Source organism: Stenotrophomonas sp. CC22-02 (assembly GCF_004365115.1).
Lineage (GTDB): Bacteria > Pseudomonadota > Gammaproteobacteria > Xanthomonadales > Xanthomonadaceae > Stenotrophomonas > Stenotrophomonas forensis.
The window spans coordinates 1,565,809-1,681,151 of record NZ_SOCO01000001.1 but is presented as its reverse complement, the minus strand read 5'-3'; the positions used below and the strand labels follow the sequence as shown (position 1 = coordinate 1,681,151).

Here is a 115,343-nt window from a genome sequence, read left to right as displayed (position 1 = left end):
TTGCTCCCCCTGCTGGCGGTCGGACTGTTCGGTAGCGGTTGCAGCTCCAATGACACACGCCCCCTGCCACGCCCGCCATCGGTGGACGTGCCGCGTTTCATGGGCGACTGGTACGTGATCGCCCACATTCCCTCGCGTCCCGAGCGCGAGGCGTTCGATGCGGTCGAGAGTTACGCACTGCGGCCCGATGGGCGCATCCAGACCACCTTCACCTATCGCAAGGGCAGCTTCGACGCGCCACAGAAATCGATGCATCCCATCGGCCGGGTCGAAAAGGAAGGCCACGGCGCGGTGTGGGGCATGCAGTTCATCTGGCCGATCCAGGCCGAGTACATCATCGCCTGGCTGGCTGATGACTATGACCAGACCATCGTGGCGCGCAGCAAGCGCGACTATGTGTGGTACATGGCACGCACGCCGCAGGTGTCGGACAGCGACTACCAGCAGGCGGTGCAGCGCATTGCCGCGATGGGGTATGACACCCGGAAGCTGCGACGGGTGCCGCAGTCGGTGCGATGACTTCCTGCTACGGCGCTGCGCGGCCGCTCGACCAGCACTTCGCACCGGGCTGACACCGCGCATCCACGGTGTTGATGCGGCAGACCTCACACTGCGGTTCCCCACGTGAAACAGGCACCACCGGCATGCATCCCGAATCCCGCCCACACACCTGCAACCTGTTGCTGGTGGAGGACCAGTTCGACCTGGCCACACTGATGGAGCAGGCGCTGCAGCAACAGGGCGACCAGGTCACGCATGCCTACAGCGTGTTCGATGCACTGGAGCTGCTCGACGCCCGGCAGTTCGACGGCGCCGTGCTGGATGTCGAACTGCGCGACGGCGTGGTGTTTCCCGTCGCCGATCGGTTGGCCGAGCTTGGCGTGCCCTATCTGTTCGTGTCGGCGGTCTATGACCAGCTGGTGCCGGCACGGCATCGCGGCGCCCCGTTCGTCGCCAAGCCGTTCCATCTCGAAAAGCTGCAGCGGGCCGTGCAGCACGCCATCAGCGGTGGCCGCGCTACTGCATCGCCGGGAGCGGACGACAGTCCTCGCAATCAGACGCACACGCGCAAGACCTGCTGATCGACGGGCCGCCCCATCCGGCCCACCCACAGCACTCAATCCAGCGCGAACCCTGCAACCCTGCCTTCTTCGTCGGGGCGGATCATGTAAGGCATGAAGACGCCGGGGCCGAACGTCGCCACGTAGCGGTACATCGTGCCCTTCTCGCTGGCCTGGCTGCCCTTGAAGACCAGGGCGTCCGGCTTGCCATAGGGCCCAATCGCCTTCGCCAGCCCACCACCCAGCCCCGCCTCCAGCCTTGCACGCAGGTTCGCGCTGAAATCCGCATAGCCATGCCCGGCCTGCAACTGTTCAAACGTGGCCCGTGCCCGTGCCGTCACGGTGGCCTCTTCGCCAGGCGCAGGCTGGCTCCACGCAGCGACGATGGCGGGATGAAGCGCACTGAAGACCGCATTGGTCAGCGTGATGCCGGCCTCCGGCGTTTTGTCTCCCAGATTGGTGAAGGCAATGATGCGCAGCCCAAGTTCGGGGAAGTACTCGTCGGCGGTGGTGAACCCCTGCGAGCCGCCGGTATGGCCGATCCTGGCCTGGCCGTAGACCGCATTGATGAACAACCCGAGCCCATAGTCGGCGCTACCGCCCTCAGCGGTGTGAACCGGCGTGATCATTTCGCGGTAGCCGGCCTGGCTGACCACCCGCCCCCCGCTCAGGCCACGATCCCAGCGCGCCAGATCGTCCAGCGTACTGACCAGAAAGCCCGCAGCACCACTCCAGTCCGGGTGGAAATAGGGTGATCGGCGCAGGACGCCCGCCTCGTGCCGATACCCCACCGCCATGCCCTGCAGTCGCTCCGTATCGGCGTGGGTGAAGGTGTGCCGCATGTCCAGTGGCTCCAGCAGATGCTGGCGCACATAGTCGACGTAGCGTTCGCCCGATACCACCTCGATCACCCGGCCGAGCAGGATGTACCCGGTATTGGAGTACGACCAGCGGCTGCCCGGTGCGAAATCGAGAGGACGATCGCGGACGCGCGCGATCAGCCGATCAAATGCAATGGGCTGCGTCACCAGGGCATCGACCTCCTGTTCGGGCCCATCGAAATAATCGTGCAGCCCGCTGGTGTGGGACAGCAGCTGGCGCAGGGTCACCTCGTGCGCATGCGGGGCGTCCGGCAGATACCTCGCAAGCGGATCGTCCAGCGTCAGCTTGCCGGCCTCCTGCAGCTGCACGATCGCAGCGGCGGTGAACTGCTTGGTGATCGAGCCGATCTCGAAGGGTGTGTCGGTACGCACCGCCAGGCCCCGCGCCCTGTCGCGCTGGCCATAGGCCTTGGCGTGGATCAGGCGCCCGTCCTGGAGGACCATCACCGCCGCACCGGGAACATTGAAGCGACGCATGACCTGGCCGACGCCACGGTCGATGCCTTGGATCACGGCCGCATCCAGTGCGCCGTTCGCGTTGCCTGAGGCATCGCCGCCTGCCACTTCCGTGGCAACAGCGGGCGCGACGCTGCCCGCCACCGCCAGCAACAGACTCCCCAGGGCAATCCAGATACGTGCCGTGCGCATTCCCGAGCCCATATAATTCAAATTTGAACTATAGTTTGAATTATGAACTCCCCCGCCGCAAGCCGCGCCACCCCGGCAGCACTCACGCTGACACCCGCCCAGCTTGCCGCGATGGCCTCGCCCGCACGCATGGCGATACTGCAGCGCCTGGACGCCGAGGGTCCGGCCAGCATCCGCGAACTGGCCGAGCGACTGGGCCGCCCCGCCACAGCGCTCTACCACCACCTGGCGCACCTGCAGAAGCACGGCCTGGTACGCATCACCGAACACCGCAACACCGGCCGCCGGCCCGAAGCCGTCTACGCGGCGACCTCGGCACGGCTGTCCTCCCGCGACGCGGTGCGTACCCCGGCCGGCCGGCGGAGCCTCGTCCGCGTGGCCACGCGCGTGGTCGCCGCCACCCTGCGCGCGTTCGCCTCGGCCGCCACCCACGCCGCCGCCCGCTTTGAAGGACCGCAGCGCAACTGCGCGGTCCGCCACCTGTCCTTCCGCGCCGACCACGAGCGCCTCGCCCGCATCAATGCATTGATCGAAGCGCTTGAGACCACCGCGCTCGACGCTGGCCCGCAGGGCGATACCGTGCTGCTGACCGTGCTGATGGCGCCCGCCGCACACACGCCGCGCAGCGCATCGACCTGACCGCCCCGTCCATCGCCCCCATCAATGAACATTGCCGACTTCAATATTCATTGACGATCGATACTTAGGAATAATCGCAAAAATACAACAAACTCGATGTGCGGCATGGCAACAGCGCCAGAATGGTCGCCACGCCCGCGGGCGCTGACCACCTGTGTGCGCATGAATGGATATCCTGCACCGCGCCGGCTGCGACTGGCACTCCTGGACGATCACGAAGTCGTCCGACGCGGGACCGCACTGCATCTGTCCCGGGACATCCGTTTCAGGATCGTCGCCAGCCACGGGCACAGCGATGCGTTCATCCAGGATCTGCAAAGAACACCGGTGGATGTGGCCATCATCGACCTGACGCTGGCGCGCGGGGATCGCGAGTGCATGGAGCTGGTGGGGCTGCTGCGCGCGGCATTCCCAGCCGTCCCCCTGCTCGCCTTCGCCACCCTGTCACCCAGCATCCACATCGGCCCGCTGATCGACGCCGGGGTCAGGGGCGTGGTCAGCAAGGCCGAGCCGCTACCACTGCTTTCCGAAGCGATCGTGCGCGTGTCGCTGGGGCTGGACCGCCTGCCCCCCGACTGCCGGAATCCGGCGGACAGCGAAGACCTCAGCCGCAACGAACGTGAAGTGCTTCACCTGCTGCTGGCCGGCCTCACCGTCTCGGAGATCGCCCAGCAGCGCCATCGCAGCATCAAGACGGTCAGCACGCAGAAGAAGGCCGCGCTGCGCAAGCTGGGCCTGCGCAACGATGCGGAGATCTATGCCATGCGGCAGCAGCTGGAGTCACTGTGAGTCGGCGCCAACGCCCGCGCCTGCTCCCTACCCTACTGCTGGTCCTGCTGCTGTTGCCGATGGTGTCGGCCGGGGACCCGCCGTCGCCGCCCTGGGCGGCGGGACGCGAAGTCCGCGTGGCGACAGCACCCTCGCTGCGCCCCTTGCCACCGGCATTGGCTGATACAGCGCCGCTGCCCACCCTCGCCCACGGCTACGCCACGCTGGTGGCACGCCACTCCCAGTTGCGCTTCACGGAACATCCCTACCCCAGCACTGATGCATCGGTGGCGGCGGTATGCCAGGGACAGGCCGACTTGGTGCTGGTCATCGGTGCAGTGCGGCCGCTGCACCAACCCTGCGCCGGCCTTGTAGCCTCGCCCCCCTTCCACGGCGGCAAGACCGTCCTGGCCGGCCGCAGCGGCGGGCGCCTGCCGCACGATGTCGCGCAACTGGACGGACGGACACTGGCCGTCGTCAATGGCGGGCCGTATGCCGAATGGCTGCAGGTGCATCACCCCGAGCTCCATCTGCTGCACCTGCCTGACCGGCACGCAACACTGGTGGCTGTCGAGACCGGCGTCGCTGATGTTGCGATTGGCCTTGAATCGACGCTGCAGCCGATGATCCGGCGCCACTTCGGCGGCACGCTGCAGCTGCAGCCCTTCGAGAGCGCATTCTCCACCGACCTGTACCTGATCGTGCGCGGCATTGACCGCCAACTGCTGGCGCGCATCGACCAGGCACTGCACGACATCACGCTGGAAGAGCATGCCGGCCTGCTGCAACTCTGGGCCCGCCAGGCACTACCCGCCTCGATCCAGCGCATGTTCGACCAGATGCGCATGCCGCCGCCGCACTGGCTTCTGGCCCTGACCGCGGTGCTGGCCGGTCTGCCGATCCTGTGGCATGTCGCGGCCCGTCGCACAAGGCGTGAGCGCCGCCGTGATGCCCGCGCGGCAGGCATGGTCAGCCACGAGATGCGCAATTCGGCACAGGCGATGCTGATGTCGATCGATCTGCTGGGCCGATCGCCCCTGGCCAACGGTCAGCGCGAGCTGCTTGCGGCCGCGGCGGCCGCCGGGCGCTCACTGCGCAGCCTGCTGAACCGATCACTGGATTTCTCGCGCCTGGCCGGTGGCGGCTTCAGGCCGCGCGCAGGTGCCTGCAATGTGGCCTCGCTTTGCAGGCAGTCGCTGGACGCGATCCGGCCCCAGGCCCGGCTGAAGGGCTTGCAGCTTCGATTCGACTGCAACCCCGATCCTGTGCCGGTTGTCGCACTGGATGCAGAAGCGCTTCGTCAGATTGTCGACAACCTGCTAGGCAACGCAGTGAAGTTCACCGATGTCGGCGGCATCGATCTGCGCGTGCAGCTGGCGCCACCGATCGAACCCCGGGCGCTGGTGCTGGATGTGATCGACAGCGGCATTGGCATTGACGCCAGGCACATCGGGCACTTGTTCCGTGCCTTCCAGCAGGGCGAAGGCGGCCAGATGCGCGGAGGCAGCGGCCTCGGCCTCTCCATCGCCCGCGAACTGGCCCGCGCCATGCGCGGCGACCTCACTGTGCACAGCGTCGTGGGGCGCGGCAGCCGCTTCACCCTGTGCCTGCCGGTACAGCCCGCCGGCAGCGATGTCCTGGCCCCGGATGAACCTGCCTTCGGCCGCCCGCTTGCCGGCCTCGACCTGCTGCTGGTGGAGGATCATCCGTTGAACCGACAGATCATCGCCGAGCAGCTGCGACGACTCGGCGCGAACGTGCATGCCGTTGCCGGCGCTGCGGACGCCCTGGCCGAGCAGAGCCAGGCCCCGCGCCCGGTCGTGCTGCTGGATATCGGCCTGCAGGGCATGGATGGCTACACACTGGCGCGGCAACTGCGCGGCCAGGCCCGTGGGCCGCTGCGGCTGGTGGCGCTGTCCGCCCGCACCGGGCGCAGGCACGTGGCGCGCTCACGCAAGGCCGGATTCGACGCGATGCTGACCAAGCCGCTGCAGGTCACACCATTGCTGCAGGCGTTGCAGCTGACGCCCATCACTGGTGACGAACCGCCCAACCCCGTTGCGGCGCTGGGCCCCGTGCATCTGGCCGACATCCACGGCGAGCTGACAGGTATCGAGCGGGCGCTCGCGGATCACGATGCAAGGGCGATGCGCCATCATGCGCACCGCCTGCAGGGAACACTGCAGATCTGCGGCGCCGCCGACCAGGCCGAGATCGCGGCCGATCTGTGGGAACTCGGCCATGACACCGCGCCCGACTGGATCGATGCGCGGCGACTGCTGCGGTTACTGTGGCACTGGCATGGCTCCCGCACTGCGGAAACCATGCCTGCCAACTGATCAGGCGGCCAGGCGCTCGACCTGGCGACGGGTCAGGTCATTGAAGCGACCCAGCGACATCAGGTGCTGGTGGATCAGCGCCAGCCAGCCGCTGCGATGCCACTCCACCACGGTCGCTTCCGGCAGTGCAACGAACTTCTCGACGTCGACCACCTGGAAGCCATTGAGGTTGAACTCGCGGCCATCCGGGGTACGCACGGTGGCGTTGCGCTCGACCAGCAGGCCGTTGTCGATCAGGGCCTTGGAGAAGGCCTGGGTCTGCTCGTGCTCACGGGTGAACTGGCCACAGAACTCCAGCGCCTGCTGCACCATGTCGGTGGCCTTGCCGTCGACGAACAGCGGCTGGCCTTCGTCACCGCCCTTGACCACGCGCGGGCTCTCTTCATCGATGCCCAGCAGGAAGTCGTTGTCGGCGCCGGTGTCGATGAAGATGAAGGGGTGGCGACGCAGGTAGGCCGGGACGTAGGCCTCGTCTTCCCACAGGCCGTCCTTGATGAACAGGTTCTCTTCCGACACGCCGACGGCGGCCATCGGCACCGCGGTCGGGCCGGCGAACAGGATCGGGAAGTGGTGCAGCGCCAGCGAGAACTCGCCCAGCACCAGCGGAATGGCGTTGTTGCCGGCGGCGAACTCGAGCTTGCCCGGCAGGACGCGCAGATCGGCGTGCACATCGGCCTGCAGCGGCACCGGACGGGTGTAGAACAGGGGAGCGCCGCTCGGCGCTGCTTCGGTGGTGGTGTCGCTGGTGGTGGTCATCTTGGGAACCGTTCGATCATGCGCGCCTGCCATCCCGGGCGCGCCAGCGGGAACAACCTGAATCCCGCATTATCAACAAGCTCGATGACAAGGGCCACCCCGGCGAGGGCCTATTTCAGCTGCAGGGGGTATCGCTGCCACAGCACGTGGACGAGAAAACCGGCCAGCTCGGTATCACGGGCGCTCACCGCAGCGCGGATCTTGTCCAGCAGCACCATGTCCGAACAGGAGCGCACATCGGCGTGATTGGCCTGCCCTGCCCTGCGCGCACGGTAGCGCGCAGCCCGCTGTGCATCACTCATTGCGTACCCGAACTTGGGCGGACGACCGCGCTTGCGCGGCAGGGTCAGCTCCAGGGTTCCGGGGTCTTTGTCATCACGCATGGGCGGGGTGCGGGCGGCGGCGAGCAACGGGGGGTGCGCAATTTATCGTGAGGCATCACTTTAATCCAGCTTTTTCTGCAGTTTTGTTGCATTGCAGTGCAAATGCATCACGCCTCCCACAGCAGAATCAGGCCACGCGTGGATGCCTCAGCAAAGCCTGCGCAAAAAAGGGAGCCCGCGAACGGGCTCCCTTCACCTTCCTCATGCCGCGCGTACAGGCTCGTAACCGTGCAGATGCGCCTCGCTGCTGGCCCGCCCCTGGCTGAGCGAACGCAGCGAGGTGGTGTAGCCCACCAGCTGTGCCAGCGGCGCAAAACCGTTGACCTCGGCGCGACCGTCCTGGTCCTCGATGCGGGCGATGCGGCCGTGACGGCGGTTGAGGTCGCCGACCACGTCGCCCACCGACGCCGAGGGCGAGTGCACCGTCACCGCCATCACCGGCTCCAGCAGCTGCGTGCCGCCTTCGGCCAGCGCCGCCTTGATCGCCTCGGCGCCGGCGCGATGGAATGCCATCTCCGAAGAGTCCTTGGCATGGGTCTGGCCATCGACCAGGCTGACCTCGATACCGACCACCGGATGACCTTGCGGGCCTTCCGACAGTGCAGCACGCACGCCCTTCTCCACCGCCGCGATGAAGCTGCGCGGCACCACGCCACCGACGATGCGATCGTTGAACACGACCTCACCGTCCTCGCGCGGCGCCACGTCCAGCACCACGTGCGCGAACTGACCCTGGCCGCCGGTCTGCTTGACCAGCCGCCCTACCACGCCGGCCATCGCACGCAGCGGCGTCTCCTGGTAGGCCACGCGCGGCGCACCCACGCCCACCTCGACCTTCCATTCGCTGCGCAGCCGCTCGACCATCACCTCCAGGTGCAGCTCGCCCATGCCCCAGACCAGGGTTTCCGCCGTATCGCGATCGGTTTCGACGCGGAACGACGGGTCCTCCTGGGCCAGGCTGGCCAGCCCTTGCGCCATCCGGATCAGATCGGCGGCACGTGCCGGCTCCAACCGCCATGCCAGCACCGGTGCCTGTGCCTGGATGTTCTCCAGGCGCAGCGACCGCGCACGGCCGCTCAGCGTTTCACCGCTGACCGCATCCTTCCAGCCCAGCACCGCGACGATGTCACCGGCCACGGCCTGTTCGATGTCGTGGGTCTGGTCGGCCTGCACCCGCACCAGGCGGCTCACACGCCGTCCCTGCGGATGCTGCGAACTGGCCACCGCATCACCGACCTTCAAGGTGCCCGAGTACAGCCGCACGAAACTCAACGCACCGTGCTGCTGGTGGGTGATCTTGAACAGCAGGCCGGCCAACGGACCGTCCGGATCCGGCGGCAACACCGCCTCGCCGTCCTCGCTTTCAGCGACCACGGGCGGGCGATCCAGCGGCGATGGCAGGTAATCGACCACCGCATCCAGCAGCGTTTCAATGCCCTTGTCCTTGAACGCCGCGCCGGCCAGTACCGGCACTCCGGCACCGGCCAACGTTGCGCGCCGGATGGCTGCACGCAGCTGTTCCGCATCGATCACACGGCCTTCCAGCCAGGCATCAGCCAGCAACTCGTCGTGATCGGCTACGGCCTCGACCAGCGCATCGCGCTGCGCCTGCCACCGCATGCGCGCTGCGTCGTCCCACGCGGTAATCGTCGCTGCAGCGCCGTCGTGCCACTGCAGCACACGCTCATCGACCAGATCGACCCAGCCGTTGAAGTCGCTCTCGCTGCCCAGCGGCATGCCCAGCGCCCACGGCCGCGCGCGCAGCTTGTCCTGCAGCTGCTCCAGCACACGCTCGAAGGAGGCACCGACGCGATCCATCTTGTTGACGAACGCGATCAGCGGCACGCGGTGGCGGCGCGCCTGGCGCCACACGGTCTCGGACTGCGGCTGCACGCCATCCACCGCCGAGAACACGGCCACGGCACCGTCGAGCACGCGCAGCGAACGCTCGACTTCAATGGCGAAGTCGATGTGGCCAGGGGTGTCGATCAGGGTCAGCCGATGCGGCGGCAGGTCGCGCGGCGCCCATTGCGCCTGCACGGCGGCGGCGCCGATGGTGATGCCACGTTCGCGTTCGATCGCCGAGAAATCGGTGGTCGCATTGCCGTCGTGCACTTCGCCGACGCGATGGATCTCGCCGCTCTTCCACAGCAGGCGTTCGGTCAGCGTGGTCTTGCCGGCGTCGATGTGGGCAATGATGCCGAGGTTGCGGCGACGGGAAAGGGTCTGGGTGTTCATGAATAGGTTCCTGCAAAGCCAACTTCGGGGGCCGCGCACCCCGGTTGGCGACAGGGCGCGCGGCTAGCGTTCGGTCTCGGCGATCTGGTGCATGGCACGTTCTCCTTGCGGTACATCGGGTTACGGGGAATGGAACTGGGGAAACGAAAAGAGCGCCCCGAAGGGCGCTCTGTCGAAGGTCCAGCGATGGCCGTCTCAACGGCCTCGTGGGGCTCCAGGCAGACACGCCCGTTCCGCGCTTGCGCGGGTCAGGGTGAAAAACTTCAGGAGCGGCATCCGGTTCATGGGGCGCATTCTAGACCTGCCGATCTGGCGCGCAAGTGAATATTGCGCACGTTAATGGAACGATGCGCACCACTGCAGACCCACCCCAGGGGTGGCTGCAATCGGTCCCTGGCGCCTTACTTGCACCCATGCAGCGTGCGGGCCTCCGCCACGGTCGCAGCACGGTCATCCCCCATCGAGACCCATCCTTTCAGCGACATCGCCGGATCCACCTGTGCCTGGCGCGGGCCGCCATGGATCACCACCTCGGTCCAGCTGCCGACCGGCACCAGCTCGGACAGTCTCGCCGCCTGGTCATCTTCGGTGCTGAACATGGCATCCGGCGACGCGGGCTTGGCATTATTCACGGTCTCGGTCTTGCGCGCCCATACCCGCAGCGCACCATCCGGCAGGCGCTGAGTGATGACGTCATGGCGCTCCACACCGTAGGCCCACGTGTTCTCGCCAACACCACGGGTTTCGCTGCCGTCGTCCGCGACCGCCACCACCTCGCCTGCCGGTCCGATCACTCCTGCCACCGCACCCAATCCCGACATCAGTGCCTGGTAGACGATCATCTGCCGCTGCTCAGTGGTCAATGAACCGACATCCGCCTTGCCCGCAGACAACTTCAGATAGGCCGCTTCCTTGCACAACACCAGTACCTGCTGGTCATCCCACCTCACCGACATTTCCTCGTTGGCGAAGTACTGCGTCTTCAACGACGTAACGGTGCCATCCTTACCCTCTGAATGCCGCGTCTCGATCAACGAGGCGTTCTCGGCTGCATCGGTCAGCGAAACCGGAGAGGTGGCAGCCGCATGGGCGGCGCATACAGAAGCGAGCAGGGCGGCAAGCAGCACGCCGCGCGGAGCGGTACGGAACATGGGGTCAGTCCATTGAGGGATTCGAGCACGCCATGATATGCCAACCAGACTCGACAGCCCCATTCCAACCCCGGATCAGCTCATCTCGCCATAGGTACAGCCTACCGTCACCCACCCCGGCGAAAAGGAAAGATCAACAATCAACCGTATGTGTCGATTGTCCGGAAGCGTTCTGTAGAGATTGAGGCCTTTCCAGCCATGTTCTCTTTCCATGGCCTCGGCATTCCAGCGCGATGACATGCCTCCAATCCGCTTGGCAATGGACATCCCCCGTGCCATCTCCTCGCCAATCGGGACCGGTATGGCAAGAAGCATTTCCTGGCGACCCGACACATGCACAAGCGACGACGACTCTCCCCACGCCGTAATGGACGTCCGGGTTTTCCAGAGCATCAGTGCCGCACCAACGCCCGCATCGCTCTGGGTGAAATCGGCGAGGTCGCCCGCTGCGATCCGGTCAGTGAAAGCGTCCAGCTCCCGGTGAGTCAGCTGACACTGCAACAAGCGGGAAAGAATCGATGACGTGTCCTGTTGCGCGTGGGCTGAGAATGAGAGGCCGACAGCCACACAGAACGCACCCAGCCGCATACCCCACAACCTGTCCATCACCATGCCCACGTTGAACACCTTCTACGAATTCTCGATGAAGGCCCATCAATGCGGCAGCGCATTCAAGAAGTAAAGTCGGCGCACCGGCTTCCACCGCCTCCTCGTTGGGCGACGTGCATCCTGCCGTTGCAGCAACTGCTGACGGGAAGCCACATGCGTCACAGGCGACGTGGAGATGACGCGTGATCGTACGATTTCGTATTTCTTGTATACCGCCAATGACAGCGGCAAGTGAACATGCGCCGACCCTATCCCGAGGCGGCACACATGAGCAAACCGGCAGAAAAGTTCCCCAATGACCCTTCGCGGCTTGCATGGGCGTCACTTCTGATGGGCAACTGGCTGATTGCAATCGTTGCCATCGTGTACGCAAACAAAGCCGCGTCACTTCATCTCGCGGGCCGGGCAGAACTCAGCCTGGCCGCCGCACGCAGATCCCGGGCCTGGGCTTATGCATCATTTGCCCTGCTGTGGATTCCGTTCGCCATAATAGTTGCCGCCGGCATGTACCTGCGTCTCACGGGATCGCGGTAGCCCCCGTACTCAGGTCACCACCACCAGCGGCACACCACGTCGCGGATGCTGCAGCACCACCACATCCTGCTGGTAGACCCGCTGCAGGTTGTCCTCGGTCAGCACCTGCAACGGCGTGCCATCTGCGGCCACCCTACCCTGCTCCAGCAGCACGATGCGGTCGGCATAGCCGGCCGCCAGATTCAGATCGTGCAGCACTACGATCACGCAGGCACCGGCTTCGGCACAGGCACGCACGCTGCGCAGGGTGCGCTCCTGGTGACGCAGGTCCAGCGCGGCGGTCGGCTCATCCAGCAACAGCAGCGGCGTGTCCTGCGCCAGTACACGCGCAAACGTGGTGCGAGCGGACTCGCCACCGGACAGCTGCTGCACTTCGCGCAGGCGCAGCGCCTGCAGTTCGGCGGCATCGATGGCGCCTTCAACATGAGCATCATCCACCACAGGATCGGGCGGGTGCGGCAGGCGCCCCATCGCCACTACCTCTTCCACGCTGAAGGCGAAACGCACGCCATGTTCCTGCGGCATCACCGCGCGCTCGCGTGCCAGTGGCCCCGCCTTGTAGCCTGCCAAGGGTTTGCCGCGCAGGCTCACCTCGCCCGCATCGGCGCGAAGGTCACCGGCCGCCACCGCCAGCAACGTGGATTTGCCCGCTCCATTCGGACCCACCAGCGCGGTCACCGTCCCCGGCTCGAATGCGAGCGAGATGCCATGCAGGATCTCGCGCTGCTGGCGGCGCACCACCACCTCGTGCAGTTTCAACAGCACGCTCATGGTGCGGCCTTGCGGCGCTGCTGCAGCACCAGCCAGAGGAAGAACGGCGCGCCCAGCGCAGCCGAGAACAGGCCCAGCGGAATCTCCGCCGGCGGGTCAAGCGTGCGCGCCGCGGTGTCGGCCACCACGATCAGCAGTGCGCCCAGCAGGCCGGACAACGGCAGCAGCCAGCGATGGCCGGGGCCAACCAGCAGGCGCGCCACGTGCGGCACCACCAGGCCAACGAAGCTGATCGAACCGGCAAAGGCCACCGCCGCGCCCACCAGCAGCGCACTGAACGCGACCAGGCGGCGGCGCGTGCGGGTCACATCCAGGCCGAGGTGCTGCGCCTGGCGCTCGCCCAGCGCCAGCATGTCGAGGGGCGTGGCCAGCCGCTGCAGCGCGAACACGCCGATCGCGAACAGCGGCACCACTGCTGCCACATCGGCCCAGTTGGCGCGTGCCAGCGAGCCCATCTGCCAGAACACCAGCGATTGCAGTTCGCTTTCGCTGGCAATGTAGGTCAGGAAGCCGATCAGCGCCGAGCAGAACGCCGCCATTGCGATACCCACCAGCAACAGGGTGGCATTGCCACTGCCCTTGCCCGGGCGCGCCAACGCATAGGTCAGGCCGATCGCCAGCGCGCCGCCAACGAACGCGGCGACCGGCACCAGCCAACCCGCCGCACCGGCAGCGCCAAGCACGATGGCGGCGACCGCACCCAGTGCCGCGCCCTGGCTGACGCCAACGATGCCCGGATCGGCCAGGGGATTGCCGAACAGACCCTGCAGACTGGCCCCGGCCATTGCCAACGACGCGCCGACCATCGCCCCCAGCAGCGCACGCGGGATGCGCAGCTGCCAGACCACGGCCAAGTCACGACTGCTGACCGCCTGCGGATCAAGCAGGCCCAGCTTCACGCCCAGCGCCTGCACCACCTCCAGCGGCGGCAACCGCAACGGACCCACGGCAAACGACGCCAGCACCGCCCCCAGCAGTGCCAGCAACGCCACCATCAACATCACCCGCCCGCGACGGCGGCGCCGATCCGCCGGACTCATGCCTTCGGCAACGCCGCCAGGGCCTTGGCCAGCGCCAGCGCACCAGCACCGGAACCAACACTGGTGTACTTCAGCTGCACGTCCGGCATCACCCAGACCCGGTTGGCCTGCCCGGCCGGGGTCTGCTTCAGCGTCGGGTAGGACTTCCACAGGCCTTCGGCCCCGCCGAACAGCTGCAGGTCATGCTCGGTCACCAGGATCACCTCCGGTGCTGCCGCGACCACGCCCTCGTTGCTCAGCTGCGAGTAGTTCTTCACCCCCGCCTCGGTACCGATGTTGACGCCACCAGCCAGTGCGATCAGCTGCGCCGACGCGCTGTCGGCACCAGCCACGGTCGGCGCGCCGCCGGCGCCGGTGGCCGAGACGTGGATCACCCGTGGCGCATGGCCCAGGCCCTTGCCAATCGCTGCAGCCTCGTCCAGCTGACGCTGCACCTGCGTGGCAAGCGCCTGCCCTGCCTCGGCCAGCCCGAGTGCAGCGGCGACTTTGCGCACCTTGTCAGGTGCCGGCTGCAGATCGTCGATGACCACCGCCGGCTCGCCCACTTCGCGCAGCTTCTTCGCCAGCTCGGTATGGCGGCGCAGGCTGTTGCCCAGGAACAGCGAGCCCTGCAGGCTCAGCACGCCCTCTACGCCGGTGGTGCGGTTGAACAGGAACTGGTGCGGCGCGGCCAGGCCCGCCTGGGTGGTGGTGTTGGTCGGTGCGGCGAAGACCTGCTTGCCAAGGCCCAGCGCCTCGATCACCGCAATGACATCGTCGCCACCGGCGATGATGCGGCTGGTGTCGGCCACCTCGATATCGGCGCCGTCATCGGAATGCACCTTGGCCGGCAGCACGGCCTTCTGGTCGTGCACGGCCGGCATCTCGGCACCGGCCACGCGCTGCCAGCCTGCCGGCAACGCACCTTCAGCCGCCGCCGTGACGGCCGGCGCCTCGGCAGGCTTCTGGCCCTCGGACGTAGCCGGCGCGCCACCGCAGGCGGACAGCACCAGCGAGACAGCCAGGGGAAGCGCACACAGGCGCAGACGGGACGCGATGATCATGGAGGTTCTCCTTGCTGGCCGGGCGGCACACGCGCCGCCCGGCCCGGTGGCTTACTGCTTCGGGGTGATGCGGGTGATGCGGTCACCCTTCGGGTCTTCGGCGCCGCGCGACTTGTTCACCGCGAACACATTGCCCTTGCCATCGGCGCGGACGTGGTTCGGCAGCGTGCCGCCATCAAGGTTGGCGACCACCTTGCCATCGCCGTTGACCACGGTGACGGTACCGGCGCCGCGGTTGCTGACATAGGCCAGGCCGGAGGCATCATCGAAGGCGACGTTCAGTGCACCGGCACCAACCGGCACGTCGTGCAGCACCTTGCCGGCGGCCACATCGACGATCAGCAGGTTGTCGGTGCCCTGCGAGGCCACGTACAGGCGATTACGCGCCGCATCGAAGGCGACGCCGGAGGCGCTGATCGAATTGCCCAGGTCGATGACCTTGTCGACCTTGCCGCTGGCCACGTCGATCACCGCCGCTTCCGGCGTACCGATGCTGACGGTGAACAGCTTGCCGCCCTTCTCGTCCAGCACCAGGCTCATCGGGGTGAACTTGCCGTCATCGACGCCGGACTCCAGCGTCACCGCCGGCAGTTCCTTGAAGGTCTTGGCGTCGAACACCGACAGGTGATCCTCACCCGTCGCCGAGGCGAACACCTTGCCGTGGGTGCCATCGACCACCACGTCGCGCGCGTGCGGCACGGCATCGACCGGGAACTGGTGGACCAGTGACAGATCCTTCTGGCGATAGACCGCGATCGAGTTCTGGCGGGTATTGGTGACCCAGACGTTGCCGTTGGTGTCATCCACGCCGACGCCGTAGACCGCATACACCGCGCCATTGGTGCTGCCCGGCACCTGCGCCGGGGTGATCGCCTTGGTCACCTTCAGCGTCTTCGGGTCCAGCTTCAGCAGCTGCGACTGGGTCACCGGCGGGCGGCCCACCGCCGAAGTCACGAACACCGCGTTGCTGGCGGCGCTGTATGCGGACTGGTACAGGCCCGGCACCAGCTTGTTGGACTGGGTGGCGAACTGCGCCTGGCCCGACAGCGGCAGCTGCGGCGAGACGCGCAGCTTCAGCACCGTGGCCGCGGCCGGCTGGCTGGCACGCACCACCACCGGGTGGGTGCCCGGCACCGCATCGGTCGGAATGCTCAGCTGGGTCTTGAAGTTGCCATCGGCATCGACCACCAGCGGCTGCGCGTTGAGCACGCTGTCGCCACGCAGCAGGCTGACCTTCTGGCCCGGCACGAAACCGCGACCGACCACGTCGGCGGTACTGCCGGGAGCCACGTTCTCACCACGTGAGACAACCTCGCCCTTGAAGGTGGCGTTGGCCGGCTGGTCGAACACTGGCTGCGCGGTGGCGGTCACTGCCAGCAACAGGCCCGCGGCCAGGGAAGTGAGACGGAAAGACGGACGGAACGACATGGAAGGCTCCTTGCACACGTAGGCCGCGCCACGTGGCGCGGGATTCATCGGTTGCCTGGGCCGCTGCACGTCGGCAGCCTCGCCTGGGTAGTGGGGTCGCACGGCATCGCGTGCGAGGGAATTCATTCGGTGGCGTTGTCACCGCCATTGGCAGCGCCGTCACCGGCACTGCGATCGGTCACGCCATACAGCTCATGCAGTGCGGCGTGGAACGAGGCCGGCAGCATCGGACCGTGGCCGAGGCCGTCGAACTCGCGGTAGTGCACGCTCAGTCCGGGCACCTTGCCCAGCCGCTCGGACAGCTGCATCGCTGCGTCCGGGGTGGCGCCGCCGATGCGGCGCAGGTGCGCGACCACGCGCGGGTTGTTCATGTCACGCTTGCCGCGGTCACCCACACGCTCGGCACCCCCCAGCATCAACCACAGCGCTGCCGGCTGGCCGTGCGAGTTCTGCACGAACTGCTGCTCCGGGTCGCCCAGCGCCGCACCCTGGCTCCACCACAGCGATGGACTGGCCGCCAGGTAGGACTGGAAGGCGGCGGGGCGGGTGTACAGCGCATTGAGCACGAACAGGCCACCCAGCGAGTGGCCCCACAGCGCTTGCTGTTGCGCATCGATGCGTGCGCGACGCTCGACTTCCGGCTTGATCCGACGTTCGATTACATCGAGGAACGCTGCAGCGCCGCCTCCTACCGCCTGGGTCGTGCCGCTCTCGTCGTCGGCGCGATCGATCCACGCGGTGTAGTCGCGGGTGCGCGCCTTCGAATCGATGCGCAGGTCGTTGTCGTAGCCGATCAGCACCAGCACCGGCGGCGCTTTGCGTGCCGCCAGCTCGGCCAGGATCGGCTGGTCCAGCACCATCGCCACGGCATTGCCGTCCAGCGCGTACAGCACCGGCAGCGGCGCCTTGCCCGCCTTTGCCGGGATCGCCACGTTCACCCGCCAGCGGCGTTGCTGGTCGGGGCTGTCCACCACGAAATGCTCGAAGCGATAGCTGGCCGCCGGCTCCTCGAGCACGGTGTGACCGATCTTCTGCAGCGGGTTGCGCTGCTGCGCATGGGCGTACGGAGTGGCCAGGAGCAGACCCATCATCAGGGCGACGAGGCCGCGGGCCAGCGGACCACGGTGCGGAGGCAGGACAAGATGCTTCATCGGCGGCGGCAGAAGCGGCCCGTAGCCGCCGGTTCACAAGGGACCGCAGTCTACCGCAAACGCGAATGATTATCACATCGATCACACGTCACACTGTGTATCACGCGCGCGCATGCCCACTTGCACAGAAGGCGAAATTTCACCTACTTTGCCGCCCACCGGGGCATTGGACCGCCCCGCTTCCAACGCTGCCATGGAGGGCGGGCCGTCCGCCGCCGACCGGGTCGCGTTCATTCGCGCCACAACCGCCATGGGATTGGATCCCATGAATGTGAGACCCCTTGAAGCACACCGCACTGATCGCCCTCACCCTCGGCCTGCTCGCGCCGCTGGCCGCCCATGCCGCACAGGATCTGCCCACGCTCTACCAGGCCTTTGAAGAGGCCGGCAATTCGACGCTGAGCATGGATCAACTGAACCAGACGGTGACCTTCACCGCCGTGGCGCTGGGCGTTTCCAGCAACATGGCGGGCGAGCCGCTCATCGAGGCCGGCGATGACCAGGGCAATGTCCTGGCCCGGCTGACCAGCGATGATGAGCAGCAGGCGGCCAAACTGGGCGCACTGGAAGAAGGCGCTGTCTTCACCGCCAGCTGCACGCTGCAGTTCAGCTCCGGCACGGACTACCTGTCCTTCGGCGATTGCGCCATCAAGTAAAGACGAAGCCGGCCAAACGCCGGCTTCTTCTCTTTCCCCTGTAGCGTCGAGCCATGCCCGACTCGTGCAGCATCACGGCCCCGTGGGCACCGGGCCATACGGATTTTCCTGCGGCGTACCCGGCAGCAGCGAGAAGATCATGATCACGATGCCACCGCCCGGCACCAGCGCCAGCAGGAACAGCCAGCCCGACTGGTTGCAGTCATGCAGGCGGCGCACGGTCACGGCAATCAACGGCACGATCGTGGCCAGCCACATCACACCCAGCAGCACCACCATGCCGATCAGGATGCCGGCCAGTGCATCGGCACTGTTGCGCAGGAGGATTGCCAATACACCGGCCAGCAGCATCACTGCCGTTGCGACCAGGAACAGGAACAGCTGGTACATCCAGTACTCGCGGCGGTTGGCGCGGCCCTCGAACTGGGCGTAGCGCTTCAACGGCAGAATCATTTCCTGCACGGCATCGATCCTTGAAAGAGAAGCCGCGCAGTGTGCCAAATGCACGCGCACGCGACAATGCAGCGTCGCGCCCTGCCCGACTGCCATGCCCCTGTAGAGTCGAGCCATGCTCGACTCAATACGCGCAAGAGCTGAGTCGAGCATGGCTCGACTCTACAAAAGCGGGATCAACGGCCTTTTGCGGCCCTCGCCGCTTCGCGCTCGGCACGCAGTCGATCCAGCTTTTCCTTCAGCTTGATTTCCAGGCCGCGCGGCACCGGGTTGTAGTACACGCGCTCGCCCATCGCATCCGGGAAGCCGGTCTGGTCCAGCGCAATGCCGCCTTCGGCGTCGTGGTCGTACTGGTACTCCGCGCCGTAGCCCAGCTCCTTCATCAGCTTGGTCGGCGCGTTGCGCAGGTGCAGCGGCACCTCCTCGGTACCACTCTCGCGCACGTCGGCCTTGGCCTGGTTGAAGGCCGCATAGCCGGCATTCGACTTGGCGGTGCTGGCCAGATAAAGCACCAGCTGGGCAAAGGCTAGCTCGCCTTCCGGGCTGCCCAACCGTTCGTAGATGTCCCAGGCCTCCAGCGCCATGCTCTGCGCGCGCGGATCGGCCAGGCCGATGTCCTCGATGGCCATGCGGGTCAGCCGGCGCGCCAGGTAGGACGGATCGCAGCCGCCATCGAGCATGCGGGTCAGCCAGTACAGCGCGGCATCGGGGTTCGAGCTGCGCACAGACTTGTGCAGCGCCGAGATCTGGTCGTAGAACTGCTCGCCGCCCTTGTCGAAGCGTCGGGTGCGATCGGCCAACACCTGGGTCAGGGTCTGCGGGGTGATGCGGCCACCCTCGCCGCCCGCCAGTTCGGCGGCGATTTCCAGCAGGGTCAGCGCACGCCGCACGTCGCCATCGGCGGCGGTGGCGATTTCCAGCAGCAGCTCGGGAGCGACCTCGATGCCCTCTTCGCCCAGGCCGCGCTCACGATCACCCAGCGCACGCTCCAGCGCTTCGACGATGTCGGTGGGCGAGACGCCCTCCAGCACATGCACGCGGCAGCGCGACAGCAACGCCGAATTCAGTTCGAACGACGGATTCTCGGTGGTGGCGCCAACGAACAGGATGGTGCCCCGCTCGATGTGCGGCAGGAACGCATCCTGCTGCGCCTTGTTGAAACGATGCACCTCATCGACAAACAACACGGTGCGGCGGCCTTCGGCAAAACGCTGCGCGGCCTCGGCCAGCACCTGGCGCACTTCCGGCAGGCCGGACAGCACCGCGGAAATGGCGCGGAATTCGGCGTCGGAGTACTCGGCCAACAGCAGCGCCAGCGTGGTCTTGCCGCAACCCGGCGGCCCCCACAGGATCATCGAATGCACGCGACCGGATTCGACCGCGCGACGCAGCGCACTGTCCGGCGCCAGCAGGCGCTTCTGCCCGACCATTTCGTCGAGGGTTCGCGGGCGCATGCGCTCGGCCAGCGGGCGCAGATGTTCCCGATCAACGCTCAGTAGATCGGGGCCGGGGAAGGAGGTGGAGCGATGTCTTGGCACCGGGCCATTGTACCGCGAGCGCGTGCCAACCAAGGTTGGCACCCACCACGGCGGCCGGGCCATGATCGGTAGTGCCGGCCGCTGGCCGGCAACCCCGCAACCTGTCGGAAATGGGCCGGTGCGGGTGCCGCCGATACATCGGTAAGCCGCTGATTCACATGGAGCATGCTTTCGCGGGACCCATGCATCCTCATCAGTAACCGAGAATTTGAAGCTCAACCATTCAGGACTCACCCGTGCGCGATCCCGAGTCCAATGCACTTGAGTTCGTTGCCGGCTGCGCCGTCGACGCGGACATCTACTACCTGGCTGCAAGGAGTGGCCCGGGGCACGAATGCTATGACCCTGATCCCGGCCCGCCCTCCCGGATGTTCTTCTATCAACATCAAACGAATGAGAAATGGTTCTATCACGACCTGTCCGACTGGCAGGTCGAGTCCGCCATCTTCATCCCTGAACAACAGGACGGGCGGGAGCGCCGTGTACTGGCCCTGGACTTCTACGGCCACCTTGAAGACCTAGCTCGATCAGGCACGAAATGCGAGTTCATTCCACCTGAAGGTGATCACTTCTGCGGGGGCCTGACCCGAGTTCGGCAACTGGGCAAGGATCTGTTCTGCTGTGGCGTGCACGGGATGATCTATCACCGTAGCGAGACTGGCTGGAAGCAGCTTCCCACCCACTTCCCCGCACCCGAACGCGGAAGCCTCAAGGACGAGCTTGAGTCAATTGATTTCGACAACTGGCTTGCCTGCGTTGGCCATCTGTTCGAACTGGACGGCGTGCCACCACTACCCGCTGACCCTGCAGAGCGTGACGCAGAGCTTCGGCGAAGATTTGAAGAATCACGCGCCGATCTAGCGCAAATCGGCGAGAATCAAGCGGTCAAGCAGCTACTCGCTGATTTGGATCTGGCCAGTGTGAATGACCTCTGCGGAACCGGCCTTTCCGATCTCTATGCGATCGGTTCTGACGGCCTGATTGCGCACTGGGATGGCGTGACGTGGGCCATTCCAGAGCAGATCACTTCTGCCGAACTGCTGCATGCATCCAGAACGGATTCGGGCGAACTGTTCCTGGTCGGTACCGAGGCAACAATCGTAACGGGTCAGATCAGTATGGGCTTCACGTCCATCCCGCATCAGATCAGCCCTGACGTCCCGTTCTACTGCGCTTGCCAGTACGGGCAAGCCATCTACATCGGCTCAGAGAATGGACTTTATCTCTACAGTCCCAACTCCGGAGTGGTTGAACGCCTGGAGGCGGGCATTCCTGAAGAACTGATGGATGCTGCAATCAACGACATCAGTTCCGTCGATGGCGTGTTGTGGGTGCTGACGCCCTGGGATCTGATTCGATTTGATGGCACCGCGTGGCAGGTGATCGTTCATCCGGACAAGGGATGATCCGGCCGAGCGCGTGCCAACCAAGGTTGGCACCCACCAGGGCGGCCGGGCCATGATCGGTAGTGCCGGCCGCTGGCCGGCAGACCAAGAGCGCGTCGACCAAGGTTGACACCCACCAATGCGGTGCCGGTTGGCACCCACCAGAGCAGGTAGCGCCGGGCCGGGCCCGGCGTCCCCGATCAGTTACCGATGACGTCGGTGCCCTTCGGCGGGGTGAAGCTGAAGGTGCCGGCGGCGAAGCCCGGGTTGCGCTTCCAGCCACTGAAGGTGATCACGGTGCGCTGGCCGACCGCGTCGGTGATTTCCATCTTGGCCAGCCCCTGGGCGTTGAAGCCCAGCGCGGCGTACTGGAAGCTGGCTTCGGTGTCGCGCTTCGGCGACAGCGACAGCCACTGCAGCCCGTCGCGCTGCGCGGCCTCTTCACTGACGTCGTACTGCTGCTCCAGCAGCGCCGGATTGATCAGCGCGGTCAGCGGGCTGTTCTGCTCTTCCTTGCCCTGCTCGCGCACGGTGGCCTGCTCCAGGTCCGGCTCGTACATCCAGACCTTCTTGCCGTCGGCCACGATCAGCTGCTCATGCGGGCGCACGTACTCCCAGCGGAACAGACGCGGCGCAGACAGGGCAACGCGGCCGCTGGTCGATTCCTTCACCTTGCCGCGGCTGTCGAACACCTGCTGGCTGAACTGGCCATCCAGGCCTTTCAGGCCACTGGTGAAGCTCTTCAGGTCATCGCGGGCACCGGCCCAGGCGCTGCCGGCAGCAGCGCAGGCGACGGCCAGGGTGGTGGCGGCAAGGAAACGACGGAAGCGGAAGTTCATGCAGGAATCCTGTGGGCGCATGCGCCAGGAAAGGTGGTAGCCAGTGTGCCCGGGCAAAGATGAATGGGCGATCAGGGCGACATTATGCCGCCCCGAACGTCCATCGGCGATTCAGCCGCCTGCCGCTGGCAGCTTGCCGTACAGCACCTGCCCGCGGAAGCCGCGACGCACTTCGCGGTACAGCGCGCGGAACGCCGGGTAGTCCTGCGGCTGGCACAACGCCTCCGGCCCACGCACCGCGTTCTGCTGCAGGCGGTGGCGCACGATCACGTCCTGGCCCTCGCGGCTCCAGTCCACCCGGTACTCACCGGCGGCGTTGCTGAAGCGCTGGCTGGCCGGGATGGCGATGATCGGCGCGTTGGCCGGGAACTGCAGGCGATAGGTTTCCTCGCGCAGGCTGGCGTTGCAGTAGAACGGGGTCTCGTTGGCCGGCGCCGATGCGGTGGCATACAGCCCGCGCACCGATTCGCCACCCGGCGGGTCCGGCACGGCCATGCCGCCGGCCACGCTGAAGTCGGCATAGTCCTCAGCCTGGAAGGCCATGCGGTAGCCGAACGGCCGGGTCAGGTCGACCGGCACGCCCTGGATCTGCAGCTGCCCTCGCCCATCGAAACCGGACGCGGCCATGATCTGCTCTTCAGCGCGTGCACGGTTCTGCGCATTGAGCTGGGCGAACTGCGCACGCATGCCGATCTCGGCATTTTCGCCCAGCTTTGGCACGGTCTCGCCGCGCAGGTTGCCATTGGCATCGAAGGTGAAGCGCACCTCCATCGATGTGGCATTGCGCTGCGGTGTGTTGGCCGGGGTACGCGCCAGCGTGGCATCGCGGGTACGCATCACCGGAGCACCAAGGTCACCCTCGGGCAGCTGGCCGAAGCGCGCCCACGCGGTGGTCGAATCCAGGTACAGATCAAACTCGGGGATGTAGGTGATGGCGTGGTTGAAGCGGCCCAGCACCGGAATCTTCGGCAGGGTCGGGCCGCCACCGGCGCCGATCAGCACCGGTGAACTGGCGATGCCCTTGGCCGCCAGCAGCGCCTCCAGGATCGTCACATGGTCCTTGCAGTCGCCATAGTGGTTGTCGAGGATGCTCTGCGCGCTGTTCGGCTCCAGGCCACCGTTGCCCAGGTACACCGCCACATAGCGGATGTTCTGCGCCACCCAGCGGTACAGCGCGTCGGCCTGCTCGCGGCGGTCGCGGATGCCCGTGGTGATTTCATCTGCCAGCGCCTGCAGTTCAGGCGTGACCTGCGCCGCAGGACCCGCCTTGAGCTGGTAGGCGCGACCCATCTGCGACCAGTCACGATAGGTGCTGGCCATGATGTTCGGGCCAAACTCCCAGCCCGCCGCCGACCAGTTCTGCGCCGGCATCGCCTCGCGACGCTGGTAGCGCCAGCGCCACTGCGCCTGGCCGTTCTTTACCGTCGGGCGATCGCTGCCCTGCACGCCGCGGCTGTCGACGAACATCGGCAGGTTGGCCGGTGCGCTGAGGGTGACCTCGGCGTCCTCGTACTCGGTGAAGACATTGAAGGTCTCCCACAGGCCGAAATAGCCGGGGAAGTAAGGCGTGGCCTGGGTGCGGCGCACCTGGTAGTACAGGCGCGTGCCCGGGGCCAGGTTCGGGAACACGATCACCCGCACCTTGCGGTCGGCATACATCGCCGCCGAAGCGCTGGAGTAGCTCTCCTGGGTGTAGATGCGGTCGGCCGGCACGTCGCGGCGCTGGCCGTCGGCGGTGATGGTGTAGGCGCCCAGTACTTCCAGCGTCTCCATCTTCTCGCTGTAGCTCAGCCGCACCTGGCTGAACTGCTCGACGGAGGCCTTGGTCTTGAGCAGGACTTCGTAAGTTTCGGTCTGCACATTGCCCGCATCCGGCCGCACCTGGTAGTCGGCGCGGTAACGGACAATGCTGAAATTGTTGCTGGCTTCGGTGTCGCCGCTGGTGGAAGGCGGCGCCGTAGCGGGCGCGGAGGTGGCGGTGTCTGCCAGTGCCGGGCCGGCAGCCAGGAAGGCTGCCAGCGCCAGTGCCAGCGCGCTGGGTACGGGGTGAAGCATGCGTCGGTTCCTTGGACGTCGTGGGGGATACGTCGGGTCTTACTTCGGCGGCGGCGGTGCCAGCACCGTGCGGTCGCCGTTGTGCTCGGGCGGGCTGACCACGCCGGCCGCTTCCATGGCCTCGATCAGTCGCGCTGCACGGTTGTAGCCGATCTTCAGCCGGCGCTGCACGCCGGAAATCGAGGCACGGCGGGTCTCGGTGACCACCCGCAGCGCTTCGTCATACAACGGGTCGGACTCATCGCCGGCAGAGCTGTTCTCGGGCAGGCCGGTGGCGCCGACCACCACGCCGTCACCCATCGTCTGCACTTCGTCCAGCACGCCATCGACATAGTCGGCCGGGCCCATCGCCTTGAGGTGCTCGACCACGCGGTGCACTTCCTCGTCGGAAACGAAGGCACCATGCACGCGCTCGGGCATGGCGGTGCCCGGCGGCAGGTACAGCATGTCGCCGTGGCCCAGCAGGGTTTCCGCGCCGGACTGGTCGAGGATGGTGCGCGAGTCGATCTTCGAGCTGACCTGGAAGGCGATGCGGGTCGGGATGTTGGCCTTGATCAGGCCGGTGATCACGTCCACCGACGGGCGCTGCGTAGCCAGGATCAGGTGGATGCCGGCCGCACGCGCCTTCTGCGCCAGGCGTGCGATGAGCTCTTCCACCTTCTTGCCGACGATCATCATCATGTCGGCGAATTCGTCGATGAAGATGACGATGAACGGCAGCGTCTCCAGCGGGCGCGGCGCCTCGCCCAGTTCCGGGTTCGGCTTGAACAACGGGTCCATCAACGGCTGGCCGGCGTCCTGGGCTTCCTTCACCTTCTTGTTGAAGCCGGCCAGGTTGCGCACGCCCACCGCGCTCATCAGCTTGTAGCGGCGCTCCATCTCGGCCACGCACCAGCGCAGGCCGTTGGCGGCCTCCTTCATGTCGGTGACCACCGGCGCCAGCAGGTGCGGGATGCCCTGGTAGACGCTCAGTTCGAGCATCTTCGGGTCGATCATCAGCATCCGCAGGTCTTTCGGCGAGGCCTTGAACAGCAGGCTCAGCACCATCGCGTTGACCGCCACCGACTTGCCCGAACCGGTGGTACCGGCCACCAGCAGGTGCGGCATGCGTGCCAGGTCGGCCACGGTCGAGCGCCCGGCGATGTCCTTGCCCAGCGCCAGGGTCAGCACGCTGGCCGACTTGTCGTACTCCTTGGAGCGCAGCAGCTCGGACAGGTAGATCATCTCGCGGGTGACGTTGGGGATTTCCAGGCCGATCACCGATTTGCCCGGAATCACGTCGACCACGCGCACCGACTTCACCGACAGGCCGCGCGCGATGTCCTTGTCCAGCGAGCTGATCTGGCTGACCTTGATGCCCGGTGCCGGCTCGATCTCGAAACGGGTGATGACCGGGCCGGGATTGGCGCCAACCACCTGAGCCTCGATGCGGAAATCCTTCAGCTTGAACTCGATCTGCCGCGACAGCGCGTCCAGGGTTTCCTTGTCGTAGCCCACCGGCTGCGGCTTGGGGTCATCCAGCAACGCCAGCGGCGGCAGGTCCGAGCCATCGCCATTGACGCCACGGAACATCGGGATCTGCGTGTCGCGCTTGGCCCGGTCACTCTTCTCGATCACCGGCTCGGGGCGTGGCTCGATCTTCACCGGCTCGCGCTTGGCGCGCACCTCGGCATCGGCCTTGCGCACCTCCTGGCGCTCCTCGCGCATCACCCGGGTCTGCTGCCACTCGGTGACTTCTTCCTTCTTGCGCGCCAGCAACGGTGCCAGCGACATCACGCCGCGGCCGATCTTCTCCATCACCGTGAACCAGGACAGCCCGGTCGCCAGGGTGATCGAGGCCAGCAGCAGCACCAGCACGAACAGGTTCGCGCCCAGCGCGCCGAAGCCCACCGTGAGCGAATTGCCGACCAGCTTGCCGAGGATGCCGCCGGCGCTGGACACATCGCCACTGAACAGGCGCACATGCAGGAAGCCGGTGCCGGCGATCAGGAAGCCGACCAGCCCGACCAGGCGCAGCGCCGGGTCCAGGTCGTTCTCGCCCTTGCTCTCGCGCTTGAGGCCGAACATGGCGATCCACGCCAGTGCGCCCAGCACCACCGGCAGCAGGAAGGCGACGTAGCCGAACAGCTGCAGCAGCACGTCGGCGATCCAGGCCCCGGCGCGACCGCCCAGGTTGTGTACCGGCGCGACCACGCTGCCGGTATGCGACCAGCCCGGGTCGGTGGCTGAATAGGTGAACAGACTGGCCGCCAGGTACAGCAGGGCCGGCGCGATGGCGATCAGGCCAAGATCCCGCCAGAGGCGTTGGCGGCGTGGGTTGTCGGTCGCCGCCGCCGCGGCCGTGCGACGTGACGCCTTGCTGTCGTCGGACTTGGAGCGTTCGGGGACCTGCTTCGCCACCTTAGACCATACCTTTGGAATGCGCTGTTAGTGATTGATAATAAATGAGACGGCGTCAGTTTTCAGTTATGCGACGTTTCACGGGGCGTTCGGGGCGCCGCAACCACCGCTGGATGACGGCGTTCTGTTCATCGGCTTGAATCGCCCTGCCCCAGCCGCCACTCTATGACCAGCCACGGATGCTGCGCAAACATCGCCAGCGCCTTGTCCCATCTACCTTTTCGCGAGTCTACATGAGCACCAGCCTGCCCTCCCGCCACCAGCGCCTCGTCATCCTCGGTTCCGGCCCGGCCGGCTGGACCGCCGCCGTCTACGCCGCCCGTGCCAACCTGAAGCCGGTCGTCATCACCGGCCTGCAGCAGGGCGGCCAGCTGATGACCACCACCGAGGTGGACAACTGGCCCGGTGACGCCCACGGCCTGATGGGCCCGGACCTGATGGCGCGCATGCAGGCCCATGCCGAGCGCTTCGAGACCGAGGTCATCTTCGACCACATCCACACCGCCGACGTGTCGCAGCGCCCGTTCAAGCTGATCGGCGACAGCCATGAGTACACCTGCGATGCCCTGATCATCGCGACCGGCGCCACCGCCAAGTACCTGGGCATCCCGACCGAGGACGAGTTCAAGGGCCGCGGCGTGTCCGCCTGCGCCACCTGTGACGGCTTCTTCTACCGCGACCAGGACGTGGTCGTGGTCGGCGGCGGCAATACCGCCGTGGAAGAGGCGCTGTACCTGTCCAACATCGCCCGCAAGGTCTACCTGGTCCACCGCCGCGACACCCTGAAGGCGGAAAAGATCATGCAGGACAAGCTGTTCAAGAAGGTGGCCGAGGGCAAGATCGAGACCGTCTGGCACCACCAGGTGGAGGAAGTGCTGGGCAACGATGCCGGCGTGACCGGCGTGCGCGTGAAGTCCACCCTGGATGGCAGCACCCGCGACATCGACGCCCACGGCTTCTTCGTGGCCATCGGCCACCACCCGAACACCACCCTGTTCGACGGCCAGCTGGCGATGAACAACGGCTACCTGGAAATCCGCTCGGGCCTGGGCGGCAACGCCACCCAGACCTCGGTGGAAGGCGTGTTCGCGGCCGGCGACGTGGCCGACCAGCACTACCGCCAGGCAATCACCTCGGCCGGCTTCGGCTGCATGGCCGCACTGGATGCCGAGCGCTACCTGGATGCACAGGGCAAGGCCAGCTGAAACCCTGACCGGGTGCTGCAGCGTCGGGCCAGACTCGACCCATGCAAAAGGCCGGCGCCACAGCGCCGGCCTTTTTCGTTGCGGAAGGCAGGGTTGAACCCTTACTCGGCCGCCAGGTACTCCACCTTTGCGGTGAGCACACCCTCGCCCGCCGGACCGCCATCGGTCGAGTACACAAACAGCGGCTGATCTTCCAGCGCCACCACCGCCGGCAGATGGTCGGCCAGTGCGATGTAGCGGTACTCGACGCTCATCTGGATGACGTTCGGATACGTCTCCTGGTGGCTGTAGTACTTGTACTGGCTGGACTCGATCGCGATCAGGAACGACTCGCCATTGCCCTTGATGTCCTGAGCCGCGCCGAAGCGGTCGTGGATGCGGTACTGCACGCCAACAGCAGGATGAGAGGTGCTGAAGGTGGTGTAGCCGTCGATCTGGCCCACCGGATGCTCCTGGGCCAGGAGATCGCCACGCAGGGCCACGACCATCGGCTTGCAGTAGGCAAAGGCATTCAGACTATTGCCGGGCTTCTGCCAGTCGGTCATCGGTTGGCCGACACCCTTGAAGCGATAACCCTGACTGATACGCCAAAGGCCGATGTTGCCGCCAGCCTCGCAGTTCTGTGGCGTAAGGCCCGCCTGCAATGCAGAGGCCGGGGCTGCAGCGGTGAGTGCGGAGAGGGCGACGGCGGCGGCCAGCGCACACGACAGCGGGGTGAACGTTCGGATCATGTAGTACTCCAATAGGTAGAGGGGCCGAGCGGCCCCTGTGCGGGCGTCGGCAGACGGAAAGCAGTCTTTCCACCAGCGATGCTAGGAACGCGTCGGCCACCTCGAAATAGGACAACGCCCAAATCTCTGCCGCGCCCACCGACCGCCCCTCCCCCCTTGTAGGGTCGAGCCATGCTCGACTCAGGGCGGACGCGAAGACGCCCGCCCATGCAAGTCCTGCCATTGCCGCCACGGAAGCCGATCAGGCCTGAACACATGCCTGCGTGAACTCCATGGGGGCAGCCGCCACACCATCCGCATCCTTCAGCGCAACCTTCCAGCGAACGGTACCTGGCATGGAAGACGAGCAGCTCGCCCCGAATTTCAATGGCTCGTCTGGCGTCTCAAACCGCCCCACCCAAGGGGTACAGAATCCCGGCCGATCGCAATCAGCCACCGACACCTCAAGTGCCAACGGATACTGGGGGTTTCCCACGAAGCTCACGGACACATCGCGCGAAGACTGGAGCGGAACCTCGATATCCGGAAGGGGCTGGAGTGCCAGGGGCTCGCACACTTTGCCAGTGGCCCATAGGCGATAGCCCTTCTCCACGCCCTTCATCGACGCCGAGCGGAACACGGGATCCTGCAGTGCTGCAGCATCCTCAGGATTCGAGTGATAGGCAGTTTCGACGATGACAGACGGCATCTTTCCGATGCGGTTTTCGCCGTGAGCTCCTTGATTTGAACTCTCGCGAATCGGGAATGCCTCATAGCCGGGCTGCGCACGGATGAGCTCCCGCATTGAACAGATAACACTGTCGGCCAAGGGTTTGTCCTGTGGCTTTTCACGGTGGCAATACACCTCAGTGCCGCGAACACCAGCGGAATCGTGGCCATTGGAATGCAAGCTGATCATGACATCCACGCCCAGATGATTGGCGTAGTTCGGACGAGCCCGTATGTCCTCATCCTTCTCGCGCGCGGAATCAGTGCTGTTTGGAAACTCATTCCACATATCGGCGCGCTCTGGAAACAGAGCCTTGAGATGATAACGGGACGACATATGTTCCCAGGGCATGTTCGATTCAGGGTGAAGATCAGTTGATCGACTCCGTGCCCGATGAACGGCCAGGCCACTCCGCTGTTCAATCAGCGCCTGCAGTTCGTCGCCATAGATTGGACTGAGCGTGTCCTCCTGCAGCCCTAGCGGCGCTGGTCGCTGGAACTTCCACTCCCGGCTGGGATGCAGGCTGATGTAACCATGACTTGACGAGACCAAAGCCGAACTGGGCGTTGCCCTAGGCCTGCTTTGCACCGGCACTGCCAGGTCGTCCGGGTAATAGTCCTCAAGGGGCTTTCCCTCAAAAAGGAAGTTGATGTCATTTACCTCCAACCCAGACTTTTCCGCGAAAAACCTCAGCGACGATGCCATCGGGTGGAGGAAGAGCTCATCGTAGCTACCCTCCGGACCTGGAAGGTATCCGGGGCCGAAGTTGACAGTCATTGATCGCTTGTCCATTTCAAGTCGGATGTTCACGCTCACCTGCCTCAACGTGCCCTTTTCCTGCAGGTGACGCATCAACTGGCCCGCGGCCTCCCGCTCAAGCATCGCGACAGCTTCGGCATAGACGCTCGAATCTTCGGCGATAGACGTACGCTGGACTTCAGAACCCCACGCATGCGGCGCAAAGATCAAGCCACTGGCAACCGCCACTACAGCCAGACGCATTCCTTTCATTTTCTGCTTCTCCTCGAGGATGGATGTGCGCCGCTCCCGCAGCGCCCGGCCACCCTGCCCGCCTCGGCACAGCCATTCTTGAACCGCGCACACATGGGCGCAGAATTCAAACTTTCCTCATATTCACCACAGAACGAACCAACCCGATTCCGCCGACACCGTTCGCACACGCCCTGCCCTATCCTGTGCCCCCATGCTCTCCGCCCGCTTCCTCGACGCCCTGCAGTCCATTCCCGCCATCGACTGGGATGCCCTGCACGATGGCCGCAACCCGTTCGTCAGCCACGCCTTCCTGTCCGGGCTGGAAGAGCACGGCTGCCTGCGCGAGGACTGGGGCTGGCAGCCGCAGCACTTCACGCTGTGGGAAGGCGACACCCTGGTCGGCGCCATTCCGGGCTACCTGAAGACCAATTCCCATGGCGAATTCGTCTTCGACCACGCTTGGGCCAACGCCTACGCGCGGCATGGGCGCGACTACTACCCGAAGTGGCTGGGCGCGGTGCCGTACTCGCCGGTGACCGGGCCACGCCTGCTGACCCGTCACGATTCGGAACGGGCTGTAATGCTATCGGCGCTGCGCGAGCACCTGACCGGCCTGGCAGTGTCCTCGGCGCATGTCAATTTCCACACCGCCAGCGACGACGCTGCCTTCGGTGACGACTGGCTGCTGCGCGAGGATGTGCAGTTCCAGTGGCAGAACCCGGGCGACTGGGCCACGTTCGAGCAGTTCCTCGGCGCGATGGACCACAAGCACCGCAAGAACATCCGCCAAGAGCGTGCCAAGGTCGCCCGCCAGGGCATCACCTTCCGCGTAGTCCATGGCGACGAGGCCAGCCGCGCCGATCTGCAGTCGATGTACCGCTTCTACCTGCAGACTTTCCTCGAATACGGCAACGCGCCGGCCCTGACCGAGACCTTCCTGCGCCATCTGGCCGTTTCATTGGGACGCGGGCTGGTGTTGTTCCTGGCCGAGCAGGACGGCGAGCCGATTGCGGGCGCACTGTGCCTACGCGGGGGCGACACGCTCTATGGCCGCTACTGGGGTGGCGCCACCCTGCCCGGCCTGCATTTTGAGACGTGCTACTACCAAGGCATCGAGTACTGCCTGCGCGAAGGGCTGGCGCGTTTCGAGCCCGGCGCGCAGGGCGAGCACAAGCTTGCGCGCGGATTCATGCCGACGCGGGTGCGCAGCCGGCACTGGGTGGCCGATGCGGACTTCGCCGAGGCACTGCAGGAATGGTGCCGGCAGGAACGGCGCGATGTGCGTCGGTACCAGCAGGAACTGCAGGGGCATGGGCCGTTCCGCGAGCGTGCCAACCAAGGCTGACACCCACCAGAGCAACAGCGACAGCCGCACGCATCCGTAGCGTCGAGCTTGCTCGATTTGGGCGATGCCGAAAAGCGTGCCAACCAAGGTTGGCACCTACCGGAGCAATAGGCCTACGGTTGGCACCCGCCAGAACGATGGCGTGAACGCTTCACTCAGGTGCACTGCCAGAAGTGCCCGCTCACCCGGCACTTCGCGCACCAGAACGTATAGAGCATGCCGCCGCTGCCCCACAGCAGCATGCCCTCACCCGTGGTCGGCAGCGTCGAATCCAGCTGCATCACGAACGGCATTTCCTGGCCGCAATCGATGCAAGCCGGGTACCAGGCACTCTGCACCCAGCTGGGCACGCCACCCACGCGCGAGAGATTCTGCCGATGATTGGACTGACCCCAGTCCTGCTGCTGCCAGCGCGCGCTGTCCATGGTCGCCAGGCCCACATCGGCCAGCATCAGATCGCCGCTGTCGGTGGGCGTGTTCGGCACCGCGCGGTGCTGGTTGGGGTGGCAGCTGGGCAGGCCCTCGCCGTCGTGGCGATAGAAGCGCACCGGCGGCTCTTCCCAGCCACAACAGTCCATGCACAAGCCAAGCGTGATCTCGCCTGTGGCGCCCGGCTGCAGCGCGGCGGCATCCGTCTGCAGCAAGCGCTGCAGCGGCGCATGACACCCCCCGCATAGCGCCTCCAGCGGTCCACCCATCTGGCCGGCATGGTGCACCTGCCCGCCGTTCCAGGTCGGATGCAGGCGCCAGATCCGCTTGCGCCAGCCCGGCTCGTCGGCCAACTGGGCGCGATGCTGCGCGCTGCCGAAACGGATGTGCAGCGGCCGCTCTCCATGCAGGCGCCGCGGATGCGGACCGTCGGCAACGCCAGCCCAGTGCGCCCAGACCTCGGCGTCCAGTCGCCCCCAGTCGGCAAGATAGCCGCGCGCAGCGGCATAGGTCGCGGGCTGCGCCGCCAGCAGCAGCGCCCGTGCCCGCGGCATTTCGCGATCATCATCGGCTTCGGCCAACGTCTGCGCCCAGGCTGCTGCCAGTGCCGGCGGCAACGCCCACCACAGCTGCGAGGCCAGTTGCAGCTCATCTTCGATGGCCACGCCCAGCAAGGCATCCCAATCGTCCTGCAGCACCTGCGGGGCCTGGTAGCTGGCGAACTCGATCACGCCGGCCAGCAGTTCGCCGCGCTCGCCGTCGCGATAGCGACGCCAGGCGTCGGTGGCAACCGCCGGCACGACCTCATCCGGCAGCAGGTCCAGCGCCATGTCGAGGAATGCCGAGCCTGGCGAGCGCCGGGCCAGCGCCTGCAACATCAATTCACCCAGCTGGCGCGGCTGCTCAGCGGCCAGCGTCAACAGCATTCCCTGGCTGTCGTTGCGTGTGCGCGGGCTGTCGTGCACATCGAGAATGGCACTGATCGGGTCGCTCATGCGAAGGCTCCTTGCCGCGGGAAGGTGATGGTGCCAGACATCGCGCATGCCTGCGGCGAATACAATGCAGGCATGACCCGCCAGCTGCCCTGGCGCCTGGCCGATGCGCCGGACGCCCCCTTCCCGCCGGCCGAGACTGCGCTGCGCCAGCCCGATGGCCTGCTCGCGGTGGGCGGCGACCTGCACCCGGTGCGGCTGCTGAACGCTTATGCCGGCGGCATCTTTCCATGGTTCAGCGAGGGCGAGCCGATCCTGTGGTGGTCACCCGACCCGCGCATGGTGTTCCGCACCGAGGGGGTGCACCTGTCCAGCCGATTCCGTCGCCAGCTGCGCGGCAGCACGTGGGAAGTCACTGCCGACACGGCCTTCAGCCGGGTGATGCAGGCCTGTGCCGCCGCGCCGCGCCCGGGCCAGGATGGCACCTGGATCAGCCCGGCAATGGTCGAGGCCTACAGCCAGCTGCACGACCTCGGTTTCGCCCACTCCTTCGAGGTCTGGGACCGGCAGACGCTGGTCGGGGGCATCTACGGGGTGGCGATCGGGTCGATGTTTTTCGGCGAAAGCATGTTCAGCGGCGCCAGCGGTGGCTCCAAGATTGCACTGGCTGCGCTGGCGGCCACCCTGCGTGGCTGGGGCTGGGCGCTGATCGATGCGCAGGTGGAGAATCCGCATCTGCTGCGGATGGGGGCCGAGCACCTGCCGCGCGCCGAATTCCTGGCGCATGTGCGGCAAGCCGTGCGCGGCAGCGGGCGCGAAGGCCCATGGACCGGGGCGGTCGGACGGCTGCCGGCACGGGATTTGGCCGGGGGTTAACACAAACTTTGCAAGCTGGCCCGGTCACGCGTAAAATACTGCGCCTTAGGCCCAGCGTGGCCGTTTTCTGAACCGCACAGGACTACATGTCGAAAGACGATTCCATCGAGTTCGAGGGCACCGTCAGCGAGACGCTGCCGAACACCACTTTCCGCGTTCGTCTGGAAAATGGGCACGAAATCATTGCCCACATCTCCGGCCGCATGCGCAAGAACTACATCCGCATCCTTACCGGTGACCGGGTCAAGGTTGAAATGACCCCGTACGACCTGACCAAGGGCCGTATCACCTACCGCATGAAGTAAGCGGTCGGCGCCTGGCGCCACTCCGACAAGGCCAGCCCTGGTTGCTGGCCTTTTGTCATGCCTGCAATCCGGCCCTGCCGAAGGTCATCGTGACCGAACTCACCGTGACGTCGGTCAGCCCCGCTTGCGGCAGATTCGCATCTGCAACAGCGACGGCAATCTGCAATCCGGTCCAGTCCGGATCGCTACCCCCTCGCACCGCCATGAAGATGCCCTTCCTGCTCACCGCCCTCGCCCTGGCCGCGACCGGCCTGCTGGCGCCGACCGCCCAGGCCGCCGACACCACCCCCGCCCAATGCGTACCGCTGGCCGGCGAGCAGCAGATCGTACGCGCCGGCGCAGACAAGAACGTGCTGCTGCGCTCGGGCGACGACCACTATGTCGTGCACTTCCGCAACAGCTGCACTTCAGCCGTGCGCGCCTCCCACCTCGGCTTCAAGACAGACGGGAAGGAGGCGACGGAACTGTGTGGTGAAGGCCGCAGCCAGCTCGACACCGGCCGTGGCACCTGCGACGTGGCGCGCATCGAGCCGATCGATGCCGAGCGGTTCAAGCGCGAAGCGCGTCTTCGCAGCCGCTGACCACAGATACGACAAGGGCGGCCGAAGCCGCCCTTGTCCTGGCTTGTTGCCGGGCTGCGCCCGGCGCCGGCTTACTCCACCGTCACCGGCAACAGACGCTCCGGTTCGGCCTGGGTTTCGACCACCAGCTCGTCGTCGCGGACGTCGATGCTGACCTTGCCACCGTTCACCAGCTTGCCGAACAGCAGTTCGTCGGCCAGCGGACGCTTGATCTTGTCCTGGATCACGCGGGCCATCGGACGGGCACCCATCAGCGGGTCGAAGCCGTGGTGGGCCAGCCAGTCGCGCGCGGTCGGGGTGGCCGACAGGCTGACGTGCTTGTCCTGCAGCAGCATCTCCAGCTCGATCAGGAACTTGTCGACCACGCGCAGGATGTGCTCGAAGCCCAGTGCCTGGAACTGCACTACCGCGTCGAGGCGGTTGCGGAATTCCGGGGTGAAGGCGCGGCGGATGGTCTCCATCGCGTCGGTGGCATGGTCCTGCTTGGTGAAACCGATCGAACGCCGCGAGGCCTGCGCCGCGCCGGCATTGGTGGTCATCACCAGCACCACGTTCTTGAAGTTGGCCTCGCGACCGTTGGTATCGGTCAGCACGCCGCGGTCCATCACCTGCAGCAGGATGTTGAAGATGTCCGGGTGCGCCTTCTCGATTTCGTCCAGCAGCAGCACGCAGTGCGGCGTCTTGACGATCTTTTCGGTCAGCAGGCCACCCTGGTCGAAGCCGACGTAGCCCGGGGGCGCACCGATCAGGCGGCTGATCGAATGCGGCTCCATGTACTCGGACATGTCGAAGCGGACCAGCTCGATGCCCAGCTGCAGCGCCAGCTGCTTGGTCACCTCGGTCTTGCCGACACCGGTCGGGCCGGCGAACAGGAAGTTGCCGATCGGTTTTTCCGGATTGCCCAGGCCCGAGCGGGCCAGCTTGATCGCCGAAGACAGCGTCTCGATGGCCGGGTCCTGGCCGAAGATCACCATCTTCAGGTTGCGCTCCAGGTGCTGCAGCACATCCTTGTCGGTGGCGCTGACCTGCTTGGTCGGGATGCGCGCCATCTTGGCAACGATCGCCTCCACTTCCTCGACGTCGATCAGCTCCTTGCGCTGGCCTTCCGGCAGCAGGCGCTGGCGCGCGCCGGCCTCGTCGATCACGTCGATGGCCTTGTCCGGCAGCAGGCGGTCACCGATGTGCTTCACCGACAGATCCACCGCTGCCTGCAATGCCTCGTCGGAATAGGTCACGCCGTGGTGCAGCTCGTACTTGGACTTCAGCCCCTGCAGGATCTCGTAGGTCTCGCCGACGGTCGGCTCGACGATATCGATCTTCTGGAAGCGGCGGGCCAGCGCCCGATCCTTCTCGAAGATGCCACGGTATTCCTGGAAGGTGGTCGAACCGATGCAGCGCAGCTCGCCGGAGGCCAGCGCCGGCTTGATCAGGTTGGACGCGTCCATGGTGCCGCCCGACGCCGAACCGGCACCGATGATGGTGTGGATCTCGTCGATGAACAGCACCGCATTGGGCACTTTCTTCAGCGCGGTCAGTACGCTCTTCAGGCGCTTTTCGAAGTCGCCCCGGTACTTGGTGCCGGCCACCAGCGCGCCCAGGTCGAGCGAGTAGATCACGGCATCGGCCAGCACGTCGGGCACCGAACCCTCGACGATGCGGCGGGCCAGGCCCTCGGCAATCGCGGTCTTGCCCACGCCGGCCTCACCCACGTACAGCGGGTTGTTCTTGCGGCGGCGGCACAGCACCTGGATGGTGCGCTCGATCTCGTCGGCGCGGCCGACCAGCGGGTCGATGCGACCGGCCCGGGCCTGTTCGTTGAGGTTGCTGGCGAATTCGGTCAGGGCATCGCCCTTCGGCTCGCCCTCCCCGCCCTCGACGCGGCCCTCACCTTCGGAGGACGAGGACGGCTGCTCGCCTTCCTCACCCAGCTTGGCGATGCCATGGGACAGGTAATTGACCACATCCAGCCGCGTGACATCCTGCTGGTTGAGGTAATAGACGGCGTGGGAGTCCTTCTCGCCGAAGATGGCGACCAGCACGTTGGCGCCGGTGACCTCCTTCTTGCCCGAGGACTGCACGTGGTACACGGCCCGCTGCAGCACGCGCTGGAAGCCCAGGGTCGGCTGGGTGTCGCGGCCGTCATCTTCGGCCAGGCGCGACACAGAGGCCTCGATGGCCTGCTCCAGCTCCTGGCGCAGGCGTTCGGCGTCGGCCCCACAGGCCTTCAGAACGGCCTGGGCGGACGGGTTGTCGAGCAGTGCCAACAGCAGGTGTTCGACCGTCATGAACTCATGCCGGGCCTCACGGGCGCGCTTGTAGCACTGGCCGATGGTGTGTTCGAGGTCTTTGCTGAACATGGATTACTCCGGCGGCAGATGGGGACAATATGCGGCCTGACTACGCGATTTCCATCACCCTAGCGGATTGCTGCGTTCAGATGGCGTTAGCAGTAGAGATTGCTTGATCTTCATTCACTCCAGGACAGCCCGCCCAGCATGAGCGAACCCTACCTGAGCCGCTGGCGATTGCGGCGTGATGGCGTGTCCATCAGGACGCCCCATGCCCAGCTCTGGCCGGTGCTGACCGCCGCCGGCGAGCCGGCGATGCTGAAGGTCGCCAGCGAAACCGAGGAGCAGAACAGCCATCGCCTGCTGCGCTGGTGGGACGGTGACGGCGCCGCCCGCCTGCTGGCCCACGAGGGGCCGGCGATCCTGATCGAGCGCGCCCGCGGCGACTCGCTGCGGCAACGCTCGATCGACGGCGACGATGACGCCTGCACCACGCTCCTGTGCCAGGTCCTGCAACGGTTGCACCGGCCACGGAGCGCGCCGCCAGCGGAACTGGTCTGCCTGCGTACATGGTTCGCCGACCTGCTGCAGCCAAGGGCTGTGTTGCCGCCACTGCTGGAACAGTGCAGATCACTGGCGGAGGGGCTGCTCCAGGACGAACGGGAGATCCGGCCCCTGCACGGCGACCTCCACCACGACAACGTGATGGATTTCGGCCCGCGCGGCTGGCTGGCGATCGACCCGAAGCGGGTGCTGGGCGACCGGGCCTTTGATTACACGACGCTGTTCAGCAACCCGGATCTGTGCGGCCCGGGCATCCATGTGGCCACGCGTCCGGAGCGGTTTGCCGCCCGGCTGGAACAGGTGAGCACGCTGGCCGGCCTGGAGCGCGGCCGCCTGCTGCGCTGGATCGCGGGCAGCATGGGGCTGTCGGCAGTGTGGTTCCGCGATGACGGCGACCCCGCGGACGTGGACGAGGCAGTGGCGCGGATGGCGCTGGAGGCACTGGCGGAGGGGTGATCCGCACCTGGCAGGTGCCCACCCTGGTGGGCACACCCCGTCCGGGATCGATACAGGCCTGTGCCCTGCCAGGTGCCCACCTTGGTGGGCACACACCCTCCGGGATCGATACAGGCCCGTGCCTTGGTAGGTGCCCACCTTGGTGGGCACACTGGGACCGGATGCGATACGCCCGGACGAAAGGCAGTCGAGCATGGCTCGACGCTACAAAACGCCGGTCAGGCCTTTTCCATAGTGCACAGCAACGGATGCTGGTTCATCCGCGAGTACTCGTTGACCTGGGCGACCTTGGTCTCGGCTACTTCGCGGGTGAACACCCCGCATACACCACGGCCACGCGTATGCACGTGCAGCATCACCTGCGTGGCCTTGTCCAGGTCCATGCTGAAGAACTGCTGCAGCACGTCCACCACGAAATCCATCGGGGTGTAGTCGTCGTTGAGCAGCATCACCTGGTAGAACGGCGGCGGCGCCACTTCCGGGCGCGCGGGCTCCACGGCAACGCCGTGCTCGTGATGGGAATCGGGGGAAGACTCATGGGGCATCCACCCATTATAGAGGTTGCGCCCGGCCTGCGTCGGCCTGCCGCAGATTGGACGGCACGGACGCCCACCGTCACAATTGCAGCTTCTTTCAAATCTGTTTCACAGGATCTTCATGAAAAGGACCCTTCTGCCTGCCCTGCTGATCGGCCTGGCCGCCGCCGGCCCTGCCGCCGCCGCGACCGAGGCCGACAAGGCCGTGGCCCGCCACCTGGACAAGCTGGGTTACACCTATGAGGTGGACGAGGACGGCGATTACCGCATGGTCTTCGACGTCGAGGGTGACCGCACGCAGATGGTCTATGTGCGTTCGTCGGTGGAAGATTTCGGTACCCACAACATCCGCGAGATCTGGTCGCCGGCCTACAGCGCCAAGACCAAGCAGTTCCCGGTGGCCGTGGCCAACCGCCTGCTGGAGGATTCGCAGGATGCCAAGATGGGCGGTTGGGTGAAGCAGGACACCACCGCCATGTTCGTGGTGAAGATCGACGCCGATGCCAGCGCCGACCAGCTCAGCGACGCCATCGATGCGGCCATCCGCACCGCCGACGCGATGGAGCTGGAACTGACCAAGAAGGACGAATTCTGAGGTGAACACCACGCCGGACCCGCGCTGGGCACCGCACGCCACCGTCGCCACCGTCGTTGTCGACGGCGGCCGCGTGCTGCTGGTCGAAGAGACCATCGAGGGCCGGCAGGTGCTGAACCAGCCCGCCGGCCACCTCGAGCCGGGCGAAAGCCTGGCCGAGGCAGCCCTGCGCGAGACCCGCGAGGAAACCGGCTGGACGGTACAGCTGACCCATTTCATCGGCTGCTACCAGTGGACCGCCGGCGACGGCACCGCCTTCCTGCGCTTCTGCTATGCGGCACGCCCGCTCTCGCATGACCCGGCGCAGCCGCTGGACACCGGCATCGACCGCGCGCTGTGGCTGGCCCCGGCCGAGCTGCAGTCCGCTGGCGAACGCCTGCGCAGCCCGCTGGTCTGGCAGGTGGTGGCTGATTTCCTGGGTGGCCAGCGCCATCCCCTTTCGCTGGTCAGGGAGGTCGCATGAGCACTCCGCGGGTGATGGTGGGCGTCTCCGGTGGCGTCGATTCCTCGGTCGCCGCCTGGCGCCTGGTACAACAGGGCGAAGCCGTAGCCGGCCTGTTCATGCAGAACTGGGCCGACGACGGCAGCGGCGACTGCCGCGCCGAGGATGACCGCCGCGATGCGGTGGCGGTCTGCGGCCTGCTCGGCATCCCGTTCCACTTCCGCGATTTCTCCAGCGAGTACTGGCAGGGCGTGTTCGAGCACTTCCTGGCCGAGTACGCCGCCGGCCGCACACCGAACCCGGACGTGCTGTGCAACCGCGAAGTGAAGTTCAAGCACTTCCTGGACGCGGCCCGCGAACTGGGCGCCGAGCGCATCGCCACCGGCCACTACGCGCGGGTGACCCAGCGCGGCGGCCAGTGGCTCTTGCTGCGTGGCGCCGACCGCTCCAAGGACCAGAGCTACTTCCTGCACCAGCTCGGCCAGCAGCAGCTGGCGGCCACGCTGTTCCCGATCGGCGATCTTGAAAAGAGCGACCTGCGCCGGATCGCGCGCGACGTCGGCCTGCCGACCCACGCCAAGAAGGACTCCACCGGCATCTGCTTCATCGGCGAGCGCGACTTCCGCGAGTTCCTTGGCCGTTACCTGCCGGCCAAGCCGGGCCAGATCCTCGACCCGGCCGACGGCAGCGTGATCGCCGAGCATCCGGGCGTGTTCTATTTCACCCTGGGCCAGCGCGAAGGCCTGAACATCGGCGGCGTGCGTGGCCGTCCGGCTGCACCGTGGTACGTGGTCGGCAAGGACGTGGCCAGCAACGTGCTGTATGTGGACCAGAACCGCGAAAGCCCCTGGATGCTGTCTGACCGCCTGCGCTCGGAGACCGCGCACTGGATTGCCGGTGCGCCGCCGGCGCGGCGCTTCGAATGCACCGCACAGACCCGCTACCGCCAGCCCGACGAGCCGTGTACGGTCGAGGTGCTGGACGATGGCAGCGTGCTGGTCAGCTTCGCCCGCCCGCAACGCGCCGTCACCCCCGGCCAGTCGCTGGTGCTGTATGACGGTGACGTGTGCCTGGGTGGCGCAGTGATCGCCGCCACCGATGCGCCGCTGGAACAGCGCCTGCGCACCACCCCTTCTCCTTTTGAGGTAATCGCTGCATGAGTTTCACCGTCGACGACCGCGTCCTGGCCTTGGCCGGCATTGCCCAGGCCCTGCAGCAGGTACGCCGCATCGCCGATACCGGCCATTCCGACGCCGCCGCCGTGCGCACCGCCGTGGACAGCGTGTTCCGCGTCGATGCGTCCTCGCCACAGGAGGTGTTCGGTGACCGCGACGCGCTGAAGGCGGGCCTGCGCCTGCTGCACAACTACTTCCGCAGCCAGGGCCAGGACCCGATCCTGCCCAAGCTGGCGCTGTCGGTGCTGCAGCTGGAGCGACGCTTCGTGCAGGACGGAGCGACCGTGAACAAGGTCGCCTCGGGCATCGAGCGCGCCCAGCGCCAGGCCACCGAACTGGGCGACAGCGGCCACCCGGACGTGCTGGCCAACCTGGGCGGCCTGTATGCCGACACCATCAGCCACCTGAAACCGCGGGTGATGGTGCAGGGCAACCCGCATTACCTGGGCCAGGCCGGCGTGGTTGCCGAGATCCGCGCCCTGCTGCTGGCCGCGGTGCGCTCGGCGGTGCTGTGGCGGCAGCTGGGCGGCAGCTACTGGGACTTCCTGTTCAGCCGCAAGGCGATGATCGAGGCCGTGGACCGTCAGCTGGCCTGATCTTCACCCACAATCGCCGGGCATCGCCCGGCGAGCGCGCCGCGCAACGACGCGCCAGGCGCCGGAAAACCGGCGCATTCAGAATGCACTTCAAGGCACATCGACGTTAAAGAGAAAGGGGGTACGGCCGATACATCCTCCGTGCACCTCCCGAGAACGTCCATGTACTCACGCATTTTCATCCGTCTGGCCGCCCCCCTGGCTCTGACCCTGCTGCTCCCCTTCGCCATCGGTTTCGAATGGCCGGCCGCCCTGCGCTGGGCGATCCTGACCACGATGACGCTGAGCTGGCTCGGCTTTGCGTGGTGGACCACCCGCGCCCAGGCGCACCGTTCCCCGGAACATGCCCGTGTGCTGCGTGAGCAGGACCAGCTGCTGACCGAACTGCGCAACTTCGTCGGCAACGAGATCGACGGTTCGCGCGGCGAAGTGGAACGTGCCCGTGACCTGATCCGCCAGGCCGTTTCCAGCCTGGGCGGCAGCTTCGATGCGATGAACCGCAAGTCGCGCCAGCAGAGCCAGGCCCTGTCGCGCATCGTTGACCGCGCCGGTGATGAAGGCAGCGCCGGCCTCGACGTTGCCCGATTTGCCCAGCACGCCAGCCATCGCATGGAGCAGCTGGTGGAAGCGCTGGAGCAGGTCAGCGGCCAGAGCAGCACCACCGTGCAGCACATCGACCAGATGGCGCAGCACCTGGATGGCATCTTCGCGCTGCTGGAAGACGTCAAGTCGATTGCCGACCAGACCAACCTGCTGGCCCTGAACGCTGCCATTGAAGCCGCGCGTGCCGGTGAAGCCGGTCGTGGCTTCGCCGTGGTGGCCGACGAAGTGCGCAACCTGTCCGAGCGCTCGACCACGTTCAACGAGCAGATCCGCAAGCTGGCGCACAGCTCCAAGGACGCCATCGCCAAGGTGCGCGAGACGGTCTCGCACATGGCCTCGCGCGATATGGACCGCTCCCGCGAAGCGCGCCAGGAAGCGGCGGCGATGCTCGACAACGTCGCACAGATCAATGCGTCGCTGGGCGACGGCATGCGCGAAGTCTCCGATTGCGCCCGTTCGATCGATGGCAGCGTGGCCGAGGCCGTGCGCGCCCTGCAGTTCGAAGACATCGCCACCCAGGCGCTGGGCGGCGTGCACACCCACCTGGACCGCCTGACCGCGATCAACCGCGAAGCGGTGGCCCTGCAGGAGCTGCTGCACCGCAATGGCGGCGTGTTCGACGAAGAGATCGCCACCGCCCTGCAGCGCACCGGCAGCCGCCTGCGCGAACTGCGCAGCGAATGGGAACGCCCGCCGCACAAGCCGGTTGCCCAGCAGAGCATGGGCGCCGGTACCGTCGAGCTGTTCTGATCCTGATGTCCGCTGCCGTCACCGGCAGCCCGCAAGGCCCCGGTTCGTCCGGGGCCTTTGCCTGTGACCCGCCGTTGGATGCATCCTGTACGCGCACCATGACCCTGATCCGTGCCCTGCCCTCCCTCACCGACACCGAGCGCCCGCGCAACGCGAGCGTGCGTGAGCAGCTGCAACAGCTGGAGGACGTCGCCCGCGAAGAGATCCGCGAACTGCAGCAGCTGGCCGATGCGCGCCCTGCGCCGTCCCGTGCGGACAACGAACTGCTGGGCCTGGCGTGGGACCTGGGCCTGGATGGGCATTCCCTGTAGATCCACGCCATGCGTGGATGGGCCACCACGACATCTGAACCCCCGAGCTTGCCTACCGCCTTTTAGGATTTGTTGCATGGCCTGGAAAGAGGGAACAGGACACACTGCCCACCCCCCCCTGTTTCTCCGGCATCCGCATGGCGTTCAATCTGGAAGAAGCCCGCGAGGCTTTTGAACACTTCCTTATGCTGATGGACGGCCAGATGGAATGGCTTTTGACGCAGGCTCGAATGCATGGCATTGAACTCGATAGCAGCCCCGAAAGCCTCGACAAGCTGGAACGCCTGTATGACCTAATGGCAGCCACGCTTTCTGAGGATGAGCGCGACTCTCTGAGGGTCGTGCTCGCCAGATATCTAGGGGAGACCGTCAGGCTTGTACACGGCGGGAGGTGGACCCTGCCACTTGATGACCGCATGGATATTCACTTCAACAGACCCGTGATCGTGGGGCACTCGACCTATCCCGCGGAAGAATTCAGCCCCATCCATGCGATACGCGCCTACTCGCTTCGTGGCCGCCCGGGGCTGATCAGAAGCATCGTTGCTTGCAGCGTCAATCCGCAGATCTTGAACCTAAGTGAGCTCGCCGAAGAAGATTGACCCTGTCGATCCCGAGAAGCACCTGACCTACTGCAAGGACGTAAACCCTCCGCGCGGCCAACCATCGCTGCCCATGGCATGATTGTCCGGTCCCGCTCATGGAAGACTGATGGCCATCGCCCTGATCGCAGTACTGTTGATCGAGACCGTTCTTCTGTTGGCTTGGGCGGCCGGCTATTTCAGTTGGGGCATCACCCTGTTCAACGAACGCATCGCGGCGTCACCGGCCATGCGGCCCAGCTCTCGCTGAGCAGCCTGGAACGCGACCTGCCGCAGGACAAATGGCTGCATTTGGCCTTCCATGCGCTGCCCGACGGCAGCATGGCATTCCGCGAGAGCTTTGCGCCGAGCTTCGGCCTGCGCTACTTGCCGGTGATGCGTGGACGCATCGTACTCAACGCGCGCAGTTGAAAGCGGAGTTCCCGAGGTAGATCCACGCCACGCGTGGATGATCTCAAGGTGCCGGCATCAGTGCCGACCAACGGTCGGCACCCACCAGAGCCGGTCCAGATGCTGTCAGCGCACCAACACCACTTCGCCGCTGGCGTCGGTGCGCATGGGTGACGGGTGCTGCTGGCGCAGCCACTGCGCCAGGTCACGCGGGCTGAGCGGGCGTGAGTACAGGTAGCCCTGGATCTCATCGCAGCCCTGGCGGCGCAGCATGTCTTCTTCCTGGTGCGTTTCCACGCCTTCGGCCACCACCTTCATGCCCAGCGCGTGGCCCAGATGCACGATGGCCTGGGTCACTTCGGCCGTGCCCGAGTCATGCAGCATCCCCTGCACGAAGCTGCGGTCGATCTTCAGGCGCCCCACCGGGAAACGGTTGAGGTAGTTCAGGTTGGAGAAGCCGGTGCCGAAGTCGTCCACCGCCAGCGGCACGCCGTGCCGTTCCAGCACGTCGAAGCAGTGACGCAGGATGTCGGTGTCACGGATCAGCGCCGACTCGGTCAGTTCCAGCTCAAGCCGTTGTGGCGGCCAGCCGTGCGCGTGGCAGATCTCGATCACACGCTCGGCGAAACCACGGTCACGCAGCTGGACCGCCGATACATTGACTGCGATGCGATCGAAACGCAGGCCAGCGTGGTCCCAGGCTGTCGCCTGCCGGCAGGCCTCGTTCAGCACCCAGTCGCCGATGCGCACGATCTCGCCGCACTTTTCGGCAATGGGAATGAACTCGGCCGGGCTGCAATAGCCGATGCCCGGACGATGCCAGCGCAGCAACGCCTCGATCGCCGGCGGCTCGCCCTGGTGCGCGTGCAGCAGCGGCTGATAGGCCAGGCTGAACTCTTCGCGTTCGATGGCGCCGTGCAGCGCATGCTCAAGCTCAAGCTTGCGCTGGATGCGGGCCAGTGCGTCCTGGCTGTAGTACTGGTAGGTGTTGCGCCCGGCTTCCTTGGCCGCGTACATCGCGGCGTCGGCCGCGCGCAGCAGCGAATCGAAGTCGGTCTGTGCATCACCCAGCATCGCAATGCCGACGCTGGCACCCACCTTCAACGTGGTCTCGCCCCGGCGCAGCGGCTCGGCCAGCGAGGCGATCAGCTTGCGTGCCACGTGGCCGGCGTCTTCCGGCTCGGCCAGGTCGCGCAGTACGACGATGAATTCATCGCCGCTGAAACGCCCGAACAGATCGTTGTTGCGCAGGTTCTGGTGCAGCCGGGTTGCGGCCGCCTTCAGCAGCGCATCGCCGGTGGCGTGGCCGAAGCTGTCGTTGATGGTCTTGAAGCCGTCCAGATCGATGAACAGCATGGCCAGCGAGGTGCCGCGGTCACGCGCTTCCTCGATGGCTTCGGCGGTCTGTTCGCCGAGCAGCACGCGGTTCGGCAGGCCGGTGAGCAGGTCGTAATGCGCCAGCAGCTCGATGCGCTCGTTGGCTTCGCGCTCGCGGGTGATGTCACGGAACAGCACCACGAAGCGCGGCGGCAGGCCGTCCCGCCGGTCCAGCTCGACCAGTACCTGCACCCATACCCGAAGGCCGGACTGCCGGTAGAAGCACAGGTCCAGCTGCTCGGGCAGCCCACCATTGGCGATCCGCACCAACGCCGCTTCGAAGGCGTTACGGGAATCTTCGGTATACAGCGCCAGTGCCTGGTCGAGGGTGATCGGCTCCTTGCGCAGGCCGTGGATGCGATAGCACTCCTCGGTCCACTGCATGTGCCGGGTCTGCACCTCGATCTCGCAGCCGCCGATGCGACCCAAAGCGGAAACGCGGTTCAGCAGTTCGGTGCGCCAACGGATCAGTGCATCGGTCTGGTGCTGTTCGGTGATGTTCTGGACCTGGCCGAGCAGTCGCTTGGGCTGCCCCTCCATGTCCATCAGCGGCTGCATCCACAGCCGCAGGTGCTGCGAGGGCTCGTTGCCGCGGGTCAGCTCCAGCTCCAGGTTTGCGGCGCGACCATCGCGCCACAACCGCCGCCAGGCCGCGCGCAGGGCGCCGCGCGAGCGGGGGTGCAACTGCTTGAGCCAGTGCCGCTGGCCGGGCACGGCGCCCTGCTCCAGCGCCAGCAGCGAGCGCAGTTCCGGCGACCACCAGAAATGACCGGTGGTCGGATCAAACGACCAGCTGCCCATGCTGGCGATGCGCTGCGCCTCGCTCAGGTGCAGCTGCTGTTCCTGCAGCAGCGATTCCAGCTGCTTCTGCTGCTCGATATCGGTATGCGTGCCGACCATGCGCAGCGGCTGGCCATCGGCCGTACGTGCAACCACGCGCCCCCGGTCCAGGACCCAGCGCCACTGGCCATCGGCCTGGCGGAAGCGGAACTGCGCGCTGTACTGCTCGCTCTGCCCGCGCAGATGCTGGTCCAGTGCCGCACGCACCTGGCCGATGTCCTCGCTGTGGACGCGTGACAGCATCTCGGTGGCGGTCTCATCGCCGAGCGCCGGGGTCCGCGCCACGCGGTCACTGGGAATATCCCAATCCCACAGGCTGTGGCCGGCACTGTCCAGCGCCAGCTCCCAGCGCCCGCCGCCATCGATCGGCGTTGGCTCGGGAACGCTCAGCGTGAACGCCAGCAGGTTGCCGGCGCCATCGTGCACGGCGCGCAGGTGACCGTCGTAGTGACCACGCGGGCCGCCGGGCAGCGTACAGGCCACGATGCCGCCATCGGCGGCCATCAGGCGCAGATCCTCCAGCATCGGCGCATAGGCGGCCACAGTGGCCGGCAGGCCATGCTCGCGCGCAGCCGGATTGGCCGCCAACGGGCGTCCCGTACGGTCGACGATGACCAGCGCCGACGCAAGCGGATGCTGCAGCAGGCTGGCGATGATCCCTTGGTCCACGCGATCTTGCTCCGGATGACACGCCCGTCAGCGGGGCACGCAGTGGTTAACGGCGCCTGCGGCGGATAATTGAGTGGTCAGGGCACACCCGCGCGGTAAGATGGCCGGCGCCCCTTTCATCCCTCCCATCCATGCCCGCAGACCCTACCGGCAAGGCCCCTGTTTCCGACCCGCGGATGGCGCAGGCGCTGAGCCGCGACCGGCGGCGGGTGGTGCTGAGCTACCTGGTGATGGCGCTGGCCTGGATGATCGCGACCGATGGCGCGGTGCAGGCACTGGTGCCCGACCCGCAGCAGGCCGCGCTGTGGCAGGGCCTGAAGGGTGCATTCTTCGCCCTGGCCAGCGCCGGGCTGCTGTACCTGCTGTTGCGCCCGCTGGCCGAGCACGTGCTGCAGACCCATGCCCGGCAGCAGGCGTCGGAACTGCGCCTGCGGCAGATGTTCGAGGGCAATCCCGGCCCGATCCTGGTCTACGACCTGGATACGCTGGCCATCCTCGATGCCAACCCCGCCGCCTGCGCGACCTTCGGCTGGGAACGCGACGCGCTGCTGGAGCAGACCATCGATGCTCTGTGGCCGCCGGGCCAGGATCAGGCCCTGCAGACCAAGCTGGAAGCGATCCGCGAGGCGCCGGAGGAATTGTGCATCCTGCGCACGCAGCTGCAGTTGCGTGACGGCAGCCTGCGGCAGATGGAACTGCGTTCCAATGCGATCAGCTACGACGGCCACAACGCCCGCCTGCTGATCGCCATCGACCGCACCGCCGAGGACCTGGCGCAGCTGCGCCGTGACCAGGCGCTGGCGCGGGTGGAAGAAGCGCACGAGCTGGCCCGCATCGGTGCATGGGAACTGGATCCCTCCACCGCCCTGGGCCGCTACTCCAACCAGGTCTATCGCCTGCTGGGCCGCCGCCCGCCCGAGGCGCGCCGTTGGCACCGCTTCGACGAACTGCTGGTCCCGGCCGATCCGGCCACCGCCACCCAGACCGAGCAGCTGCTGTCCGAGCTGTGCTCCGGCGACCCGGTGCAGGTGGACGTGCTGCTGCCACTGCTGTCGATGGACGGCCGTGCATTGATGGTGCACCTGCGCGCGGCCAGTGGCATTGATGAGTCCGGTCGCAGCCGCGTGCTGGGCACCCTGCAGGACGTGACCGAGCGCGAGCAATCGCGGCGCCTGCTGCGCGAGCGCGAGGAGCAGTTCCGCGAACTGGTGCGGGTGTTGCCCGATGGCGTGGTGATTCTCTCCGACGAGCACGTGCTGTACGCCAATGCGTGGGCCGCCAGCCTGTTCGGCTATGGCAGCCACACCCTGCTGGGCGAGCCGCTGTCAGCGCTGGTCGCTGCAGGTGACCTGGCGCGGGTGCGCAGCCAGCTGCGCGCCGGGCAGCCGCACCTGGGCCCCGGGCACAGCAGCGTGGTGGCGATGCAGCGCGCCGACGGCCGCAGCTTCCATGCCGGGCTGGCGGTGGGCGAAGTGCGCTATGGCGGCCGCGACTGCAAGCTGTTGATCGTGCGCGACCTCAGCGATTCCGAGCGCACCCGCAGCGCACTGGAAACCAGCAACCGCGAGCTGCAGGCGATGGCCGGCCGCCTGTTCTCGCTGCAGGAAGACGAGCGCCGCGCGATCTCGCGCGACCTGCACGACGACATCGGCCAGGCGATCACCGCGATCAAGCTGTCGGCCTATGCGGCGCAGGACGAGGATGACCCGCAGCGCCGCGCCGAGGACCTGGCGCAGATCGTCAGCCTGGCCGACACCACCGTGGCCAAGCTGCGCGATATCTCCACCCTGCTGCGCCCGCCGCAGCTGGACGCACTGGGGCTGGAGGCCGCGCTGAGCTGGCAGGCACGCGTGCTGTTCCGGTCCTCGCCGGTGGAACTGCTGGCCGAGATCGAGGCGCTGCCGCATCGCCCGGACAACAGCATCGAACAGGCCTGCTTCCGCATCGCGCAGGAGAGCCTGACCAACGTGCTGCGCCATGCGCGCGCCAGCCAGGTGCAGCTGCAGCTGCGTGACGTCGGGCAACGCGGGCTGCACCTGCAGATCCGCGATGATGGCGAAGGTTTCGACCCGGATGGACCGCGCGGGCTTGGCCTGATCGTGATGCGCGAGCGCGCGCAGAGTGTCGGTGGCCATGTACGGATCGAGTCCGCGCATGGCGAAGGCACCCTCGTCGACGTCCACCTCCCCTACCAGGCGGCCGGCATGGCCACCGTCGAGTCACCGGAATACTGAGCCTATGTGGAATCCCAACCTGCCCCCGGTCAGCATCGACGATGCACCCGACCGCCTTGGCGCCGGCAATCCCGAGCTGCTGGCGATGGTCGCCGACGCGGCTTCGGGCGGTACTGCGCTGATGCTGATGCATGTGGACATCGACCACTTCGCCTCGGTGAACGAGAACATGAGCGCGGAAGTGGGCGACCAGGCCCTGGTGCTGGTGGCGCAGCGCCTGCAGTCCTACCTGCGCGGGCGTGGCAAGTTGTGGCGCCACGGCAGCGACGAATTCCTGATCGCGGTACCGCGCACCGCCGACGTGCCGCTGCCGGAAGACTTCGCCGAGGAGATCCGGCAGCAGATGGAGCTGCCGCTGTCGGTGCTGCCGTACACGCTGTTCATGACCGGCAAGCTGGGCGTCAGCCTGTGCCCGGAACATGCCAGCAGCACCTCGCGCCTGCTTGACCACGCCGAAGACGCGCTGTACCAGGCCGCGCGCGAAGGCGGCAACGCGGTGCGCATCCACGCGGTGGATACTCCGCCCAGCGCGCACAGCGAGAGCATCATCGCGCGGCAGATCGTCGATGCGATTCCCAACGGCGAGCTGAAGCTGCGCTACCAGCCGCTGGTCAGCGCCCGCGACGGCCACGTGGTGGGCATGGAGGCACTTCTGCGCTGGCAGTCGCCAACGCTGGGCATGCTGGTACCCGAGCGCTTCATGCGTACCGCCGAGCGGCTGGGGATCATCGTGCAGATCGGCACGTGGGTGCTGGAAGGCGCGTTGAAGCAAGCACGCATGTGGCGCGACCAGGGCTTCGATGACTTCACCATCGCGGTGAACGTCTCCACCCTGCAGCTGCTGCGGCCGAATTTCTTCGCCGAGGTGATGTCGCTGATGCAGGCCGCCGGTGTTCCGGCACACATGCTGACGCTGGAGATCAACGAAAGCGCGCTGACCAACAACGTCAATTTCGTGCACGAGACGCTGGCCAACCTGCGCAATGAAGGCATCAGCCTGAGCCTGGACAACTTCGGTACCGGTGATTCCAGCCTGAGCGCGCTGGTGCGCTACCCGGTGGACAAGCTGAAGATCGACCGCAGCTTCATCAAGAGCGCGCCGGCCGGCAACCGCGAGGCGGCCATTGCCCGCGCGATCATCGCCATGGGCCACCAGCTGGGCATGACCGTGATCGCCAATGGCGTCGAGTCGCAGGCGCAGCTGGGCTTCCTGCGCCGCAACGACTGCGACGTGTTCCAGGGCTACCTGTTCGGCGAACCGATGTCGGCCGATGCCGCCGGCATGACCCTGCGCCGCCGCTACCTGCGCCCGGAAGCGTTCGCCGAGACCCGCCCCGACCGCACCCTGTTGCTGCTGGACGACGAAGAGAACGTGCTGCGCTCACTGGTACGCCTGTTCCGCCGCGATGGCTACCGCATCCTGGCCGCCGGCAACGTGCGCGATGCGTTCGACCTGCTGGCGATCAACGACGTGCAGGTAATCCTGTCCGACCAGCGCATGAGCGACATGAGCGGTACCGAATTCCTCGGCCGAGTGAAAATGCTGTATCCGGATACGATCCGGCTGGTGTTGTCCGGCTACACCGATCTGAACACGGTGACCGACGCGATCAACCGTGGCGCGATCTATCGCTTCCTGACCAAGCCGTGGAACGACGACGAGTTGCGCAAGCACATCCACCAGGCGTTCCGCACCTACGAGGAACAGCGCCGCAGCAACGCCGGGCCGGCGCCGGTTGAAACCGGCGAAGGTGGCGAGGATCGCCCGCAGCGGTAACCGGCGTTGTAGAGTCGGCCGCTGGCCGGCTACCTCGCGGTACCTGCTTGCATGGGGTTGCCGGCCAGCGGCCGGCACTACCCTAAGCCGTCAGCGCGGCTGCTTCACGGGCAGCACCACGCGGAAGCGCGAGCCGACGCCCGGGGTGCTGTCCAGGTCGATGCGGCCGTGGTGCTTGTTGATGATGCTGTATGAGATCGACAGGCCCAGCCCGGTACCGCTGCCCACCGGCTTGGTGGTGAAGAACGGATCGAAGATGCGCTGGCGCAGTTCCGGCGAGATGCCGCCGCCGGTGTCTTCGAACTCCACCCACACGTGATCGCCATCAACGCCGGTGCGCACGGTGATGGTGCCGCGCTCGGCGATGGCGTGGCCGGCGTTGAGCAGCAGGTTCATGTAGACCTGGTTCAGTTCCGACGGCAGGCACTCCACCAGCGGCAGCTGGCCGAACTCGCGCACCAGGGTGACCTTGTACTTGAGCTCGTTCCAGATGATGTTGATGGTCGATTCCAGGCCCGCATGCAGGTCGACCAGCTTCCACGACTCATCGCGACCGGAATACGAGAAGTCCTTCAGGTCGCGCACGATGCGGGTGACCCGCTCGATGCCCTCGCGCGACTCGGCCATCAGCTGCGGCAGGTCGCGGCTGATGAAGTCGATGTCGAGGCGGTCACGGATATCGTCGATCTCCGGAATCAACGCCTTCGGGTCCGGCGCACGCAGGGCGCGCTCGTAGGCCTCGATCACGGTGAACAGGCTGCGCAGGTATTCCTGCAGGCTGCCCAGGTTGGAGTGCACGTAACCGATCGGGTTGTTGATCTCGTGCGCCACACCCGCGGCGAGCTGGCCGATCGAGGCCATCTTTTCCGATTGCAGCAGCTTTTCCTGGGTGCCGTTGAGGCGCAGGTAGGCCTGGCGCAGTTCGGCGTGGCGCTGCTGCAGCTCGCGTTCGTAGTCTTCCTGCCCTTCGATGTGGCGGAACAACGCCAGGAAGTGCCCTTCACCGACCGGGCCGTGGTGGTACAGGTGGGCGATGACCACGCCCTCGCCCAACGGCAGGCTGCCGTTCCAGTGACCATGCTGGCGCGCCTGCTCCAGCGCATCCGGCGGCAACAGTTCACGCAGGCGCTGCGGCGGCGGCAATGCGCCGTCTTCGCCGTTGGCCAGCAGGTTCTGCGCGGCCGGATTGGCCAGGGCCACCTGCCCGTCTTCGGTGAACAGCAGCAGGCCTTCGCGCAGGCGCTCAAGCAGCGCCTGCAGCACCGGCTGCGGCGGAAGGGGGGCGGTAACCAGGGCGTTGGCAGCGGACACGGCAACTCGGGGCGTTCGAACAGGCGCCCAATATACGCGGTCACGCGGCGGGCTTCAGCCCGCGGGGAGGGGGTGCGATCGCCGTCGCGTCAGGCGACGGCGAGGCGGCGACGGGCGGTGACCGTGTGCGACTGGCCCTTGGCGTCGTAGGCCGAGGCGTCTTCGGTACGGCCCAGCTGGCGCAGCGCCCAGTTGACCTCACGGCGGCGGCGCGACAGCAGTACGCCGTTGGCCCGGTTGCGTTCGGCCAGTTCCTGCAGCTGTTCGCCCTCGCCGACCGGCGGTGCGCCTTCCAGCGCACGCAGCGCTTCCAGCTTGGCGCCGGTGGCACGGATCAGGGCGTGCACGTCGTGCTCGACCAGGGCCTGGCGCTCAACGTCCAGAGCCTGGGCGAGACGCTGCAGCGGCTCGCTCATCGCTGCGGTCATCCCTGCAGCTGCTGGTCCAGATCGAGCATGCGCGAAGCGATCGCGTCCGGATTGATCTTGTAGGTGCCGTTCTGCAGCGACTCGCGCACGGCGGCCACGCGCTGGGCGTCGATCGCCGGGGCGGTGGTCAGCTCACGCTCGATGGCCTGCAGGTTGGTGGCCTCGCCGGTCAGGCGCAGGCTGTCGGCGGCCTCGACCGGGCGCGCCGGCGAATCGCCGCTGACGCCGGGCTTGCTGGCCGGGGTCGTCACGCTGCGCAGTGCCTGGGGGACCTGCAGGTTGCCGTCGATTTTCTGGCTCATGGGGTGTCCTGGAGTTGCCGTTCACAAGGGATAACGGCCGCTGGGCCGTGATCTTTAGGGATATTCTGCGGTAATTCAACGCGCCACGATTACGTCACCTGCGGCATCGACCGTGCCCTGCACGATCCTCCGCGAGGACAGGTTCTCCACCGAGACCCGTTCATTCTCGCCCGCGTCACCCATCGCACGGCCGGCAATGCGCACCTCGACCGAGCCGCGACGCGACACCAGGGCCACATTGTCTCCTCGCTTGATGAGACGCTGGACCACCAGGTCGTTGTTCGACAGCAGGGCCCCGGCCTGCAACGGACGGCGGGCGATGCGGCCGATCGCCGCGCTGGGATCGGCCAGCACCGCACCGGCAATCCGGGCAGCATCACGCTGGGCAGTGGTGATATCGGCGGCGGTGAGGGTTTCTCCAGTGCCGATTCCACGATTGAGTACCAGCACGGTCTGGTTACGCCGCACTTTCACCGGCACGAACAGGCGCCAACCGCCTGCATCGGGACAGCTGACCTCCACCGTGGTGTTGGCAGTGGGCTGCACCTGCAACGCACCGCCACACTTCGGCAGGCGCAGCGCATCGGCCACCTGGGCCTCGCCCTCGCTGCCGGCCGGCAGCGTCGTCAACGCCGCAGCGCGGATGCTGGCCACGGGCTGCCAGTCAGCGGCGCCTGCCCAGGGCGAGACCAGCGCCAGGGCGATGGCATGGAGAAATGTGACCCGGCGCATGGCGCCTCCTGTCGAGGGGATCTGGCCCAACCGCGTGCAAGGGATGTGCCAGATCGACGGGGCCGCCTTCTGTAGAGTCGAGCCATGCTCGACTGCTCTTCTCCGAACAGCCAGTCGAGCATGGCTCGACGCTACAAGAGAGTCGGCCGAGCATGGCTCGACGCTACGAAAGCGCTCAAGTTCGGTGCCGACCGCGCCGATACAGCAGCCATGCCCCATGACCTGCTCAACCGGATCGACCAGCGGACCCGACTGGCCGGCCACAACCGCCTGGCGCTGCTGCTGTTCCGTCTCGGCGGACGTCAGCTTTTTGGCGTCAATGTCTTCAAGGTGCAGGAAGTCCTGCGCCGCCCGGAGCTGTTCCAGGTGCCCGGTCTGCCCAGCCAGTTCTCCGGCGTGGCCGACGTGCGGGGCCGCTCGGTGCCGGTGCTGGACCTGGGCCTGGCAATCGGCCACCCCGAGCGTGAGCCCGATGCGGACACCTCGCCCGGCTACCTGGTCGTCACTGAATTCAACCGCTCGATCCAGGGCTTCCTGGTCAGTGGCGTGGAGCGCATCGTCAACATCGCGGTGGAAGACATCCACCCCCCGCCGGAGCTGGGCGCCGAATCGAGCTACCTGACTGCCGTGACCCGCTTCCAGGGCGAGCTGATCCAGGTGATCGACGTCGAAAGCGTGCTGGCCGACATTGCCCAGGTCCGCGGTGAAGCCGTGCTCGACCCGGCGATGGCGATGCCCGCCGATGGCCCGCAGCTGCAGGTGCTGGTGGTGGACGACTCGCGCGTGGCCCGCCAGCAGATCCGCAGCGTGCTTGACCAGCTGGGCGTGGGGGCGACCCTGCTGTCCGACGGCAAGCAGGCGCTGGACCACCTGCTGCAGATCCACGCCTCGGGCGAGAACCCGGCCGAACGCTACGCGATGGTGATCTCGGACATCGAGATGCCGGCCATGGATGGCTACACGCTGACGACGGAAATCCGGCGGCACCCGGGCCTGGCCGGCCTGTACGTGCTGCTGCACACCTCGCTGTCGGGCGTATTCAACAATGCGATGGTCGAGCGCGTGGGCGCCAATGCCTTCGTCGCCAAGTACTCGCCGCACGAGCTGGCCGATTTCGTGCTGGACCGCCTGCGCAAGGTCGCGCTGGCGGCCTGACGGTCTGCTGATCCGGTAGTGCCGGCCGCTGGCCGGCAACCGCAGAGACACCAGGGAGCCGGCCAGCGGCCGGCACCACCCTCCCCTGTTTGGCACACCGCTTGCAGCTTCCCGGGCAACGTTCCCGTGGGAGTGCACCGTGCGCAACCTGATTACCGACTACCTGGGCGTCCATGCCCAGGCCATGCCGTTGCGCGAACAGCGGATGAAGCTGATCGCCAGCAACCTCGGCAATGCCGACACCCCCGGCTACAAGGCCCAGGACCTGGACTTCGACGCCGCCCTGCGCCACGCCCAGGGGCAGGATGCCAATGGCCTGATGGCCACCACCCACGAGCAGCACTACGAGATCAGTAGTGGCCTGAACCCGTTCCAGATCGCGCGCGAAGGCGTGCAGCCCAGCCTGGACGGCAACACCGTCGATCCCGATGCCGAGCGTGCCGCCTATGGCCGTGCCGCGCTCGAGTACCGCGCCTCGCTCAGCTTCGTCGAGAGCAAGGTGCGTTCCATGCTGACCGCGATCACGGGGCAATAAGCCATGAGCAACCTGCCGATCTTCGACATCGCCGGCTCCGCGCTGCAGGCGCAGTCGGTGCGCATGAGCACCATCGCCTCCAACCTCTCCAACGCCGACACCGTCGCCGGTTCCGCCGACGCCGTGTACAAGCCGCTGGAGCCGATCTTCCAGGCCGTCACCAGCAAGAACGATCCGAACATCACGTCGGTGAAGGTGAAGGAGATCACCCAGAGCGAGGCCGCGCCGATCAAGCGCTACGAGCCGGGCCATCCGCTGGCCGACGCCGACGGCTACATCTACCAGCCCGATGTCGATCCGGTGGCGCAGATGGTCAACCTGATCTCGACCTCGCGCAATTACCAGGCCGGCGTGGAGATGTTGACCACGGCCAAGGAACTGGCGCTGGCCACCCTGACCATGGGCCGCTGAGGCCCGCAGTACCGGATACCGCCATGACCACCTCCGTCAACAACCAGACCAACCAGGACGTCTACGCCGCGCTCGGCCTGAACGCTCCGAACAGCAACGCCACGAAAAAGAAGAACACGCTCGACCAGGCCGACTTCCTGCGGCTGATGACCGAACAGCTGCAGCACCAGGACCCGCTGAAGCCGATGGACAACACGCAGATGGTCGCGCAGATGGCGCAGATGTCGACCGTGCAGGGCATCACCGATCTGAACAAGACGGTGAAGGGCTTCCAGGAATCGATGGCCAGCGACCAGGTGCTGCGTGGGGCGGCGCTGGTCGGCCACCAGGTGCTGGTGCCGTCGGAAAAGCTGATGCTGGAGAAGGAAGGCAGTGTTGAAGGCACGGTCGCCGCACCCTCGGCCGGCATCATCACCGTGGACATCACCGATGCCAACGGCACCAAGGTCACCTCGCTGAGCGTGGAAGCCAAGGCCGCCGGCGAAACCGCCTTCCAGTGGGACGGCAAGGACGCCAACGGCAAGCGCATGGAACCCGGCAAGTACAGCGTGGTGGCCAACCATGTCGACACCGCCGGCAAGAGCACCAAGCTGTCCACCTACGTGCAGGCCCCGGTGGAAAGCGTGACCGTCGGTTCCGACGGCCTGTACCTGAATCTCAAGGGCCTGGGCACGGCCCCGATCGACTACGTGCTCCGCGTCAGCTGAGCCGCACATCCCGCACTTACCAGGAGCATCCCATGGGCTTCAATGTCTCGCTGTCCGGCATCAATGCCGCCAACTCCGACCTGAGCGTCACTGCCAACAACGTCGCCAACGTCAACACCACCGGCTTCAAGGAGTCACGCGCCGAGTTCGCCGACCTGTTCTCGGCCACCGGCTACGGCCTGTCGAAGAACGCCGTGGGTTCGGGCGTGCGCGTCTCCAACGTTGCCCAGCAGTTCAAGCAGGGCCACAACGAACAGACCGGCCGCAGCCTGGACATGGCCATTTCCGGTGAGGGCTTCTTCACCATGAACATGAACGGCACCCGCGTGTATTCGCGTGCCGGCAACTTCCAGACCGATGCCTCCGGCTTCGTGGTCAATCCGCAGGGCGCACGCCTGCAGGTGTTCGCACCGAATGCCGATGGCACCAACTTTGATTCCGGCCGCATCGTCGACCTGCAGCTGCTGACCACCGACAGCGCGCCGAAGCAGACCAGCGAAGTGAAGGTCGGCTTCACCCTGCCGGCCAACGCCAAGCCGCCGACCGTCACCACCTTCGACCCGACCGACTCCAACACCTACAACCACTCCAGCGGCGGCATCACCGTGTACGACTCGCTGGGCGTGAGCCACATCCAGGTCTCGTACTTCGTCAAGGGCGCCAACCCCAATGAGTGGACCGTGCGCAACTACGTGGACGGCCAGCCGGCCGGCACGCCGACCCCGGTCACCTTCGACAACAGCGGCAAGCTGACCGCACCGACGGACGGCAAGGTCAGCCTCGGCACCTTCACCCCCAACACCGGCGCTGGCCAGTTGAACATGACGCTGGATATCACCGGCTCGACCCAGTACGGCGAGAAGTTCGCCCTGCGCAACACCCAGCAGGACGGCTATGCCGCCGGCAAGCTCAACGAGATCACCGTGTCGGAGACCGGCGTGGTCTACGCCCGCTACTCCAACGGTGCCGACAAGCCCCTGGGCCAGGTCGCGCTGACCACCTTCAACAACCCGCAGGGCCTGGAGTCGAAGGGCAACAACCTGTGGGTGGATACCTTCAGCTCGGGCACGCCGCGTACCGGCATGCCGGACACCTCCAACCTCGGCAAGATCCAGGCCGGCTCGCTGGAAGCGTCCACCGTCGACCTCACCGAGCAGCTGGTCAACATGATCACCGCGCAGCGCAACTTCCAGGCCAACGCGCAGATGATCACCACCCAGGACCAGATCACCCAGACCGTCATCAACATCCGTTGATGAGCTGCTGACCCTGCTACGGAACTCCCCGCATGGATAAAGCCCTTTACGTGGCGATGACCGGTGCCCGCGCCTCCCTGCAGGCGCAGGGTACGCTCAGCCACAACCTCGCCAACTCGGACACCCCCGGCTTCAAGGAAGCGCTGGCCAACACCGAAGCCTTCCCGATCCGCGGCCCGGGCTTTGCCTCGCGGGTGGATGCGCTGCACGTCGACGCCGGCTTCAACCGCCGGCCCGGCGCGCAGCACATCACCGGCAAGCCGCTGGACCTTGCACTGCAGACCGGCACCTGGCTGGCCGTGCAGTCCACCGATGGCAGCGAAGCCTATACACGCGGCGCTGCACTGTCGGTCACGCCGAACGGCCAGCTGGTGACCTCCAGCGGCCGCCCGGTGCTGGATGACAACAACAACCCGATCGCCATTCCGCCCTACCAGGCGATGGAGATCGGCGCCGACGGCACGATCTCGATCATCCCGCAGGGCGAAGGCCCGCAGACCATGGCCCAGGTCGGCCGGATCAAGGTGGTGCAGGCCCCGGACGAGCGCCTCGAGCGCGGCCTCGATGGCCTGTTCCGCAACACCGACCCACAACAGCCGTTCGCACCCGCACAGGGTACCGCCGTGCACAGCGGCCAGCTGGAGGGCAGCAACGTCGATGCCGCCGGTGCACTGGTGCAGATGATCCAGCTGCAGCGCCAGTACGAAATGCAGGTGCAGGTGATCAAGCACGGCGATGACAACGCGCGCAGCGCCAACAGCCTGCTGCGCCTGGGCAGCTGACGGAATTCCGGCGCCGCCCGAGCGCGGCGCTGGCACACCGCTTGCACACCCGCTACCGAGGGCCGCATCGCGCGGCCGGTTCCACCAGACAGGACACCGAAGATGAACCAGGCATTGTGGATCGCGAAAACCGGACTGGATGCGCAGCAGATGCGCATGTCGGTGGTTTCCAACAACCTCGCCAACACCAACACCACCGGCTTCAAGCAGGACCGTGCCAGTTTCGAAGACCTGCTGTACCAGCAGGTGCGCCAGCCCGGCGGTTCCTCGTCGGCGCAGACGCAGCTGCCAACCGGCCTGCAGCTGGGTACCGGCGTGCGCGTGGTGGCCACCGCCAAGAACTTCGAACAGGGTGGCCAGCAGCAGACCGGCCGCGCCCTGGACGTGATGGTCAACGGCCGCGGCTTCTTCGAGGTGCAGATGCCCGACGGCAGTTCCGCCTACACCCGTGATGGCTCGTTCAAGATCAACCAGGACAGCGAGCTGGTCACCAACAGCGGCTATCCGGTGCAGCCGGGCATCCAGATTCCCGAAGGCGCGCAGTCGGTGACCATCGGTACCGACGGCACCATCAGCGTGAAGATGGCCGACGGCGCCGCCTCGGTGGAAGTGGGTGCGTTGACCCTGACCGACTTCGTCAATCCGGCGGGCCTGCAGGCCCGCGGTGAGAACCTGTTCCTGGAAACCACCGCCTCCGGCCCGGCACAGAACGGCAACCCCGGCCTCAACGGCCTGGGCACCGTGGTGCAGGGCGCGCTGGAAGGCAGCAACGTCAACGTGGTGGAAGAGCTGGTGTCGATGATCGAAACCCAGCGTGCCTACGAAATGAACGCCAAGGCGATCTCCACCACCGATTCGATGCTCGGCTATCTCAACAACAAGCTCTGACCGGCCCAACCGGGAAACCGCCATGTCGCCCATTTCCACCTTCGCCCGCACTGCCCTCGCCTGCGCCGTGGCCGCCCTGCTCGGTGGCTGCGTGATCGCCGGCGACGTGCGCCCCTACGCGGCGATGGCGCCGATCCAGCCGATCATGCCGCCGCAGGCCGCGCCGACTGCCGGTGCGATCTACGCTGCCGGCCCGACCCTGCAGCTGTATTCGGACCGTCGCGCACGCGATGTCGGCGACCTGCTGACCATCACCCTGCTGGAAAACACCACCGCGCAGACCAGTGCCAACACCGCCACCAACAAGGAGTCGAACCTCAACCTGGGGACGCCCTCGATCCTCGGTGCGCCGGTCACCCTGGGCGGCAAGGACATCCTCAGCGCGTCGGCCACCGGCAAGCGTGATTTCACCGGCAAGGGCAACAGCGCGCAAAGCAACCGGCTGCAGGGCAGCGTCACGGTCACCGTGGTGCAGCGCCTGCCCAACGGCAACCTGGTGGTGCAGGGGCAGAAGAACCTGCGGCTGAACCAGGGCGACGAACTGGTGCAGGTGCAGGGCATCGTGCGCCCCGGTGACATCAGCCAGGACAACACCATTCCCTCCAGCCGCGTGGCCGAAGCCCGCATCGTCTACGGCGGACGCGGCCCGGTCGCGCAGTCCAACGCGATGGGCTGGTTGAGCCGCTTCTTCAACTCCGGCCTGACGCCGTTCTGAGTATGGCCATGAAAGCTCTCTTCTCTTCTACGTGGCAGCGACGCATCGCGTCGCTCTACGGATCATTCTTTCTTCTGCTGGCAATGGCTGCGCCGGCCAGCGCCGAGCGCATCAAGGACCTGGCCCAGGTCGGTGGCGTGCGCGGCAATGCGCTGGTGGGCTACGGCCTGGTGGTCGGCCTGGATGGCAGCGGTGACCGCACCAGCCAGGCGCCGTTCACCGTGCAGAGCCTGAAGAACCTGCTCGGCGAGCTGGGCGTCAACGTGCCGCCGAACGTCAACCCGCAGCTGAAGAACGTGGCGGCGGTGGCGATCCATGCCGAACTGCCGCCGTTCGCCAAGCCGGGCCAGCCGATCGACATCACCGTGTCCTCGATCGGCAATGCGGTGTCGCTGCGTGGCGGCTCGCTGCTGATGGCCCCGCTGCGCGGTGCCGATGGCCAGATCTACGCGATTGCCCAGGGCAACCTGATCGTCGGCGGCTTCGGTGCGCAGGGCAAGGACGGTTCCCGCGTTTCGGTGAACGTGCCCAGCGTCGGCCGCATTCCCAACGGCGCCACCGTGGAACGCGCCCTGCCCGATCCGCTGGCCAACGGCGGCGACATCACCCTGAACCTGCACAACAACGATTTCACCACCGTCTCGCGCATGGTCGCTGCACTCAACAACGCCTTCGGCGAGGGCGCGGCGCGCGCGGTCGATGGTGTGACCGTGGCGGTCACCGCACCGACCGATCCTGGCGCGCGCATCGGCCTGCTGGCCCGCATCGAGAACCTGGAGCTGACCCCGGGCAGCGCGCCGGCCAAGGTGGTAGTCAATTCGCGTACCGGTACCGTGGTCATCGGCCAGCAGGTCCGGGTCGGCCCGGCCGCGATCTCGCATGGTTCGCTGACGGTGACAATCCAGGAAAACACCAACGTCAGCCAGCCCAATGCCCTGTCCGGCGGCCGCACCGTGGCCAGCCCGCAGTCGACCATCACCGCCACCAACGACGGCAGCCGCATGTTCAAGTTCAGCGGCGGCACCACCCTGGACGAGATCGTGCACGCGGTGAACGCCGTGGGTGCGGCGCCGGGCGATCTCATCGCGATCCTGGAAGCCCTGAAGCAGGCCGGCGCACTGAGTGCCGAGCTTGAGGTGATCTGACATGCGCATCAATCCCGCATTCGATCTGCACCCGGCGCAACAGAACGATCCGGCCAAGATCGACAAGGTCGCGCGGCAGCTGGAAGGCCAGTTCGCGCAGATGCTGGTCAAGAGCATGCGTGACGCCAGCTTCGGCGATTCGCTGTTCCCCGGCGAGAACAAGATGTTCCGCGACATGTACGACCAGAAGATTGCCGAGGCGATGACGCGCGGCAAGGGCCTGGGCCTGTCGGGCATGATCAGCCGACAGCTGTCCGGCCAGGCCGCCGACGGCCCGGCGCTGGATACCCGCGTGGACCCGGCCAAGGCCAGCCGCGCCTACCAGCTGAACGCACCGGCCAGGCCCGCACCGTCGCTGCCGCTGGAAGACGGCAGCCAGGCCGTGCGCCTGCTGCAGCAGATGGCGGCCGGCGCACAGTCGGGCGCGCAGGCCGCGGTGGCACCGATGGAGCAGGCACTGGACCTGATTGCCGGCCGCGAGAGCAGCAGCATGCACCGCTCGCTCGGCACCGACGATCCCTACATCGGCAGCCTGCAGGGCGATGACTGGGCGGCTGGCAGCGACCAGTGGTCGGCCACTGCCAGCAATCGCGGCACCGCGATCAGCCCGGCCGATGCCCTGGCCACCCGCACCGCCGTGGCCCAACTCGGCGAGCACACCCCGGAGGGCTTCGTCGCCAGCATATGGCAGCACGCGCAGAGCGCGGCCAAGGAGCTCGGCGTGGATGCCCGCGCGCTGGTTGCCCAGGCCGCGCTGGAAACCGGCTGGGGCAAGCGCCACATCAAGCATGCCGACGGCAGCACCTCGCACAACCTGTTCGGCATCAAGGCCAATGGCTGGAGCGGCCAGCGTGCCGTGGCCGGCACCCATGAATATGTCGATGGCGTGCGTCGCAACGAGACCGCCAGCTTCCGCGCCTACAGTTCGCCGGCCGAAAGCTTCGCCGACTACGTGCGCCTGTTGAAGACCAGCCCGCGCTACCAGCAGGCCTTGCAGGCCGGCACCGACGTGCAGGGCTTCGCGCGTGGCCTGCAGCGTGCCGGCTATGCCACCGACCCACGCTACGCCGCCAAGATCGCCGCGATCGCCGGCGGCCCGACCATCGAGCGCGCGGTCAGCGCCGTGGCCGACGCCGGCTCGCGCCTTGGCCAGACCTTCGCCAGCACCGCAACCGCGGCGCTGGGTATCACTCGTCGTTGAGGAACCCCATGTCCAGCGTACTTTCCACCGGTACCGGTGCCCTGCTCGCCTTCCAGCGTGCGTTGGCGACCACCAGCCACAACGTGGCCAACCTCAATACCCCGGGTTACAGCCGGCAGAAGGTCAACTTCGCCACCGCTGATCCGCAGAACTACGGCTATGGCACGGTCGGCAACGGCACCCGCATCACCGACATCCGCCGCACCGCCGACCAGCTGGCGATCTCGCGCCTGCTCGACAGCAGCGGCGAACTGGCACGCCTGAAGCAGCTTTCCGGCATGGCCGACCGGGTCAACTCGCTGTTCTCGGAAGGCGCGACCAACATCGCCGGCGTCTGGTCGAACTTTTTCGACTCGGTCAGCGGCCTGTCCTCCAACGCCTCCGGCACCGCCGACCGGCAGAACATGCTCGACGGCGGCAAGGCCTTGGCCAACCGCTTCGTGCAGCTCAACACGCACCTGAACAACCTCAATGGCGAGGTCAACAACGGCCTGCTGGCCGGTGCCACCGAGGTCAACCGCCTGGCGCAGGAAATCGCGCAGATCAACGGCGCCATCGGCACCAACATCGCCAATGCCGCGCCGGACCTGCTCGATCGCCGCGACCAGCTGATCACCCAGCTGATCGGCTACACCGGCGGCACGGCGGTGATCCAGGACGGCGGCATCATGAATGTCTACACCGCCGGCGGCAACGCACTGGTGGTGGGCACCACGGCGACCAAGGTCACCACCGTGGCCGACCCCTACCAGCCCGAGCGCCTGCAGCTGGCGCTGGAGACCCAGGGCAACACGATCCGGCTTGACGCAAAGGCCGTCGGTGGCCAGATCGGCGGCCTGCTGGAATTCCGCGACACGGTGCTGACCCCGGCCCAGGCCGAACTGGGCAAGCTAGCCGTCGGCCTGGCCGAGACCTTCAACCAGACCCATCACCAGGGTGTGGACATGTATGGCCAGCTGGGCGGTGATTTCTTCAACATCGGCAATCCGCGCGTCACCGCCAACAATGCCAACACCGGTACGGCCAGCCTCAGCGCCACCTATGGCGACCTGGGCAAGCTGGACGCGCAGAACGTGGTGCTGCAGTTCGATGGCACCCAGTGGAAGGCCAGCCGCGCCGACACCGGTGCCAACGTGCCGCTGACCGGTACCGGCACCGCCGCCGATCCGCTGGTGATCAATGGCGTCAAGCTGGTGGTCGGCGGTACCCCGGCTGCCAATGATCGATTCCTGCTGCAGCCCACCGCAGGCGTGGCCGGCAGCATGGAAGTGGCGATCACCGATCCCTCGCGCATCGCCGCCGCGGCGGCGGTAAAGGGTGCTGCCGCCACGTCCAACACCGGCACCGGCAAGCTGAGCGGGGTCACCGTCAGCGATTCGACCAACGCCAACCTGCGCAATCCGGCCGCGATCGTGTTCACCTCGGCCACCACCTACACCATCGATGGTGGCCCGCCGCAGACCTACACCCCGGGCCAGACCATCAGCGCCAATGGCTGGAGCTTCGTGCTGGACGGTGCGCCGAAGGTCGGCGACACCTTCAACATCACCCCGACCCCGGCCGGCTCGTCGGACAACAGCAATGCCTCCCGGCTGGCCAAGGTGGAGAGCGCCAAGGCGTTCAACAGCGGCACGGTCACCTTGAACGGTGCCCTCGGCGGGCTGACCACCCAGGTCGGTGCCGCGGCCCGCTCGGCCGAGTACTCGCTGGAAGCGCAGCTGGTGATCAACGACAAGGCGCAGGAAGCGCGCGATGAAGTGTCCGGGGTCAACCTGGACGAGGAAGCGGCCGACATGCTGCGCCTGCAACAGGCCTACCAGGCCGCCTCGCAGCTGATTTCCACCGCCGACAGCATGTTCCAGACCATCCTGGGAGCCGTCCGCCGATGAGCAGCCGCATCTCCACCAGCATGATGTTCAACCAGTCCGTGTCGCTGATGATGGCCAAGCAGGCCAAGCTCAGCCACCTGGAGCAGCAGATCGCCACCGGCAGCAAGATCGTCAGCGCCAAGGACGATCCGGTCGCCGCCGGTGCCGCCGTCGGTCTTGACCGCAGCCTGGCCGCGCTTGACCGCATGAAGCTCAATGCCGGCAACGTGCAGAACCGGCTGGGCGTGCAGGAAAACACCCTGGCCCAGGTCAACGACCTGATGGCGCGCGTCAATGATCTGACCATCCAGGCCAGCAATCCGGCGCTGAGTGCACCGGACAAGAAGACCCTGATCACCGAGCTGAACCAGATCCGCGATGGCCTGCTGTCGCTGGCCAACGCCGACGATGGTACCGGCCGCTATGTGTTCGGCGGCACCAACGACGGTGACCCGCCGTTTGCCAAGATCAACGGCAAGGTGGTCTACCGGGGCGACCAGACCCAGCGCCAGATCGAGGTCGGCCCGGATACCTACGTGCGCGATGCGCTGCCCGGCAGCGAGATCTTCATGCGCATCCCCACCGGCGATGGCTTTGTCGATGGCGGTGCGGCGGCTGGCAACACCGGCAACGGCGTGCTGACCAACGTCACCCGCGACGGCAGTGACAGCTGGAACGGGCAGTCCTTCAGCATCCGCTTCACCGCTGCCGACCAGTACCAGGTGCTGGATGGCGCGGGCAATGTCACCGGTACCGGCACCTACAAGGCCGGTGACAACGTGGAAGTGAACGGGGTGCGCCTGCAGATCACCGGTGCGCCCGCTGCGGGTGACAGCTTCAACGTCACGCCTGCGAGCAGCCGCGACATCTTCGACACCATGGACAAACTGATCGCCGCGCTGGATGCCGACACCGGTACCACCGCGAAGATGTCCGCGCAGCAGAACGAACTGCAGAGTGCCCTGCGCGACGTGGCACGCGCCTCCGAACGCATGATCGATTCGCGTGCCGCAGGCGGCGCACAGCTGAAGGCATTGGACAACGCCGCGGACATGCGCGAGGCCAACGGCGTGACCCTGAAGACCACGCTGTCGCAGATGCGTGACCTGGACTATGCCGATGCATTGAGCCAGTACCAGCTGCAGAGCACCGCGCTGCAGGCGGCACAGACGATCTTCTCGCAGATGCAGTCGATGTCGTTGTTCAACAAGATCCGCTGACGCTTCCCTCGCGTCACCCCTGAAAGGCCGCGATGCCCTGCATCGCGGCCTTTTTCGTTTCTGCGCCCGGCGCCATGCCCATTGCGGCGGAATACCCGTGATTGCCCATCAAGGCCGGCGCTGCTCCGCCGATACCTTCATCAGCGCTGGTCGGGCCTGCCCGACCGCCCCTTCCCGGGGTCGCCTTCACGCCCCTCCAGGGCTGAAAAACCCGGGAAAAACAGCCTCCAGCACCGAATTACGGCTCCAGCGGAATTCACGGCTAAAGGTTGTTGACAAAGCGCCGTTATTCATTTGGCAACAGCGAAGCACACAGCCACACAAAAAAACCGGCGGCGCTTCGTTTCATTCACCAACGGGTTCCATATAAGAGGAGACGACCCCATGGCACAGGTAATCAACACCAATACGATGTCGCTCAACGCTCAGCGCAACCTGAGCACCAGCGGCAGCTCGCTCGCTACCACCATCCAGCGCCTCTCGTCCGGCCTGCGCATCAACAGCGCGAAGGACGACGCGGCCGGTCTGGCCATCAGCGAGCGCTTCACCACCCAGATCCGTGGTCTGGACGTGGCCATCCGCAACGCCAACGACGGTATCTCGCTGGCCCAGGTCGCCGAGGGTTCCCTGAGCGAAGTCGGCAACAACCTGCAGCGCATCCGCGAACTGGCGGTGCAGTCCTCCAACGCCACCAATTCCTCCAGCGACCGCAAGGCACTGCAGGCCGAAGTGACCCAGCTGGTGTCCGAAGTGGACCGCGTCGCCAAGCAGGCCGACTTCAACGGCACCAAGCTGCTGGACGGCTCCTTCACCAGCCAGCTGTTCCAGGTCGGTGCCAACGCTGGCCAGGCCATCGCCATCAACAGCGTGGTCAACGCCAAGGCTGATTCGCTGGGCGCCGCCACCTTCGCCAACGGCTACACCGGCACCAGCCTGGCAGCCGCCGACAAGGCCACCGCCGACACCACCTACTCCGGCCTGCAGATCTCGGTGACCCCGCCGGGTGGCACCGCCACCACGGTCACCATCAACGACTTCACCGTGAAGGCGGGCGAGTCGATCACCTCGGCCACGGCCGCTGCGATCAACGGCAAGCTGGGCGAAACCGGCGTCATGGCCTCGGTCAATGCCGGCGTGGTCAGCCTGGCCTCGGTCAAGGACGGCCAGACCTTCGCCCTGGGCGTCAGCGCCGCCACCCCGCCGACCGGCGCCACCGCGGCGACCATCGCCGGCCTCGGCCTGACCGAGACCAGCACCAACGGCGGCCTGCTGACCGGCGCTGCATCCAACTTCGTCAAGGACCTGAACGTCACCACGGCCGAAGGCGCGCAGAAGGCGCTGTCGATCGTCGACAAGGCCCTGGAATCGGTCAACAGCGTCCGCGCCGACCTCGGCGCGATCCAGAACCGCTTCACCTCGGTGGTAGCCAACCTGCAAACCTCCTCGGAGAACCTGTCGGCCTCGCGCAGCCGCATCCGCGATACCGACTTCGCCAAGGAAACCGCCGAGCTGACCCGCACCCAGATCCTGCAGCAGGCCGGTACGGCCATGCTGGCCCAGGCCAACCAGGTACCGCAGAACGTGCTCAGCCTGTTGCAGCGCTGACATGAGCCGCCCCCGGGGCACGTCGGGGGCGTCTAACCCAACTCACGTGCAACCGCTCAAGGACCTCTCCTCATGGCACAAGTCATCAACACCAATACGATGTCGTTGAATGCTCAGCGTAACCTGAGCACCAGCGGCAGCTCGCTGGCCACCACCATCCAGCGCCTGTCCTCCGGTTCGCGCATCAACAGCGCCAAGGACGACGCCGCCGGCCTGGCGATCTCCGAGCGCTTCGGCACTCAGATCCGCGGCACCGACGTCGCCATCCGCAATGCCAACGACGGTATCTCGCTGGCCCAGGTTGCCGAAGGTTCGCTGACCGAAATCGGCAACAACCTGCAGCGCGTCCGCGAGCTGTCGGTGCAGGCCTCCAACGCCACCAACTCGGCCAGTGACCGCAAGGCGCTGCAGGCCGAAGTGACCCAGCTGGTCTCGGAAATCGACCGCGTTGCCAAGCAGTCGGACTTCAACGGCACCAAGCTGCTGGACGGCTCGTTCTCCAGCCAGCTGTTCCAGGTCGGTGCCAACGCCGGCCAGGCCATCGCCATCGACAAGACCATCGATGCCAAGGCCAATGCCCTGGGCGGTGCCAAGTTCGATACCAACGCGCTGGCCCTGGCCGATCCGACCGCGAACGCGGACTTCACCACCACCGGTCTGTCCATCAACGGTGTGGCCATCGCCGATGTCTCGGTCAAGCAGGGCGCCGACGCCGCTGCCACCGGCAAGGCCTCGCGTGAAGCACTGGTGACTGCGATCAACGCCAAGATCGGCGAAACCGGCGTCTACGCCGAAGTGAACGGCACCGCCGGTGTCACCCTGACCTCGGTCAAGGACAGCGTCAACGCCGATGGCTCGTTCAAGGCGATCACTGCCACTCCGGGTACCTGGGCAGGCAACACGCAGGCCACCTTCACCGCCACCGCCGCCGGCGCGGCACCGGCCTCGAAGTACGCCAGCAACCTGGACGTCAGCACCGTGAAGGGCGCCCAGCAGGCGATGGAAATCGTCGACAAGGCCCTGGGTGCGATCAACAGCACCCGTGCGGACCTCGGTGCGATCCAGAACCGCTTTACCTCGGTGGTGGCCAACCTGCAGACCTCGTCGGAAAACCTGTCGGCGTCGCGCAGCCGCATCAAGGACACCGACTTCGCCAAGGAAACCGCCGAGCTGACCCGCACCCAGATCCTGCAGCAGGCCGGTACGGCCATGCTGGCCCAGGCCAACCAGGTGCCGCAGGGCGTGCTCAGCCTGCTGCGCTGATCCGCTCTCTGATCGACCTCCGGGCGCCGCATGAGGCGGCGCCCGGATCCTGAAACACGTTCCACCTTCGCCAAAGGAAAAGCACCATGGCACAAGTCATCAACACCAACACGATGTCCCTGAATGCTCAGCGCAACCTGAGCACCAGTGGCAGCTCGCTGGCCACCACCATCCAGCGCCTGTCCTCCGGTTCGCGCATCAACAGCGCCAAGGACGACGCGGCCGGCCTGGCGATCTCCGAGCGCTTCGGCACCCAGATCCGCGGTACCGACGTTGCCATCCGCAATGCCAACGACGGCATTTCGCTGGCCCAGGTTGCCGAAGGTTCGCTGACCGAAATCGGCAACAACCTGCAGCGTGTCCGAGAGCTGTCGGTGCAGGCCTCCAACGCCACCAACTCGGCCAGCGACCGCAAGGCACTGCAGGCCGAAGTGACCCAGCTGGTCTCGGAAATCGACCGCGTCGCCAAGCAGTCGGACTTCAACGGCACCAAGCTGCTGGACGGCTCGTTCTCCAGCCAGCTGTTCCAGGTTGGCGCCAACGCTGGCCAGTCGATCGCCATCGACAAGACCATCGACGCCAAGGCAGGTTCGCTGGGCACCTCGACCTTCGCAACCGGTGCCACTGACGCGCTGGTCGCCAGCACCGATGGCTCGCGCATCACCGGCAAGGTGATGGGCGTGGACATCGGCACCGTCGAACTGAAGGCCGGTGCAACCACGGCCGATGCTTCGAAGGCGGTCGCCACCGCGATCAACGCCAAGATCGGCGAGGCCGGCATCTACGCCGAAGCCAATGCCGATGGCACGATGAAGCTGAGCTCGGTGAAGGAAGGCAAGGCGGTCGTCGCTGCCGACATCGCGCTTGAGCGCAGCGACCTGAACGCCGGCACCGGCGTGTGGGGCGCGAAGAATGCAGCCGCTGGTTACACCGCTGGCACCGACACCGCCGCCAACGTGCAGAAGCTGGACGTGAGCACCGTGCTCGGCGCCCAGCAGGCGCTGGAAGTGGTCGACAAGGCCCTGGGCGCGATCAACAGCACCCGCGCCGACCTCGGTGCGATCCAGAACCGCTTCACCTCGGTCGTGGCCAACCTGCAGACCTCGTCGGAAAACCTGTCGGCGTCGCGCAGCCGCATCAAGGACACCGACTTCGCCAAGGAAACCGCCGAGCTGACTCGCACCCAGATCCTGCAGCAGGCCGGTACGGCCATGCTGGCCCAGGCCAACCAGGTGCCGCAGGGCGTGCTCAGCCTGCTGCGCTGATCCTCGGCAAGAAGGCGCCGCTGCCGTCGGATTGAACCGACGGCAGCGGCAACCCGGAAGCCACGGTGCACGAAGGCGCGGGCCATGCCCGGCCCGGGAACCCTCCCGAACCGGCTTGGCATCGCCCGCTCCTGCGGACCTCTCTTTCAGCGCTGTACCTTTGACTGTACGTACCGGGCGGCTTCGTCTCCCCCCGATTGTCAGTAGCCTGATCCCTCCCCTGCATTGGGGGAGGGTTTTTTGCAGACTCCCGGCAGCCCGCGGTGAACCTCCCCGCACCCTGCCCCAACCGTCCTGCAACCTGCGTGCCAGAACCCGCGCCAGAGCATTGGCACGGCGCATGCATCAACGAAGTCCTCAAGACCCAGCGGCACAGGCCGCTATTTTCGTTGACGACGGGCCACCGCACGACGGCCAGGCCCGTATACCAGGAGAAACGACGTGGCAGACTTTGGATACGGTGGCATTGGCTCGGGACTGGATATCTCCAGCATCGTCAACCAGCTGGTCGCAGCAGACCGCAAGCCGGCCGACAATGCACTGAACCTGCAGCAGTCCAAAGCCAAGATGCAGCTGTCGTCGATCGGCACCGTCACCTCGGCCTTCGACAAGCTGAAGACTGCACTGACCGCGCTGAAGGCCACCACCGCCTTCGATACCCGCACGGTGACCGCCAGCGGCAAGGCGCAGCCCGCCAATACCGAGGATGTGCTCACCGCATCGGTGGCGCTGTACGACCTGGGCACGACCAAGGCGGCCGCGTCCAACGGCACGCACCAGGTGGAGGTGACATCCCTCGCCACGGCGCACAAGCTGATTGCCGACACCTCGTTCCCGAAGACCGACACCTTCGGCGCCGGAACCTTGACGCTGACCGTCGGCGTGGGCGACAAGGCCAAGACCATGAACGTGGCGGTGGAGGACGGCGACACGCTGACCACCATCCGCAACAAGATCGATGCCGCCGGCCGCAAGGAAGGCGTGCAGGCCACACTGATCACCTCCGGCGACAACCAGTACCTGTCGATCGCCCAGGAGAAGACCGGTGCCGCCAATGCGATCAAGCTGGAGTACGGCGGCAGTGATCCCAAGCTGGGCGCACTGGTCGGCAGCCTGAAACAGAACACCGCTGCAGCGGACGCCGAACTGACCATCGATGGCGTCAAGGTGGTCAGCGCCAGCAATACGGTGGCAGATGCGGTGCCTGGCCTGACCCTGAACCTGAAGGTTCCCGGCAAGAGCACGGTCGTGATCAGTACCGACACGGCCGCCGCCACCAAGGTGATGCAGGAATTCGTGACCGCCTACAACGCGGCCATCGCAGCGATCAACACCGAAACCAAGTACGACGCCAAGACCAAGGAAGCGGCCACGCTGACCGGCGACGCGCAGATGCGTGGTGCTGCCAGCCAGCTGCGTTCCATGATGTCGGGCGTGCTGAAGGAGCTTTCCGCCGACGGCCTGGACCCGAAGGTACTAGGCCTGCAGACACGCGGTTATCCAAACGCCGACGGCAGCCTGGTGCTCGACACCACCAAGTTTGCCGCCGCACTGGCCAGCCAGCCTGAAAAGATCCGCTCGGCCATCACCGGCGACACCGGCGGTGCCGGCACGCTCTACACCATGGTCGACGGCTATGTCAGCACCACGGTCGGCAAGGAAGGCGCCTTCGTCGCCCGCACCAAAGGCCTCAACACCACACTGGACAACATCGACAAGCGCCGCAAGGACCTGGACACGCGCATGAAGGGCGTGGAAGAGCGCTACAAGAAGCAGTTCATCGCGCTGGACAGCCTGATGGGCAAGCTGCAGCAGAGCAATACGTCGCTGCAGCAGCAGCTGGCACAGCTGAACCGCTGAAGGTCTACGCGCAACGCTCAAGTTTGGCGTGCAACGCACCGATAACGGACGCAACAGCAATCATCGCCGCGCCGCCGGCAACGATCCCCTCGATCGCCCGGCGGCACCCCGCGCAAGGAGAATCACGAATGTACGGTTCCAGCCGTCAATATGCCGAACAGTACCGCCAGGTGGGAGTGACCAGTGCGGTCGCCGACGCCGATCCGCACAAGCTGGTGGCGATGCTGCTGGCCGGCGCGCTGGAGCGCGTGCGCCGCGCACAGGCCAGCCTCGAGCGTGGCGACCAGGCCGGCAAGGGCAAGGCGATCGGCGAAGTCTGCGCGATCGTCGGCCACCTCAACGGCTCGCTGGACCATGAGGCCGGCGGCGAGATCGCCGGCAACCTGTCGGCACTCTATGACTACGTGCTGCAGCGCCTGACCGAGGCCAACCTGCACAATGATCGTGCAGCGCTGGATGAAGCCCTGCAGCTGCTCGGCGAAATCGACAGCGCCTGGAACGCGATCCCGCACGAACAGCGCCGCCCGGCCGCGGTGGCACCATGAGCCTGCACGAACTGCACGCGCAGCTGGACGCGTTCGAGAAGGCGCTGGGCGAAGAAGCCCTCGACCAGGCCGACAGCCTGCTCGACGGCCACGACAGCGCCCTGCATGCCCTGCTCAGCCAGCCGCTCACCGCGGCCGACCACGCGCCACTGAGCGCACTGTTCGAACGCCAGCAGAACCTGCTCGGCCTGCTGCGCCAGCGCCGCGACGCGGTCGCGGCCCTGATGAACGATGGACAGCGTTCTCTTCGCGCGGCGCATGCCTACCTGCAGGCAGAATCGCTGGCATGACCCAACTGCCGACAACGTCGCTGCACCACCCCGCCGAAAGCGAGCTGTTCGACGAAACGCTCAGCTGCGAACTGGCCCTGCCCGCCGAGTTCCAGCCCGGCAGTGCCGCCGGCCGCACCAGCAGCGCCGAAGGCCTGCTGCGCAGCCTGGCGCTGGTGGAAGACAGCCGCGTTGACGAGCATGACGACCGCAACGAGGCCAGCCTGCAGCTGCAGCGGCTCGAGGCCAAGCTGGACCTGGCGATGGTGCTGCTCGGCCGGCTGGTTCGCCAGCAGGGCCAAGAACTGACCCTGCGCCCGGTGCGCTGGTCACGCCGTGGCATCCGCCTGCAGCTGGGCCCGCGCAGCGGCGCCACGCCTGGCCAGGCCGGGCTGGTGCGGCTGCAGCCCAGCGACTGGCTGCCCGACCATATCGACCTGCCGGTGGAAGTGATCGCCGAAGCCGCCGATGGCGGCGGTGGCCACTACCTCTGGCTGCGCTTCCAGCGCCTCGGCGACGGCCTGGAAATGGCCATGGAGCGGCACCTGTTCCGCCTGCACCGCCGCCAGGTGGCCGAGGCGCGCCGGGCCCGCTGAAACCCACCCTTGCGGTGCAGGACAGGCAACGCTTGGCGCGCCCGTTCAGCTAAGTTAAGGTGGACTCCCCTACACGGACCAGTTGCGTGCCTGTGCGAGTTCTCATCGTCGACGATCACACCCTGGTCCGCGCCGGCCTGGCACGGCTGCTGCAGGGGTTTGCCGACGTGCAGCTGGTTGCCGAGGCCAGCAATGCCGAACAGGCGCTGCAGCTGGCCCTGCAGCATGCGCCGGATGTGGTGCTGATGGATCTGTCGTTGCCCGGGCGCACCGGCCTGGAAGCGCTCAGTGACATCCGCCTGCGCGCCCCCGGTACCCGGGTGGTGATGATGACCATGCACGACGACGCCGCGCATGTGCGCGATGCACTCGATCGCGGCGCGGTCGGCTTCGTGGTGAAGGATGCCGCGCCGCAGGAGCTTGAGCTGGCATTGCGTGCCGCGCATGCCGGCCAGGTGTTCCTCAGCCCGCAGATCTCGGCCAAGATGCTGGCGCCCATGCTGGGCCGCGAGAAGCCCACCGGCATCGCCGCGTTGTCGCCGCGCCAGCGCGAGATCCTGCGTCGCATCGGCAAGGGCGAAAGCAACAAGGAAATCGCCGCCGACCTCGGCATCAGCGTCAAGACGGTGGAGACCCACCGCGCGCGGATGATGGAATCGCTGGGCTGCCGCCGCGCCAACGATCTGTTGTTGCTGGCCGCCCGCCACCAGCACGAGCTGGAGTGAATCGGCATACAGGCGGCGACGAAATCCCGTCACCCTGACAGGCCCCGACAGGAATCCGTACATGGCGCCCCGCTAACACGGCCGGTTCGGCACCACGAATCAATGACTTGGCGGCGACCTTCGTCAACATCCCGCGCCAATGTAGGGAAAACCCTTACAGCCTGTCGGGATATCTACGAAAGCCCTCAGGAACCCCCTGATTCCGCCCCCGCCGGATGAAAAGCAAGATGCGTTCCACAAGGCGCCGGGGAGCGGTGCCGGGGAACCACGATGAAGGCTGCACTCTCGACCCAGCTGGGCCAACAACTTCACCTCACCCCGCAGCTGCTGCAGTCGATCCGGCTGCTGCAGCTCGACGGCCTGCACCTGGAACAGGAAATCCAGCGCCTGCTGGACTCCAACCCGCTGCTGGAGATCGAAGAGGCCGAAGCCCCCGCCGCCGAGGCCACCGAGGCCAGCACCACCACGCTGGAGACGGCCGCGTTCGACGAGCTGCCGGAATCCTCGATGTGGGACGTGGCCGGCACCAGCTGGCAGGACGGCGACGACGACCGCATGGCGCGCATCGCCGCCGGTGAATCAACCGATCCGCAGCTGCGCGTGCTGCAGCGCCTGTCGCTGGACATGGACGACCGCGGGCTGGCCGTTGCTGCCTTCTGGCTGGACCACTGCGATGACGCCGGCTACCTGCAGGCGCCGCTGGGCCAGCTGCAGCTGCTGGCCAGCGCCCAGTTCGACATCGACGCCGACGGCGTGGAAGCGATCCGCCAGCAGCTGCTGCACGGCGAACCGGCCGGCATGGCCGCGCAGGACCTGCGCGAAGGCCTGCAGGCGCAGCTGCGCAGCCTGCACGGCGTGGTGGCTGCCCGTCACCTGGCCGCACGCATCCTCGACGGCGCGCTCGATGCGCTGGCCGCGCACGACTACCCTGCCCTCGCCCGCCAGCACGACGCCGAGATCGACGACGTGCGCGAAGCCGTCCGCCTGATCCTCTCGTTGCAGCCGCGCCCGGGCGACAGCCTGCTGCCCGAGCGCAACGCGGTGGTGGTACCGGACGTGGTCGCCTGGCACGCCGACGCGCAATGGAAGGTGGCGCTGAACCCGGCCACCAGCCGCCGCGTGTCGATCAACAGCCAGTACGAGCAGGCGCTGGCGGACAGCAACGACGCCGCCCCGGCCCTGCGCGAAATGCTGCAGGAGGCGCGCTGGTTCAGCCGCGGCCTGTCGATGCGCTACGACACCCTGCTGCGCACCGCGCGGGTGATCGTCGAGCGCCAGGCCGCGTTCCTGGTGCGCGGCGAGGAGGCCATGGCGCCGCTGACCCTGAAGGAAGTGGCCGAGGAAATCGGCATGCACGAGTCCACCGTCTCGCGCATCACCACCGGCAAGTTCCTGCAGACCCCGCGTGGCACCTTCGAACTGAAGCACTTCTTCGCCGTGCGCCTGGAAGGCGCCAGCGTCTCCGGCCAGGCGGTGAAGGCCATGGTCCGCCGCCTGATCGACGCCGAACCGGCCGGTCGGCCGCTGGCCGACGAAGCGATCGCCGGGCTGTTGTCGCGCCAGGGGGTGAACATTGCCCGTCGAACCGTCGCAAAATACCGGGAACAACTGGACATCGCCCCGGCCCGAGAACGGCGCCGGCTCGGCGCCAGGCAACCGCAGCTGGCCCGGGTGGGCTGAAAAGGATGTTGGACATGAACAAGCTTACGGTCCTGCTGGTCGATGACCACGAGGGCTTCATCAACGCGGCGATGCGCCATTTCCGCAAGATCGACTGGCTGCAGATCGTCGGCAGTGCCGGCAACGGCCTGGAAGCGATCGAGCGCTCGGAAACGCTGCGCCCGCAGGTGGTACTGATGGACCTGGCCATGCCGGAAATGGGCGGCCTGCAGGCCACCCGCCTGATCAAGTCGCAGGACGACGCACCGTACATCGTGATCGCCAGCCACTTCGACGACGCCGAGCACCGCGAACACGCGCTGCGCGCCGGCGCCGACAATTTCGTCAGCAAGCTGTCCTACATCCAGGAAGTCATGCCGATCCTGGAAGGCCTCAGGGAGGATCGATCGTGAGCGAATCGCGCATCCTTGTACTGGACAACGACGCCGTGCGTGCCGAGCGCACCGTTGCCCTGCTGGAATTCATGGACTTCAACCCGCGCTGGGTCTCCGACGCGGCCGATTTCGACCTGGGCCGCCAGCGCCAGAACGACTGGATGGCGGTGATCGTCGGCAGCCTGGATGACAGCGCCGCCAGCACTGCGCTGTACCACTGGCTCGGCGGCAGCAGCCTGCCGCCGCCGGTACTGCTGGCCGACGGCGATGCCGCTGCCTTCGCGCAGCAGCATGGCCTGCACGAGGCCAACATCTGGCCGCTGGAGACCCCGCTGCGCCACGCCCAGATGGAAGCCCTGCTGCGTCGCGCCAGCCTCAAACGCCTGGATGCCGAGCACCAGGCCGGTGCCGTGCAGGAGCAGGGACCGACCGGCAACGGCCCGGCCGTTACCGCGCTGCGCACCATGATCGAGCAGGTCGCCGCGTTCGATACCACCGTGCTGGTGCTGGGTGAATCGGGTACCGGCAAGGAAGTGGTGTCGCGCGCCATCCACCAGCGCTCGCCGCGCCGTGACGGCCCGTTCGTGGCGATCAACTGCGGCGCCATTCCGCCCGACCTGCTGGAAAGCGAACTGTTCGGCCACGAAAAGGGTGCCTTCACCGGCGCACTGACCGCGCGCAAGGGCCGTTTCGAAATGGCCGAGGGCGGCACCCTGCTGCTCGACGAAATCGGCGACATGAGCCTGCCGATGCAGGTCAAGCTGCTGCGCGTGCTGCAGGAGCGCAGCTTCGAACGCGTGGGTGGCAACCAGACCATCCGCTGCAACGTGCGCGTCGTCGCCGCAACCCACCGCGATCTGGAAACGCGCATTGCCGAAGGCAAGTTCCGCGAGGATCTGTTCTACCGCCTCAACGTGTTCCCGATCGACGTGCCGGCCCTGCGCGAACGCCGCGAGGACCTGCCGGCGCTGGTGGAAACCATCGCCGCGCAGCTGGCGCGTACCGGCCGTGGCGAAGTGCGCTTCACTGCGGAGGCCCTGCAGGCCCTGGCCGGTTACGAATGGCCGGGCAATGTGCGCGAGCTGACCAACCTGGTCGAGCGCCTGGCGGTGCTGCACCCGGGTGGCTCGGTGCGCGTGCAGGACCTGCCGGCCCGCTACCGCGGCGACGCTGCACTGGCAGCAGCGGCCGCACCGGCACCGGTGCAGTCCGTCGCCAGCGAAGAACGCCTGGACCTGCGCAGCTTCTCGTTCCATACCCCGGGCAGCGGCAACCAGCCGGCGCTGGAGCATGGCATCGCGGTCAATCGCGCTGCCGCCCCGGCCGCCCTGCCCGACGAAGGCATGGACCTGCGCAACCACATGGCCAACATCGAACTGGGCCTGATCAACGAAGCACTGGAACGCACCCAGGGCGTGGTCGCCCACGCTGCCCAGCTGCTTGGCCTGCGCCGCACCACTCTGGTGGAAAAGCTGCGCAAGTACGGCATCGAACGCGAGCAGGCCGAACTGGCCGGCTGAACCGCATTTCCAGCATGAAGGGGGCACCAACGCCCGGGCTTGCCCGGGCGTTGGTGTTTGTGGAATTTGCAACTATTCCCAATGCGCTTCGCGCCGGGACGCAATAGCCTCAAGAGTTGCGATTGCCACCGATGAATGTCATGAGCGAGACATTTGAAAGCTCCATGCAGGAAATACTGGAATCCATGCTCGGCGTTTGCCTGGAGTACGTAGAGAATCGCGTGGATGGGGTCTACCTTTACGGCGCTGCGGAGGATGGAACTTCCTCAGCAAACGTCTTCTATGAAATAGGCGGTGGAATCTACAGGATTCACCAGTTGAACGACTCTCCAGCCGCCCAGGGAGGGCAGCAATTCGACCTGTCGCGAGACCGTAGCTTCGCTTTGCTGGATTTCGTCCTGGACGACTTTGACCGCCTGCTTGCGCTTCATGAAGGTCATGAGCGGGAGCCCCCTACCCAACTGAAGGCGCACTTCAACGCCGTTACCGGAAAGCTGAGCATCAAGTTCAGCCATGACCTTCATTTCTCCAATACCGAAGATCTCCTACCCAGCCACTTCTTCGAGGCATGGCTCCAAGAGGTGAAGGAAGGCTTTCCGAACAGCCGTAGCGCTGGTTAGTCCGGAACGAAGTCGCGGCGCCGAACGCGCACACGCCAAATCGGCCAGCTTGCAGGCACAGCCGGGGGCAGATCCCTTTCCATCGGAAAGTACTCCGACCCCTTTGCATTTCCCAGCGCCAGAATTCCGGCCATCGGAGCCTCCAGCCCCAGGCCAGAAAACCGACGCCGGTTAAATGGCGCGTCGATCGGAGTCAGAGCCCATGCCGACCAGAATGTGTCGACCAAGGTCGACACCCACCAAGAGCAGCCCATGCAATTCCGACAGATCGCAGAGAACTGTCGAAGGCGGGGTGGGTCCGGTTGCGGGGGTGTCCGCGGCATGGATGCCGCGGCCAAGCCCCCAAGGACGGGTTTACGGCGTCCCCCGCAACCGGACCCACCCCGCCACCCCTCAGCACACTCGCTTTTGACGTTGAGGTTGCCGGCCAGCGGCCGGCACTACCGCGGGTGCAGGGCGCAGCCCTGCCAGCACACCCTCACCCACACCCTCACGACACTGAATCGAAAACCGGTTTCGGCACGGCACTTGCACAAGCTCCAGCAGACAACCCCATCCCTGTTTCTGGAACCGTTGCAGATGTCCCACTCCGTCACTTCGATCCTCTCCCAGATCCGCTCCTACCAGACCCAGGTGGGACAGTCCGCGGCGCTCAACCCGCTGGCCGAAGCGCCGCGTAGCAATGCCCTGCCGGGCACGGTGCTGGATGCGCCGCAGGTCCAGCCCGCCAGCTTCACCGAAACCCTGCGCGGAGCGATTGCCGGCGTCAACGACGCGCAACAGAAATCCGGCGCCCTGGCCAAGGCCTTCGAGATGGGTGACCCCAGTGCCGACCTGGCCAAGGTGATGGTCGCCTCGCAGCAGTCCCAGATCGCCTTCCGCGCCACCGTGGAAGTCCGCAACCGTCTCGTCCAGGCTTACCAGGACGTGATGAACATGCCGCTGTAAGGAACGTTGACGCATGGCACTGACGCTCTCCAAGGACAGCCTGAACGCCGAGAAGGCCGGGCAATGGTTCGACCGCCTGCAGAGTCTGCAGATCACCCGTCGGCTGGGCCTGATGGCGATGATCGCGGTGGCGGTGGCGGCAGGCCTGTCCGTGTTCTTCTGGTCGCAGAAGCCGGGCATGGTCCCGCTGTATACCGGCCTGGACCAGAAGGCGACCGCTGAAGCGACCGACCTGCTGCGCGCCGCGCAGATTCCGTTCGCGCTCGACCCGGCCACCGGTGGCATCACCGTGCCGGAAAAGAACCTGCACGACGCCCGCCTGAAGCTGGCCGGCTCGGGCCTGACCGACAGCGGCAAGCTCGGCTTCGAGCTGATGGAACGCGACCCCGGCTTCGGCGTCAGCCAGTTCGTGGAAAGCGCGCGCTACCAGCACGCGCTGGAAACCGAACTGTCGCGCACCATCAACACGCTGCGCCCGGTGCGCGATTCGCGCGTGCACCTGGCCATTCCCAAGCCCAGCGCCTTTACCCGCCAGCGTGACGTGGCCAGCGCCTCGGTGACGCTGGAACTGCGCGGCGGCCAGCAGCTGGAACGCAGCCAGGTCGACGCCATCGTGCACATGGTCGCGGCCAGCATCCCGGACCTTGCGCCTGAACGGGTGACCGTGGTCGACCAGAGCGGGCGCATGCTCAGCGTCAGCGATCCGAACAGCGAGGCCGCGGTCAACGCCGCCCAGTTCGAGCAGGTACGCCGTCAGGAGACCTCGTTCAACCAGCGTATCCGCGAACTGCTGGAACCGATGACCGGCCCCGGCCGGGTCAACCCGGAAGTGAGCGTGGACATGGATTTCTCGGTGACCGAGGAAGCCCGAGAGCTCTACAACGGTGAGCCGCAGAAGCTGCGCAGCGAGCAGATGAGCGAGAACAGCACCACCACGCCGGGCCCGCAGGGCGTGCCGGGCGCGACCAGCAACAGCCCACCGGGCCAGCAGGCCGCACCGGCCACCGCGCAGGCGCCGACCGAAAGCAGCAAGAACGCGACCCGCAACTACGAGCTGGACCGCACCCTGCAGCACACCCGCCAGCCGGCCGGCCGCATCAAGCGCGTCTCGGTGGCGGTGCTGGTGGACAACGTGCCGCGCGCCGGTGCCAACGGCAAGGTTGCGCCGCAGCCGCTGTCGGCCGCCGAACTGACCCGCGTCGAAGCGCTGGTCAAGCAGGCGGTCGGTTTCAACGCCGAGCGTGGCGACACCGTGTCGGTGATGAACGCCCCGTTCGTGCGTGACACCACGCCGGTCGAAGGCCCGGCCTGGTGGGAACTGCCGTGGGTGCACGATGCCGGCCGCATGCTGCTGGGCGCGGTGGTGGTTCTGGCCCTGCTGTTCGGCGTGCTGCGCCCGGCGCTGCGCGCGATCACCGGCCAGAAGAAGAACGACGAGCAGGCACTGGAGCCGCATACCGCGGACGTGCAGCTGGTGGATGACGATGGCATGCCGCTGCCGGTGCTGGGCGCCGACCGGGCCAGCCTGGGCGGGCCGGATGCACTGGCCCTGCCGGTGGATTCATATGAGGAACGACTGCGGATGGCGCGTGAAGCCGTAAAGACCGACTCCAAGCGCGTGGCCCAGGTGGTCAAGGGCTGGGTGGCCAATGACTGAGGCACAACTGACCGGTGTGCAGCGCGCGGCGGTACTGCTGCTGTCCCTGGGTGAGCTGGACGCGGCCGAGGTGCTGCGCCACATGGAACCCAAGGAAGTGCAGAAGATCGGCATCGCCATGGCCACCATGACCGACATCACCCGCGAGCAGGTGGAACGGGTGATGGACCAGTTCGGCCAGGAACTGGGCTCGAAGACCTCGTTGGGCGTAGGCTCGGACGACTACATCCGCAACATGCTGGTGCAGGCGCTGGGCAGCGAGAAGGCCGGCAACCTGATCGACCGCATCCTGCTTGGCCGCAACACCACCGGCCTGGATGCGCTGAAGTGGATGGACCCGCGCGCGGTGGCCGACCTGGTGCGCAACGAGCACCCGCAGATCATCGCCATCGTGATGGCCCACCTGGAAACCGACCAGGCCGCCGATGCGCTGAAGCTGCTGCCCGACCGTACCCGCGTGGACGTGCTGCTGCGCATTGCCACCCTCGACGGCATTCCGCCGAACGCGCTGAATGAACTCAACGAGATCATGGAGCGCCAGTTCGCCGGCAACCAGAACCTGAAGTCGTCCAACATCGGCGGCGTGCAGTGTGCGGCCAACATCCTGAACTTCATGGACAGCGGCCAGGACCAGGCGATCCTGGGCGAGATCGCCCGTATCGATGCGCCGCTGAGCAACCGCATCCAGGACCTGATGTTCGTATTCGACGATCTGGTCGACCTGGACGACCGCGAGATGCAGCTGGTGCTGCGCGAAGTGAGCGGCGAGCGCCTGGGCCTGGCCCTGCGCGGTGCCGACATCAAGGTGCGCGACAAGATCACCCGCAACATGTCGCAGCGCGCGGCGGAAATCCTGCTGGAAGACATGGAGGCCCGTGGCCCGGTGCGCCTGTCCGACGTGGAAGGCGCGCAGCGCGAGATCCTGGCCATCGTCAAGCGCATGGCCGATGAAGGCACCGTCACCATCGGTGGCAGCGCGGAGGCCATGCTGTGAGCAACGTCGTACGTTGGCTTGCCCCGGACCTGCTGGCCCAGCCCGAACCGGCGCGGGCCCAGGAGGATGTGTTCGAACTTACCGAGCCGGACCCGGAGCACGAACCGGAACCGCCGCTGCAGCTGCCGACCCTGGAGGAAATCCAGGCGATCCAGGACAGCGCCGAGAAGGAAGGCTTCCAGCACGGCCATACCGAAGGCTATGGCCAGGGCCAGGCCGAGGTGCGTCGCCTCGCCGCGCAGATCGAGGGCATCCTCGACAACTTCAGCCGGCCGCTGGTGCGCCTGGAGAACGAAGTCGTCGGCGCGCTGGGCGAGCTGGCGGTGCGCATCGCCGGGGCGCTGGTCGGTCGTGCCTACGAGGCCGAACCGGCACTGTTGGCGCAGCTGGTCGGTGAAGCGATCGATGCCGTGGGTGGCAGTACCCGCGAGGTGGAAGTCCGCCTGCACCCGGACGACATCGCCGCCCTCGCCCCGCTGTTGAACCTGTCGCCGCAGCAGCGCCTGGTCCCCGATACCAGCCTCAGTCGTGGCGACCTGCGCGTGCACGCCGAAGCCGTGCGCATCGACGGCACCCTGGAAGCGCGCCTGCGTGGTGCGCTGGATGCGGTGATCCGCCAGACCGGAGCAACCGCATGAGCCCGGAATCGCAAGCCGCGCCACAACCAGCCGCACAGCCGGCCGATTGGGCCGTGGCCCGCAACCTGCGCCTGGCCAACCGTCTCGACGGCCTGCGCGTGGACACCGCGCATGGTCGCGGGCTGATCCGCGAGGGCGTGCTGCGCCGCGCGGTCGGGCTGACCCTGGAAGCGGTCGGCTGCGAGGCGCCGCTGGGTGCCAGCTGCAAGGTCGAAGTGGTCGATGGTGGCTGGGTCGATGCCGAAGTGGTCGGCTTCGCCGGCGAGCGCACCTACCTGATGCCCAGTGCCGAACTGCACGGCCTGCTGCCCAACGCGCGGGTGGTGCCCTCGGCGCGCCGTGGCGGCGTGGAAGTGGGCGAAGGCCTGCTCGGCCGCGTGATCGACAGCGACGGCGTGCCGCTGGACGGCAAGGGGCCGATCCGTGCCGAAGGGCATGTCGGCATGGCCGGCGTGTCGATCAACCCGTTGGCGCGCGAACCGATCACCCAGCCGCTGGACGTCGGCGTGCGTGCGATCAACGCACTGCTGCCGATCGGCCGCGGCCAGCGTGTCGGCCTGTTCGCCGGCTCCGGTGTCGGCAAGTCGACGCTGCTGGGCATGATGACCCGCTACACCGCCGCCGACGTGATCGTGGTTGGCCTGATCGGTGAACGCGGCCGCGAAGTGCGCGATTTCGTCGAAACCACGCTGGGCGAGGAAGGCCTGCGCCGCGCGGTGGTGGTCGCCAGCCCCGCCGATCGGCCGCCGCTGGCACGCCTGCACGGCGCCTACCGCGCCACCGCGATCGCCGAGTGGTTCCGCGACCAGGGCTTGAACGTACTCCTGTTGATGGACTCGCTGACCCGCTTCGCGCAGGCGCAGCGCGAGATCGGCCTGTCGGTGGGCGAACCACCAACCACCCGCGGCTACCCGCCGTCGGTGTTCGCCAAGCTGCCGGCGCTGGTCGAACGCGCCGGCAACGGTGCCAAGGGCCGCGGCTCGATCACCGCGTTCTACACGGTGCTGACCGAGGGCGACGATCCGCAGGATCCGATCGCCGATGCGGCGCGCGCGATCCTCGACGGCCACATCCTGCTGTCGCGGCGCGTCGCCGACAGTGGCCTGTACCCGGCCATCGACGTCGAATCGTCGGTCAGCCGCGTGGTCACGGAAATCGCCGACGAACCGTGGCGCCTGCGCATCCGCAAGCTGAAGCGGCTGGTGTCGGCCTACTCGGCCAACCGCGACCTGATCGCCATCGGTGCCTATCAGCGCGGCAACGACGCCGCGACCGACGAAGCCCTGGAACGCTGGCCGGAAATCATGGAGTTCCTCGGCCAGGACGTTGCCAAGGCCGCAGATCTCCCGCACAGCCAGGCGGCGCTGCAGCGCCTGGTGGAACAAGAGAGCTAAGCCATGAACCAGTCCAAGCGCATCGATCCCCTGCTCAAGCGGGCCCAGGAACACGAGGACGCGGTGGCCCGCGATCTCGCCGAACGCCAGCGCGTGCTCGATACCCATCTATCGCGACTGGACGAACTGCGCCGTTATGCCGAGGAGTACGCCAACGCCCAGATGGCGGCGACCAGCCCGGCGCAACTGCTCAACCGTCGCGCCTTCCTCGACCGCCTCGACAGCGCGGTGGAGCAGCAGCAGCGCACCGTCGACGGCAACCGCGAGAAAGTGGAAGCCGAGCGGGCACGACTGATCCTGGCCAGCCGCGACAAGGCCGTGCTGGAGCAGCTGGCCGCCAGCTACCGCGCACAGGAAAAGGTGGTGACCGACCGCCGCGACCAGCGCGAGATGGATGACATCGGTGCGCGCCGGGCGCGGCTGGTGCAGGCCGAAGACCAGGACGGCGCCGAGCAGGGAGGCCGCGCGTGATGCCCGCTCCACTCAGTGGCAGCGCCAGCGCCCAGCCGCAGGGTTCCGGCAATGGTGCGGCGCGTACCGCGCGCAGCGACAGCAACAAGGAATTCAGCCAGCTGCTGCAGGGAGGCGCGCCGGCTGCCGATGCGCCCGCCCGGGGGTCGAGCACGCCGACACCCACCACCCCGCAGGGTCCAGCGTCGGACAGCAAGGATCAGGCCGGCAGCGAGCGAAACCCGGACACTGCCGCCGCACCCGAGGACACCGCGGCCGTGGTGCCCGCAGTACCGGCCAAGCCCCTTGCCGAGAAGGACGCACCGGCAGCGACCGAAGAGGCGCCCTGGCCTCCGCTGGGCCTGGCCGGGCTGGTGCTGACGGTACCGCTCCCCGCCGATCCTGTCGCTACCCTGCCCGCCCCCGCAGCGGCGGCCACCGACGCAGAGGGCGTTGCCCTGCCTGCCGCAGCTGCACAGCCGACCGCTGCGGTTGTGCCGGCCGCTGCGAATGCGGCTGCCGCCGCCACCGAGGGCAAGGCCAACGCCGCGTCCGGCACCGAGCCGGCGACCACGCTGCCGTTGCCTGAGATGCTGCTGCCCGGAAAACGCAGCGAGCGCGGCGAAGACGGCGACGCGCCCCTCATCGGCGAGCGCACCACGGCGCCCCTGCTGCACGCCCCGGCCAACGCCACGGTGCAGGACCTGAAGGCCGCGCTCGCCGCTGGCAACGCGATCTTCAACGGCGAGCCGACGCCGAAGCCGGTGCTCGGCGACGACGGCTTCGACCAGGCCATCGGCGCGCGCTTGGGCTGGCTGGCTGACCAGAAGATCGGCCACGCGCACATCCGGCTGAGCCCGGATGACATGGGCCCGGTCGATGTGCGCCTGCAGCTGAACGGCGACAAGGTGCATGCCAGTTTCAGCAGCCCGCATGTGGACGTGCGCCAGGCCCTGGAAAACAGCCTGCCGCGCCTGCGCGAGCTGCTTGGCGAACAGGGCTTCCAGCTGGCCCACGCCGATGTCGGCCACCAGGCCCCCGGTGGTGACGGCAATGCGTCGGGACCATCCGGTGGCGGCGGGCTGGCTGGCGACGGAGAACCGACGCCGGGCGACGGCAGCGTGTCGTCCGCCCAGCTGATCCGCCAGCGCGGGTTGCTGGACGCTTACGCCTGAAAGGCGTGCCAACCAAGGTTGGCACCCACCAGAGCGGAGCGGTTGGCACCTGCCACCGCGGGGTGATTGGCACTTGCCAGTATCGCGTTGGTGGGTGCGGAGCTTGCTCCGCACGGCCCCACCGGCACCCCGACGGAATTCCGTCGCACCCCTCCGCCCGGCCTTCGGCACGCCCCTTGCATATCCCGGTGAAGCAACCCTCAGGAGCTTCACCCCGTGGCCGCAGCCGCTGAAAAAACCAAGAAGACCGCCGAGAAGGACAAGACCGCCAAGCCGCGTAGTCCGATCCTGATCACCGCACTGGTGGCCGTACTGGCCGCCGCAGCCGCCGGTGGTGGCGTCTGGTTCTTCACCCAGTCCAAGCACGAAGAGAAGGCCGCGCAGGCGCCGAAGAAGACCGCCACGCCCGCCCCCGCCCAGTACTTCGCGCTGGACCCGGCCTTCGTGGTCAACCTCAACGGCCCGGTCGACGGCCCGCGCTACCTGCAGCTGGAAGTGCAGCTGATGACCCGCGACCCGGCCGCGCTGGAAGCGATCAAGACCCACGCCCCGGCCATCCGCGCGCGCCTGCTGATGCTGTTCTCGCAGGTCAGTCCCGACCAGATCGCCGATATCGCCGGCAAGCAGAAGCTGCAGGCCGCCTCGCTCGCCGAAGTGCAGAAGGTGCTCAAGGCCGAGACCGGCAGCAACGGCGCCGACGATCTGCTGTTCACCAGCTTCGTGACCCAGTAAGGGCCCACCGATGAATGACCTGCTGTCCCAGGACGAGATCGATGCCCTGCTCCACGGTGTGGACAGCGGCGCGGTCGAGACCGATCCGGAACCGCCGTCAGGCGAGGCGCGTTCGTACGACTTCGCCAGCCAGGACCGCATCATCCGCGGTCGCATGCCGACCCTGGAAATGGTCCACGAGCGTTTCGCGCGCCTGTGGCGGATCGGCCTGTTCAACCTGATCCGCCGCTCGGCCGAACTGTCGGTGCGCGGCATCGAGCTGATCAAGTTCAACGACTACATGCACTCGCTGTATGTGCCGACCAACCTGAACCTGATCCGCTTCAAGCCGCTGCGCGGTACCGGCCTGATCGTGTTCGAGCCGACCCTGGTGTTCGCCATCGTCGACAACTTCTTCGGCGGCGACGGGCGCTACCCGACGCGCATCGAGGGCCGCGAGTTCACCGCCACCGAAATGCGGGTGATCCACCTGCTGCTGAAGCAGACCTTCGCCGACCTGCGCGAGGCCTGGGCACCGGTGATGGACGTCGACTTCGAGTACATCAACTCGGAGATCAACCCGCACTTCGCCAACATCGTGACCCCGCGCGAATACGTGGTGGTGTGCCGCCTGCACGTGGAACTGGACGGTGGCGGCGGCGACATCCATGTCACCCTGCCGTACTCGATGCTGGAGCCGATCCGCGAACTGCTCGACGCGGGCATCCAGAGCGACCGCAACGACCGCGACGAGAGCTGGGGCCAGACCCTGCGCGAGCAGCTCAACATCGCCGAGGTGACGCTGTCCAGCGTGCTGGCCAGCAAGCGCATGACCCTGCGCGACCTGACCCGGCTGAAGGTCGGTGATGTGCTGCCGATCGAACTGAGCCCGCAGGTGCCGCTGTGCGTGGAGAACATCCCGGTGTTCACCGGCGAGTTCGGCATCGCCAACGGCATGAACGCCGTGAAGATCACCGCTACCCATCCGCCGGGCACCCGTCCGCGCGTACCCGTCATCCAGGAAGACCCGCAATGAACGATATCGACGCCCTCGAACCGACCCCGGCCCAGTTCAGCAGCCTGCAGGCCGATGAGGCGAACGGTCCCGACCTGAACCTGGACGTGATCCTCGACGTGCCGGTGACCCTGTCGCTGGAAGTCGGTCGCGCCCGCCTGCCGATCCGCAACCTGCTGCAGCTCAACCAGGGCTCGGTGGTGGAACTGGAACGCGGCGCCGGCGAATCGCTGGATGTGTTCGTCAACGGCACCCTGATCGCCCACGGCGAAGTGGTGGTGATCAATGACCGCTTCGGCGTGCGCCTGACCGACGTGGTCAGCCCGAGCGAGCGGATCCGGAGACTTCGTTGAGCCTGCTGGCCTCCACCCTGCTGGCGGTCGGCAAGACCGCCGCGCCGATTGGCCCGCAGGTCGGCCAGCACGCGGCCGCCGCACCGAGCCTGTTCGGTGCGGTGCTGGCGCTGCTGGCGGTGCTGGCCCTGGTCATCGGCCTGGGCTGGCTGCTCAAGCGACTGCCCGGCAGCGGCTTCCGGCCGGCCGAAGGCATGAAGCTGGTGGCCAGCCTGAGCGTCGGTGCCAAGGAACGCGTGGTGGTGGTGGAGGTCAACGGCCAGCAGCTGCTGCTGGGCGTGACCGCCGGTGGCATCAATACCCTGCACACCCTGCCCGAACCGCTGCCGCCGCCGGCACCGGTACGCGTGCCGGATTTCAAGAACCTGCCGAATTTCGCCCAGCTGCTGCAGCAGCGGCTGCGCAAGGACCCCTGACATGCGTGTCACCCGTACCCGTGTTGCCACCCTGATGCCGTGGCTGCTGTTGCTTGCCCTGTGCCTGTTGCCGGCACTGGCGTTCGCCGCGCCCGGCGCGCCGACCACGCCGCTGCCGGACATCAACGTCGGCAAGATCGGCGGTGCGCCGGTCAGCCTGCCGCTGCAGACCCTGCTGCTGATGACGGCGATCACCCTGATCCCGTCGATGCTGCTGGTGCTGACCTCGTTCACCCGCATCATCATCGTGCTGGGCCTGCTGCGCCAGGCACTGGGCACCGGGCAGACGCCGTCCAACCAGGTGCTGCTGGGGCTGGCCCTGTTCCTCACCGCGATGGTGATGATGCCGACCTGGGACAAGGCCTGGAGTGCCGGCATGGCGCCCTACCTCAACGGCGAGATCGACTTCCAGACCGCGTGGACGCTGACCACTACGCCGCTGCGTGGCTTCATGCTGGCGCAGATCCGCGAGACCGACCTGATGACCTTCGCCGGCATCGCCGGGCACGGTACCTATGCCAGCCCCGACGCGATCCCGTTCCCGGTGCTGGTTGCCTCGTTCGTCACCAGCGAGCTGAAGACCGCCTTCGAGATCGGCTTCCTGATCTTCATCCCGTTCGTGATCATCGACCTGGTCGTGGCCAGCGTGCTGATGTCGATGGGCATGATGATGCTGTCGCCGATGCTGGTGTCGGCCCCGTTCAAGATCCTGCTGTTCGTGCTGGTGGATGGCTGGGTGCTGACCGTGGGTACGTTGGCGGCCAGCTTCAATCCGGCCTGATATCCCTCGTAAAGCGCAGTCGAGCCTCGCTCGACTCTACATAAGCAGATGGAACCCGAATGTCTCCCGAACTTGCCTTGACCGAACTGCGTGGCGGCCTGATCACCGTGTTGTGGGTGGCCGGCCCGCTGCTGCTTACCGTGCTGGTGGTGGGCGTGGTGGTCGGTGTCGTGCAGGCCGCGACCCAGCTGAACGAACCGACCATCGCCTTCGTCGCCAAGGCGGCGGCACTGACGGCCGTGCTCTTCGCCCTGGGCAGCCTGCTGATCGGCCACCTGGTTGAATTCACCACGCTGCTGTTCCAGCGCATTCCGCACCTGATCGGCTAGGACGCGCGCTTCGATGGATGCCGCCACCCAGATGGCCGCCGACGGCCTGCAGGCCTTCGGCATGATCGGCACCGTGCTGTGGACCATGCTGCGCATCGGCGCGGTGGCCATGGCGATGCCGATGGTTGGCACCCGCGCAGTACCGGCGCGGGTCCGCGTGGTGCTGGCAGGCACCCTGGCCATCGCGCTGGCACCGCTGTTGCCGCCCGTACCCGAGTGGACCGGCTTCGATGCCGCCACCGTGCTGACCATCGCCCGTGAACTGGCGATCGGCGTGGCCATCGGCTTCCTGCTGCGGCTGGTGTTCGAAGCCGGTGCGATGGCCGGCGAACTGATCGCCCAGGGTACCGGCCTGGCTTTCGCGCAGATGAGCGACCCATTGCGGGGTGGCACCTCGGGCGTGATCGGCCAGTGGTTCTACCTGCTGTTCGGCCTGCTGTTCTTCACTGCCAACGGCCACCTGGCCTTGATCTCGCTGGTGGTGGACAGCTACCGGGCGCTGCCGATCGGCGCTCCGCTGCCGGACCCGCACGCGTTCTTCAGCATCGCCCCGACCTTCCTGCTGACCGTGCTGCGTGGCGCGCTGACCCTGGCGATTCCGCTGACGGTGGCGATGCTGGCGGTGAACCTGGCCTTCGGCGTGCTGGCCCGCGCCGCGCCGGCGCTGAACCCGATCCAGCTCGGCCTGCCGGTCTCGCTGCTGCTGGGCCTGTTCCTGCTGGCCCTGCTGGCCGGGGAAATGGGCCCGCCGGTACAGCGCCTGTTCGACGCCGCCTTCCAGGCTGCGGACGCGGTCACACGCTGACCCGATCATCACGTTTTGCCGCTTGCCATGCATTCTTTTCTGTAGAGCCGAGCCCATGCTCGGCTGCCATTGGCCGGAACGCTAGCCGAGCATGGGCTCGGCTCTACATCGGCGCAATTTCACGTATTGCCGCTTGAAGTCCCCCCCGGTCTGCGCGTTAGAGTGAATGCGTGGTGTCCAGGGGGGACGCCACGATCGGCCAGCGTTCCGCGCCGGCCCGCCTCATGCATGCCCCACCGTGGTTTCCGTCGACAGGCAGGTCCGGGAGACTGACGAATGCTGGTAGGCACGTACAACCCGTGGCTGGTGGCGATCTCGTTGCTGGTTGCCGTGATGGCCTCGTACACCGCGCTGGCGATGGCCGGGCGCACGGTCACCGCACCCGGCAAGGGCGCGGCCTGGTGGTGGCGGCTCGGCGGCGGCTTCGCCATGGGCCTGGGCATCTGGTCGATGCACTTCATCGGCATGCTGGCCTTCAACCTGCCCATCCCACTCGGCTACGACCTGCCGATCACCCTGCTTTCGCTCGCACTGGCCATCGCCTCGTCGGTGTTCGCGCTGTGGCTGGTCTCGCTGCGTACCCTGCCGCACCCGCGGCTGGCCGGTGGTGCATTGCTGATGGGCACCGGCATCGCCGGCATGCATTACGTCGGCATGGCCGCCATGCGCATGCGCCCGGGCATCGAGTACGACCCCGGCTGGCTGCTGTTCTCGCTGATGGTGGCGGTCGCCGCCTCGTGGACCGCGCTGTATGTGGCGTTCCGCCTGCGCGCGCAGCGCACCCGCGTGGGTGATCGGCTGGCCGCGGCCGGCCTGCTCGGGCTGGCCATCGTCGGCATGCACTACACCGGCATGGCCGCCGCACGCTTCCCGGAAGGCAGCGTCTGCGGCGCGGCGGTGGGCGACGGGCTGCAGAGCGAATGGTTGGCGATGCTGGTGGTGGTGCTGACCGTGGCCATCCTGGCCGTCGTGCTGGTGGTGTCGTGGCTGGATCAGCGCGTGGAAGCGCAGCTGCTGCGCCTGCGTAATTCACTGCTGAGCACCTCGCTGACCGACGCCCAGCAGGAACTGACCCAGGCCGCGCTGCACGACCCCCTGACCCGCCTGCCCAACCGCCTGCTGCTGCAACGACGCATCGTGCAGGCACTGGCCGAGGCCGAACAGGGCGGCAACCGCTTCGCGGTGATGTTCATGGACCTGGACGGGTTCAAGCAGGTCAACGATGCCTATGGCCACCAGGCCGGCGATGCCCTGCTGGTGGCGGTGGCCGAGCGCACGCGCCAGCTGTTGCGGCCGCACGACATGCTGGCACGGCTGGGCGGCGACGAATTCGTGCTGGTGGTGCGCATCGAGCACGACGAGGACCTGCCGACCCTGGCCCGTCGCATCCTGCAGGCGGTGGGCAGCGGCCCGCTGCTGCCCGACAACGAACTGCAGGTGACCGCCAGCATCGGCGTAGCGATCTGCCCCGACCACGCCGCCAGCGAGCGCCAGCTGATGGCCTTCGCCGATGCAGCGATGTACCAGGCCAAGGAATCCGGGCGCAATGCCTTCGTGCTGTTCGCCGACTGGATGAACGACAGCGCCGAGCAGCAGTTCCGCCTGCTGGCCGACCTGCGCCGGGCGATCGGCAGCGATCAGCTGTTCCTGAACTACCAGCCGAAGATCCGCGTGGCCACGCAGAAGGTGGCCGGCGCCGAGGCGCTGATCCGCTGGCGCCATCCCGAGCATGGCCTGATTCCGCCGGATCGCTTCATCCGCCTGGCCGAACGCAGCGGCGCGATCAACGACATCGGCCGCTGGGCGCTGGACCAGGCCTGCCAGCAGCTGCGGCGCTGGCACGACGCCGGCCACGAAGGCTGGTCGATGTCGGTGAACCTGTCGCCGGTACAGTTCAGTTCGCCGCATCTGCTGCAGGACGTGCGCTCGGTGATCGAACGCCACGCCATCGCGCCCCGCCATCTGGTGCTGGAGATCACCGAAAGCACGGTGATGCGCGATACCGACACCAGCCTGCGCCTGCTGCAGGCGCTGTCGGCGCTCGGCGTCGGAATTTCCATCGACGACTTCGGCACCGGCTATTCCAGCCTGCTGTACCTGAAGCGGCTGCCGGCCACCGAGATCAAGATCGACCATGCATTCGTGCGCGACCTGGAACACAGCGCCGAGGACGTGGTGATCGTCTCGGCGATCGTGGCGCTGGGCCACGCGCTGGACATGGACATCGTGGCCGAAGGCGTGGAAACCGCGGCACAACGCGCCTACCTGGAACGATTGGGCTGCGACTACCTGCAGGGCTACCTGCTGGGCCGCCCGGTCGATGCCGCCCGCTTCATGCAGCTGCACGACCTGCCCCGGCCGCGGGTGGAACTGGCGCAGAGCCCACCGACCCAGCACCCACCGGGGTAACACCGGGCCGCGCGCCTGCGGCGAACGGCCTGGCGCTGCCCGCACCTGCCCGGGCAGCTGCCCACCTGGGTTGGCACCTGAACCCGTCACGGAACAGTTCTTGCACGCACCCCGGCATCCCCTGCCACAGTGCCTGTGATGTCCGAGAACGAATCCGCCGGCGAAAAAACCGAACAACCCACCGAAAAACGCCTGCGCGACGCCCGTGAACAGGGCAACCTGCCGCGCTCGCGCGAACTCGGCACGGCCGCCGTGTTCGGCGCCGGCGTGCTGGCGGTGATGGCCATGAGTGGCTCGATCGGCCGTGGCGCGACCGCCTGGATGAAGCATGCGCTCAGCCCGGAACAGAGCCTGCGGCAGAACCCCAAGGCACTGTTCGGCCACTTCGGCGACCTGCTGCTGCAGTTCATGCTGGTGATCGCGCCGCTGGTGCTGGTCTGCCTGCTGGCCAGCTTCGTCGCACCGCTGGTGATGGGCGGCCTGCGCTGGTCGCAGAAGGCGTTGCTGCCCGACATCAACCGCATGAACCCGATGAGTGGGCTCAAGCGCCTGTATGGCCCGGAGGCCATCGCCGAGTTCACCAAATCGCTGCTGCGTGTGGCCTTCGTCGGCGTGGCCGCCGGGCTGGTGGTGTGGACCGGCTTCGACACCCTGCGCGGGCTGATCCACCACCCGCTGGAAACCGCCATCACCGACGGCCTGGGCTTCACCCTGCGGCTGCTGCTGGCCACCGCCGGCGCGATGCTGGTGCTGGCCGCCATCGATGCCCCTTACCAGCGCTGGAACTGGATGCGCAAGCTGAAGATGACCCGCGAAGAGCTGCGCCGGGAAATGAAGGAAAGCGAGGGCAGCCCGGAGGTGAAGGGGCGCATCCGCCAGCTGCAGCAGCAGATGGCCAACCGCCGGATGATGGAAGCGGTCCCCACCGCCGACGTGGTGGTGGTCAACCCGACCCACTACGCGGTGGCCCTGAAGTACGAAGGCGGCGCCATGAACGCCCCCACCGTGGTCGCCCTGGGCGTGGACGAGACCGCCCTGCGCATCCGTGAAGTGGCCGACGGCAACAAGGTCGCGATTGTCTCTGCCCCGCCTTTGGCACGCGCCTTGTATCGGGAAGGCCAACTCGGAAAGGAAATCCCCGTGAGACTGTATTCGGCCGTCGCCCAGGTCCTGTCCTACGTCTACCAGCTGCGCTCCTGGCGCACTGGGCCGATGCCGGACGCCCCGCACATCCAGGTGGATGAATTCGGCAAGGGAGGCCGCCCGTGAGCGCCCAGCCCTCCTCCGGCTTCAACACCCGCCGCGCCCTGGAAATGATCCGCCAGGGACTTGGCGCGCCGCTGATCGTGCTGGCCCTGCTGGCCATGGTCGTGGTGCCGCTGGCCGCGCCGGTGCTCGATGCACTGTTCACCTTCAACATCGCCATCTCGCTGATGGTGCTGCTGGCGGTGGTCTACGTGAAGCGCCCGCTGGACTTCACCATCTTCCCGATCGTGCTGCTGATCACCACCATGCTGCGGCTGGCCCTGAACGTGGCCTCCACCCGCGTGATCCTGCTCAACGGCCAGAACGGCCATGACGCCGCGGGCAAGGTCATCGCCGCGTTCGGTGAGTTCGTGATCGGCGGCAACTACGCGGTCGGCATCGTGGTGTTCGCGATCCTGACCATCATCAACTTCGTGGTCATCACCAAGGGCGCCGGCCGCGTCTCGGAAGTGACCGCGCGCTTCATCCTGGACGCAATGCCCGGCAAGCAGATGGCGATCGACGCCGACCTCAACGCCGGATTGCTGACGCGTGAAGAAGCCAAGGCGCGCCGCGAGGAAGTCCGCGAGGAAGCCGACTTCTACGGCGCGATGGACGGCGCCAGCAAGTTCATCCGCGGCGACGCCATCGCCGGCATCCTGATCCTGTTCATCAACATGCTCGGTGGCCTGGCCGTGGGCGTGATGCAGCACGGCATGCCATTCGGTGAGGCGGCCGCCACCTATACCCTGCTGTCGATCGGTGACGGCCTGGTGGCGCAGCTGCCGGCCCTGCTGGTGTCCAGCGCGGTAGCGATGCTGGTCACCCGCGCCTCGCGTTCGCAGGACATGGCCCAGGCCATGACCGGCCAGGTGTTCGGCCAGTACCGCGCGCTGGCGATCACCGCCGGCATCCTCGGCCTGGTCGGGCTGGTGCCGGGCATGCCCAACGTCGCTTTCCTGACGCTGGCGGCGATCCTCGGCTTCATCGCTTGGAAGCTGTACCGCAAGGAGAAGGCACCGGCAGCAAATGCCGCGGCAGCGGGCGGCGACGCTGCCGCGCTGAATGCACTGGGCCGCCCGGCCGCACCGGCACCGACCGCCGAACTGAGCTGGGACGAGCTGCGCCCGGTCGATCCGCTGGGCCTGGAAGTCGGCTACCGGCTGATCCCGCTGGTGGATGCCAACCAGGGCGGCGAGCTGATGGCGCGGATCAAGGGCGTGCGTCGCAAGCTGACCCAGGACGTCGGCTTCCTGATCCCCTCGGTACACATCCGCGACAACCTGGAACTGCCGGCCAACGGCTACCGCGTGCTGGTGCACGGCGTGCCGGTGGCCACCGCCGAGATCCATCCCGACCGCGAGCTGGCGCTGGACCCGGGCAGCGCGCTGGGGGCACTGGAGGGCATTGCCGGCAAGGACCCTGCGTTCGGCCTGGATGCCACCTGGATCCAGCCGCACCAGCGTGCCCAGGCCGAAACGCTGGGCTACACCGTGGTCGATCCGGCCACCGTGGTTGCCACCCATCTGTCGCACCTGATCCGCGAGCACGCGCCGGAACTGCTCGGCCACGAGGAGGTGCAGCACCTGCTGGCCAACCTGGCCAAGAGCGCGCCCAAGCTCGTCGAAGATCTGACGCCGAAGGCGCTGCCGCTGTCGGCGGTGGTGCGCGTGCTGCAGAACCTGCTGGTGGAACGCATTCCGATCCGCCAGCTGCGCAAGATCGCCGAAGCGCTGGTCGAACATGCGCCCAGCAGCCAGGACCCGGCCGTACTGACCGCCGCGGTGCGCACCGCACTGGGCCGCTTCATCGTGCAGGAGATCGCCGGAATGTCGGCGGAGCTGCCGGTGTTCACCCTCAACCCGCAATTGGAACGTGTCTTGCAGGAGTCCACGCAGGGCAACGGCGCCGCGCTGGAACCCGGACTCGCTGAGCGACTGCACCAGAGCCTGGCCGAATGTGTCAGCAAGCAGGAAGCCCGCAACGAGCCCGCGGTCGTGCTGGTACCCGGCCCGGTGCGCGCCGCGCTGGCCCGCCTGGTCCGCCACAGCGTTCCGTCGCTGTCGGTCCTGGCCTACAGCGAGGTGCCGGAGGACAAGCGCCTGAAGCTGGTCGGAACGATCAGCTGACGCCGCCCTTCGATGCGCCAGAAAACAGACACCACCTTCGAACCAACGCAACAGACAGACACCAAGGGGAACCCGCACCGTGCAGACCACCGACCACCCGAGTTCCCCGACCGCCACTCCGCCGTCTTCGCCCCGTGACCACAGCATGAAAATCAAACGATTCGTCGCCGCCGACATGCGCTCGGCCATGAACCTGGTGCGCAAGGAACATGGTCCTGACGCCGTGATCCTGTCCAACCGCCGGATCGAGGAAGGCATCGAGATCGTCGCCGCCGCCAACTACGACGAGAGCGCCGTGCAGCGTGCACTGGAAGCCTCGCGCCGCGACGTGGCCCCGCCGCCGGCGCCCAAGCCGCGCACCGCCGCCGATGCAGTGATCGCCGCGGTCACCCGCCGCCGCAGCAACACCCCGGCACCGGAACCGGTGGCCGCCACCACCTCGGCCGTGGCCGCCCTCGCCCGCGCCGCGGTCGGCGCCACCGGCCGCACCCTGGACAGCGCCGACGAGATCGTGCCGACCCGCGGCAGCACCGGCTTCGCCGCCACGCTGGCACGCGCCGCCGTCAACGAACCGGCGCTGCCGGAGCAGATCTTCGCCCCGTTCGCCGAGGCCATCGTCGCGCCGGCCGCCGCCGCTGCCGCACCGGCCAGCCGCGCCCGCTTCCCGATCGATCCGCCGCACGAGGCGCATCACGAAAGCCCGGCGCCGGCCGTGCAGCCGCCGCCGCTGCCGACCGCTGCCGTTGCCGACGTGCAGCCCGGCATCGCCGCCAGCGAACCGGCAGCGGTGGACGCCAACGACGACGCCAGCCCGGCCCCGGTGCTGGCCCCGGCCCCGACGCTGACGGTGGTCGCCCAGGACGATGCCGAGATCCGCCAGCTGCGCCATGAAGTGGCCGGCATGCGCCAGGTGATCGAGCGCGAGATGAACCGCTTCACCGACGAGCGCCTGCGCGGCTGCCCGGTACGCGCCACCGCGCTGGACCTGATGGACGAATACGGCTTCGACGCCGGCCTGGCCCGCGACGTGGCCATGCAGATCCCGCTGGAGACCGAAGCGCACCGTGGCCGCGGCCTGATGTTGGGGCTGATCTCGCGCAGGCTGCCGATCGCTCCGGTCGACCCGCTGGAAGAAGGCGGCGTGATCGCCCTGGTCGGCCCGACCGGCGCCGGCAAGACCACCACCATCGCCAAGCTGGCCTCGCGCTTTGCCGAGAAGCACGCGCCCCGCGACGTGGCCCTGGTGACCACCGACACCACCCGCATCGGCGCCCGCGAGCAGTTGTACGGCTACGGCCGCCAGCTCGGCATCGCCGTGCACGAGGCCAACAGCGGCACCGACCTGGACCAGCTGCTGGAGCGCCTGAAGGACTACAAGCTGGTGCTGATCGACACCGCCGGCCTGGGCCCGCGCGACCGTGCACTGGCCGCCCAGCTGCAGTGGCTGCGCGCCGCCCGCCAGGTCCGCACCCTGCTGGTGCTGCCGGCCAACACCAGCTTCGGTGACATGGACGAGGTGGTCCGCCGCTTCGGCGCGGCCAACCTGCAGGGCCTGGTACTGAGCAAGCTGGACGAGACCGGCCGCTTCGGCAACGCCCTGTCGGTGGCCGTCGACCACGCCCTGCCGATCACCTGGGTGACCGATGGCCAGGACGTTCCGGAGGACCTGCACCGGGCCAGCGCAGCCAATCTTGTACTTCGCCTTGAAGATTTGCGCCGAGCGGCCGATATGCCCTGCAACCCGGAGTTGAACCATGCCGTCGCGTGAGTACGCCAAGCTGACCAAGACCTTCCCGCTGTCGGCCACCCGCAGCGAGCCGCTCGGCCCTGTGCGCACCATTGCCGTCACCGGCGGCAAGGGCGGCGTGGGCAAGACCAATGTCTCGGCCAACCTGGCCGTGGCGCTGGCCGGCATGGGCAAGCGCACGCTGCTGCTGGACGCCGACCTCGGCCTGGCCAACATCGACGTGATCCTGGGGCTGAACCCCACCTTCACGCTGGCCGACCTGGTCGCCGGCCGCTGCTCGCTGGAAGACGTCATCGTTGAAGGCCCGAACGGCGTGCTGGTGGTCCCGGCCGCGTCCGGCCGCCGCCATATGGCCGAGCTGGCCCCGGCCGAGCATGTCGGCCTGGTCAACGTGTTCTCCGAACTGGAACGCGAGCTGGACATCATGGTGGTGGACACCGCCGCCGGCATCACCGACGGCGTCCTGACCTTCTGCCAGGCCGCGCAGGACACCGTGGTGGTGGTCTGCGACGAGCCGGCCTCGATCACCGACGCCTACGCGCTGATCAAGGTGCTGTCGCGCGAACGCGGCGTGGACCGCATCCAGGTGGTGGCCAACATGGTGCGCGACCCCAACGAAGGCCGCGTGCTGTACGAGAAGCTGACCCGCGTCTGCGAGAAATTCCTCGCCGATGTCTCGCTGAACTACCTCGGCTGCGTGCCGCAGGATGACTGGCTGCGCCTGTCGGTGCAGCGCCAGCAGCCGGTGGTGAAGGCCTACCCGTCCAGCCCGGCGGCGCTGGCGATCACCGAGATCGCCCGCCGCACCGCACGCTGGCAGGCGCCGACCGAACCGCGCGGCGGCGTCGAGTTCTTCCTCGAACGCATCCTCAAGCAACGTGGGGTGGCCGCATGAAAGGCGCAGCCCAGTACCGGGAGGTCCAGCGCTCGGCCGCCAACGAGGTGATCGCCCAGCACTCGGACCTGGTGCGGCGCATCGCCCACCACCTTGCCGCACGCCTGCCGGCCAGCGTCGAAGTCGACGACCTGATCCAGGCCGGCATGATGGGCCTGATCGAAGCCTCGCGCAGCTACGACGCCGACCAGGGCGCTTCGTTCGAGACCTATGCCTCGATCCGCATCCGCGGCTCGATGATCGATGAGATCCGGCGGGGCGACTGGGTGCCGCGCTCGGTGCACCGCCGCGCCCGCGACGCCGCCGCCACCATCCGCCGGCTCGAACAGAGCAGTGGCCGTGCCGCCAGCGCCACCGAAGTGGCCGCCGCGATGGAGATGCCGCTGCCCGAATACCTGCGGCTGATGGAAGACGCCGCACGCGGCCAGGTGCTGAGCCTGGAGTCGCGCATCGAGGACCAGGGCGAGCTGGACACCGTCGCGCAGGGCGGCCCGACCCCGCAGCAGGTGCTGGAGCGCGGCGAGTTCGGCCGCGAGCTGGGCAAGGCCATCGGCCACCTGCCCGAGCGCGAACAGCTGGTGCTCTCGCTGTACTACGAGCAGGAACTGAACCTGAAAGAGATCGGCGCAGTGCTCGGCGTCAGCGAGTCGCGGGTCTGCCAGATCCACGGCCAGGCCGTGCTGCGCCTGCGCGGCCGGCTGAAGATTTTCGAGGCGGCGGACGCCGGCCTGGAAGAATGAACATCCCCGAGGCGGCTGCCCCCGGCCGCCCGGAATGAACAACAAAGGAACTCTGCTTTGAACAAGAACATGCGCATCCTGATCGTCGACGACTTTTCGACCATGCGTCGAATCGTCAAGAACCTGCTGGGCGATCTGGGCTTCACCAATACCGCCGAAGCCGAGGACGGGCATGCTGCGCTGTCGCTGCTGCAGAGCCAGCCGTTCGATTTCGTGGTCACCGACTGGAACATGCCGGTGATGACCGGCATCGAGCTGCTCAAGGCGATCCGTGCCGATGCCAAGCTGAAGACCCTGCCGGTGCTGATGGTCACCGCCGAAGCCAAGCGCGAGCAGATCATCGAAGCCGCCCAGAGCGGCGTGAACGGCTACATCATCAAGCCGTTCACCGCGCAGACCCTGGAAGAAAAGCTGGGCAAGATCTTCGAACGCCTGGCGGCCAGCGCCTGATGGACACCACGGTCGACAAGAACGCCCTCGCCCTGCGCCTGCAGGAAGCCCTGGACGCACTGGAGTCCGGTGACGAGGCCGCCTGGCGGCAGCGCATCGACGGACTGGTCGCGCTGCGCACGCAGCCGATGATGAGTGGCCTTTCGCGGCTGGCCCGCGAACTGGGACAGGCATTGGGTGAACTGCCGACCGTACCCAGCGAGGCCGGTGAGCTGGATGACGCCTGCGCGCGCCTGGACCACGTGGTGGCAATGACCGAACAGGCCACGCACCGCACCCTGGACCTGGCCGAGGAATGCCGCAGCCTGACCGAACAACTGCGCGCCGAAGGCCTGCAGCCGGGCCAGGATGCGCAGCTTGAGCGCATCCGCCACAACCTCACCGAGATCGCCCTGACCCAGAGCTACCAGGACCTGACCGGACAGATCATCCGTCGCGTGGTCGGCATCGTCCGCCGCGTGCACGAAGGCTTCGGCGCGCTCGGCCTGCCGCCGGAACAGCATCGCACCGACCCGGAACTGGCCGGGCCGGCACTGAAGGGACTGGACCGCCACGCGGTCTCGCAGAACGACGCCGACGACCTGTTGTCGGACCTGGGGCTGTAAGCATGAGCGCGGTATCCGACGACATCACTGCCGATTTCATCATCGAGGCACAGGAAATCCTGGACCGCCTGGGCGAACAGCTGGTGTCGCTGGAGCAGGCACCGCAGGACAGCGAGCAGCTCAACGCGGTGTTCCGCGGTTACCACACGCTCAAGGGCGGCGCCGGCTTCCTCGGCGTCACCGCCATGGTCGAGCTCTGCCACGCCGCCGAAGAAGCGCTCGGCATCGCGCGCGCTGGCCAGGCGGTGTTGCAGGCCCATCACTTCGACGCGGCCCAGCAATCGCTGGATTACCTGCAGTCGATGCTCGATGCAGTGTCTTCCGGCACCGAACCGGGCTACGCGCCGCCGGAGCTGATCGCACAATTCGACATGCACGGTGGCGGAACCGTGGCCCCCACCGCCTCGGCACCCGCTGCCGGCGGCGGCGACCTGATCACCGAAGACGAATTCGAGGCCCTGCTCGACCAGCTGCACGGCGGCAACGCGCCCACTGCGGTGGCGCCCGCGAAGAAAGCCGACGACGGCCTGATCAGCGAGGACGAATTCGAAGCCCTGCTCGACCAGCTGCACGGTGGTGCGGCCCCCGGCAGCAAAGCGGTCGCCGCCGCGCCGGTTGCTCCGCCGCCGGCACCCCGCCCTGCTGCGCCCACCCCGCCCGCGAAGCCGGCCGCCAAGCCGCTGGCCGAGGCCGAGCACACCGTGCGCGTGGACACCAAGCGCCTGGATGCGATCGTCAACCTGATCGGCGAACTGGTGCTGTCACGCAACCGGCTGAAGACGCTGCGCGCACGCCTGCGCGACGAAGAGCTGGACCGCGCAGTCTCCACCCTGGACATCGCCACCGCGCGCCTGCAGTCGGCGGTGATGCGCACCCGCATGCAGCCGGTCGGAAAGGTGTTCTCGCGCTTCCCCAAGGTGGCCCGCGATGTCGCCCGCTCACTGAAGAAGGAAGTGGACCTGGAGCTGATCGGCGCCGAGACCGAGCTCGACCGCAACCTGGTCGAAGCGCTGGCCGACCCGCTGGTGCACCTGGTCCGCAACGCCATCGACCACGGCGTGGAAATGCCCGACCTGCGCGAAGCGCAGGGCAAGCCGCGGATGGGCCATGTGCGGCTGTCGGCCCAGCAGGAAGGCGACTATGTCAGCATCGAGGTGCAGGACGATGGCGCCGGCATCGATCCGGAAAAACTGCGTGCGAAGGCACGCGAAAAGGGCCTGATCGACCCGGAAGCCGCGGCCCGCCTGAGCAGCGAGGAATGCCTGCACCTGGTGTTCCTGCCCGGCTTCTCGACCAAGCAGCAGGTCACCGATATCTCCGGCCGTGGCGTCGGCATGGACGTGGTGCAGTCACGCATCCGCGAACTGAGCGGCCAGATCCAGATCCAGTCGGAACTGGGCCGTGGCAGCCGTTTCCTGATCCGCGTGCCGCTGACCCTGGCGATCCTGCCGACCCTGCTGGTGCAGGCCGGCGAGGATGTCTATGCGCTGCCGCTGGCGCGCGTGATGGAAGTGCTGCATGCGCCGCGCACCTCGCTGGGCTGGTTCGATGGCCGCGCCGTGCTCGACCGGCGCTCGCATACCCTGCCACTGGTCGATCTGCGCCAGTGGCTGGATGTGACGCCGGCCGCGTCGACCCTGCTGACCATCGTGGTGCTGCAGGCCGGCGAAGCCCGTTTCGGTCTGGTCGTGGACCAGGTACGCGGGCGCGAGGAAGTGGTGATCAAGCCGCTGCCCAAAGCCCTGCGCGGCCTGCGCGGTTACGCCGGTGCAACCTTGATCGGCGATGGTCGCATGGCGCTGATCCTGGATGTGGATGGCCTGCGATGAACCCCGCCGGGCCCTGCCCGGCGGCCCGAAAACTGTGACTACCGTCTGTACGCGATCTCCCGGTGTCTCAAGTCCCATTCATACACGCCGATACCGGAACCATGGATAGACTCAGCCTCATTGGACTCTTTCTCGCCCTGGCCTCGCTGGTCGGTGGCAGCATCCTCAAGGGCGCCGGCCTGGCGTCGTTGTGGTCGCCTGCGGCGTTCGTGATCGTCATCGTCGGCACCATCGCCGCGATCCTGCTGCACACCTCGCCGGCAGTGTTCAAGCACGCGTTCAAGATCGTGCGCTGGGTCGTGCGCCCGCCGCACAGCGATCGCCGTGAGCTGATCCAGCAGATCGTCGAGTGGAGCAACATCGCCCGCCGCCAGGGCCTGCTGGGCCTGGAGTCGCAGGTGGAAGCACAGCAGGACCCGTTCCTGCGCAAGGGCCTGCAACTGCTGGTGGACGGCGTTGAACCGGAGTCGATGCGGCACATGCTGGAGATCGAACTGGGCAGCCAGGAACACCAGGACCAGGCCGGCGCCAAGGTGTTCGAGGCGATGGGCATCTATGCGCCCACGCTCGGCATCATCGGTGCCGTGCTGGGCCTGATCGCGGTGATGAAGAACCTGGCCGACCCGAGCAAGCTCGGCCACGGCATCGCCGCCGCGTTCACCGCCACCATCTACGGCATCGCCTCGGCCAACCTGCTGTTCCTGCCGATTGCCGCCAAGCTCAAGAGTGTGATCTCGCACAATACCCGTGACCGCGAAATGGTCATCGAAGGCCTGATCTCGATCGCCCAGGGCGAGAACCCGCGCAACATCGAAACCAACCTCTCCGGCTTCCTGCACTGACATGGCCCGCCGCAAGCACCACGAAGAGCACGCCAACCATGAAGCATGGGCGATCCCCTATGCCGACCTGATGACGCTGCTGCTCGCCTTCTTCGTGGTCATGTATGCGATTTCCTCGGTCAACGAGGGCAAGTACCGGATCATGGCCGACGCGCTCACCGATGCCTTCGGTGGTGCGCCGCGCACCATCAACCCGGTGCAGGTCGGCAACAAGCAGGTGCAGGGCGGCGGCTGGGACAGCCCGTCGGTGATCAAGTCCGGCACCAAGATCGGTCCGTCCGCACCGGCCCCGTCGCATGACCCGACGCTGCTGCCGTCGATGGCCTCGCAGATGCGCATGCCGGTGTCGGTGCACAACCAGGAACAGATCGCGCGCGCCGAGCGCCAGCTCAACAGCATCGCCGACCGACTGACCGCCGCGCTGGCGCCGCTGATCGACCGCGGCATGATCAGCGTGCGCCGCACCGAACTGTGGATCGAGGTCGAGATCAACAGTGACATCCTGTTCCCCACCGGTTCGGCCGCGCTGGACGTGCACGCACGCCAGACCCTGGCCAGCCTGGCCGACGTGCTGCGCGATGTGCCCAACAGCGTGCGCGTGGAAGGCCACACCGACAACGTGCCGATCGCCACCGCCACCTTCCCGTCCAACTGGGAACTGTCGGCCGGGCGCGCGGCCAGCGTGGTGCACCTGTTCGCCGACCAGGGCGTGCAACCCTCGCGGTTGGCGATGGTCGGCTACGGCCAGTTCCGCCCGCGCGAAGAGAACGACAGCGCGCAGGGCCGCAACCGCAACCGCCGGGTGATGGTCATCATCCTGGCCGACACCTCGCACTCGGTCGATCCGCTCGGGCAGCGCCTGAACGCTGCCACCGGCGCCGTCGACACCAGCGCCACCGAACAAGCCGCCGCAACTCCGGCTACCGCCCCCACCTCCCCCATCGCACCGGTGAAGTTGCCGCCGGTGCCGGCTGGCAGCCGCGTCGGCGCCGCCGTTCCCCCGGCAATGAAGGAGTAAACCGATGCGCATCTGGGCAGTCGCCAACCAGAAGGGCGGAGTCGGCAAGACCACCACCACCCTCGCCCTCGGCCGCGGCCTGGCCGCGCTCGGCCACCGCGTGCTGCTGATCGACCTCGACCCGCATGCCTCGCTCAGCCGCGCCTTCGGCGTGCCGGTGGATCCGCCGCCGGCCGGCGTGCTGGAACTGTTCGGCGCCCCGCCGGCCGACCTGTCCAGCCTGTGCCATGCCAGCAACATCCACGGTCTGGACTACGTCTGCGCGCAGTCGGCACTGGCCACGCTGGAGCGCCGCAGCGCCAACCAGCCCGGCCTCGGACTGGCCCTGCAGAATGCACTGGCGCGCCACCAGGGCCAGCACGACTACATCCTGCTGGACTGCGCGCCGACCCTCGGCCTGCTGATGATCAATGCCTTGGCCGCCGCCGACCGCCTGATCATCCCGACCCAGGCCGAGCCGCTGGCACTGCACGGCCTGGATGGCATGGTCCGCACCGGCGAGATGGTCGAGCGCTCGCGCCGCCGCCCGCTGCCGATCTCGATCCTGCCCACCCTGTTCGACCGCCGCACCCGCGCCGGCAACGAATCGCTGCGCACCATGCAGGACCGTCACGGCGCGCGCGTATGGGAAGACGCGATTCCGATCGACACGCGCATCAGCAATGCCGCCGGCCTCACCCTGCCCAGCGTCGGCGAGGACTACCCGGGCCGCGGTCTGGCGGCTTACCGCCGTGCGTTGAACTGGATTCTCGGCGAGGACGCTCGCGCCCTGGAGCAGGCCGCATGAACAGCACCGGCGTACTGGACGACTATCTGGACGAACTGCTGGGTGAAGCGATTGTCGCCGCGCCACCCGCTGCGCCGCCGCCCGCCAGCGCCCCGCCGAGCGCGGCGAGCGAAGCAGCCGCTGAGCGCGAGCCGACCTGGGATGACCTGCCGGCCGAAGTGATCTACGAAACCGACACCGTGGCCGCTGCCCTGGCCGCGGACGACGCCGCGGACGACGCCGCGCTCGAGGCCGCGTTCGAGGCGGCGGCGACGATCGAGCGCGAGCCGACCTGGGACGACCTGCCCGCCGAAGTGATCTACGAAACCGACACCGTGGCCACTGCCCCGACCGCGGACGACGCCGCGCTCGAGGCCGCATTCGAGGCCGCCGCAACGCCGGCCGCCGCCGAAGGCGAACCGACCTGGGATGACCTGCCAGACGAGGTGCTGCACGAGACGGCCCCGGCGCCGGCCACCGCAGGCACCGGCCCGGAACCCACCTGGGACGACCTTCCGGACGAAGTGATCTACGAGACCGATACGGCTGACAGCCATCACCTCGCCCATACCGACAGCCCAGGCCTGCAGGCGGCATTCGAAGCCGCCGCGGGCGGCGAAGACGTCGCCACGCCGCCGCCGGCCGTGGTTGCGGCGCCGGTACCACCGGCAGCACCGCGAGCTGCTACCGCACCCGCCGCACGCACCGCGGCCGTACCGCCACCGCGGGTCGCCGTGGACGCCCCCGCAGCCAGCCGCCCCAGCAGCTGGCAGGAACTGCAGGCCCAGGCGCACCACCCGGCAAGCAGCCCGCACCCGCAGAACCGCCGCGCCGGCGAGCGCACCTCGCGCTGGCTACGCCTGCGCTGCGGCACCCAGGCCTATGCGCTGGAGCTGCTGAAGGTGCAGGAAGTGGTGCTGCCGGTGCCGCTGCTGCCGTTGCGCGGCACCGCACCGGCCATGCTCGGCATCATGAACCTGCGCGGCCAGGTGGTGCCGGTGATGGACCTCGGCCTGCACCTTGGTGCCGCCGCCGCCGAGGACGACGCGCAGACCCGCATCGTGGTGCTGGAGGAAGACGGCGAGACCATCGGCCTGCGCGTGTCGGCGGTGGAAGACGTCGCCAACCTCACCGACTCGCAGATCGAGCCACCCGATACCGCGCGCATCTGCCAGATCTCCAACGATCTGTTCCGCGGCGTGGCCCGGGTCAGCCAGCGCCCGATGATCCTGCTCGACGCCACCCAGCTGTTGAACTGAGTCGCAAAGAAAAAGGGGACGGAGGGGATTAAGTCGCAAACGCCCCCGTGATCTGCACGACATCAACTGGGTCGGCGCACCGCGCCGACGCGTTACCTGTCGGGGACGCAAGAAGTTGATCCGTTGGATCAACCCCTTACGTCCCCACTGCGCGGTCGCCGTCGCTACGGGTAGCCGCAGACGGGCGCGGCCGTTTGCGACTTAATCCCCTCCGTCCCCTTTTCAACGGCGTCCCCGAAAGGCATCGCATCGACGCTCCGCGTCGATTCTTCTAAAGAACCCCGCCGGGGTGCCGTTATGGATCACGGAACCGTTTGTCCGGAGCAACGATGAGCACTGTCGAACTGGGTGAGGATCTCGGCATCGAGAGCAGCACCGAGCTCAAGAACCGCCTCGCCCCGCTGGTGGCGCAGGCCGGCGAGCTGACCCTGGATGCAAGCCAGGTCGCCCGCATCCACACCGCTGCCATACAGGTGCTGTGTGCGTTCGTGCAGGCTCGCCGCGAGGCAGGCCTGGGCACCGGCTTCCACGGTTGCACCGCAACCTTCCGTGACGCCGCGCGCCTGCTGGGCGTCACCCAGGCCCTGGGCCTGGACGCAACCCATGACAACCTGAAATCTGTGGAGAACGCTGCATGAGCGCACGTATCTTGGTGGTGGACGATTCGGCGTCGATGCGCCAGATGGTTTCCTTCGCCCTCACCTCGGCCGGTTTTGCCGTCGAAGAAGCTGAAGACGGCGCGGTCGCGCTCGGTCGCGCCAAGGGCCAGCGCTTCAATGCGGTGGTCACCGACGTCAACATGCCGAACATGGACGGCATCGCGCTGATCCGCGAACTGCGCCAGCTGCCGGACTACAAGTTCACCCCGCTGCTGATGCTGACCACCGAGTCGGCCGCCGACAAGAAGTCCGAAGGCAAGGCCGCCGGTGCCACCGGCTGGCTGGTCAAGCCGTTCAATCCGGAACAGCTGGTCGCCACCGTGCAGAAAGTGCTGGGCTGATCGCCCGGCACCGCTCCCCTTCTTCGCTTCCGGACCACCACTGCCATGAGCATGGACCTGCAACGCTTCCACGCCACCTTCTTCGAGGAGAGCCGCGAAGGCCTCGACGCGATGGAGGCTGGCCTGCTGGCCCTGGAATCGGGGCAGCAGGACGCGGAGATCATCAATTCGGTGTTCCGCGCCGCCCACTCGATCAAGGGCGGCGCCGGCACCTTCGGCTTCGATGCGATCGCCGGCCTGACCCACGTGCTGGAAACGCTGCTCGATGAGCTGCGTGCCGGCAAGCGGGCACTGGAAGGCCACGCCGTCGACGCCATGCTGTCCTCGGTGGACGTGCTGCGCGCCCTGTTGCGCGAAGCCGAACACGGCCAGGCCGCCGATCCCGCGGCCGTCGCTGCGGTGAAGGCACGCCTGGAAGCGGTGCTCTCCGGCCAGGCCGCGCCGAGTGCCCCGGCCGCCGCGGCCGCCAAGGTGGACGACACGCCGGAAGCCTGGCAGATCGGCTTCACCCCGGCACCGTCGCTGTTCATGAGCGGCAACGATCCGCTGCGCATCATCCGCGAACTGGAACACCTCGGGTCGCTGCAGGTCGCCGCGCGCATCGAGCGCCTGCCCGGCTTTGCCCAGCTCGACCCGCTCGAGGCCCACCTGGCGTGGGACCTGGGCCTGGTCGGCAAGGTGCCGCGCAGCAAGATCGAAGACACCTTCGCCTGGGTGCTGGACGACTGCGAACTGGACATCCGTCCGGCGGCGCCGCCGAGCCTGGCCACCCAGGCCCCGGCCGCAACAGCCCCTTCCACACCGGCTCCTGCGGCACCGGCCGCACCCGCGCCCGCGGCCAGCGGCGGCGTACCCCAGGAAGCCGAGACCTCGATCCGGGTCAGCGTCGACAAGGTCGATGCACTGATCAACCTGGTCGGCGAACTGGTCATCACCCAGGCCATGCTCAAGCAGGTCTCGCACGCGCTGGACCCGGTTCTTGCCGAGAGCCTGTTCGCGGGCCTGGACCAGCTTGAACGCAACACCCGCGACCTGCAGGAAGCGGTGATCGGCGTGCGCATGCTGCCGGTCGACGCGGTGTTCCGCCGCTTCCCGCGCCTGGTCCGCGATCTGTCCAGCCGCCTCGGCAAGCAGGTGCGCCTGCGTACCGTCGGCGAAGGCACCGAGCTGGACAAGGGCCTGATCGAAAAGATCGCCGATCCGCTGGTGCACCTGGTACGCAACTCGATCGACCACGGCCTGGAAATGCCCGACGTGCGTCGCGGTGCGGGCAAGGACGAGACCGGCACGATCACCCTGGCCGCTTCGCACCAGGGCGGGCACATCGTCATCGAAGTCAGTGACGATGGTCGCGGCCTGGACCGCGCCAAGATCCTGGCCAAGGCGCACGAGCGCGGCCTGGCCGTACCGGACAACCCGACCGATTCGCAGGTCTGGGACCTGATCTTCCAGCCCGGCTTCTCCACCGCCGATGCGGTGACCGATCTGTCCGGGCGTGGCGTCGGCATGGACGTGGTCCGCCGCAACATCCAGGCGCTGGGCGGGGAGGTGCAGATTGAAAGCAGCCTCGGCGCCGGTACCCGCACCCTGATCCGCCTGCCGCTGACCCTGGCCATCCTTGATGGCATGACCGTGGCGGTGGCCGGTGAAACCCTGATCCTGCCACTGGCCTATGTGCTGGAAGCCCTGCAGCCGCAGGCCGAGGACATCCGCAGCATGGCCGGCGAAGGCCGCGTGTTGCGCGTGCGCGGCGAGTACCTGCCGATCCTGTCGCTCAGCGAGTACTACGGCTACGGCAACCGTGCGCCGGGCAGCGAGTCGCTGGTGGTGGTGGTCGAGGGCGATGGCCAGAAGATCGCGCTGGAAGTGGACGAGCTGGTCGGCCAGCAGCAGGTGGTGGTGAAGAACATCGAGAACAACTACCGCCGCATCGGCGGGGTATCCGGTGCCACCATCCTCGGCGACGGCCGCGTCGCCCTGATCGTCGATATCGGCGGCCTGGTGCGTTCGCTGCGGATGCCGCAGGCCGCCTGATTCCCATTGCAGGCTGTCCAGAACCGCCGCCCTTCGGGGCGGCGGTTTTTGTTTGCGCGCCACATTCCACCCGGGGTCAGATCCCTTCTGTGAACTCCGTCGGCGCCGTGCTTTCGCATGCAACCACGCCACGCAAGCGAAAGCCCCGCCACTGCGGCACTTTCGCGCCGTCATCCCTACGCAACCGAATGTGATCTGCGTCCATAAAGTCCGCGCGGGCCGCGCCGTTATCCCGCAATGACGGCCGTCACCGAACCCCACCGGGCACTCCCGTTCGCTCTGCAACCACCCCCAGCCGCCGCGACTGCGCCGGCACCCTGCCCACCTGGAGCACCCTGCATGAAGTGGTTCCAAGATCTGCCCATCGCCCGCAAGCTGGCCGTGGGGTTCACCCTCACCACGTTGATGACCCTGGTCCTCGGCGCCTTCGCACTGTTGCGCCTGAGCGAGGCCAACACGCAGCTGGGCGAGATGGCCGGCAACGATATTCCGTCGGTCCAGCACCTGGGCGAGGCGCGCTCGCAGCTGGGTGAATTCCGCACCTACGAGCTGGCGCTGCTGAGCATGCTTGACCAGCCGGACAAGGTGGCCGACTACAACAAGCGCATGGACGACACCGCCAGGACCGTGCACGAGGAACTGGCCGCGTACGCGGCGTTGCCGGCGCTGGCCAGGGAACGCGAGCTGTACCAGGCCGCCAACGTGCAGCTGGAGCGTTACTTCGCCGCCAACAAGGCGATGCGTGACGCCGTGGCTGCCGGTGACGGCGCACTCGCGCAGCAGATCTCCGACGAGCAGTCGCGCCCGGCGCGTCGTGAACTGTTCGCGGCGATGAAGGCGCTCGGCATCCACATCGCCGGCCTGATGGACGCCAAGATCGCTGCCGCCAACGCCACCCACCGCACCAGCATGATCGCCATCATCGGCTGCATCGTGCTGCTGTCGCTGGTCGCGGCCGCGCTGGCCACGGTGATCTCGCGCGCCGTCACCGGCCCGCTCGGCAAGGCCGTGCACGCGATCCAGGCCGTCGCCCGCGGCGACCTCAGCGTCAGCACCCAGGCCACCAGCAAGGATGAGGCCGGCAAGATGCTGGCCGCCACCGCCGACATGACTGCCATGCTTCGCCGCTTCAGCGAGCAGACCCAGCTGATGGCGCAGATGCATGCCGGCCCGGACATCAGCCACCGTATCCCGGAAGACTTCCCGGGTGTCTACGGCCAGCTGGCCGGCGGCATCAACACGGTGATCTTCGAACACCTGGACGCGATCCGTGATGCCATTGACGTGCTCAACCAGTACGCCACCGGCAATCTGGCCCCGGATGCGCGCCGCCTGCCCGGCAGCCGCGCGATCCTGCACGAATCGATGGACGCGGCCAAGGCCAGCCTGCTGGCGATCAATACGCAGATCCAGCAGCTGGCCGAGGCCGCCGCCGCGGGTGACTTCAGCCAGCGCGGCGACGCCCAGCGTTTCCAGCACGACTTCAAGCTGATGATCGAGCACCTGAACACCATGATGCAGGTGGCCGACGGCAACCTCGGCCAGCTGTCGCAGCTGCTGCAGTCGATCGCCGCCGGCGACCTGACCGCACGCATGGACGGGCAGTTCAACGGCGTGTTCGCCCGCATGCGCGACGATGCCAACACCACCGTCGCCCAGCTGACGCAGATCGTCGGCCAGATCCAGGCCAGCACCTCCAGCATCACCCTCGCCGCCGGTGAGATCGCCTCGGGCAACAGTGACCTGTCGCGCCGTACCGAGCAGCAGGCCGCCAACCTGGAAGAAACCGCCGCCTCGATGGAGGAACTGACCTCCACCGTGCGCCAGAACGCCGAACACGCCCGCCAGGCCAACCAGCTCGCCATCGGCGCACATGGCGTCGCCTCGCAGGGTGGCGAGGTGGTCGGCCAGGTGGTCACCACCATGTCGGCCATCCAGGCCTCGTCGAAGAAGATCGCAGAGATCATCAGCGTCATCGACGGCATCGCCTTCCAGACCAACATCCTGGCGCTGAACGCCGCAGTGGAAGCTGCGCGTGCCGGTGAACAGGGCCGTGGCTTCGCCGTGGTCGCCAGCGAAGTGCGCACCCTCGCCCAGCGCTCGGCCGCCGCCGCCAAGGAGATCAAGGGCCTGATCGACGATTCGGTCGGCAAGGTCGCCGAGGGCTCCAGCCTGGTGCACCAGGCCGGCAGCACCATGGGCGAGATCGTCGCCTCGGTGCAGCGCGTGACCGACATCATGGCCGAGATCTCCGCCGCCTCGCAGGAACAGTCGGCCGGCATCGAGCAGGTCAACCAGACCGTGGTGCAGATGGACGAAACCACCCAGCAGAACGCCGCGCTGGTGGAAGAAGCCACCGCTGCCGCCCGCGCGATGGAAGACCAGGCCGTGCAGCTGGGTGAAGCCGTGGCCCGCTTCCGGCTGGCATCGCCGGCGACCCCGGGCACCGCGCCGCGCCTGGCCACCGCACCGCTGCCGCGCCAGGTAGCGGCCGCTGCGCCCGTCCACAGGCCGACACCTGCACGCACGCTGCGCGGCTCGAGCGCCCAGCCGGCACTGGCCGCCGACGGCGACTGGCAGGAGTTCTGACCCCACGCGGAAAGCATCCACGCATGGCGTGGATCCACCTGCGTGGCACGTCGGGGTCAGGTTCCTTTCCTCCAGGAGAGGGATCTGACCCCTCACGCATGGAAAGTGATGTAATTCTCACTTCATAATCCGATGCAGAGGCCGATATCCCCATCGAGCCTCGCGCCAACGCGTGCTGGCGCCCGCCCCTGACCGTAGATTCCATGTCCGACGGCAACGACACTGCAGTGCATGATGTCCACGCGGCCGATGCCGCTGACGAACGTTTCCTGGTCCGCAACCCGCGCCAGCTGCGCCAGTTGCTGCGCTCGCTGATCGACCAGCGATCGCTGATCAATGCGCATATCGACGGCCGCGACCGCTCGTTCCCGACGGCGCTGCTTGATCTTGACGAGGACGAAGACTACCTGCTGCTCGATGGCAGCCCGCAGGAAGCGTCCAACCGCGCCGCCGAGCAGGCCGACCACCTGCTGTGCTTCGCCCAGCTTGAACGCGTGCTGGTGCGGTTCCGCCTGCATGAACTGCAGCGCGTGGACAACGACGGCCACGTTGCGTTCCGTGCACCACTGCCCGACGAGCTGGTCCATCTGCAGCGCCGCGAGCTGTACCGGCTGGAGACCCCGGTCACCGACTCGCCGCAGCTGCTGCTGCCGCCCGGCGAAGCCCGCGCCGAAGCGTTGTCGATGCGGGTGGTGGACATCAGTGGCGGCGGCCTCGCCGTGGTCGTGCCCAACGACTGCGCGGTGTTCGGCCTGCAGAAGCGCTACCCGGCGCAGCTGTCACTGCCTGATGGCCCGGACCTGGACATCGAACTGGTGGTCTGCAACCTGCTGCCGCAGCGCCAGCCCAACGGCATCGAGGTCAAGCGCGTAGGCATGCGCTTCGACACCCTGCCGCGCGGCGCCGACAGCGCCATCCAGCGCTACATCTTCCGCATCGACCGCCAGCGCAAGGCCCGCCGCAACGGCGAGATGTAGTCACGTGGTAGATCCACGCCATGCGTGGATGCCCCTCCGGCGCTACCCGGTAGATCCACGCCATGCGTGGATGCCCCGGGCGCCACAGCTAAAGTCCCCCCCCGAGGGGCCGATATCGAGCCTGACACCGGGACTTCCGGCAGAACCAGGACCCCTCGATGAACGACAAGACCAGCTCCGCCGCCAGCGCCGGTGGCGAATTCCTCAGCTTCACCCTCGGTGCCGAGCACTACGGCGTGGACATCCTCAAGGTGCAGGAAATCCGCGGCTATGACGCGGTCACCCGCGTGCCGGATGCTCCGGACTACATCAAGGGCGTGATCAACCTGCGCGGCACCATCGTGCCGGTCATCGATCTGCGCCTGAAGCTGCGCCTGGACAACGCCCGCTACGACGCCTTCACCGTGATGATCGTGCTGAACGTGGAAGACCGCGTGGTCGGCATCGTCGTTGACAGCGTCTCGGACGTGATCCCGCTGTCGGCCGAGCAGATCCGCCCGACCCCGGAGTTCGGCGCCGCCGTCGATACCCGTTTCATCTCCGGTATCGGTACCCACGACGACCGCATGCTGATCCTGCTGGACATCGAGACCCTGCTCGACAGCGCCGACATGGGCCAGGCCGCCGTTGCCGAAGACGCTGCGGCCTGATCCAGCGGACCTGCTTCACGTTCTGGTCACACAACCCTTCAGTTCCCCCTGGCGGTGCCGATAGGGGGACAGAAGCCGGTCGCGCAGGAGCGCGCAGAACCGGAACGACCATCACCATCCCCGGAGATACACCTCGATGAAGTCCCTGCTTGCGTTCGTCTCGGCCGCTGTCCTGGCCACCACCGCCTCCTCCGCGTTCGCCCAGTCGGCCGACATGATCCCGCCGGAACTGGCACCGCGTTCGGTCGGCAAGGACGGCATGGTCTGTGGCAAGGTCGAAAAGGCCCGCTACGCAGAAGGTTCCGAAGGCCAGCCGACCTTCCTGTACATGGGCGGCGCCTTCCCGCGCCACACCTTCTCAGCCCGCATCGCCGGCGAGAACCGCGGCAAGTTCTCCTTCCCGCTGGAAACCCTGGAAGGCAAGACCGTGTGCGTGATCGGCAAGATCCAGCGCGACGCCTCGCGTGCGGAAATCGAAGTCAGCTCGCCGGCTGGCCTGAAGCTGGCCAACATCAAGTAATCCGCTGTCCGTCGAACCACGCCGGAGCTCGTGCCGGCGTGGTTTCTGCTGCAACCGGGCCCGATGCCCGGGCGCGTCTGCCTTAGGAGCTCGCAACGCCCATGCCGTGGATCAACAACCTGAAACTGATGCCGAAGCTGCTGCTGACCTTCGGCGTCCTCCTGCTGGTGATGCTGCTGCAGGGCATCGTCGCCTATCGCGGCCTGCATTCGCTGAACAACGTCACCACCGAGTTGGCCGGTTCGCGCATGGAAAGCATCCGCATGGCCGGCGAGATGCGCGGCATGCTGGGCGAGTACCGCAACGCCGCCTACCAGCAGCTGATCCGCGCCAGCGATGACGTCAAGTCCGACGCACGCAAGCAGGCCGTCGAGCTGCGCGAGAGCATGGACAAGTCGATCAAGGGCTACCCCGCGCTGGTCGACAACGCGCAGCAGAAGAAGCTGTTCGACACCTTTGCCAAGGAATGGAAGGACGCCCTGGCCTCCTATGACAGCGTCACCGAGATGCTGGAACTGGACCTGCCGGACGACGCCATCGATACCTTCGTCGGCGAGACCCGCACCAAGCACCGCAAGGCCGCTTCGGCGCTGGAAGCACTGATCGCCGAAGACAACCGCCTCGCCCGCGCCTCGCGCGAAGAGGCCGAATCCACCTACGCCGCCTCGGCCGTGCTGACCGTGATCGCCCTGCTCGGCGGCGCCGCGCTCGGCCTGGTGCTGGTCTGGCTGTTCGCCCGTGCCCTGGTCGGCAGCGTGCGTGGTGCCGTCTCGGTGGCCAACGACGTCGCCGGCGGCAAGCTCGACGGCCACATCGACGTCAGCCGCCAGGACGAAGTAGGCGAACTGATGCAGGCCATGCAGCGCATGCAGCGCGACCTGCGCGAGCGCATCGAAACCGACCAGGCCGTGGCCCGCGAGAACCTGCGCATCCGCACCGCGCTGGACTACAGCTCGACCGGCGTGTACCTGACCGACACCAGCAACACCATCGTCTACAGCAACCGCGCGCTGCAGCAGACCCTGAGCCAGTACCAGGATGAAGTGCGCCGCGACCTGCCGGACTTCGACGCCCAGGCCTCGCTGATCGGCAAGCCGGTCACCGTGCTTGAACACCGCGGCGAGATGGACCAGACCCTGCTCGGCAACCTGAAGGCGCACGGCGTGGCCCGTCGCCCGATGCAGTACGGGGATGCCCAGTTCGCGCAGGTGGTGTCGACCATCCGCAATGAAGGCGGCGACACCGTCGGCTACGTGGTGGAATGGCGTGACCGCACCCAGGAAGCGCTGGTCGAGGCCGAAGTGGCCCGCGTGATCGCCCAGGCCGCCGCCGGCGACCTGTCCGGCCGCATCGATGCCAGCGACAAGGAAGGCTTCTTCCTGCAGCTGGCCCAGCAGATCAACGGCCTGCTCGACGCCAACGCCGGCAGCATCGAACAGATCTCCGGCCTGCTCGCCGCGCTGTCGCAGGGTGACCTGACCGTGCGCATGCACGGCGACTACCAGGGCGTGTTCGCCCGCATGCGCGACGATGCCAACGCCACCGCCGCACAGCTGAGCGAGATCGTCACCCGCATCAAGCAGTCCAGCCGCGCGATCAGTTCGGCCGCCGGCGAAATCGCCTCCGGCAACAGCGACCTGTCGCGCCGTACCGAGCAGCAGGCCGCCAACCTTGAAGAAACCGCCGCGTCGATGGAGGAACTGACCTCCACCGTGCGCCAGAACGCCGAACATGCCCGCCAGGCCAACCAGCTCGCCATCGGCGCGCATGGCGTCGCCTCGCAGGGCGGCGAAGTGGTCGGCCAGGTGGTCACCACCATGTCCGCCATCCAGGCCTCGTCGAAGAAGATCGCAGAGATCATCAGCGTCATCGACGGCATCGCCTTCCAGACCAACATCCTGGCGCTGAACGCCGCAGT

108 protein-coding genes and 2 pseudogenes (1 of these 110 running past the window's edge) are annotated in these 115,343 nt (G+C 67.1%); 83 read left to right on the top strand and 27 right to left on the bottom strand.

Annotation, left to right across the window (positions count from 1 at the left end; translation table 11 throughout):
• Both N440_RS07865 and N440_RS07860 read left to right on the top strand, forming a co-directional pair.
• A protein-coding gene (locus N440_RS07865) for a lipocalin family protein (RefSeq protein WP_133934639.1) crosses the window boundary here: on the top strand, positions 1-519 show its 3' portion. The gene continues 15 nt to the left of window position 1, outside the view; only the last 519 of its 534 coding nucleotides appear in the window; its start codon lies off the left edge, out of view; its stop codon occupies positions 517-519.
• A gap of 125 nt (positions 520-644) precedes the next feature.
• Positions 645-1,082 carry a response regulator gene (locus N440_RS07860; RefSeq protein WP_133934638.1) on the top strand — a complete coding sequence of 146 codons (438 nt, stop codon included), beginning with the start codon at positions 645-647 and terminating at the stop codon, positions 1,080-1,082.
• Between the two features lie 35 nt (positions 1,083-1,117).
• Here the strand turns inward: N440_RS07860 and N440_RS07855 are convergent, their stop codons facing one another.
• Positions 1,118-2,590, bottom strand: coding sequence for a serine hydrolase domain-containing protein (locus tag N440_RS07855; protein WP_166671542.1), 1,473 nt, complete (start codon positions 2,588-2,590; stop codon positions 1,118-1,120).
• Between the two features lie 42 nt (positions 2,591-2,632).
• Between N440_RS07855 and N440_RS07850 the strand changes: the two genes are divergently transcribed.
• From N440_RS07850 to N440_RS07840, 3 genes are all read left to right on the top strand, one after another.
• A complete protein-coding gene (locus N440_RS07850; protein WP_133934636.1) occupies positions 2,633-3,229 on the top strand; it encodes a helix-turn-helix domain-containing protein in 597 nt (198 codons plus the stop codon).
• A gap of 162 nt (positions 3,230-3,391) precedes the next feature.
• Complete coding sequence (locus N440_RS07845; protein ID WP_133934635.1) at positions 3,392-4,018, top strand: response regulator transcription factor; 627 nt, start codon at positions 3,392-3,394, stop codon at positions 4,016-4,018.
• Entirely contained in the window at positions 4,015-6,336 is a 2,322-nt protein-coding gene (locus N440_RS07840) for an ATP-binding protein (protein ID WP_208322782.1), read from the top strand. Before N440_RS07845 ends, N440_RS07840 begins: the two co-directional genes overlap by 4 nt.
• On the opposite strand, the gene N440_RS07835 is transcribed toward N440_RS07840, so the two are convergent.
• From N440_RS07835 to N440_RS07815, 5 genes are all read right to left on the bottom strand, one after another.
• Positions 6,337-7,092 carry a SapC family protein gene (locus tag N440_RS07835; RefSeq protein WP_049458102.1) on the bottom strand — a complete coding sequence of 252 codons (756 nt, stop codon included), beginning with the start codon at positions 7,090-7,092 and terminating at the stop codon, positions 6,337-6,339. It lies immediately after the preceding gene.
• 110 nt (positions 7,093-7,202) lie between these two features.
• A complete protein-coding gene (locus N440_RS07830; protein ID WP_005409616.1) occupies positions 7,203-7,475 on the bottom strand; it encodes a hypothetical protein in 273 nt (90 codons plus the stop codon).
• A gap of 201 nt (positions 7,476-7,676) precedes the next feature.
• A complete protein-coding gene (gene fusA / locus N440_RS07825) occupies positions 7,677-9,713 on the bottom strand; it encodes an elongation factor G (protein WP_133934634.1) in 2,037 nt (678 codons plus the stop codon).
• Between the two features lie 401 nt (positions 9,714-10,114).
• A complete protein-coding gene (locus N440_RS07820; protein ID WP_133934633.1) occupies positions 10,115-10,864 on the bottom strand; it encodes a hypothetical protein in 750 nt (249 codons plus the stop codon).
• A 75-nt stretch (positions 10,865-10,939) separates the two neighbouring features.
• A complete protein-coding gene (locus tag N440_RS07815) occupies positions 10,940-11,476 on the bottom strand; it encodes a hypothetical protein (RefSeq protein WP_133934632.1) in 537 nt (178 codons plus the stop codon).
• Positions 11,477-11,710: 234 nt separating this feature from the next.
• Between N440_RS07815 and N440_RS07810 the strand changes: the two genes are divergently transcribed.
• The gene (locus tag N440_RS07810) at positions 11,711-12,007 is read left to right on the top strand and encodes a CD225/dispanin family protein (protein WP_166671541.1); all 297 of its coding nucleotides are present in this window, start codon (positions 11,711-11,713) and stop codon (positions 12,005-12,007) included.
• 9 nt (positions 12,008-12,016) lie between these two features.
• Here N440_RS07810 and N440_RS07805 read toward each other — a convergent pair whose 3' ends face one another.
• The 5 genes from N440_RS07805 to N440_RS07785 all read right to left on the bottom strand — a co-directional run bounded on the left by N440_RS07805 (position 12,017) and on the right by N440_RS07785 (position 17,440).
• Positions 12,017-12,778: a heme ABC transporter ATP-binding protein gene (locus tag N440_RS07805; protein WP_133934630.1), complete on the bottom strand. Its 762-nt coding sequence runs from the start codon at positions 12,776-12,778 to the stop codon at positions 12,017-12,019.
• Positions 12,775-13,818: an iron ABC transporter permease gene (locus N440_RS07800; RefSeq protein ID WP_053509015.1), complete on the bottom strand. Its 1,044-nt coding sequence runs from the start codon at positions 13,816-13,818 to the stop codon at positions 12,775-12,777. The genes N440_RS07805 and N440_RS07800 overlap by 4 nt, the downstream gene beginning before the upstream one ends.
• Positions 13,815-14,861 carry an ABC transporter substrate-binding protein gene (locus tag N440_RS07795; protein ID WP_133934629.1) on the bottom strand — a complete coding sequence of 349 codons (1,047 nt, stop codon included), beginning with the start codon at positions 14,859-14,861 and terminating at the stop codon, positions 13,815-13,817. Before N440_RS07795 ends, N440_RS07800 begins: the two co-directional genes overlap by 4 nt.
• A gap of 51 nt (positions 14,862-14,912) precedes the next feature.
• Positions 14,913-16,289: a YncE family protein gene (locus N440_RS07790; protein WP_133934628.1), complete on the bottom strand. Its 1,377-nt coding sequence runs from the start codon at positions 16,287-16,289 to the stop codon at positions 14,913-14,915.
• Between the two features lie 122 nt (positions 16,290-16,411).
• A complete protein-coding gene (locus N440_RS07785) occupies positions 16,412-17,440 on the bottom strand; it encodes an alpha/beta hydrolase-fold protein (protein ID WP_133934627.1) in 1,029 nt (342 codons plus the stop codon).
• A gap of 281 nt (positions 17,441-17,721) precedes the next feature.
• On the opposite strand from N440_RS07785, the gene N440_RS07780 reads away from it, so the two are divergent.
• On the top strand, positions 17,722-18,096 hold the full coding sequence (locus N440_RS07780; protein ID WP_133934626.1) for a hypothetical protein: 375 nt from the start codon (positions 17,722-17,724) through the stop codon (positions 18,094-18,096).
• 72 nt (positions 18,097-18,168) lie between these two features.
• Here the strand turns inward: N440_RS07780 and N440_RS07775 are convergent, their stop codons facing one another.
• Both N440_RS07775 and N440_RS07770 read right to left on the bottom strand, forming a co-directional pair.
• Complete coding sequence (locus N440_RS07775; RefSeq protein ID WP_133934625.1) at positions 18,169-18,558, bottom strand: DUF805 domain-containing protein; 390 nt, start codon at positions 18,556-18,558, stop codon at positions 18,169-18,171.
• Positions 18,559-18,725: 167 nt separating this feature from the next.
• Positions 18,726-20,003 carry a replication-associated recombination protein A gene (locus N440_RS07770; protein ID WP_014037159.1) on the bottom strand — a complete coding sequence of 426 codons (1,278 nt, stop codon included), beginning with the start codon at positions 20,001-20,003 and terminating at the stop codon, positions 18,726-18,728.
• 320 nt (positions 20,004-20,323) lie between these two features.
• On the opposite strand from N440_RS07770, the gene N440_RS07765 reads away from it, so the two are divergent.
• Positions 20,324-21,493: a hypothetical protein gene (locus N440_RS07765; RefSeq protein WP_133934624.1), complete on the top strand. Its 1,170-nt coding sequence runs from the start codon at positions 20,324-20,326 to the stop codon at positions 21,491-21,493.
• A gap of 179 nt (positions 21,494-21,672) precedes the next feature.
• Here the strand turns inward: N440_RS07765 and lolA are convergent, their stop codons facing one another.
• The 3 genes from lolA to N440_RS07750 all read right to left on the bottom strand — a co-directional run bounded on the left by lolA (position 21,673) and on the right by N440_RS07750 (position 26,766).
• Positions 21,673-22,311, bottom strand: a complete 639-nt coding sequence (lolA, locus tag N440_RS07760; RefSeq protein ID WP_133934623.1) for an outer membrane lipoprotein chaperone LolA — start codon at positions 22,309-22,311, stop codon at positions 21,673-21,675.
• A 111-nt stretch (positions 22,312-22,422) separates the two neighbouring features.
• Complete coding sequence (locus N440_RS07755; RefSeq protein ID WP_133934622.1) at positions 22,423-24,366, bottom strand: DUF3857 domain-containing protein; 1,944 nt, start codon at positions 24,364-24,366, stop codon at positions 22,423-22,425.
• Between the two features lie 39 nt (positions 24,367-24,405).
• Positions 24,406-26,766: a DNA translocase FtsK gene (locus tag N440_RS07750; protein ID WP_133934621.1), complete on the bottom strand. Its 2,361-nt coding sequence runs from the start codon at positions 26,764-26,766 to the stop codon at positions 24,406-24,408.
• A 233-nt stretch (positions 26,767-26,999) separates the two neighbouring features.
• Here N440_RS07750 and trxB point away from each other — a divergent pair, with 233 nt between their 5' ends.
• The gene (gene trxB, locus N440_RS07745; RefSeq protein WP_014037154.1) at positions 27,000-27,971 is read left to right on the top strand and encodes a thioredoxin-disulfide reductase; all 972 of its coding nucleotides are present in this window, start codon (positions 27,000-27,002) and stop codon (positions 27,969-27,971) included.
• A 101-nt stretch (positions 27,972-28,072) separates the two neighbouring features.
• On the opposite strand, the gene N440_RS07740 is transcribed toward trxB, so the two are convergent.
• Together N440_RS07740 and N440_RS07735 are read right to left on the bottom strand one after the other, a co-directional pair.
• Entirely contained in the window at positions 28,073-28,702 is a 630-nt protein-coding gene (locus N440_RS07740) for a hypothetical protein (protein WP_133934620.1), read from the bottom strand.
• A 241-nt stretch (positions 28,703-28,943) separates the two neighbouring features.
• Entirely contained in the window at positions 28,944-30,422 is a 1,479-nt protein-coding gene (locus tag N440_RS07735) for an N-acetylmuramoyl-L-alanine amidase (RefSeq protein WP_133934619.1), read from the bottom strand.
• 193 nt (positions 30,423-30,615) lie between these two features.
• Here N440_RS07735 and N440_RS07730 point away from each other — a divergent pair, with 193 nt between their 5' ends.
• Positions 30,616-31,749 carry a GNAT family N-acetyltransferase gene (locus tag N440_RS07730; protein WP_133934618.1) on the top strand — a complete coding sequence of 378 codons (1,134 nt, stop codon included), beginning with the start codon at positions 30,616-30,618 and terminating at the stop codon, positions 31,747-31,749.
• A gap of 155 nt (positions 31,750-31,904) precedes the next feature.
• Here the strand turns inward: N440_RS07730 and N440_RS07725 are convergent, their stop codons facing one another.
• Complete coding sequence (locus tag N440_RS07725; protein ID WP_133934617.1) at positions 31,905-33,173, bottom strand: hypothetical protein; 1,269 nt, start codon at positions 33,171-33,173, stop codon at positions 31,905-31,907.
• A gap of 72 nt (positions 33,174-33,245) precedes the next feature.
• Between N440_RS07725 and aat the strand changes: the two genes are divergently transcribed.
• Positions 33,246-33,986 (top strand): leucyl/phenylalanyl-tRNA--protein transferase, encoded by a 741-nt coding sequence (gene aat / locus N440_RS07720; protein ID WP_133934616.1) that lies wholly within the window; start codon positions 33,246-33,248, stop codon positions 33,984-33,986.
• 86 nt (positions 33,987-34,072) lie between these two features.
• The gene (gene infA, locus N440_RS07715; protein WP_005409596.1) at positions 34,073-34,291 is read left to right on the top strand and encodes a translation initiation factor IF-1; all 219 of its coding nucleotides are present in this window, start codon (positions 34,073-34,075) and stop codon (positions 34,289-34,291) included.
• A gap of 55 nt (positions 34,292-34,346) precedes the next feature.
• Here the strand turns inward: infA and N440_RS20335 are convergent, their stop codons facing one another.
• The gene (locus N440_RS20335) at positions 34,347-34,496 is read right to left on the bottom strand and encodes a hypothetical protein (RefSeq protein ID WP_161802484.1); all 150 of its coding nucleotides are present in this window, start codon (positions 34,494-34,496) and stop codon (positions 34,347-34,349) included.
• Here N440_RS20335 and N440_RS07710 point away from each other — a divergent pair.
• On the top strand, positions 34,495-34,872 hold the full coding sequence (locus N440_RS07710) for a hypothetical protein (RefSeq protein WP_133934615.1): 378 nt from the start codon (positions 34,495-34,497) through the stop codon (positions 34,870-34,872). The genes N440_RS20335 and N440_RS07710 overlap by 2 nt on opposite strands.
• 71 nt (positions 34,873-34,943) lie before the next feature.
• On the opposite strand, the gene clpA is transcribed toward N440_RS07710, so the two are convergent.
• Positions 34,944-37,229 carry an ATP-dependent Clp protease ATP-binding subunit ClpA gene (gene clpA, locus N440_RS07705; RefSeq protein WP_133934614.1) on the bottom strand — a complete coding sequence of 762 codons (2,286 nt, stop codon included), beginning with the start codon at positions 37,227-37,229 and terminating at the stop codon, positions 34,944-34,946.
• A gap of 138 nt (positions 37,230-37,367) precedes the next feature.
• Between clpA and N440_RS07700 the strand changes: the two genes are divergently transcribed.
• Entirely contained in the window at positions 37,368-38,180 is an 813-nt protein-coding gene (locus tag N440_RS07700; RefSeq protein ID WP_133934613.1) for an APH(6) family putative aminoglycoside O-phosphotransferase, read from the top strand.
• A gap of 218 nt (positions 38,181-38,398) precedes the next feature.
• Here N440_RS07700 and clpS read toward each other — a convergent pair whose 3' ends face one another.
• A complete protein-coding gene (gene clpS, locus N440_RS07695; protein WP_006444529.1) occupies positions 38,399-38,725 on the bottom strand; it encodes an ATP-dependent Clp protease adapter ClpS in 327 nt (108 codons plus the stop codon).
• A gap of 112 nt (positions 38,726-38,837) precedes the next feature.
• Here clpS and N440_RS07690 point away from each other — a divergent pair, with 112 nt between their 5' ends.
• The 8 genes and pseudogenes from N440_RS07690 to N440_RS20580 all read left to right on the top strand — a co-directional run.
• Complete coding sequence (locus N440_RS07690; protein WP_133934612.1) at positions 38,838-39,311, top strand: hypothetical protein; 474 nt, start codon at positions 38,838-38,840, stop codon at positions 39,309-39,311.
• Between the two features lies 1 nt (position 39,312).
• Entirely contained in the window at positions 39,313-39,774 is a 462-nt protein-coding gene (locus N440_RS07685) for an NUDIX hydrolase (RefSeq protein WP_133934611.1), read from the top strand.
• Complete coding sequence (gene mnmA / locus N440_RS07680) at positions 39,771-40,913, top strand: tRNA 2-thiouridine(34) synthase MnmA (protein ID WP_133934610.1); 1,143 nt, start codon at positions 39,771-39,773, stop codon at positions 40,911-40,913. The genes N440_RS07685 and mnmA overlap by 4 nt, the downstream gene beginning before the upstream one ends.
• Positions 40,910-41,524: a high frequency lysogenization protein HflD gene (hflD, locus tag N440_RS07675; protein WP_008267693.1), complete on the top strand. Its 615-nt coding sequence runs from the start codon at positions 40,910-40,912 to the stop codon at positions 41,522-41,524. Before mnmA ends, hflD begins: the two co-directional genes overlap by 4 nt.
• A 162-nt stretch (positions 41,525-41,686) precedes the next feature.
• Positions 41,687-42,877 carry a methyl-accepting chemotaxis protein gene (locus N440_RS07670; protein ID WP_008268676.1) on the top strand — a complete coding sequence of 397 codons (1,191 nt, stop codon included), beginning with the start codon at positions 41,687-41,689 and terminating at the stop codon, positions 42,875-42,877.
• 98 nt (positions 42,878-42,975) lie between these two features.
• The gene (locus tag N440_RS07665; protein ID WP_133934609.1) at positions 42,976-43,188 is read left to right on the top strand and encodes a hypothetical protein; all 213 of its coding nucleotides are present in this window, start codon (positions 42,976-42,978) and stop codon (positions 43,186-43,188) included.
• 137 nt (positions 43,189-43,325) lie between these two features.
• Positions 43,326-43,790 (top strand): hypothetical protein, encoded by a 465-nt coding sequence (locus tag N440_RS07660; RefSeq protein ID WP_133934608.1) that lies wholly within the window; start codon positions 43,326-43,328, stop codon positions 43,788-43,790.
• A gap of 109 nt (positions 43,791-43,899) precedes the next feature.
• Positions 43,900-44,195, top strand: a pseudogene (locus tag N440_RS20580) (hypothetical protein); the annotation flags it as partial.
• 111 nt (positions 44,196-44,306) lie between these two features.
• On the opposite strand, the gene N440_RS07650 reads toward N440_RS20580, so the two are convergent.
• Entirely contained in the window at positions 44,307-47,066 is a 2,760-nt protein-coding gene (locus N440_RS07650; RefSeq protein ID WP_133934607.1) for an EAL domain-containing protein, read from the bottom strand.
• Between the two features lie 131 nt (positions 47,067-47,197).
• Here N440_RS07650 and N440_RS07645 point away from each other — a divergent pair, with 131 nt between their 5' ends.
• Complete coding sequence (locus N440_RS07645) at positions 47,198-49,300, top strand: PAS domain-containing sensor histidine kinase (RefSeq protein WP_133934606.1); 2,103 nt, start codon at positions 47,198-47,200, stop codon at positions 49,298-49,300.
• Between the two features lie 4 nt (positions 49,301-49,304).
• Complete coding sequence (locus tag N440_RS07640; protein ID WP_133934605.1) at positions 49,305-51,077, top strand: EAL domain-containing protein; 1,773 nt, start codon at positions 49,305-49,307, stop codon at positions 51,075-51,077.
• A 90-nt stretch (positions 51,078-51,167) separates the two neighbouring features.
• On the opposite strand, the gene N440_RS07635 is transcribed toward N440_RS07640, so the two are convergent.
• The 4 genes from N440_RS07635 to flgA all read right to left on the bottom strand — a co-directional run bounded on the left by N440_RS07635 (position 51,168) and on the right by flgA (position 53,850).
• The gene (locus N440_RS07635) at positions 51,168-52,388 is read right to left on the bottom strand and encodes an ATP-binding protein (RefSeq protein ID WP_006444180.1); all 1,221 of its coding nucleotides are present in this window, start codon (positions 52,386-52,388) and stop codon (positions 51,168-51,170) included.
• Between the two features lie 89 nt (positions 52,389-52,477).
• Positions 52,478-52,816 carry a flagellar protein FlgN gene (locus N440_RS07630; RefSeq protein WP_133934604.1) on the bottom strand — a complete coding sequence of 113 codons (339 nt, stop codon included), beginning with the start codon at positions 52,814-52,816 and terminating at the stop codon, positions 52,478-52,480.
• Positions 52,813-53,118 carry a flagellar biosynthesis anti-sigma factor FlgM gene (flgM, locus tag N440_RS07625; protein WP_133934603.1) on the bottom strand — a complete coding sequence of 102 codons (306 nt, stop codon included), beginning with the start codon at positions 53,116-53,118 and terminating at the stop codon, positions 52,813-52,815. Before flgM ends, N440_RS07630 begins: the two co-directional genes overlap by 4 nt.
• A gap of 75 nt (positions 53,119-53,193) precedes the next feature.
• A complete protein-coding gene (flgA, locus tag N440_RS07620) occupies positions 53,194-53,850 on the bottom strand; it encodes a flagellar basal body P-ring formation chaperone FlgA (RefSeq protein ID WP_133934602.1) in 657 nt (218 codons plus the stop codon).
• 210 nt (positions 53,851-54,060) lie between these two features.
• Between flgA and N440_RS07615 the strand changes: the two genes are divergently transcribed.
• The 59 genes and pseudogenes from N440_RS07615 to N440_RS07320 form a co-directional block, all read left to right on the top strand.
• The gene (locus tag N440_RS07615) at positions 54,061-55,005 is read left to right on the top strand and encodes a chemotaxis protein (RefSeq protein ID WP_133934601.1); all 945 of its coding nucleotides are present in this window, start codon (positions 54,061-54,063) and stop codon (positions 55,003-55,005) included.
• A gap of 139 nt (positions 55,006-55,144) precedes the next feature.
• Positions 55,145-55,540, top strand: coding sequence for a flagellar basal body rod protein FlgB (gene flgB / locus N440_RS07610; protein ID WP_005409576.1), 396 nt, complete (start codon positions 55,145-55,147; stop codon positions 55,538-55,540).
• A 3-nt stretch (positions 55,541-55,543) separates the two neighbouring features.
• Positions 55,544-55,951 carry a flagellar basal body rod protein FlgC gene (flgC, locus tag N440_RS07605; RefSeq protein ID WP_005416461.1) on the top strand — a complete coding sequence of 136 codons (408 nt, stop codon included), beginning with the start codon at positions 55,544-55,546 and terminating at the stop codon, positions 55,949-55,951.
• A 23-nt stretch (positions 55,952-55,974) separates the two neighbouring features.
• Entirely contained in the window at positions 55,975-56,658 is a 684-nt protein-coding gene (locus tag N440_RS07600; RefSeq protein ID WP_008265722.1) for a flagellar hook capping FlgD N-terminal domain-containing protein, read from the top strand.
• A 32-nt stretch (positions 56,659-56,690) separates the two neighbouring features.
• Positions 56,691-57,914: a flagellar hook protein FlgE gene (gene flgE, locus N440_RS07595; protein ID WP_053449682.1), complete on the top strand. Its 1,224-nt coding sequence runs from the start codon at positions 56,691-56,693 to the stop codon at positions 57,912-57,914.
• Between the two features lie 32 nt (positions 57,915-57,946).
• A complete protein-coding gene (locus N440_RS07590) occupies positions 57,947-58,696 on the top strand; it encodes a flagellar basal body rod protein FlgF (RefSeq protein ID WP_008264506.1) in 750 nt (249 codons plus the stop codon).
• Between the two features lie 102 nt (positions 58,697-58,798).
• The gene (gene flgG, locus N440_RS07585) at positions 58,799-59,584 is read left to right on the top strand and encodes a flagellar basal-body rod protein FlgG (protein ID WP_005409571.1); all 786 of its coding nucleotides are present in this window, start codon (positions 58,799-58,801) and stop codon (positions 59,582-59,584) included.
• Positions 59,585-59,606: 22 nt separating this feature from the next.
• Positions 59,607-60,299, top strand: coding sequence for a flagellar basal body L-ring protein FlgH (flgH, locus tag N440_RS07580; RefSeq protein ID WP_008266280.1), 693 nt, complete (start codon positions 59,607-59,609; stop codon positions 60,297-60,299).
• A 2-nt stretch (positions 60,300-60,301) separates the two neighbouring features.
• Positions 60,302-61,444: a flagellar basal body P-ring protein FlgI gene (locus N440_RS07575; protein WP_006443848.1), complete on the top strand. Its 1,143-nt coding sequence runs from the start codon at positions 60,302-60,304 to the stop codon at positions 61,442-61,444.
• Between the two features lies 1 nt (position 61,445).
• Positions 61,446-62,645, top strand: coding sequence for a flagellar assembly peptidoglycan hydrolase FlgJ (gene flgJ, locus N440_RS07570; protein ID WP_133934600.1), 1,200 nt, complete (start codon positions 61,446-61,448; stop codon positions 62,643-62,645).
• Between the two features lie 8 nt (positions 62,646-62,653).
• Positions 62,654-64,534, top strand: coding sequence for a flagellar hook-associated protein FlgK (gene flgK, locus N440_RS07565; protein WP_053449680.1), 1,881 nt, complete (start codon positions 62,654-62,656; stop codon positions 64,532-64,534).
• Positions 64,531-65,733 (top strand): flagellar hook-associated protein FlgL, encoded by a 1,203-nt coding sequence (flgL, locus tag N440_RS07560; RefSeq protein WP_133934599.1) that lies wholly within the window; start codon positions 64,531-64,533, stop codon positions 65,731-65,733. The genes flgK and flgL overlap by 4 nt, the downstream gene beginning before the upstream one ends.
• Positions 65,734-66,117: 384 nt before the next feature.
• Positions 66,118-67,338 (top strand): flagellin, encoded by a 1,221-nt coding sequence (locus N440_RS07555; RefSeq protein WP_133934598.1) that lies wholly within the window; start codon positions 66,118-66,120, stop codon positions 67,336-67,338.
• A gap of 72 nt (positions 67,339-67,410) precedes the next feature.
• On the top strand, positions 67,411-68,601 hold the full coding sequence (locus N440_RS07550; RefSeq protein WP_133934597.1) for a flagellin: 1,191 nt from the start codon (positions 67,411-67,413) through the stop codon (positions 68,599-68,601).
• Positions 68,602-68,687: 86 nt separating this feature from the next.
• A complete protein-coding gene (locus tag N440_RS07545) occupies positions 68,688-69,866 on the top strand; it encodes a flagellin (protein ID WP_133934596.1) in 1,179 nt (392 codons plus the stop codon).
• A gap of 441 nt (positions 69,867-70,307) precedes the next feature.
• Positions 70,308-71,726, top strand: a complete 1,419-nt coding sequence (fliD, locus tag N440_RS07540) for a flagellar filament capping protein FliD (protein ID WP_006443677.1) — start codon at positions 70,308-70,310, stop codon at positions 71,724-71,726.
• 128 nt (positions 71,727-71,854) lie between these two features.
• A complete protein-coding gene (gene fliS / locus N440_RS07535) occupies positions 71,855-72,271 on the top strand; it encodes a flagellar export chaperone FliS (protein WP_006443675.1) in 417 nt (138 codons plus the stop codon).
• Entirely contained in the window at positions 72,268-72,561 is a 294-nt protein-coding gene (locus tag N440_RS07530) for a hypothetical protein (protein WP_006443673.1), read from the top strand. The genes fliS and N440_RS07530 overlap by 4 nt, the downstream gene beginning before the upstream one ends.
• Complete coding sequence (locus N440_RS07525) at positions 72,558-73,136, top strand: PilZ domain-containing protein (protein ID WP_053511008.1); 579 nt, start codon at positions 72,558-72,560, stop codon at positions 73,134-73,136. Before N440_RS07530 ends, N440_RS07525 begins: the two co-directional genes overlap by 4 nt.
• 92 nt (positions 73,137-73,228) lie before the next feature.
• Positions 73,229-73,861, top strand: coding sequence for a response regulator transcription factor (locus tag N440_RS07520; protein ID WP_005413261.1), 633 nt, complete (start codon positions 73,229-73,231; stop codon positions 73,859-73,861).
• 270 nt (positions 73,862-74,131) lie between these two features.
• Entirely contained in the window at positions 74,132-75,541 is a 1,410-nt protein-coding gene (rpoN, locus tag N440_RS07515) for an RNA polymerase factor sigma-54 (protein WP_133934595.1), read from the top strand.
• A gap of 14 nt (positions 75,542-75,555) precedes the next feature.
• A complete protein-coding gene (locus tag N440_RS07510) occupies positions 75,556-75,933 on the top strand; it encodes a response regulator transcription factor (RefSeq protein ID WP_010485922.1) in 378 nt (125 codons plus the stop codon).
• Positions 75,930-77,435, top strand: a complete 1,506-nt coding sequence (locus N440_RS07505) for a sigma-54 dependent transcriptional regulator (protein WP_133934594.1) — start codon at positions 75,930-75,932, stop codon at positions 77,433-77,435. Before N440_RS07510 ends, N440_RS07505 begins: the two co-directional genes overlap by 4 nt.
• Before the next feature lie 140 nt (positions 77,436-77,575).
• Positions 77,576-78,055: a hypothetical protein gene (locus N440_RS07500; protein WP_133934593.1), complete on the top strand. Its 480-nt coding sequence runs from the start codon at positions 77,576-77,578 to the stop codon at positions 78,053-78,055.
• Between the two features lie 579 nt (positions 78,056-78,634).
• Positions 78,635-79,003 carry a flagellar hook-basal body complex protein FliE gene (gene fliE / locus N440_RS07490; protein ID WP_006443488.1) on the top strand — a complete coding sequence of 123 codons (369 nt, stop codon included), beginning with the start codon at positions 78,635-78,637 and terminating at the stop codon, positions 79,001-79,003.
• 13 nt (positions 79,004-79,016) lie between these two features.
• Positions 79,017-80,660 (top strand): flagellar basal-body MS-ring/collar protein FliF, encoded by a 1,644-nt coding sequence (fliF, locus tag N440_RS07485; RefSeq protein WP_133934591.1) that lies wholly within the window; start codon positions 79,017-79,019, stop codon positions 80,658-80,660.
• A gap of 7 nt (positions 80,661-80,667) precedes the next feature.
• Positions 80,668-81,654, top strand: coding sequence for a flagellar motor switch protein FliG (gene fliG, locus N440_RS07480; RefSeq protein ID WP_024958226.1), 987 nt, complete (start codon positions 80,668-80,670; stop codon positions 81,652-81,654).
• Positions 81,651-82,292 carry a FliH/SctL family protein gene (locus tag N440_RS07475; RefSeq protein WP_049456082.1) on the top strand — a complete coding sequence of 214 codons (642 nt, stop codon included), beginning with the start codon at positions 81,651-81,653 and terminating at the stop codon, positions 82,290-82,292. Before fliG ends, N440_RS07475 begins: the two co-directional genes overlap by 4 nt.
• A complete protein-coding gene (locus N440_RS07470) occupies positions 82,289-83,686 on the top strand; it encodes a FliI/YscN family ATPase (protein ID WP_133934590.1) in 1,398 nt (465 codons plus the stop codon). The genes N440_RS07475 and N440_RS07470 overlap by 4 nt, the downstream gene beginning before the upstream one ends.
• A 3-nt stretch (positions 83,687-83,689) precedes the next feature.
• Entirely contained in the window at positions 83,690-84,157 is a 468-nt protein-coding gene (fliJ, locus tag N440_RS07465) for a flagellar export protein FliJ (protein WP_006443420.1), read from the top strand.
• Positions 84,157-85,311 carry a flagellar hook-length control protein FliK gene (locus N440_RS07460; RefSeq protein ID WP_133934589.1) on the top strand — a complete coding sequence of 385 codons (1,155 nt, stop codon included), beginning with the start codon at positions 84,157-84,159 and terminating at the stop codon, positions 85,309-85,311. Before fliJ ends, N440_RS07460 begins: the two co-directional genes overlap by 1 nt.
• Before the next feature lie 216 nt (positions 85,312-85,527).
• Positions 85,528-86,043, top strand: coding sequence for a flagellar basal body-associated FliL family protein (locus N440_RS07455; RefSeq protein ID WP_133934588.1), 516 nt, complete (start codon positions 85,528-85,530; stop codon positions 86,041-86,043).
• Between the two features lie 10 nt (positions 86,044-86,053).
• Complete coding sequence (gene fliM, locus N440_RS07450; protein ID WP_006443238.1) at positions 86,054-87,058, top strand: flagellar motor switch protein FliM; 1,005 nt, start codon at positions 86,054-86,056, stop codon at positions 87,056-87,058.
• Positions 87,055-87,390: a flagellar motor switch protein FliN gene (gene fliN, locus N440_RS07445; RefSeq protein WP_005409543.1), complete on the top strand. Its 336-nt coding sequence runs from the start codon at positions 87,055-87,057 to the stop codon at positions 87,388-87,390. Before fliM ends, fliN begins: the two co-directional genes overlap by 4 nt.
• Positions 87,387-87,806 (top strand): flagellar biosynthetic protein FliO, encoded by a 420-nt coding sequence (gene fliO, locus N440_RS07440; RefSeq protein ID WP_008266130.1) that lies wholly within the window; start codon positions 87,387-87,389, stop codon positions 87,804-87,806. The genes fliN and fliO overlap by 4 nt, the downstream gene beginning before the upstream one ends.
• Position 87,807: 1 nt before the next feature.
• Positions 87,808-88,587: a flagellar type III secretion system pore protein FliP gene (gene fliP / locus N440_RS07435; protein ID WP_049456087.1), complete on the top strand. Its 780-nt coding sequence runs from the start codon at positions 87,808-87,810 to the stop codon at positions 88,585-88,587.
• 59 nt (positions 88,588-88,646) lie between these two features.
• Positions 88,647-88,916, top strand: a complete 270-nt coding sequence (locus N440_RS07430) for a flagellar biosynthetic protein FliQ (RefSeq protein ID WP_005413254.1) — start codon at positions 88,647-88,649, stop codon at positions 88,914-88,916.
• A gap of 13 nt (positions 88,917-88,929) precedes the next feature.
• Positions 88,930-89,721, top strand: a complete 792-nt coding sequence (fliR, locus tag N440_RS07425) for a flagellar biosynthetic protein FliR (RefSeq protein ID WP_008267295.1) — start codon at positions 88,930-88,932, stop codon at positions 89,719-89,721.
• Between the two features lie 276 nt (positions 89,722-89,997).
• A complete protein-coding gene (locus N440_RS07420) occupies positions 89,998-92,130 on the top strand; it encodes a bifunctional diguanylate cyclase/phosphodiesterase (RefSeq protein ID WP_133934587.1) in 2,133 nt (710 codons plus the stop codon).
• A gap of 138 nt (positions 92,131-92,268) precedes the next feature.
• Complete coding sequence (gene flhB, locus N440_RS07415; protein ID WP_133934586.1) at positions 92,269-93,399, top strand: flagellar biosynthesis protein FlhB; 1,131 nt, start codon at positions 92,269-92,271, stop codon at positions 93,397-93,399.
• Between the two features lie 44 nt (positions 93,400-93,443).
• Complete coding sequence (flhA, locus tag N440_RS07410) at positions 93,444-95,504, top strand: flagellar biosynthesis protein FlhA (RefSeq protein WP_193391328.1); 2,061 nt, start codon at positions 93,444-93,446, stop codon at positions 95,502-95,504.
• A gap of 145 nt (positions 95,505-95,649) precedes the next feature.
• Positions 95,650-97,272, top strand: a complete 1,623-nt coding sequence (gene flhF, locus N440_RS07405) for a flagellar biosynthesis protein FlhF (protein ID WP_133934585.1) — start codon at positions 95,650-95,652, stop codon at positions 97,270-97,272.
• Positions 97,259-98,146 carry a MinD/ParA family protein gene (locus N440_RS07400; protein WP_008267550.1) on the top strand — a complete coding sequence of 296 codons (888 nt, stop codon included), beginning with the start codon at positions 97,259-97,261 and terminating at the stop codon, positions 98,144-98,146. Before flhF ends, N440_RS07400 begins: the two co-directional genes overlap by 14 nt.
• Positions 98,143-98,886 carry an RNA polymerase sigma factor FliA gene (locus N440_RS07395; protein ID WP_005413248.1) on the top strand — a complete coding sequence of 248 codons (744 nt, stop codon included), beginning with the start codon at positions 98,143-98,145 and terminating at the stop codon, positions 98,884-98,886. The genes N440_RS07400 and N440_RS07395 overlap by 4 nt, the downstream gene beginning before the upstream one ends.
• Positions 98,887-98,943: 57 nt before the next feature.
• On the top strand, positions 98,944-99,336 hold the full coding sequence (gene cheY, locus N440_RS07390; RefSeq protein WP_006365466.1) for a chemotaxis response regulator CheY: 393 nt from the start codon (positions 98,944-98,946) through the stop codon (positions 99,334-99,336).
• Positions 99,336-99,941 carry a protein phosphatase CheZ gene (locus N440_RS07385; protein ID WP_006442968.1) on the top strand — a complete coding sequence of 202 codons (606 nt, stop codon included), beginning with the start codon at positions 99,336-99,338 and terminating at the stop codon, positions 99,939-99,941. Before cheY ends, N440_RS07385 begins: the two co-directional genes overlap by 1 nt.
• A 2-nt stretch (positions 99,942-99,943) precedes the next feature.
• Complete coding sequence (locus tag N440_RS07380) at positions 99,944-101,770, top strand: chemotaxis protein CheA (RefSeq protein WP_133934584.1); 1,827 nt, start codon at positions 99,944-99,946, stop codon at positions 101,768-101,770.
• Positions 101,771-101,871: 101 nt separating this feature from the next.
• The gene (locus N440_RS07375; protein ID WP_006442919.1) at positions 101,872-102,612 is read left to right on the top strand and encodes a flagellar motor protein; all 741 of its coding nucleotides are present in this window, start codon (positions 101,872-101,874) and stop codon (positions 102,610-102,612) included.
• Position 102,613: 1 nt separating this feature from the next.
• A pseudogene (motD, locus tag N440_RS07370) lies at positions 102,614-103,459 on the top strand (flagellar motor protein MotD); the annotation flags it as partial.
• A 175-nt stretch (positions 103,460-103,634) separates the two neighbouring features.
• Positions 103,635-104,417, top strand: a complete 783-nt coding sequence (locus N440_RS07365; RefSeq protein WP_049456095.1) for a ParA family protein — start codon at positions 103,635-103,637, stop codon at positions 104,415-104,417.
• Positions 104,414-105,655, top strand: coding sequence for a chemotaxis protein CheW (locus N440_RS07360; RefSeq protein WP_133934583.1), 1,242 nt, complete (start codon positions 104,414-104,416; stop codon positions 105,653-105,655). The genes N440_RS07365 and N440_RS07360 overlap by 4 nt, the downstream gene beginning before the upstream one ends.
• Positions 105,656-105,984: 329 nt before the next feature.
• Positions 105,985-106,293: an STAS domain-containing protein gene (locus N440_RS07355; protein WP_040007804.1), complete on the top strand. Its 309-nt coding sequence runs from the start codon at positions 105,985-105,987 to the stop codon at positions 106,291-106,293.
• On the top strand, positions 106,290-106,655 hold the full coding sequence (locus N440_RS07350) for a response regulator (RefSeq protein ID WP_005409521.1): 366 nt from the start codon (positions 106,290-106,292) through the stop codon (positions 106,653-106,655). The genes N440_RS07355 and N440_RS07350 overlap by 4 nt, the downstream gene beginning before the upstream one ends.
• Before the next feature lie 45 nt (positions 106,656-106,700).
• Entirely contained in the window at positions 106,701-108,689 is a 1,989-nt protein-coding gene (locus tag N440_RS07345) for a chemotaxis protein CheA (RefSeq protein ID WP_133934582.1), read from the top strand.
• 339 nt (positions 108,690-109,028) lie between these two features.
• On the top strand, positions 109,029-111,278 hold the full coding sequence (locus N440_RS07340; RefSeq protein WP_133934581.1) for a methyl-accepting chemotaxis protein: 2,250 nt from the start codon (positions 109,029-109,031) through the stop codon (positions 111,276-111,278).
• A 203-nt stretch (positions 111,279-111,481) separates the two neighbouring features.
• Entirely contained in the window at positions 111,482-112,255 is a 774-nt protein-coding gene (locus N440_RS07335) for a flagellar brake protein (RefSeq protein ID WP_006442864.1), read from the top strand.
• Between the two features lie 158 nt (positions 112,256-112,413).
• Positions 112,414-112,905, top strand: coding sequence for a chemotaxis protein CheW (locus N440_RS07330; RefSeq protein ID WP_006442860.1), 492 nt, complete (start codon positions 112,414-112,416; stop codon positions 112,903-112,905).
• Positions 112,906-113,041: 136 nt separating this feature from the next.
• Positions 113,042-113,425, top strand: coding sequence for a hypothetical protein (locus N440_RS07325; RefSeq protein ID WP_006442858.1), 384 nt, complete (start codon positions 113,042-113,044; stop codon positions 113,423-113,425).
• A gap of 101 nt (positions 113,426-113,526) precedes the next feature.
• Positions 113,527-115,343, top strand: a 1,817-nt coding sequence (locus tag N440_RS07320) for an MCP four helix bundle domain-containing protein (protein WP_133935993.1), incomplete at its 3' end; no start/stop codon positions are given.

Excerpts from the sequence above, each read along its gene's own strand:
- N440_RS07860 (WP_133934638.1), top strand. The coding sequence starts at position 645 with ATGCATCCCGAATCCCGCCCACACACCTGCAACCTGTTGCTGGTGGAG.
- N440_RS07855 (WP_166671542.1), bottom strand. The coding sequence starts at position 2,590 with ATGCGCACGGCACGTATCTGGATTGCCCTGGGGAGTCTGTTGCTGGCG.
- N440_RS07850 (WP_133934636.1), top strand. The coding sequence starts at position 2,633 with ATGAACTCCCCCGCCGCAAGCCGCGCCACCCCGGCAGCACTCACGCTG.
- N440_RS07845 (WP_133934635.1), top strand. The coding sequence starts at position 3,392 with ATGAATGGATATCCTGCACCGCGCCGGCTGCGACTGGCACTCCTGGAC.
- N440_RS07835 (WP_049458102.1), bottom strand. The coding sequence starts at position 7,092 with ATGACCACCACCAGCGACACCACCACCGAAGCAGCGCCGAGCGGCGCT.
- N440_RS07830 (WP_005409616.1), bottom strand. The coding sequence starts at position 7,475 with ATGCGTGATGACAAAGACCCCGGAACCCTGGAGCTGACCCTGCCGCGC.
- fusA (WP_133934634.1), bottom strand. The coding sequence starts at position 9,713 with ATGAACACCCAGACCCTTTCCCGTCGCCGCAACCTCGGCATCATTGCC.
- N440_RS07820 (WP_133934633.1), bottom strand. The coding sequence starts at position 10,864 with ATGTTCCGTACCGCTCCGCGCGGCGTGCTGCTTGCCGCCCTGCTCGCT.
- N440_RS07815 (WP_133934632.1), bottom strand. The coding sequence starts at position 11,476 with ATGGTGATGGACAGGTTGTGGGGTATGCGGCTGGGTGCGTTCTGTGTG.
- N440_RS07810 (WP_166671541.1), top strand. The coding sequence starts at position 11,711 with ATGCGCCGACCCTATCCCGAGGCGGCACACATGAGCAAACCGGCAGAA.
- N440_RS07805 (WP_133934630.1), bottom strand. The coding sequence starts at position 12,778 with ATGAGCGTGCTGTTGAAACTGCACGAGGTGGTGGTGCGCCGCCAGCAG.
- N440_RS07800 (WP_053509015.1), bottom strand. The coding sequence starts at position 13,818 with ATGAGTCCGGCGGATCGGCGCCGCCGTCGCGGGCGGGTGATGTTGATG.
- N440_RS07795 (WP_133934629.1), bottom strand. The coding sequence starts at position 14,861 with ATGATCATCGCGTCCCGTCTGCGCCTGTGTGCGCTTCCCCTGGCTGTC.
- N440_RS07790 (WP_133934628.1), bottom strand. The coding sequence starts at position 16,289 with ATGTCGTTCCGTCCGTCTTTCCGTCTCACTTCCCTGGCCGCGGGCCTG.
- N440_RS07785 (WP_133934627.1), bottom strand. The coding sequence starts at position 17,440 with ATGAAGCATCTTGTCCTGCCTCCGCACCGTGGTCCGCTGGCCCGCGGC.
- N440_RS07770 (WP_014037159.1), bottom strand. The coding sequence starts at position 20,003 with ATGCGCCCGCGAACCCTCGACGAAATGGTCGGGCAGAAGCGCCTGCTG.
- lolA (WP_133934623.1), bottom strand. The coding sequence starts at position 22,311 with ATGAACTTCCGCTTCCGTCGTTTCCTTGCCGCCACCACCCTGGCCGTC.
- N440_RS07755 (WP_133934622.1), bottom strand. The coding sequence starts at position 24,366 with ATGCTTCACCCCGTACCCAGCGCGCTGGCACTGGCGCTGGCAGCCTTC.
- trxB (WP_014037154.1), top strand. The coding sequence starts at position 27,000 with ATGAGCACCAGCCTGCCCTCCCGCCACCAGCGCCTCGTCATCCTCGGT.
- N440_RS07740 (WP_133934620.1), bottom strand. The coding sequence starts at position 28,702 with ATGATCCGAACGTTCACCCCGCTGTCGTGTGCGCTGGCCGCCGCCGTC.
- N440_RS07735 (WP_133934619.1), bottom strand. The coding sequence starts at position 30,422 with ATGAAAGGAATGCGTCTGGCTGTAGTGGCGGTTGCCAGTGGCTTGATC.
- N440_RS07730 (WP_133934618.1), top strand. The coding sequence starts at position 30,616 with ATGCTCTCCGCCCGCTTCCTCGACGCCCTGCAGTCCATTCCCGCCATC.
- N440_RS07725 (WP_133934617.1), bottom strand. The coding sequence starts at position 33,173 with ATGAGCGACCCGATCAGTGCCATTCTCGATGTGCACGACAGCCCGCGC.
- aat (WP_133934616.1), top strand. The coding sequence starts at position 33,246 with ATGACCCGCCAGCTGCCCTGGCGCCTGGCCGATGCGCCGGACGCCCCC.
- infA (WP_005409596.1), top strand. The coding sequence starts at position 34,073 with ATGTCGAAAGACGATTCCATCGAGTTCGAGGGCACCGTCAGCGAGACG.
- N440_RS07710 (WP_133934615.1), top strand. The coding sequence starts at position 34,495 with ATGAAGATGCCCTTCCTGCTCACCGCCCTCGCCCTGGCCGCGACCGGC.
- N440_RS20335 (WP_161802484.1), bottom strand. The coding sequence starts at position 34,496 with ATGGCGGTGCGAGGGGGTAGCGATCCGGACTGGACCGGATTGCAGATT.
- clpA (WP_133934614.1), bottom strand. The coding sequence starts at position 37,229 with ATGTTCAGCAAAGACCTCGAACACACCATCGGCCAGTGCTACAAGCGC.
- N440_RS07700 (WP_133934613.1), top strand. The coding sequence starts at position 37,368 with ATGAGCGAACCCTACCTGAGCCGCTGGCGATTGCGGCGTGATGGCGTG.
- clpS (WP_006444529.1), bottom strand. The coding sequence starts at position 38,725 with ATGCCCCATGAGTCTTCCCCCGATTCCCATCACGAGCACGGCGTTGCC.
- N440_RS07690 (WP_133934612.1), top strand. The coding sequence starts at position 38,838 with ATGAAAAGGACCCTTCTGCCTGCCCTGCTGATCGGCCTGGCCGCCGCC.
- mnmA (WP_133934610.1), top strand. The coding sequence starts at position 39,771 with ATGAGCACTCCGCGGGTGATGGTGGGCGTCTCCGGTGGCGTCGATTCC.
- hflD (WP_008267693.1), top strand. The coding sequence starts at position 40,910 with ATGAGTTTCACCGTCGACGACCGCGTCCTGGCCTTGGCCGGCATTGCC.
- N440_RS07670 (WP_008268676.1), top strand. The coding sequence starts at position 41,687 with ATGTACTCACGCATTTTCATCCGTCTGGCCGCCCCCCTGGCTCTGACC.
- N440_RS07665 (WP_133934609.1), top strand. The coding sequence starts at position 42,976 with ATGACCCTGATCCGTGCCCTGCCCTCCCTCACCGACACCGAGCGCCCG.
- N440_RS07660 (WP_133934608.1), top strand. The coding sequence starts at position 43,326 with ATGGCGTTCAATCTGGAAGAAGCCCGCGAGGCTTTTGAACACTTCCTT.
- N440_RS07645 (WP_133934606.1), top strand. The coding sequence starts at position 47,198 with ATGCCCGCAGACCCTACCGGCAAGGCCCCTGTTTCCGACCCGCGGATG.
- N440_RS07640 (WP_133934605.1), top strand. The coding sequence starts at position 49,305 with ATGTGGAATCCCAACCTGCCCCCGGTCAGCATCGACGATGCACCCGAC.
- N440_RS07630 (WP_133934604.1), bottom strand. The coding sequence starts at position 52,816 with ATGACCGCAGCGATGAGCGAGCCGCTGCAGCGTCTCGCCCAGGCTCTG.
- flgM (WP_133934603.1), bottom strand. The coding sequence starts at position 53,118 with ATGAGCCAGAAAATCGACGGCAACCTGCAGGTCCCCCAGGCACTGCGC.
- flgA (WP_133934602.1), bottom strand. The coding sequence starts at position 53,850 with ATGCGCCGGGTCACATTTCTCCATGCCATCGCCCTGGCGCTGGTCTCG.
- N440_RS07615 (WP_133934601.1), top strand. The coding sequence starts at position 54,061 with ATGCCCCATGACCTGCTCAACCGGATCGACCAGCGGACCCGACTGGCC.
- flgC (WP_005416461.1), top strand. The coding sequence starts at position 55,544 with ATGAGCAACCTGCCGATCTTCGACATCGCCGGCTCCGCGCTGCAGGCG.
- N440_RS07600 (WP_008265722.1), top strand. The coding sequence starts at position 55,975 with ATGACCACCTCCGTCAACAACCAGACCAACCAGGACGTCTACGCCGCG.
- flgE (WP_053449682.1), top strand. The coding sequence starts at position 56,691 with ATGGGCTTCAATGTCTCGCTGTCCGGCATCAATGCCGCCAACTCCGAC.
- N440_RS07590 (WP_008264506.1), top strand. The coding sequence starts at position 57,947 with ATGGATAAAGCCCTTTACGTGGCGATGACCGGTGCCCGCGCCTCCCTG.
- flgG (WP_005409571.1), top strand. The coding sequence starts at position 58,799 with ATGAACCAGGCATTGTGGATCGCGAAAACCGGACTGGATGCGCAGCAG.
- flgH (WP_008266280.1), top strand. The coding sequence starts at position 59,607 with ATGTCGCCCATTTCCACCTTCGCCCGCACTGCCCTCGCCTGCGCCGTG.
- N440_RS07575 (WP_006443848.1), top strand. The coding sequence starts at position 60,302 with ATGGCCATGAAAGCTCTCTTCTCTTCTACGTGGCAGCGACGCATCGCG.
- flgJ (WP_133934600.1), top strand. The coding sequence starts at position 61,446 with ATGCGCATCAATCCCGCATTCGATCTGCACCCGGCGCAACAGAACGAT.
- flgK (WP_053449680.1), top strand. The coding sequence starts at position 62,654 with ATGTCCAGCGTACTTTCCACCGGTACCGGTGCCCTGCTCGCCTTCCAG.
- flgL (WP_133934599.1), top strand. The coding sequence starts at position 64,531 with ATGAGCAGCCGCATCTCCACCAGCATGATGTTCAACCAGTCCGTGTCG.
- N440_RS07555 (WP_133934598.1), top strand. The coding sequence starts at position 66,118 with ATGGCACAGGTAATCAACACCAATACGATGTCGCTCAACGCTCAGCGC.
- N440_RS07550 (WP_133934597.1), top strand. The coding sequence starts at position 67,411 with ATGGCACAAGTCATCAACACCAATACGATGTCGTTGAATGCTCAGCGT.
- N440_RS07545 (WP_133934596.1), top strand. The coding sequence starts at position 68,688 with ATGGCACAAGTCATCAACACCAACACGATGTCCCTGAATGCTCAGCGC.
- fliS (WP_006443675.1), top strand. The coding sequence starts at position 71,855 with ATGTACGGTTCCAGCCGTCAATATGCCGAACAGTACCGCCAGGTGGGA.
- N440_RS07530 (WP_006443673.1), top strand. The coding sequence starts at position 72,268 with ATGAGCCTGCACGAACTGCACGCGCAGCTGGACGCGTTCGAGAAGGCG.
- N440_RS07525 (WP_053511008.1), top strand. The coding sequence starts at position 72,558 with ATGACCCAACTGCCGACAACGTCGCTGCACCACCCCGCCGAAAGCGAG.
- rpoN (WP_133934595.1), top strand. The coding sequence starts at position 74,132 with ATGAAGGCTGCACTCTCGACCCAGCTGGGCCAACAACTTCACCTCACC.
- N440_RS07510 (WP_010485922.1), top strand. The coding sequence starts at position 75,556 with ATGAACAAGCTTACGGTCCTGCTGGTCGATGACCACGAGGGCTTCATC.
- N440_RS07500 (WP_133934593.1), top strand. The coding sequence starts at position 77,576 with ATGAGCGAGACATTTGAAAGCTCCATGCAGGAAATACTGGAATCCATG.
- fliE (WP_006443488.1), top strand. The coding sequence starts at position 78,635 with ATGTCCCACTCCGTCACTTCGATCCTCTCCCAGATCCGCTCCTACCAG.
- fliF (WP_133934591.1), top strand. The coding sequence starts at position 79,017 with ATGGCACTGACGCTCTCCAAGGACAGCCTGAACGCCGAGAAGGCCGGG.
- N440_RS07470 (WP_133934590.1), top strand. The coding sequence starts at position 82,289 with ATGAGCCCGGAATCGCAAGCCGCGCCACAACCAGCCGCACAGCCGGCC.
- fliJ (WP_006443420.1), top strand. The coding sequence starts at position 83,690 with ATGAACCAGTCCAAGCGCATCGATCCCCTGCTCAAGCGGGCCCAGGAA.
- N440_RS07460 (WP_133934589.1), top strand. The coding sequence starts at position 84,157 with ATGCCCGCTCCACTCAGTGGCAGCGCCAGCGCCCAGCCGCAGGGTTCC.
- fliM (WP_006443238.1), top strand. The coding sequence starts at position 86,054 with ATGAATGACCTGCTGTCCCAGGACGAGATCGATGCCCTGCTCCACGGT.
- fliN (WP_005409543.1), top strand. The coding sequence starts at position 87,055 with ATGAACGATATCGACGCCCTCGAACCGACCCCGGCCCAGTTCAGCAGC.
- fliP (WP_049456087.1), top strand. The coding sequence starts at position 87,808 with ATGCGTGTCACCCGTACCCGTGTTGCCACCCTGATGCCGTGGCTGCTG.
- N440_RS07430 (WP_005413254.1), top strand. The coding sequence starts at position 88,647 with ATGTCTCCCGAACTTGCCTTGACCGAACTGCGTGGCGGCCTGATCACC.
- fliR (WP_008267295.1), top strand. The coding sequence starts at position 88,930 with ATGGATGCCGCCACCCAGATGGCCGCCGACGGCCTGCAGGCCTTCGGC.
- N440_RS07420 (WP_133934587.1), top strand. The coding sequence starts at position 89,998 with ATGCTGGTAGGCACGTACAACCCGTGGCTGGTGGCGATCTCGTTGCTG.
- flhB (WP_133934586.1), top strand. The coding sequence starts at position 92,269 with ATGTCCGAGAACGAATCCGCCGGCGAAAAAACCGAACAACCCACCGAA.
- flhA (WP_193391328.1), top strand. The coding sequence starts at position 93,444 with ATGATCCGCCAGGGACTTGGCGCGCCGCTGATCGTGCTGGCCCTGCTG.
- flhF (WP_133934585.1), top strand. The coding sequence starts at position 95,650 with ATGAAAATCAAACGATTCGTCGCCGCCGACATGCGCTCGGCCATGAAC.
- N440_RS07400 (WP_008267550.1), top strand. The coding sequence starts at position 97,259 with ATGCCGTCGCGTGAGTACGCCAAGCTGACCAAGACCTTCCCGCTGTCG.
- N440_RS07395 (WP_005413248.1), top strand. The coding sequence starts at position 98,143 with ATGAAAGGCGCAGCCCAGTACCGGGAGGTCCAGCGCTCGGCCGCCAAC.
- N440_RS07385 (WP_006442968.1), top strand. The coding sequence starts at position 99,336 with ATGGACACCACGGTCGACAAGAACGCCCTCGCCCTGCGCCTGCAGGAA.
- N440_RS07380 (WP_133934584.1), top strand. The coding sequence starts at position 99,944 with ATGAGCGCGGTATCCGACGACATCACTGCCGATTTCATCATCGAGGCA.
- N440_RS07375 (WP_006442919.1), top strand. The coding sequence starts at position 101,872 with ATGGATAGACTCAGCCTCATTGGACTCTTTCTCGCCCTGGCCTCGCTG.
- N440_RS07365 (WP_049456095.1), top strand. The coding sequence starts at position 103,635 with ATGCGCATCTGGGCAGTCGCCAACCAGAAGGGCGGAGTCGGCAAGACC.
- N440_RS07360 (WP_133934583.1), top strand. The coding sequence starts at position 104,414 with ATGAACAGCACCGGCGTACTGGACGACTATCTGGACGAACTGCTGGGT.
- N440_RS07355 (WP_040007804.1), top strand. The coding sequence starts at position 105,985 with ATGAGCACTGTCGAACTGGGTGAGGATCTCGGCATCGAGAGCAGCACC.
- N440_RS07350 (WP_005409521.1), top strand. The coding sequence starts at position 106,290 with ATGAGCGCACGTATCTTGGTGGTGGACGATTCGGCGTCGATGCGCCAG.
- N440_RS07345 (WP_133934582.1), top strand. The coding sequence starts at position 106,701 with ATGAGCATGGACCTGCAACGCTTCCACGCCACCTTCTTCGAGGAGAGC.
- N440_RS07340 (WP_133934581.1), top strand. The coding sequence starts at position 109,029 with ATGAAGTGGTTCCAAGATCTGCCCATCGCCCGCAAGCTGGCCGTGGGG.
- N440_RS07335 (WP_006442864.1), top strand. The coding sequence starts at position 111,482 with ATGTCCGACGGCAACGACACTGCAGTGCATGATGTCCACGCGGCCGAT.
- N440_RS07330 (WP_006442860.1), top strand. The coding sequence starts at position 112,414 with ATGAACGACAAGACCAGCTCCGCCGCCAGCGCCGGTGGCGAATTCCTC.
- N440_RS07325 (WP_006442858.1), top strand. The coding sequence starts at position 113,042 with ATGAAGTCCCTGCTTGCGTTCGTCTCGGCCGCTGTCCTGGCCACCACC.